Annotated in this window: 105 protein-coding genes and 1 pseudogene (2 of these 106 running past the window's edge); 68 read left to right on the top strand and 38 right to left on the bottom strand. The window is 65.5% G+C overall.

Annotation, left to right across the window (positions count from 1 at the left end):
* The 4 genes from ABIE08_RS06130 to ABIE08_RS06115 all read left to right on the top strand — a co-directional run.
* Positions 1–168: the 3' portion of a sugar ABC transporter substrate-binding protein gene (locus tag ABIE08_RS06130; RefSeq protein WP_354549483.1), read on the top strand. Its footprint begins 834 nt before the window's first position; the window shows 168 of its 1,002 coding nt (coding positions 835–1,002); its start codon lies beyond the left edge, outside the window; the stop codon is at positions 166–168.
* 76 nt (positions 169–244) lie between these two features.
* Positions 245–1,735: a sugar ABC transporter ATP-binding protein gene (locus tag ABIE08_RS06125; RefSeq protein ID WP_354549481.1), complete on the top strand. Its 1,491-nt coding sequence runs from the start codon at positions 245–247 to the stop codon at positions 1,733–1,735.
* A 174-nt stretch (positions 1,736–1,909) separates the two neighbouring features.
* A complete protein-coding gene (locus ABIE08_RS06120) occupies positions 1,910–2,845 on the top strand; it encodes a sensor domain-containing diguanylate cyclase (protein ID WP_354549479.1) in 936 nt (311 codons plus the stop codon).
* 87 nt (positions 2,846–2,932) lie between these two features.
* A complete protein-coding gene (locus tag ABIE08_RS06115) occupies positions 2,933–3,601 on the top strand; it encodes an HAD family hydrolase (RefSeq protein ID WP_354549477.1) in 669 nt (222 codons plus the stop codon).
* A gap of 6 nt (positions 3,602–3,607) precedes the next feature.
* Here the strand turns inward: ABIE08_RS06115 and ABIE08_RS06110 are convergent, their stop codons facing one another.
* The gene (locus ABIE08_RS06110) at positions 3,608–4,642 is read right to left on the bottom strand and encodes a LacI family DNA-binding transcriptional regulator (protein ID WP_354549475.1); all 1,035 of its coding nucleotides are present in this window, start codon (positions 4,640–4,642) and stop codon (positions 3,608–3,610) included.
* Between the two features lie 362 nt (positions 4,643–5,004).
* On the opposite strand from ABIE08_RS06110, the gene ABIE08_RS06105 reads away from it, so the two are divergent.
* The 4 genes from ABIE08_RS06105 to ABIE08_RS06090 all read left to right on the top strand — a co-directional run bounded on the left by ABIE08_RS06105 (position 5,005) and on the right by ABIE08_RS06090 (position 9,129).
* On the top strand, positions 5,005–5,736 hold the full coding sequence (locus ABIE08_RS06105; RefSeq protein WP_354549473.1) for an SDR family oxidoreductase: 732 nt from the start codon (positions 5,005–5,007) through the stop codon (positions 5,734–5,736).
* Between the two features lie 536 nt (positions 5,737–6,272).
* Positions 6,273–7,256 carry an ABC transporter substrate-binding protein gene (locus ABIE08_RS06100; protein ID WP_266332590.1) on the top strand — a complete coding sequence of 328 codons (984 nt, stop codon included), beginning with the start codon at positions 6,273–6,275 and terminating at the stop codon, positions 7,254–7,256.
* 71 nt (positions 7,257–7,327) lie between these two features.
* Positions 7,328–8,362: an ABC transporter permease subunit gene (locus tag ABIE08_RS06095; RefSeq protein WP_354549471.1), complete on the top strand. Its 1,035-nt coding sequence runs from the start codon at positions 7,328–7,330 to the stop codon at positions 8,360–8,362.
* 2 nt (positions 8,363–8,364) lie between these two features.
* Positions 8,365–9,129, top strand: coding sequence for an ATP-binding cassette domain-containing protein (locus ABIE08_RS06090; RefSeq protein ID WP_354549469.1), 765 nt, complete (start codon positions 8,365–8,367; stop codon positions 9,127–9,129).
* A 72-nt stretch (positions 9,130–9,201) separates the two neighbouring features.
* Here the strand turns inward: ABIE08_RS06090 and ABIE08_RS06085 are convergent, their stop codons facing one another.
* Positions 9,202–10,101 (bottom strand): sugar-binding transcriptional regulator, encoded by a 900-nt coding sequence (locus tag ABIE08_RS06085; protein ID WP_354549467.1) that lies wholly within the window; start codon positions 10,099–10,101, stop codon positions 9,202–9,204.
* A 293-nt stretch (positions 10,102–10,394) separates the two neighbouring features.
* Here ABIE08_RS06085 and ABIE08_RS06080 point away from each other — a divergent pair, with 293 nt between their 5' ends.
* The 4 genes from ABIE08_RS06080 (at position 10,395) to ABIE08_RS06065 (ending at position 13,659) form a co-directional block, all read left to right on the top strand.
* Complete coding sequence (locus ABIE08_RS06080; RefSeq protein WP_354549465.1) at positions 10,395–11,309, top strand: tagatose-bisphosphate aldolase; 915 nt, start codon at positions 10,395–10,397, stop codon at positions 11,307–11,309.
* A 28-nt stretch (positions 11,310–11,337) separates the two neighbouring features.
* Positions 11,338–12,276 carry an ROK family protein gene (locus tag ABIE08_RS06075; RefSeq protein ID WP_354549463.1) on the top strand — a complete coding sequence of 313 codons (939 nt, stop codon included), beginning with the start codon at positions 11,338–11,340 and terminating at the stop codon, positions 12,274–12,276.
* Positions 12,277–12,280: 4 nt separating this feature from the next.
* Positions 12,281–12,817, top strand: coding sequence for an AAA family ATPase (locus ABIE08_RS06070; protein ID WP_354549462.1), 537 nt, complete (start codon positions 12,281–12,283; stop codon positions 12,815–12,817).
* An 80-nt stretch (positions 12,818–12,897) separates the two neighbouring features.
* Positions 12,898–13,659, top strand: coding sequence for a putative phage abortive infection protein (locus ABIE08_RS06065; protein WP_354549461.1), 762 nt, complete (start codon positions 12,898–12,900; stop codon positions 13,657–13,659).
* A 48-nt stretch (positions 13,660–13,707) separates the two neighbouring features.
* Here ABIE08_RS06065 and ABIE08_RS06060 read toward each other — a convergent pair whose 3' ends face one another.
* The 8 genes from ABIE08_RS06060 to ABIE08_RS06025 all read right to left on the bottom strand — a co-directional run bounded on the left by ABIE08_RS06060 (position 13,708) and on the right by ABIE08_RS06025 (position 24,366).
* A complete protein-coding gene (locus ABIE08_RS06060; protein WP_354549459.1) occupies positions 13,708–16,926 on the bottom strand; it encodes a GH36-type glycosyl hydrolase domain-containing protein in 3,219 nt (1,072 codons plus the stop codon).
* A gap of 100 nt (positions 16,927–17,026) precedes the next feature.
* Entirely contained in the window at positions 17,027–17,374 is a 348-nt protein-coding gene (locus ABIE08_RS06055; protein ID WP_354549457.1) for a hypothetical protein, read from the bottom strand.
* 208 nt (positions 17,375–17,582) lie between these two features.
* Positions 17,583–18,464, bottom strand: a complete 882-nt coding sequence (locus ABIE08_RS06050; RefSeq protein ID WP_354549456.1) for an SMP-30/gluconolactonase/LRE family protein — start codon at positions 18,462–18,464, stop codon at positions 17,583–17,585.
* Positions 18,465–18,473: 9 nt separating this feature from the next.
* The gene (locus ABIE08_RS06045; RefSeq protein WP_354549454.1) at positions 18,474–19,454 is read right to left on the bottom strand and encodes an ABC transporter permease; all 981 of its coding nucleotides are present in this window, start codon (positions 19,452–19,454) and stop codon (positions 18,474–18,476) included.
* On the bottom strand, positions 19,451–20,494 hold the full coding sequence (locus tag ABIE08_RS06040) for an ABC transporter permease (protein WP_354549453.1): 1,044 nt from the start codon (positions 20,492–20,494) through the stop codon (positions 19,451–19,453). Before ABIE08_RS06040 ends, ABIE08_RS06045 begins: the two co-directional genes overlap by 4 nt.
* Positions 20,491–21,996, bottom strand: a complete 1,506-nt coding sequence (locus tag ABIE08_RS06035; protein ID WP_354549451.1) for a sugar ABC transporter ATP-binding protein — start codon at positions 21,994–21,996, stop codon at positions 20,491–20,493. Before ABIE08_RS06035 ends, ABIE08_RS06040 begins: the two co-directional genes overlap by 4 nt.
* A gap of 293 nt (positions 21,997–22,289) precedes the next feature.
* A complete protein-coding gene (locus ABIE08_RS06030) occupies positions 22,290–23,354 on the bottom strand; it encodes a sugar ABC transporter substrate-binding protein (protein ID WP_354549450.1) in 1,065 nt (354 codons plus the stop codon).
* A gap of 196 nt (positions 23,355–23,550) precedes the next feature.
* Positions 23,551–24,366 carry a GntR family transcriptional regulator gene (locus ABIE08_RS06025; protein WP_354549449.1) on the bottom strand — a complete coding sequence of 272 codons (816 nt, stop codon included), beginning with the start codon at positions 24,364–24,366 and terminating at the stop codon, positions 23,551–23,553.
* A 188-nt stretch (positions 24,367–24,554) separates the two neighbouring features.
* Between ABIE08_RS06025 and ABIE08_RS06020 the strand changes: the two genes are divergently transcribed.
* Positions 24,555–25,334 carry an SDR family NAD(P)-dependent oxidoreductase gene (locus ABIE08_RS06020; RefSeq protein ID WP_354549447.1) on the top strand — a complete coding sequence of 260 codons (780 nt, stop codon included), beginning with the start codon at positions 24,555–24,557 and terminating at the stop codon, positions 25,332–25,334.
* A gap of 80 nt (positions 25,335–25,414) precedes the next feature.
* Here the strand turns inward: ABIE08_RS06020 and ABIE08_RS06015 are convergent, their stop codons facing one another.
* Both ABIE08_RS06015 and ABIE08_RS06010 read right to left on the bottom strand, forming a co-directional pair.
* Positions 25,415–26,116: an E3 binding domain-containing protein gene (locus tag ABIE08_RS06015; RefSeq protein WP_354549446.1), complete on the bottom strand. Its 702-nt coding sequence runs from the start codon at positions 26,114–26,116 to the stop codon at positions 25,415–25,417.
* 10 nt (positions 26,117–26,126) lie between these two features.
* Positions 26,127–28,577: a thiamine pyrophosphate-dependent enzyme gene (locus ABIE08_RS06010; RefSeq protein WP_354549445.1), complete on the bottom strand. Its 2,451-nt coding sequence runs from the start codon at positions 28,575–28,577 to the stop codon at positions 26,127–26,129.
* 212 nt (positions 28,578–28,789) lie between these two features.
* On the opposite strand from ABIE08_RS06010, the gene ABIE08_RS06005 reads away from it, so the two are divergent.
* The 3 genes and pseudogenes from ABIE08_RS06005 (at position 28,790) to ABIE08_RS05995 (ending at position 31,997) form a co-directional block, all read left to right on the top strand.
* Positions 28,790–29,359, top strand: a complete 570-nt coding sequence (locus tag ABIE08_RS06005) for an SDR family NAD(P)-dependent oxidoreductase (protein ID WP_354549443.1) — start codon at positions 28,790–28,792, stop codon at positions 29,357–29,359.
* A 662-nt stretch (positions 29,360–30,021) separates the two neighbouring features.
* Positions 30,022–30,897, top strand: a complete 876-nt coding sequence (locus tag ABIE08_RS06000) for an aldose 1-epimerase (RefSeq protein ID WP_354549442.1) — start codon at positions 30,022–30,024, stop codon at positions 30,895–30,897.
* A gap of 135 nt (positions 30,898–31,032) precedes the next feature.
* Positions 31,033–31,997: pseudogene (locus ABIE08_RS05995) on the top strand (DUF4917 family protein).
* Positions 31,998–32,362: 365 nt separating this feature from the next.
* Here ABIE08_RS05995 and ABIE08_RS05990 read toward each other — a convergent pair.
* The 6 genes from ABIE08_RS05990 to pgi form a co-directional block, all read right to left on the bottom strand.
* The gene (locus ABIE08_RS05990) at positions 32,363–32,731 is read right to left on the bottom strand and encodes a VOC family protein (protein ID WP_354549440.1); all 369 of its coding nucleotides are present in this window, start codon (positions 32,729–32,731) and stop codon (positions 32,363–32,365) included.
* A 151-nt stretch (positions 32,732–32,882) separates the two neighbouring features.
* Positions 32,883–33,659 carry an SDR family NAD(P)-dependent oxidoreductase gene (locus tag ABIE08_RS05985; RefSeq protein ID WP_354549439.1) on the bottom strand — a complete coding sequence of 259 codons (777 nt, stop codon included), beginning with the start codon at positions 33,657–33,659 and terminating at the stop codon, positions 32,883–32,885.
* Complete coding sequence (locus ABIE08_RS05980) at positions 33,659–35,236, bottom strand: sugar ABC transporter ATP-binding protein (RefSeq protein WP_354549438.1); 1,578 nt, start codon at positions 35,234–35,236, stop codon at positions 33,659–33,661. Before ABIE08_RS05980 ends, ABIE08_RS05985 begins: the two co-directional genes overlap by 1 nt.
* Before the next feature lie 244 nt (positions 35,237–35,480).
* Positions 35,481–36,458, bottom strand: a complete 978-nt coding sequence (locus ABIE08_RS05975; RefSeq protein ID WP_354549436.1) for a sugar ABC transporter substrate-binding protein — start codon at positions 36,456–36,458, stop codon at positions 35,481–35,483.
* An 83-nt stretch (positions 36,459–36,541) separates the two neighbouring features.
* The gene (locus ABIE08_RS05970; protein ID WP_354549435.1) at positions 36,542–37,606 is read right to left on the bottom strand and encodes an ABC transporter permease; all 1,065 of its coding nucleotides are present in this window, start codon (positions 37,604–37,606) and stop codon (positions 36,542–36,544) included.
* Positions 37,607–38,238: 632 nt separating this feature from the next.
* Entirely contained in the window at positions 38,239–39,891 is a 1,653-nt protein-coding gene (gene pgi / locus ABIE08_RS05965) for a glucose-6-phosphate isomerase (RefSeq protein WP_354549434.1), read from the bottom strand.
* Between the two features lie 212 nt (positions 39,892–40,103).
* Between pgi and ABIE08_RS05960 the strand changes: the two genes are divergently transcribed.
* Positions 40,104–41,387, top strand: coding sequence for an ROK family protein (locus ABIE08_RS05960; RefSeq protein ID WP_354549432.1), 1,284 nt, complete (start codon positions 40,104–40,106; stop codon positions 41,385–41,387).
* Between the two features lie 4 nt (positions 41,388–41,391).
* Here ABIE08_RS05960 and ABIE08_RS05955 read toward each other — a convergent pair whose 3' ends face one another.
* Positions 41,392–42,555 carry a pyridoxal phosphate-dependent aminotransferase gene (locus ABIE08_RS05955; RefSeq protein WP_354549431.1) on the bottom strand — a complete coding sequence of 388 codons (1,164 nt, stop codon included), beginning with the start codon at positions 42,553–42,555 and terminating at the stop codon, positions 41,392–41,394.
* Between the two features lie 147 nt (positions 42,556–42,702).
* Between ABIE08_RS05955 and ABIE08_RS05950 the strand changes: the two genes are divergently transcribed.
* The 6 genes from ABIE08_RS05950 to aat all read left to right on the top strand — a co-directional run bounded on the left by ABIE08_RS05950 (position 42,703) and on the right by aat (position 48,177).
* On the top strand, positions 42,703–44,091 hold the full coding sequence (locus ABIE08_RS05950; protein WP_354549429.1) for a M48 family metalloprotease: 1,389 nt from the start codon (positions 42,703–42,705) through the stop codon (positions 44,089–44,091).
* A gap of 62 nt (positions 44,092–44,153) precedes the next feature.
* Complete coding sequence (locus tag ABIE08_RS05945; protein WP_354549428.1) at positions 44,154–44,912, top strand: DsbA family protein; 759 nt, start codon at positions 44,154–44,156, stop codon at positions 44,910–44,912.
* A 137-nt stretch (positions 44,913–45,049) separates the two neighbouring features.
* Complete coding sequence (gene aroQ, locus ABIE08_RS05940; protein WP_354549427.1) at positions 45,050–45,487, top strand: type II 3-dehydroquinate dehydratase; 438 nt, start codon at positions 45,050–45,052, stop codon at positions 45,485–45,487.
* 36 nt (positions 45,488–45,523) lie between these two features.
* On the top strand, positions 45,524–45,985 hold the full coding sequence (gene accB / locus ABIE08_RS05935; protein WP_354549425.1) for an acetyl-CoA carboxylase biotin carboxyl carrier protein: 462 nt from the start codon (positions 45,524–45,526) through the stop codon (positions 45,983–45,985).
* 14 nt (positions 45,986–45,999) lie between these two features.
* Positions 46,000–47,343 (top strand): acetyl-CoA carboxylase biotin carboxylase subunit, encoded by a 1,344-nt coding sequence (gene accC / locus ABIE08_RS05930; protein ID WP_354551598.1) that lies wholly within the window; start codon positions 46,000–46,002, stop codon positions 47,341–47,343.
* Between the two features lie 156 nt (positions 47,344–47,499).
* Complete coding sequence (gene aat / locus ABIE08_RS05925; RefSeq protein ID WP_354549424.1) at positions 47,500–48,177, top strand: leucyl/phenylalanyl-tRNA--protein transferase; 678 nt, start codon at positions 47,500–47,502, stop codon at positions 48,175–48,177.
* On the opposite strand, the gene ABIE08_RS05920 is transcribed toward aat, so the two are convergent.
* Positions 48,114–48,536, bottom strand: coding sequence for a DUF2155 domain-containing protein (locus ABIE08_RS05920; protein ID WP_354549423.1), 423 nt, complete (start codon positions 48,534–48,536; stop codon positions 48,114–48,116). The genes aat and ABIE08_RS05920 overlap by 64 nt on opposite strands.
* 265 nt (positions 48,537–48,801) lie before the next feature.
* On the opposite strand from ABIE08_RS05920, the gene ABIE08_RS05915 reads away from it, so the two are divergent.
* Both ABIE08_RS05915 and thiD read left to right on the top strand, forming a co-directional pair.
* Entirely contained in the window at positions 48,802–49,743 is a 942-nt protein-coding gene (locus tag ABIE08_RS05915) for a DMT family transporter (RefSeq protein ID WP_354549421.1), read from the top strand.
* 19 nt (positions 49,744–49,762) lie between these two features.
* Positions 49,763–50,560: a bifunctional hydroxymethylpyrimidine kinase/phosphomethylpyrimidine kinase gene (gene thiD / locus ABIE08_RS05910; RefSeq protein WP_354549420.1), complete on the top strand. Its 798-nt coding sequence runs from the start codon at positions 49,763–49,765 to the stop codon at positions 50,558–50,560.
* 10 nt (positions 50,561–50,570) lie between these two features.
* Here thiD and ABIE08_RS05905 read toward each other — a convergent pair whose 3' ends face one another.
* Both ABIE08_RS05905 and ABIE08_RS05900 read right to left on the bottom strand, forming a co-directional pair.
* On the bottom strand, positions 50,571–51,824 hold the full coding sequence (locus tag ABIE08_RS05905; RefSeq protein WP_354551597.1) for a mechanosensitive ion channel family protein: 1,254 nt from the start codon (positions 51,822–51,824) through the stop codon (positions 50,571–50,573).
* Between the two features lie 373 nt (positions 51,825–52,197).
* Positions 52,198–53,046 (bottom strand): fumarylacetoacetate hydrolase family protein, encoded by an 849-nt coding sequence (locus ABIE08_RS05900; RefSeq protein WP_354549419.1) that lies wholly within the window; start codon positions 53,044–53,046, stop codon positions 52,198–52,200.
* Positions 53,047–53,245: 199 nt separating this feature from the next.
* Here ABIE08_RS05900 and ABIE08_RS05895 point away from each other — a divergent pair, with 199 nt between their 5' ends.
* From ABIE08_RS05895 to ABIE08_RS05875, 5 genes are all read left to right on the top strand, one after another.
* The gene (locus ABIE08_RS05895; protein ID WP_354549417.1) at positions 53,246–53,839 is read left to right on the top strand and encodes a LysE family translocator; all 594 of its coding nucleotides are present in this window, start codon (positions 53,246–53,248) and stop codon (positions 53,837–53,839) included.
* 76 nt (positions 53,840–53,915) lie between these two features.
* Positions 53,916–54,725 (top strand): UDP-2,3-diacylglucosamine diphosphatase, encoded by an 810-nt coding sequence (locus ABIE08_RS05890; protein WP_354549416.1) that lies wholly within the window; start codon positions 53,916–53,918, stop codon positions 54,723–54,725.
* Entirely contained in the window at positions 54,722–55,753 is a 1,032-nt protein-coding gene (locus tag ABIE08_RS05885; RefSeq protein ID WP_354549415.1) for a glycosyltransferase family 4 protein, read from the top strand. The genes ABIE08_RS05890 and ABIE08_RS05885 overlap by 4 nt, the downstream gene beginning before the upstream one ends.
* Before the next feature lie 35 nt (positions 55,754–55,788).
* Positions 55,789–56,760: a threonine ammonia-lyase gene (locus ABIE08_RS05880; RefSeq protein WP_354549413.1), complete on the top strand. Its 972-nt coding sequence runs from the start codon at positions 55,789–55,791 to the stop codon at positions 56,758–56,760.
* A gap of 109 nt (positions 56,761–56,869) precedes the next feature.
* On the top strand, positions 56,870–58,057 hold the full coding sequence (locus ABIE08_RS05875) for an MFS transporter (RefSeq protein WP_354549412.1): 1,188 nt from the start codon (positions 56,870–56,872) through the stop codon (positions 58,055–58,057).
* On the opposite strand, the gene dgcA is transcribed toward ABIE08_RS05875, so the two are convergent.
* Together dgcA and dgcN are read right to left on the bottom strand one after the other, a co-directional pair.
* Positions 58,026–59,009 (bottom strand): N-acetyl-D-Glu racemase DgcA, encoded by a 984-nt coding sequence (dgcA, locus tag ABIE08_RS05870; protein WP_354549411.1) that lies wholly within the window; start codon positions 59,007–59,009, stop codon positions 58,026–58,028. The two genes, ABIE08_RS05875 and dgcA, sit on opposite strands and share 32 nt — an antisense overlap.
* A complete protein-coding gene (gene dgcN / locus ABIE08_RS05865; RefSeq protein ID WP_354549409.1) occupies positions 59,006–60,019 on the bottom strand; it encodes an N-acetyltransferase DgcN in 1,014 nt (337 codons plus the stop codon). Before dgcN ends, dgcA begins: the two co-directional genes overlap by 4 nt.
* A 148-nt stretch (positions 60,020–60,167) precedes the next feature.
* Here dgcN and ABIE08_RS05860 point away from each other — a divergent pair, with 148 nt between their 5' ends.
* Genes ABIE08_RS05860 through ABIE08_RS05845 form a run of 4 tightly spaced genes read left to right on the top strand, consistent with a single transcriptional unit; the run spans position 60,168 to position 64,103 of the window.
* Positions 60,168–61,304 (top strand): ABC transporter permease, encoded by a 1,137-nt coding sequence (locus ABIE08_RS05860; RefSeq protein WP_354549408.1) that lies wholly within the window; start codon positions 60,168–60,170, stop codon positions 61,302–61,304.
* Between the two features lie 2 nt (positions 61,305–61,306).
* Positions 61,307–62,101: an ABC transporter ATP-binding protein gene (locus ABIE08_RS05855; RefSeq protein ID WP_354549406.1), complete on the top strand. Its 795-nt coding sequence runs from the start codon at positions 61,307–61,309 to the stop codon at positions 62,099–62,101.
* Entirely contained in the window at positions 62,101–63,471 is a 1,371-nt protein-coding gene (locus ABIE08_RS05850) for an MlaD family protein (protein ID WP_354549405.1), read from the top strand. Before ABIE08_RS05855 ends, ABIE08_RS05850 begins: the two co-directional genes overlap by 1 nt.
* 59 nt (positions 63,472–63,530) lie before the next feature.
* The gene (locus ABIE08_RS05845; RefSeq protein WP_354549404.1) at positions 63,531–64,103 is read left to right on the top strand and encodes an ABC-type transport auxiliary lipoprotein family protein; all 573 of its coding nucleotides are present in this window, start codon (positions 63,531–63,533) and stop codon (positions 64,101–64,103) included.
* 366 nt (positions 64,104–64,469) lie between these two features.
* On the opposite strand, the gene ABIE08_RS05840 is transcribed toward ABIE08_RS05845, so the two are convergent.
* The 3 genes from ABIE08_RS05840 to parE form a co-directional block, all read right to left on the bottom strand.
* Complete coding sequence (locus ABIE08_RS05840; protein WP_354549403.1) at positions 64,470–66,071, bottom strand: DEAD/DEAH box helicase; 1,602 nt, start codon at positions 66,069–66,071, stop codon at positions 64,470–64,472.
* Between the two features lie 147 nt (positions 66,072–66,218).
* Positions 66,219–66,662: a hypothetical protein gene (locus ABIE08_RS05835; RefSeq protein WP_354549401.1), complete on the bottom strand. Its 444-nt coding sequence runs from the start codon at positions 66,660–66,662 to the stop codon at positions 66,219–66,221.
* 95 nt (positions 66,663–66,757) lie between these two features.
* The gene (parE, locus tag ABIE08_RS05830; RefSeq protein WP_354549400.1) at positions 66,758–68,809 is read right to left on the bottom strand and encodes a DNA topoisomerase IV subunit B; all 2,052 of its coding nucleotides are present in this window, start codon (positions 68,807–68,809) and stop codon (positions 66,758–66,760) included.
* A gap of 551 nt (positions 68,810–69,360) precedes the next feature.
* Between parE and ABIE08_RS05825 the strand changes: the two genes are divergently transcribed.
* The 4 genes from ABIE08_RS05825 (at position 69,361) to ABIE08_RS05810 (ending at position 73,581) form a co-directional block, all read left to right on the top strand.
* Positions 69,361–70,185, top strand: coding sequence for a tetratricopeptide repeat protein (locus ABIE08_RS05825; protein WP_354549399.1), 825 nt, complete (start codon positions 69,361–69,363; stop codon positions 70,183–70,185).
* A 280-nt stretch (positions 70,186–70,465) separates the two neighbouring features.
* On the top strand, positions 70,466–72,601 hold the full coding sequence (locus tag ABIE08_RS05820; protein ID WP_354549397.1) for an OmpA family protein: 2,136 nt from the start codon (positions 70,466–70,468) through the stop codon (positions 72,599–72,601).
* Between the two features lie 9 nt (positions 72,602–72,610).
* Positions 72,611–72,745: a hypothetical protein gene (locus ABIE08_RS05815; RefSeq protein WP_354549396.1), complete on the top strand. Its 135-nt coding sequence runs from the start codon at positions 72,611–72,613 to the stop codon at positions 72,743–72,745.
* Entirely contained in the window at positions 72,742–73,581 is an 840-nt protein-coding gene (locus ABIE08_RS05810; protein ID WP_354549395.1) for a hypothetical protein, read from the top strand. The genes ABIE08_RS05815 and ABIE08_RS05810 overlap by 4 nt, the downstream gene beginning before the upstream one ends.
* 93 nt (positions 73,582–73,674) lie before the next feature.
* Here the strand turns inward: ABIE08_RS05810 and ABIE08_RS05805 are convergent, their stop codons facing one another.
* Positions 73,675–75,831 (bottom strand): lytic transglycosylase domain-containing protein, encoded by a 2,157-nt coding sequence (locus ABIE08_RS05805; RefSeq protein WP_354549393.1) that lies wholly within the window; start codon positions 75,829–75,831, stop codon positions 73,675–73,677.
* Positions 75,832–76,136: 305 nt separating this feature from the next.
* Between ABIE08_RS05805 and dapA the strand changes: the two genes are divergently transcribed.
* Both dapA and smpB read left to right on the top strand, forming a co-directional pair.
* The gene (dapA, locus tag ABIE08_RS05800; RefSeq protein WP_354549392.1) at positions 76,137–77,012 is read left to right on the top strand and encodes a 4-hydroxy-tetrahydrodipicolinate synthase; all 876 of its coding nucleotides are present in this window, start codon (positions 76,137–76,139) and stop codon (positions 77,010–77,012) included.
* 11 nt (positions 77,013–77,023) lie between these two features.
* Positions 77,024–77,500, top strand: a complete 477-nt coding sequence (gene smpB / locus ABIE08_RS05795; protein ID WP_354549391.1) for an SsrA-binding protein SmpB — start codon at positions 77,024–77,026, stop codon at positions 77,498–77,500.
* A gap of 189 nt (positions 77,501–77,689) precedes the next feature.
* Here the strand turns inward: smpB and ABIE08_RS05790 are convergent, their stop codons facing one another.
* The 3 genes from ABIE08_RS05790 to ABIE08_RS05780 all read right to left on the bottom strand — a co-directional run bounded on the left by ABIE08_RS05790 (position 77,690) and on the right by ABIE08_RS05780 (position 80,762).
* Positions 77,690–78,886 carry a porin gene (locus tag ABIE08_RS05790; RefSeq protein WP_354549389.1) on the bottom strand — a complete coding sequence of 399 codons (1,197 nt, stop codon included), beginning with the start codon at positions 78,884–78,886 and terminating at the stop codon, positions 77,690–77,692.
* Positions 78,887–79,461: 575 nt separating this feature from the next.
* A complete protein-coding gene (locus ABIE08_RS05785; RefSeq protein WP_354549388.1) occupies positions 79,462–80,112 on the bottom strand; it encodes a uracil-DNA glycosylase in 651 nt (216 codons plus the stop codon).
* A 47-nt stretch (positions 80,113–80,159) separates the two neighbouring features.
* Complete coding sequence (locus ABIE08_RS05780; RefSeq protein WP_354549387.1) at positions 80,160–80,762, bottom strand: LabA-like NYN domain-containing protein; 603 nt, start codon at positions 80,760–80,762, stop codon at positions 80,160–80,162.
* Positions 80,763–81,017: 255 nt separating this feature from the next.
* On the opposite strand from ABIE08_RS05780, the gene rpoZ reads away from it, so the two are divergent.
* The 9 genes from rpoZ to era all read left to right on the top strand — a co-directional run bounded on the left by rpoZ (position 81,018) and on the right by era (position 88,666).
* Positions 81,018–81,392, top strand: coding sequence for a DNA-directed RNA polymerase subunit omega (rpoZ, locus tag ABIE08_RS05775; RefSeq protein WP_266332523.1), 375 nt, complete (start codon positions 81,018–81,020; stop codon positions 81,390–81,392).
* A gap of 122 nt (positions 81,393–81,514) precedes the next feature.
* Positions 81,515–83,722 carry a RelA/SpoT family protein gene (locus ABIE08_RS05770; RefSeq protein ID WP_354549385.1) on the top strand — a complete coding sequence of 736 codons (2,208 nt, stop codon included), beginning with the start codon at positions 81,515–81,517 and terminating at the stop codon, positions 83,720–83,722.
* Positions 83,723–83,762: 40 nt separating this feature from the next.
* A complete protein-coding gene (gene pyrE / locus ABIE08_RS05765) occupies positions 83,763–84,341 on the top strand; it encodes an orotate phosphoribosyltransferase (protein ID WP_354549384.1) in 579 nt (192 codons plus the stop codon).
* Positions 84,342–84,357: 16 nt separating this feature from the next.
* Complete coding sequence (locus tag ABIE08_RS05760; RefSeq protein ID WP_354549383.1) at positions 84,358–84,924, top strand: DUF2062 domain-containing protein; 567 nt, start codon at positions 84,358–84,360, stop codon at positions 84,922–84,924.
* Positions 84,925–84,953: 29 nt separating this feature from the next.
* Positions 84,954–85,718 (top strand): pyridoxine 5'-phosphate synthase, encoded by a 765-nt coding sequence (locus tag ABIE08_RS05755; RefSeq protein ID WP_354549382.1) that lies wholly within the window; start codon positions 84,954–84,956, stop codon positions 85,716–85,718.
* Positions 85,715–86,119, top strand: coding sequence for a holo-ACP synthase (gene acpS, locus ABIE08_RS05750; protein WP_354549380.1), 405 nt, complete (start codon positions 85,715–85,717; stop codon positions 86,117–86,119). Before ABIE08_RS05755 ends, acpS begins: the two co-directional genes overlap by 4 nt.
* A 159-nt stretch (positions 86,120–86,278) precedes the next feature.
* Positions 86,279–87,034: a signal peptidase I gene (lepB, locus tag ABIE08_RS05745; protein ID WP_354549379.1), complete on the top strand. Its 756-nt coding sequence runs from the start codon at positions 86,279–86,281 to the stop codon at positions 87,032–87,034.
* A 20-nt stretch (positions 87,035–87,054) separates the two neighbouring features.
* Positions 87,055–87,753 (top strand): ribonuclease III, encoded by a 699-nt coding sequence (gene rnc, locus ABIE08_RS05740; RefSeq protein ID WP_354549378.1) that lies wholly within the window; start codon positions 87,055–87,057, stop codon positions 87,751–87,753.
* On the top strand, positions 87,743–88,666 hold the full coding sequence (gene era / locus ABIE08_RS05735) for a GTPase Era (RefSeq protein ID WP_354549376.1): 924 nt from the start codon (positions 87,743–87,745) through the stop codon (positions 88,664–88,666). The genes rnc and era overlap by 11 nt, the downstream gene beginning before the upstream one ends.
* A gap of 58 nt (positions 88,667–88,724) precedes the next feature.
* Here era and ABIE08_RS05730 read toward each other — a convergent pair whose 3' ends face one another.
* The 5 genes from ABIE08_RS05730 to xth all read right to left on the bottom strand — a co-directional run bounded on the left by ABIE08_RS05730 (position 88,725) and on the right by xth (position 92,097).
* Positions 88,725–89,438, bottom strand: coding sequence for a helix-turn-helix transcriptional regulator (locus ABIE08_RS05730; protein ID WP_354549375.1), 714 nt, complete (start codon positions 89,436–89,438; stop codon positions 88,725–88,727).
* Positions 89,439–89,443: 5 nt separating this feature from the next.
* The gene (locus tag ABIE08_RS05725; RefSeq protein ID WP_354549374.1) at positions 89,444–89,746 is read right to left on the bottom strand and encodes a hypothetical protein; all 303 of its coding nucleotides are present in this window, start codon (positions 89,744–89,746) and stop codon (positions 89,444–89,446) included.
* An 88-nt stretch (positions 89,747–89,834) separates the two neighbouring features.
* A complete protein-coding gene (locus tag ABIE08_RS05720) occupies positions 89,835–90,884 on the bottom strand; it encodes a DUF2332 domain-containing protein (RefSeq protein ID WP_354549372.1) in 1,050 nt (349 codons plus the stop codon).
* A gap of 11 nt (positions 90,885–90,895) precedes the next feature.
* On the bottom strand, positions 90,896–91,309 hold the full coding sequence (locus ABIE08_RS05715) for a GFA family protein (RefSeq protein ID WP_354551595.1): 414 nt from the start codon (positions 91,307–91,309) through the stop codon (positions 90,896–90,898).
* A 5-nt stretch (positions 91,310–91,314) separates the two neighbouring features.
* Positions 91,315–92,097 carry an exodeoxyribonuclease III gene (xth, locus tag ABIE08_RS05710; RefSeq protein WP_354549371.1) on the bottom strand — a complete coding sequence of 261 codons (783 nt, stop codon included), beginning with the start codon at positions 92,095–92,097 and terminating at the stop codon, positions 91,315–91,317.
* Between the two features lie 135 nt (positions 92,098–92,232).
* On the opposite strand from xth, the gene ABIE08_RS05705 reads away from it, so the two are divergent.
* The 4 genes from ABIE08_RS05705 (at position 92,233) to ABIE08_RS05690 (ending at position 94,986) form a co-directional block, all read left to right on the top strand.
* Positions 92,233–92,658, top strand: coding sequence for an OsmC family protein (locus ABIE08_RS05705; protein WP_354549370.1), 426 nt, complete (start codon positions 92,233–92,235; stop codon positions 92,656–92,658).
* A gap of 90 nt (positions 92,659–92,748) precedes the next feature.
* Positions 92,749–94,236 carry an AMP nucleosidase gene (locus ABIE08_RS05700; protein ID WP_354549368.1) on the top strand — a complete coding sequence of 496 codons (1,488 nt, stop codon included), beginning with the start codon at positions 92,749–92,751 and terminating at the stop codon, positions 94,234–94,236.
* 73 nt (positions 94,237–94,309) lie between these two features.
* Positions 94,310–94,570: a type II toxin-antitoxin system Phd/YefM family antitoxin gene (locus ABIE08_RS05695; RefSeq protein ID WP_354549367.1), complete on the top strand. Its 261-nt coding sequence runs from the start codon at positions 94,310–94,312 to the stop codon at positions 94,568–94,570.
* Positions 94,570–94,986: a type II toxin-antitoxin system VapC family toxin gene (locus tag ABIE08_RS05690; protein ID WP_354549366.1), complete on the top strand. Its 417-nt coding sequence runs from the start codon at positions 94,570–94,572 to the stop codon at positions 94,984–94,986. Before ABIE08_RS05695 ends, ABIE08_RS05690 begins: the two co-directional genes overlap by 1 nt.
* Here ABIE08_RS05690 and erpA read toward each other — a convergent pair.
* Entirely contained in the window at positions 94,983–95,321 is a 339-nt protein-coding gene (erpA, locus tag ABIE08_RS05685) for an iron-sulfur cluster insertion protein ErpA (RefSeq protein ID WP_266332505.1), read from the bottom strand. The two genes, ABIE08_RS05690 and erpA, sit on opposite strands and share 4 nt — an antisense overlap.
* A 110-nt stretch (positions 95,322–95,431) precedes the next feature.
* Here erpA and ABIE08_RS05680 point away from each other — a divergent pair, with 110 nt between their 5' ends.
* The 15 genes from ABIE08_RS05680 to ABIE08_RS05610 all read left to right on the top strand — a co-directional run bounded on the left by ABIE08_RS05680 (position 95,432) and on the right by ABIE08_RS05610 (position 112,085).
* Positions 95,432–96,649 (top strand): deoxyguanosinetriphosphate triphosphohydrolase, encoded by a 1,218-nt coding sequence (locus ABIE08_RS05680; RefSeq protein WP_354549364.1) that lies wholly within the window; start codon positions 95,432–95,434, stop codon positions 96,647–96,649.
* Positions 96,650–96,695: 46 nt separating this feature from the next.
* Positions 96,696–98,450, top strand: coding sequence for an arginine--tRNA ligase (gene argS / locus ABIE08_RS05675; protein WP_354549363.1), 1,755 nt, complete (start codon positions 96,696–96,698; stop codon positions 98,448–98,450).
* A gap of 68 nt (positions 98,451–98,518) precedes the next feature.
* The gene (locus tag ABIE08_RS05670; RefSeq protein ID WP_354549362.1) at positions 98,519–100,249 is read left to right on the top strand and encodes an SPOR domain-containing protein; all 1,731 of its coding nucleotides are present in this window, start codon (positions 98,519–98,521) and stop codon (positions 100,247–100,249) included.
* 65 nt (positions 100,250–100,314) lie between these two features.
* Complete coding sequence (gene nagZ, locus ABIE08_RS05665) at positions 100,315–101,349, top strand: beta-N-acetylhexosaminidase (RefSeq protein WP_354549360.1); 1,035 nt, start codon at positions 100,315–100,317, stop codon at positions 101,347–101,349.
* 15 nt (positions 101,350–101,364) lie between these two features.
* Positions 101,365–102,195 carry a segregation and condensation protein A gene (locus ABIE08_RS05660; RefSeq protein ID WP_354549359.1) on the top strand — a complete coding sequence of 277 codons (831 nt, stop codon included), beginning with the start codon at positions 101,365–101,367 and terminating at the stop codon, positions 102,193–102,195.
* Complete coding sequence (gene scpB / locus ABIE08_RS05655; RefSeq protein WP_354549358.1) at positions 102,188–102,862, top strand: SMC-Scp complex subunit ScpB; 675 nt, start codon at positions 102,188–102,190, stop codon at positions 102,860–102,862. The genes ABIE08_RS05660 and scpB overlap by 8 nt, the downstream gene beginning before the upstream one ends.
* Positions 102,863–102,966: 104 nt before the next feature.
* The gene (locus ABIE08_RS05650) at positions 102,967–103,941 is read left to right on the top strand and encodes a TAXI family TRAP transporter solute-binding subunit (RefSeq protein WP_354549356.1); all 975 of its coding nucleotides are present in this window, start codon (positions 102,967–102,969) and stop codon (positions 103,939–103,941) included.
* Positions 103,942–104,014: 73 nt separating this feature from the next.
* A complete protein-coding gene (locus ABIE08_RS05645; protein ID WP_354549355.1) occupies positions 104,015–105,130 on the top strand; it encodes an ABC transporter ATP-binding protein in 1,116 nt (371 codons plus the stop codon).
* 98 nt (positions 105,131–105,228) lie between these two features.
* Positions 105,229–105,462, top strand: coding sequence for a twin-arginine translocase TatA/TatE family subunit (locus ABIE08_RS05640; protein WP_354549354.1), 234 nt, complete (start codon positions 105,229–105,231; stop codon positions 105,460–105,462).
* Between the two features lie 82 nt (positions 105,463–105,544).
* Complete coding sequence (gene tatB, locus ABIE08_RS05635) at positions 105,545–106,210, top strand: Sec-independent protein translocase protein TatB (protein WP_354549352.1); 666 nt, start codon at positions 105,545–105,547, stop codon at positions 106,208–106,210.
* On the top strand, positions 106,207–107,013 hold the full coding sequence (tatC, locus tag ABIE08_RS05630; protein WP_354549351.1) for a twin-arginine translocase subunit TatC: 807 nt from the start codon (positions 106,207–106,209) through the stop codon (positions 107,011–107,013). Before tatB ends, tatC begins: the two co-directional genes overlap by 4 nt.
* Before the next feature lie 219 nt (positions 107,014–107,232).
* Positions 107,233–108,543: a serine--tRNA ligase gene (serS, locus tag ABIE08_RS05625; protein ID WP_354549349.1), complete on the top strand. Its 1,311-nt coding sequence runs from the start codon at positions 107,233–107,235 to the stop codon at positions 108,541–108,543.
* Positions 108,544–108,617: 74 nt separating this feature from the next.
* A complete protein-coding gene (gene surE, locus ABIE08_RS05620) occupies positions 108,618–109,376 on the top strand; it encodes a 5'/3'-nucleotidase SurE (protein WP_354549348.1) in 759 nt (252 codons plus the stop codon).
* Positions 109,377–109,529: 153 nt separating this feature from the next.
* Positions 109,530–110,222 (top strand): protein-L-isoaspartate(D-aspartate) O-methyltransferase, encoded by a 693-nt coding sequence (locus ABIE08_RS05615; protein ID WP_354549347.1) that lies wholly within the window; start codon positions 109,530–109,532, stop codon positions 110,220–110,222.
* 498 nt (positions 110,223–110,720) lie between these two features.
* A complete protein-coding gene (locus tag ABIE08_RS05610) occupies positions 110,721–112,085 on the top strand; it encodes a LysM peptidoglycan-binding domain-containing M23 family metallopeptidase (protein ID WP_354549345.1) in 1,365 nt (454 codons plus the stop codon).
* Positions 112,086–112,152: 67 nt separating this feature from the next.
* Here the strand turns inward: ABIE08_RS05610 and ABIE08_RS05605 are convergent, their stop codons facing one another.
* A protein-coding gene (locus ABIE08_RS05605; RefSeq protein WP_354549344.1) for an ATP-binding protein crosses the window boundary here: on the bottom strand, positions 112,153–112,635 show its 3' portion. It continues 402 nt past the right edge of the window; the window shows 483 of its 885 coding nt (coding positions 403–885); its start codon lies off the right edge, out of view; the stop codon is at positions 112,153–112,155.

Below are 112,635 nucleotides of genomic sequence, written 5' to 3'. Positions count from 1 at the left end.
CAGTACAAGGACGGCGGCGAGATCCTCGCGCTGATCGACCAGGCGCCGGCGCGCCAGGCCTTCGACAGCCTCGTCATGCTGCACAACATGATCGCCTTCGGCGCGACCTATCCGGCCGATATCGCCGTCGACGCGCCGGTGGCGCTCGGCAAGGGCGCCAAGCCGTAAATCCAGCGCGTCCCGCGACCCTGAAAATACCTCTCCCGCAAGCGGGGGAGGCCCCGTCTCCGGATTCGAGAACCCTATGACCGATTGTCTTCTTTCCGCCCGCGGCATCGCCAAGTCCTTCGACCAGAACCGAGTCCTGCATGGAGTCGATTTTGATATCTCGGCCGGGCAGGTGGTTGCTCTTCTGGGCGAGAACGGCGCCGGCAAGTCGACCTTCGTCAATATCCTGTCGGGTGCATTGCCGCGCGATGCCGGCACGATCCTGTGGAACGGCGTGGAGACGGTGTTCCGCGATACGCGCTCGGCGCTCGACGCCGGCATCATCCACATCCATCAGGAACTGTCGCTGATCTCGTCGCTTTCGGTGATGGAGAACCTGTTCATTGGCGATTACAGGACCGGCAGGTCCGGCGTCATCGATCGCAAGGCACTGGCCGCCAAGGCGCGCGAACTTCTGGCCCGGGTCGGCGCCGCGCATATCGATCCGCGTGTCGAGGCCGGCTCGCTGTCGACGGCCGAGCAGCAGATCGTCGAGATCGCCAAGGCGCTGGCGCGCAATGCCCGGCTGCTGATCCTGGACGAGCCGACCGCCTCGCTGACCCCGCATGAGGCCGAGGCATTGTTCGCCATCGTGCGCGACCTGCGCGCCCATGGCGTCGCCATCATTTTCATCAGCCACCGCTTCGACGAGGTATTTGCGATTTCCGACCGTGTCGTCGTGCTGCGTGACGGCCGGGTGGTTGGCGACCGTCCGGTGGGCGAGACGACGCGGGCCGGCATCATCGCGGACATGACCGGCCGCGCCTTCACCTTCGATGCGCTGGACAAGCCGACCATTGCGGCCGGGGCGCCGGTGCGCCTGAAGGCCGAGGCGATCGCGGACAAGGGGCGCGTCGGGCCGATCTCCTTCGCGCTGCGCAAGGGCGAAATTCTCGGGATCTTTGGACTGGTCGGCGCCGGCCGGACCGAATTGCTCGAACTTCTCTGCGGCATTCGGCCGCTCGCCGCGGGCACGATCACCCGGCCGGACGGGATCGTGCCCGTCAATTCGACGCAAGCCTGGCAGGGCGGACTGGCGCTGCTGCCGGAGGGACGCAAGACCAACGGCATCCTGCCGAGCCTCTCGCTGGCGGAGAATGTCGCCGTCGCCCGGCGCCAGAAGCAGGGCGCCATCCTCGATCTCGCCGGCGAGAAATCCCTGTTCGCCCGGTTCCGCGATGCGCTGGGCATTGTCAGCGAAGGGCCGCAGCAGCCGGTTCGCCGCCTGTCGGGCGGCAATCAGCAGAAGGTCATCTTCGCCCGCTGCCTCGCTTCCGAGCCGGAGATCCTGTTCCTGGACGAGCCGACGCATGGCGTCGACGTCCGTACCAAGGCCGACATCTACAAGCAGATCCAGGATCTGGCGAAGAAGGGGATGAGCGTCATTTTCGTCTCGTCCGAACTGCCGGAAGTCCTGGCCCTTGCCTCGACCGTGATGGTGCTGTCGCGCGGCCGGCAGACTCTGCTCGCGGCCAATGATGGCCTCACCGAGAACGACGTGCTCACCGCCGCCTTCGCCCAGGCCTGATAGGAGGAGACCCCGCGCCGACCTTCCAACCGCCACCCCACCGTCCAGCGCCCGGCGTCGCCGAAGCGGCGCTGGAACCGTATTGCCAGTTCCGCTATTTTCGCGCGATAGGTTTGCGGGTTGAGAGCCGGCCTCCTCAAGAGCGGCCGATTGCGGAGCGGTGGAGACGTTGGCTTGGACGTGAGTTTCGGTTCGCGGATTGCGCAGCTCTATGACGCGTCGGACGTGCTGGTCGCGGTCTATGACGGATTCGATCGCATCCGCTATGCCAATCGCGCCTTTCGCTCCGCCTATTTCATCGAGCCCGAGGAATCTCCGACCTGGGCCGAAGTCATGCGCCGCAACCATGCGCTCGGCCGGGGCACGGTGCTGTGTGTTCCCGATTTCGATGTCTGGCTGAGCTCGACGATATCGCGTCGTGGCAAGACCGGTTTCCGGGCTTTCGAGACCGACCTGCATGACGGACGGTGGCTCTGGATGACGGAGACGGTCGAAAGCGAAGGCTGGATGCTCTGCGTCGCCAGCGACATTACCGGTCTCCGCGTGGAAGAGCGCGAGATCCGCCTGGACCGGGATCTGGCGATCAAGGCTTCCTATACCGACGACCTGACGGGCGTTGCCAACCGGCGCTTCCTGACGGCCCGGATCGAGCAGGTTCTCGTCGATCACCGGACCATCGGGCGCATGGGGTGTCTCGCCGTCATCGACCTCGACAATTTCAAGCTGGTCAATGACCGCTTCGGCCATCAGATGGGCGATCTGGTGCTGCAGGATTTCGCCAAGCTGATCCAGGGCCAGTTGCGTCGTTCGGATTCGTTCGGCCGGATGGGCGGCGAGGAGTTTGCTCTCACCTTCCCGGACACCTCGCTGGACCATGCGCATCTGATCCTGGAGCGCATGCTGGCCGTGGTCCGCCTGTCGCGGCCGCTGGTCCAGGATCCCGACTTCTCCTATACCTTCTCCGCCGGCATCACCGCCAGCCGGCCCGGCGAGGCGCTCAGCGATTTCTACCGCCGCGCCGACGAGGCGCTCTACCGGGCCAAGGTCTCGGGCCGCAATCACGTGCAGGCCTTTGCCGATCCGGTCGGCATGGCCGCCGACGTGGGATGACAGCGCGACGCCCGGCACTCCGTCCATCTTCCCGCCGAAGTAATTTGGCCAAAGGCCATCCCCCGATGCGATCTGGAGCGCGTTCTCATGTCCGGTGTTCTTCTGTTCGACCTTGATGGCACGCTGCTCGACATCGATCATCTGCACTACGAAGCCTGGCGGCAGCAGGTGGCGATCCACGGGGTGGAGCTCGATCAGCATCGCTACCGGACGCAGGTGATGGGGTTTCCGAACCACACCATCCTGGCCGATCTCGTGCCGGGGCTCTCGTCCGAACAGGGCGCGGCGCTGGTGGAGGCGAAGGAAGTGCTGTTCCGCTCCCTGGCCACCGATCTCGTGCCGGCTGCGGGGCTGGTCGACTTTCTTGACTGGGCCGACGGGTTGGGCACGCGCTACGGCGTGGTCACCAATGCGCCACGTCCCAATGCCGAGCAGGAACTCGCCGGGATCGGCATGGCCAAGCGCTTCGAGACTGTCGTCATCGGCGACGAACTTGCCCATGCCAAGCCGCACCCGCTGCCTTATCTCACCGGGCTGGACCGTCTGGGCGGGACCGCGGCGAACAGCGTCGCCTTCGAGGATTCGATTTCCGGCATTCGCGCCGCGCTGGCGGCCGGGCTCGCGGTGGTCGGCCTGACGACCGGGCTTTCGGCCGAGCGGCTGATCGCGGAGGGCGCCGGGCTTGCCGTGCCGCATTTCGACGATCCGCGTCTCAGGCCGTTCGTCGCCGCCTGCCTGGAGAGCGTGCCGGCCTGACCGAGGTCAGGCGGAAGCGCGCATGACCAGCTTGCCTTCCAGCCGCACCTGCTGCGGTTCGGGGTTGCCGCCGCCATCCTCGCTCTCGACCCGGTCGAGCAGGATCGCGACGGCGGATTGCGCCAGCCGGTCGAAATCCTGCGCCACGGTGGTCAGGGGCGGGCAGCCATAGCGGCTGTGCGGCTGGTCGTCATGGCCGGCAATGCGGATATCGCAGCCGGGCTCGCGACCGATGCGCAGGCCATGCTGGAACACCGCCGCCATGACGCCGACGGCGCAGCGGTCATTGGCGCAGAGCACCGTCCGGGTCGGAAAGCCGTTCCCCTCCAGCACACGCCGCGTCTGCTCGAAGGCGATGTCTTCGAAGCGCCAGTCGTTTTTCTGCGACACGGCAACGATCTCGGGCCTCAGGCCCAGGCGTTCCATCGTGGCGACATAGGCCTGCTTGCGCTCCGGGCCGTTCTGGTTGACGGCCGGCATGTCGAAATAGGTGGGGGGCTCGCCACTGCGGCAGAGATATTCCGTGATCAAGGGCACGCTCTGGAAATTGTCGGTGCCCACGAACGGGGTTTCCTCGTCGAGGCTCGAATCCAGAAACACCATCGGGATGCGCGCGCGCAGGCTGCGCATCAGCTGCCGGTCGGAATGAACGCCGAGCGGGGCGACGATGGCGCCGGCGATCTTGAGCGAAAGCAGCGTCTCGATCGAGCGCGCTTCCAGCTGTGAGTCGCCGCGCGAGGAAAGCACGATCGCGAGATAGCCGCGCTCGACGCAGCGCATCTCGATCCGCCGCACCAGTTCGGAAAAGAATGTGTCGGCCGTATCCGGCACGATCAGCCCGACGATTTTCGGGCGCTTCTTGTTCAGGTTTACCGCGAAGAGGTTGGGCCGGTATTCGTACTGGGCCAGCGCCTTCTCGATCTTGGCGCGGGTCGATTTGCGGACGCTGTCGGGGTCGTTGAAATATTTGGATACGGTCGGTCGCGAGATGCCGCTCAGCTCCGAGAACTCCGCCATGTTCTTGATCGTGCGATCGGTCATTCCTGCTCTTTCAAACCCGGGCCTCGGCTGGCGATGGAGCCATTACGCGGTCCCAGGAGCCGAAGCTACGGTTCCCTAGCGGTATGCGCCGTGCTTTTCCGGCCGTTTGGGTCATTTCGGCAGCGGATCGCGACGGTAAAGCTAACACAATGTTTTACGCGTGCAAATTTCCACGTTGACGTGGTCGGGCGGAATGCTAGCCTTCGTGCAGGAGGCAGTTGGAGAGTCCGGGAGGACGCCGGCGACGACGGAGGTCGTTCTCGGCGCGGGCCACCAACAGGAAACTATTCAGCGACGAAGCGCCAGCCGGCCCGGAACGTGTTCCGGCCGGTGACGATGTCGCATGGCCGGGGAGGGTCTGCATGAGCCGTGATCTCAAGGGAAAAGTCGCGCTGGTGACGGGAGCAAGCTCCGGCATCGGGCGTGCCATGGCGCGCATGCTGGCCGGTGAGGGCGTGCGCCTGGCGCTGGTCGGGCGCTCGAAGGAACGGCTGCAGGCGGTTCGCGACGAATTTCCTGATGTTGAAGCACTGGTCATCGCCGCCGACCTGACCAAGCCGGCCGAGGTCGAGCGCACCATCGCGGAGACGGTGGCCGGGCTCGGACCGATCGATATCCTGCTCGCCAATGCCGGCCTCTATCTCACCGGCGATCTGGTGGACGGAGACCCCGACGATTTCGACGAAGTGATCGGCGTCAACATCAACGCTGTGTTCCGCGCCGTGCGCGCGGTGCTTCCGTCCATGATCGAGCGGCGGGCGGGCGACATCATCGTCACCAGTTCGGTCGCCGGCCATCAGGCCATTCCGTGGGAGCCAGTCTACAGCGCCACCAAGCACGCGGTGCAGGCCTTCGTGCATGGCGTCCGGCGACAGGTCGCGCCGCATGGCGTTCGTGTCGGCGCGGTGGCGCCCGGTGTCGTGCTCAACGAATTATGGGGGTATTCCGACCCGGCCGTGATCGCCGCCAAGGCGGCGGCCCGCGAGGGGCTTCTGTCCGAGGACATCGCCGACGCGGTGCTGTTCATGCTGACGCGGCCTGCCAACGTGACCATCCGCGATCTGGTGATCCTGCCGCAGAACCAGGACATCTGAACCGGCTTATTCGGAGCCGGGTGATGCCTCGCCGGGCTGGCTCGGCAACGCGGAAGGATCGGATTCTGCATCCGGACCGCTCCGTGGGCGCCCTCAAAACGAGAAGAAGCGCCGCTTCTTCTTGATTGTGCCCCAGCGGCATCCGAGCAAACTTGGCTTACGTAAAATATCGGATTGACGTTGCCGAAGGCCGCCTCTAGGCTCCAGTCAACAAGAAGAAGTGGGAGGGCTTGGCTCGGCAGGGCCACTAGCCGGATTTGTCAGGATAGACTTGGCGCGCTCGTGCATCGAGCGTGATCGGCGTGCCTATGTCTTATCATCTCCGAATCTGGTGATGCTTTATCTTGCCGATTTCGCCAATCCTCTTGAATTCGACTTCGGGCGCCGGAACCGGCGCCATGTCCCATCAAGGCCGGACGGCGCCAGGCGGCGCCGCTGCGCGCCGCGACCATCCGTTCGAACAGCCTCACAGAAAGGCTTCGTCGGGTGAACCACCGTTGCTCGGCAACAGATTCAAATCAAAACGAGGGAACGCCATGAAGAAGATTGTTACTGCTCTCGCGGCTCTGGCAGTCGGGGCTACCGTCCTGACCAGCTCGATCGCGGCCCAGGCCCAGGACAAGAAGTTCACCGTCGCCCTGATCCCGGGCATCACCACGGACGGCTTCTACATCACCATGCGCAAGGGCGCCGAAGCCGCGGCCAAGGCCGTGGGTGTCGACCTGGTCTTCCAGGGCGCCCCCGAATTCAACCCGGTGCTGCAGGTTCCGGTGCTGGATGCCATCATCGCCCGCAAGCCGGACGCGATCCTGATCGCCCCGACCGACAAGGTTCAGCTGGTCGAGCCGCTCAAGAAGGCGCATGCCGCCGGCATTCCGGTCATCACCGTCGACACCTTCATCGGAACCGGCAACTACCAGACCGGCGCCGGCGAGGCCGATTTCCCGCTGTCCTACATCGCTTCCGACAACGTGCTGGGCGGCCGCATCGCGGCGCGCGCGCTCGCCAAGTCGATCGGCGAAAAGGGCAAGGTCTATGTCTCGAACGTCAAGCCGGGCGTCTCGACCACCGACCAGCGTGAAGAAGGCTTCAAGGACGAGCTGAAGAACTTCCCGAATATCGAAGTTCTTGAGACCCAGTTCAACGACAACGATTCCAACAAGGCCGCCTCGCAGCTGCAGGCCGTCTTCGCCCGTAACCCTGATCTCGCCGGCATCTTCGGCGCCAACCTGTTCTCGGCCATCGGCGCTGCCAATGGCGTTCAGCAGGCCGGCCAGTCCGGCAAGGTCAAGGTCGTCGCCTTCGACGCACCGCCCTCGATCGTCGACAACATCAAGACCGGCCTGATCGATATCGCCATCGCCCAGCATCCGGCTGAAATCGGCTATTACGGCCTGATCTCCGCCTTCGCCCATCTCACCGGTCAGTCGATCCCCGTTTCCATCGGCACCGGCTTCACCGTGATGGACAAGGACAACGTCGACAAGCCCGAGATCGCGCAGTTCATCTACAAGGATTGAGCCGCCGGCGCCGCCGGGCCAGTGGTCCGGCGGCGCTCCCTCTGTCTTCGATACCTGTTACGGAGTGGCGCATGTCCGCCCAAACGTCTACGGAATCGCGCGCGGACCCTGCCAAGTCCCGTTCCCGCCAGCTGATCCTGCGGATCGCGGCGATGCGCGCCTGGTTGTTCCTGGCCATTCTTCTGATATTCTTCGAGACCTGGTCCCGCATCAGCTACGGCCAGACATTCCTGTTCTCGAGCTATAACGCGCAGTCGATCGCGATCTTCGCGGTGGCGCCGCTGCTTCTGGCCCTCGGCTCGACCTTCGTCATCATTTCCGGCGGCATCGATCTCTCGATCGGCTTCATCATGGGCCTCGCCGCCGTCATCGCGGCGCACGCCACTAATCTGGCCGGCCAGTCGCTGCCGCCCTTTGCCGCCATGCTCGTCGGCATCACCGCAGGCCTCGTGGTCGCGCTGGGGCCGGGCCTGGTCAACGGCGTGCTGATTTCCAAGCTGAAGGTCCCCCCCTTCATCGGAACGCTCGGCATGTTCGGCGTGGCGCGCGGCGTCGCCTTCCTGCTCGCCGGCGGCACGACTGTGCCGGTCTCCAACAGCTGGTTCGCCTCGCTCGGCAATGGCCGCGTGCTGGGCTTCCCGGTTGTCGTGATCATCACCATCCTGTTCGTGCTGCTGATGCACTATCTGCTGTCGCAGACCCGCTTCGGCCAGCACACCTACGCCATCGGCGCCAACGAGCAGGCGGCGATCCGTTCCGGCATCAACGTGCCGCGCCATATCCGCAAGCTCTACCTGCTCTCCGCCTTCTGCGCGGGCATTGGCGGCGTGCTCTATGCGGCGCGTTTCACGGCCGGCGCGGCCCAGGCCGGCGAACCGCTGCTGCTCGACTCGATCGCCGCAGTGGTGATTGGCGGCGCCAGCCTGTTCGGCGGCTCCGGCACCATTCTCGGCACGGTGGCGGGCGCGCTCGTGATCGCGGTGATCCAGTACGGCCTCGTCTTCATCAATGTCGAACCGTTCTGGCAGTTCGTCGCCGTCGGCGTCGTCATCATCATCTCGGTGCTCGTCGACCAGACGCAGCGCAAGCTCGGTGGGGATCGTTAGTGATGTCGGTGCAATCCCAACTGCAGACCCAGGAACCTATCCTGGACGTGCGTTCCGTCTCCAAGCGGTTCGGCGGCGTCGAGGCCCTCAAGGGCGTCTCGATGGCGCTCTATCCCGGCGAGGTCGTGGCGCTTGCCGGTGACAATGGCGCGGGCAAGTCGACCCTGATCAAGACCATCTCCGGCGTCTATGGCGCCGATGGCGGCGAGATCCGCTTCGCCGGCGAGGCGGTTCGCTTCGCCACGCCGGAGGCGGCGCGCGCCCATGGCATCGAGACGATCTACCAGGACCTGGCACTGGCCGACAATTTGACGATCGGCGCCAACATCTTCCTGGGCCGCGAGCCTATGCGGCGCCTGTTCGGCTTCCTGCCCGTGCTCGACCGTCCCGCCATGGCCAAGGCGGCGAAGGAGACCATGGCGCGGCTCGACTTCCACGTGAACCGGCTCGACGCTCCCGTGGGCCGCTTCTCGGGCGGCCAGCGCCAGGCGGTGGCGATCGGCCGGGCGATCTACTGGAATGCCCGCGTCCTGATCATGGATGAGCCGACGGCGGCGCTCGGCGTGCCGGAACAGCGCAAGGTCGTGTCGCTCATCCAGAACCTGAAGGCGCAGGGGCGTGCGATCATCTTCATCTCGCACAATCTGCAGGACATCTTTGCGGTCGCTGATCGCATCGTCGTGCTCCGGCGCGGCACGCTGGCCGGCGAACGCAAGATCGCCGATACCAACCCGGACGAGATCGTCAAGCTGATGGTCGGCGGCTGAGGTCGCATTAAAAGATAAGGGCGGTCGCATTCGTGCGGCCGCCCTTTTCCTTTTGGCGATCGAGATAGACAGTCAGAGACTGTCCAGCACCGCCTGCGCGGTACGGACGTCGGTGACCAAGGCATTGATGAGGCCGGCGCGGATGGCGCCCAGGATCGCCGGCACCTTGTTGGCGGAGACCGCCACGCCGATCACCAGAGGCGTGGCGCGCAATTGTTCCGGCGACACGGCGATCAGCCGGTCTTCGCCATCCCAGGGCACGGGATGGCCGGACACATCGAAATAGTGCCGCACGACGTCGCCGGCGGCGTGCGCCAGCGCCAGTTCGTTCGGCGTTGCCGAGGATGCGCCGAGGGCCGGATCGACCGCGTGCGTCAGGCCAATGCCGACCAGTGCCGCGTCGAGCCTTCCCCAGAGCGCGACATTCTCCTGAATGATGGGGTCGCTCAAAAACGCCTCGCGCGATTCCGGCGACGGCAGATAAGGCGCATGGATGAAATGCGGCGTTCCCGACATCTGCTCGGCGGCGAGGCGGACGAATTCGTTGATCTGGAAATGCGGGGCGGATTGCTGCATGCCGCCGGTCGCCGGCACGGTGAGGACGCCCGGCAGGCTCGGCAGGCCCGCCTGGATCACTTCGCGCACGGCGCGGCCCCAGCCGATCGCCAGCACAGAATCCTGCTTGAGGCCTGCGTCGCGCAGCAGCGCACCGACCGGTGAGGCGAGGGCTGCCATCACGCCCGTCTCCGGGGCGTCGACCACAGCCGCCTGCTTCAACCCCAGCGCTTCGACCAGCTTCTGGTTGAGCTCTTCCGGCGTCGCGATATCGGGGATCTCGATGCGCACGATTCCCTCCTCGCGCGCCCGTCGCAGCAGCCGCGAGATCGTCGCCGCCGAGACGTTCAACCGGCGCGCGATCTCGACCTGCGAGAGGTCGGCTTCGTAGTGAAGCTTGGCGACGGTGTGCAGCATCGTGCGGGTCGCAGCGGTGTCCTGGGATGACGAAGAGGACAGCTTGAAATTCCTTTCTGAAAGATGATACACATACACGCATCAGCTTGAGGGAGCCACCGCAGAGACGCCGCGTGCTCGAACCGCTAGCCTTCCGTGCATAATCCATTCGGGCAGGGGCGGTCCATAAAAGCGACGGGCATCGACGATGGATCGGGCATTCGCCGCCAGTTGCGGTAGAATGCACCGGTTCGGTGGCTTGAGAAACTTCGCCAACGCCCGGCAAGGCCGGCGCCAAAATCGGACCGTGCAGCATGACCCGAATGTCGACATCGGAATTCCGTGGCTACCAGCAGATCTGCGGGCGCGATGGCGCCATGATGGTGATCGCCTGCGACCAGCGCGGCGGGATGCGCACCATCCTCGCTTCCGACCCGGAAGAGCAGGCCAAGATCAGCAACGACATGCTGGGCGAGACCAAGTCGGACATCACCCGCTACCTCGCCAATGAAGCTTCCTGCGTCCTGCTCGACCCGCTTTGCGCCGTGCCGCATGTGATCGAGAATGGCTCGCTGGCGCGCGATACGGCGTTGCTGATTGGCCTCGACGCATCGGGCTGGGACGTTTCGCCGGAAGGCTATCGCCTGTCGAAGCTGGTGCCTGATATCAACGCCCGCCGCGTCCGCGAGCTGGGCGGCACCGGTGGCAAGATCATGGTCTATCTCCGCGCCGACAAGCCGGAGGCGAACACCGCCAATATCGAGATCCTGCGCCAGTCGATCGAGGATTTCGCGCGCGAGGACCTGCTGCTGGTGGTCGAGTTCCTGACCTACCAGCTCGAGGGCGAGAGCAAGGAAGACTACAAGGCCAAGACGCCCTGGCTGATCGAGGAGGGCACGCGGATCTCGCTCGAGCTCGGCGCAAAGGTGCTGAAGATCCCCTATCCCGGCACGGCCGACTCCTGCGCCAAGATCACGGCGATGTCCGGCGAGGTGCCTTGGGCGGTTCTGTCGGCGGGCGTCGATCACGAGACCTTCATCGGTCAGGTCGAGATCGCGATGCAGAACGGCGCCTCGGGCGTTATCGCCGGTCGCGCGCTCTGGAAGGATTGCATCCATCTCGACCGCGAGATCCAGCGCGAGCGGCTGACCACCATCGCGGTTCCGCGCCTGCGCCAGATCCAGGACGTCCTGGCGCGCTATTCGGCCCAGGCTCGCAAGGCGGCCTGATCCCATTCCTTCGGCGACCGGGTGCAACATGCCTGACACGTCAACAGCCATCGGCGTCGATATCGGCGGCACGAATCTCCGGGCCGCCCGCGTCTCCGGCGCGGGCGATATCCTGGAGCGTGTGTCCGAGCGGATCGACCGGGACGCGAACAACGCCATCGGCCGCATCATCGAGCTGGTCCGCCAACTCGACCGGCCGGATGTCACGGCGATCGGCATCGGCGTGCCCGGCCGGGTCGACGCCCGCCGCCGCACAGTGCTTTCCGGCGGTTATCTGAACCTCGCGGGCGCCGCCCTGGCCGAGCGGGTCGAGGCTGCGACCGGCAAGCCCGTCATCATCGACAATGACTGCAACATGGCGCTCGTGGCCGAGATCGCGGCAGGCGCCGGCCGAGGCCGGGAAAACGTCGTGATGTTCACGATCGGCACCGGCATTGGCGGGGCCATCGTTCAGGAAGGGCAGATCCTGCGCGGTCGCGGAACGGCCGGTCAGCTCGGCCACATCACCGTCGACGTCAAGGGCGCGGCCTGCGTCTGCGGCCGTCGCGGCTGTGTCGAGACGACCAGCTCCGGCACGGCGCTGGCGCGGCATATCCAGGAAGCCGGCCTGCCGGCGGACACCTCGATCGACGATATCCTTCGCAGGGCCGCCAAGGGCAATGCCGTGGCCCGGCAGGTTCTGGACGCATGGGCCGGCCCGCTGCGGGCGGCAATCGACAGCGCCTCGGCCGCCTTCGACCCGGATCTCGTGCTGCTGGGTGGCGGATTGGGCAAGGCCGCTTTCAAGGCGCTGCAGAAGGTGCCGGCGCTCGCACCCTGGTATCAGTATCCCGTCCTGTCGGCGGCACTCGGCGACGATGCCGGCGTCATCGGCGCCGCGGTCTGCGCCCTGATCGAGCATCGAACGCCTCTGCCGCCCTCGGCCCTCGTGCCGGCGGAACTCACCGTGCTCGAAAGGCCCGCCTGATTTCATGAAACGAGCCGTCCTCGTCAATGGCATTCCCGCCACGGGAAAGAGCACGATTGCCCGCGCGGTCTCGCAGCGCATGGGCTGGATCATCCTGACGCTCGATACGGTCAAGGAACCCTTCTTCGACCAGCTTGGCATCGGCGACCGCGAGTTCAATCGTGCGCTTGGGCGGGCGAGCTATCACGCCATCTGGTCGATCATCCGCGACGCGCCCGACGACACCACCTTCATTATCGATGCCTGGTTCGGCTTCCAGCCGCGCGAGGTGCTGGAGGCGCATATCGAGCGTGCCGGTGTCGGAGCGACCGCCGAGATCTGGTGCCACACGCCGCCCGAGGTCCTGGCGAAGCGCTATGGCGACCGCCTGGATCAACGCCATGCCGGCCATCCAGGCGCCGCCTTCATCCCCGAGCTGATCGAACTCGCCAAGCGCGCCGCTCCCGTCGATCGCGGTCCGCGTTTCGACGTCGACACGACGCAGGCGACCGACATCGAGGCGGTCCTGGCTTGGCTCAGGCCAGCGCTGAGGCTGGAGTAGTAGCGCGAAGTCTGCCTCCTGAGTCTTGATTGCTCTGCCGCGGGACCCTCAACTACACGTCCATCGATTCGGGGGAAGCAATGCGGAAGGCTGTTTGGGGCGTTGGCGTTTTAGTCGTGATCGTTTGGTGTCTGTTTGCCGGTCAATATGTTGTGCTGAGCGCTCTCGGCCACGGGTGGGCACCAGACAAGCTTGGGCAATGGGGTGATAGTTTTGGTGCTCTCAACGCTCTGTTCGGTAGCCTTGGCTTCATAGGACTTCTGGCTACGCTGTGGATGCAAGGCGATCAAATTGAACAGCAGAAGAGTGAGGGAGCCGTCGCGCGGGATGAACAGCACCGCCAGAGGTTTGAATCATCGTTTTTTCAGCTTCTCTCGCTCATGAGGGAAGCTAGAGACGGTATAAAATACGGCAGCTTCCGCGGCGAGGCAGCCATCCAGCAAATGGCCACTATTCTTTCTAGGTCAGTGTCGGTTAAGGGAGCGATATGTTCGATAGATGATCAGATTCTGGAAATAATCAAGGAATATGAACTATCTTTCGGTTACAGTCAAAATACCGTTGGTCGGTATTGTCGCGTCTTTCATAACATTCTTAAGAAGATAGATTCGGATAAAATGCTTCCCGAGGCAGAGAAGAATGACTATGCTCGCCTTTTGAGGTCTCAGTTGTCCGATGATGAAGTTTCTTTGCTTGGGGTTAACGGAATGTATCTGGGATATTTAAAGTATAAGTCGCTGGTCGGTCGCTATCGTATTCTAAAATATAGTTCTAACCCTCATATTCGCTCCTCACTTGAGGCTAGCTACGGTTTGGATGCGTTCTCTAGCTACAAGCACTAGCCCCGCGATGCTTCACCGGCGCGTTTTTTGCTCTTGTGTGGGTGGCTACTAGTTTTGAGTATTAATCTGCTCAATCCCGAAGTCCCGCCGCAATCCCAGGATCCGTCGCACGAAGATCTGGGTATAGAGGCCTGGTCCGCTTGAATAAACTCGCCAACCGCCATCGACGGCGATGCTGCCGTCGCGCACGCGGCTCCATTCGGCGCTTGCCTTGTAGCGGTCCGGGAACGCCGCATCGCTGGAGCTGAAATAGGTGTTGCGCTGGCGCAGCGACGCCTGCGACAGGCGCTCGGTGACGGCGATCGGATTGACCAACGCGATCGCCTCGCGAGCGCCTTCCGCGTCGCCGCTGACGGCTAGCGCCTCGCAGTAGCGCAGATGTGCATGCACATACATCAGGCCGATCTCGCGGCCGAAGAAGGCGGCGGATTCGGCGCGCCGGAACAGCGTCTCGACGCCGCCCCGATAGACCACCGGCTTGTCCATCAGCCGCGCGCCGTCCGGGTCGAGCAGGTGCTGGCGGATGAGATCAAGATGGGCGCGCGTCTGCGCCGGCGTGAACAGGCCGCCCAGGATCGATTGCGTCATCGGGATCAGCGAGTAGGAAAGCCCGGTTCGCTGGTCGCTCGGATGCAGCAGCAGTTCGACCTGGTCGTGGCCGGGATCGAACAATCCATACCCGGCAATGACGCCGTCGCGGATCAGGTAGCGGTTGACGTCGCCGCGCATGACGCCGGCGAGCGAGGTGAGCGCCGTCGCCTCCGCCACATCGCCCGTGCGTTCCAGGATGGCGGCAAAACGCTGGATCTGCTCGTAGAGCAGGGCGACGGTCCAGGTCGAGACCATCCAATCGCGAAGGTGCGGATCGGCCGGCTGCAGCGAGTCGTTCCAGTCGCCCTCGCCATAGCGGATCAGATGCGTGCCTGGGATGAAGCGCGCCCTGACGGTCGAAAGCAGCAGCTCGATATGCTCGCGGATCGTGCCGGTCTCGGCCGTCGGCTTCAAATCGTCGTCGCGCCGCCAGGGCAGGCTTATGTCGAGGATGCCGAGATCGCCCGTGGCCTCGATATAGTCGCAGAGCGCCTTCAGCGGCCAGACAACGATATCGCCATGCGCCTCGCCGGCGCGGATGTTGGAATAGGGCGGCAGCATGAACCATTGCGGCCAGTCGCCCCGCGTCCGGTATTGCTCGGCGAACAGCGTCGTCAGGATGTCGCGCGCCGTCTCGTCGTGGCGCAGCGCCAGCATGAATTCGAGCGGACCCTGGCAGACGTCGCGCGTGCCCCAGGCCGCGCCGGTGTATTGCTCCAGACCGTGCGGCACAGTCAGGTGGATCATGGCGTCATGCGCCAGCCAGGGCAGGATCGCCTGTTCGGCCGAGAGCGCGTCGCCTTCGCCTGGAATCGTGACATCGCGGGTCACGCGGCGCCAGTAGTCCGCGGCCGGCGCAAGCAGCGCTTCGTCCGGCTGACCCTTGGCGTAGAGGTCCGCGAGGCGGCGCGCCTCTGCCGGATCCGTCATCGAGCCGACGACGGCGAAGGTCAGTTGACGGGTCTCGCGGGTGCGCAGCGCGACATAGGCGCCGCCACGCGGCGCGCCGTCCTCGTAGAGCAACTCATCGCCGCCGATCGCCTCGACAGCCTCCGGCGTGCTGGTGACGAGGTGATAGGCGGCATTCGGGAAGTTCTTGCCCCAGAGCCAGTCCTTGCCGGGCTGGAAGGTGAAGCGCTTGGCGGGCTCGTCGATGGTGATCCGGCCGCTCTGCTCATAGTCGCGCTCGCCGAGCACGATATGGCCAAGCACGAGGAAGCGCGCAGGCGGTCCATCGACTTCGACGCGCCATTGCATCGCGGCATCGACGCCGGAGGCGATGGCGTGGACCGTGACGGTGCGGTCCGCGAGCCGGTAGATCCAGCGGCAATCGCTAAGACCCATATCGAAGGCGGATGGCACCGAGAGCAGGCGCCAGCCTTCGCCGGTGTCGATCAACATGCGCAGGCCGCTGGCGCGGGTGATGTTGTAGGGATCGCGCGAGACCGAAAACAGCTTGTGGAACGAGGTGTTGCCGATGGTGAGCTGCGCGGCGAAAACGCCATGCATCCAGCAGGTCGCGGCGAGTGTCGCCTCATCCGGCATCATGCCCTGACCGCTGCGGACGATCGCGCCATGGCGGCGGGCGACGATATCCTCCTTGGCCGCCAGAACGACATGCCGGTTCAGGGCCCCCTCGGCCACGAAGAAGGAGAGCAGGCTGCCATCCTGGCGCTCTTCCAGTTCCCGAGCCGGATAGAGCCTTGCGAGGTCAGCTCCGTCGAGCGGCAGAACCGCGAGCGGCGCGGCGTCCTGCAACAGGCTGCGCACGGTCGGCGAGGGGGCGATCGCTTCGAAGGCAGGGCGCTTCGCCGCTTCCACGATGCCGTCGAGGTGGCCGAGATCCCCGTCGCTGGAAGCCTCGGGGTGGTTGGAGACGAACTGGCTGAAGAAAGTCCAGCTTGCCGTGGCCGCCGGAGCCAGCGTTGCCGGCTTCGATTGAACGGCCGGGCAGGCGAGCTCGTGCTGCCAGACGGTGCCGGGCAGGTCCGTGCCGAAGCCGAGCTCGATCTCGTCGCGCGCGCGGAAATCCGGCCCGAAGATCTGGATCGCGTCGGTGGCATAGGAGACGGCGCCCTCGATGCAGCCGAGCGCATGCCAGGGAAAGCGCCCACCCTGCGACAGGTTCTGCCGGCTCATGACGACCGGGCCGAAGGTCGGATGTTCGGCCGCGCGGTGGTCGATATATTGCGAGGCATAGGCCTCGCTCCCCATCAGGAAGCCGCGCCCGCCGAGGCCGAGATCCTGTGCCAGCACGATGTCGCAGGGGATCTCCATATCGCCCCGGTTCTCGACGTCGACATGCCAGAACCAGCGCGTCGCGTGGGGATCCAGCCGCAGCGTTACCTGATGCGCGATGCCGCTCGTTTCGCCGCGCCAGACGAAGTGGATGCCGTCAGCAGCGAGGGAAACCTTGGCCCGTGGGCCCACCAGTTGCGCGAGGAACGGCGTCTTGCCGCCGACGCGCAGCCAGATCCGGCCGATGCCGCCATCGATCGGCGAGCCCAGCACCTGGTTGATCATCACCGGTGCACCGCCTTCGGCACGGTGCGTGATCGAGAAGATGGCGCCGTTCGGCAGCGCGGAGATCGAAAGCCCCGGGGGATTGGCGAGGTGTTGCAGACCAAGGTCTCCGTCGCGCGGCGTCATGAACTCGCGGCTACTCGTTTGCGGCATTGTAGTATCGCCCCTGATCGCTTCGAGCCCCCATCTTAGCCACAGGTCGCACCGTTGCCGAGGGTGGGCGCTGCCTGGCGAAGATTGACTCAGTCCGAATCTACCAAGTGGTCCATTTCTGAGCGGTTTCTGCGTTAGAGATTCCACCCCAGTCCAAGATTTTTCCGGAGATGTCGGCGGCCGAAAGAGCCTCCATTTTTAGTAGTTCTTGGCCATCCACCACATAGCAAAACAATGGCTCGCTGTTGTCAGCGTGCCAGAGTTCACCGTCTTGCTTGGGCAGAAGCAACAATGTCTGCGTGTCATATTCAGGGATGACGCGGTCGGATCGGAAGAAATATGCCGTTCTCGTACCGATTTTCACGAATCTGACTATGGTTCCGGGGCTCACTGGCGGCTGAAGCGGGCGCTCCGTCGAGAAATAAAATGTTGCCTTTGAAATGTTCAATTCAAGGCCTCTCAGTATTCTTGGCTTCCTTCGTATAGATCAAATACGTAGTCTACCGCTATGTCCATGAGCCTTTTGCTGCGTTGGTCGGACGGCTTTGCATCTCGGTCGCCTTTGGCCTTGTCATCACTTCCGAACACGAAAGTTGGGATACGAAAACGGCCGGGCGATGTCCGACCGCTTTTGACTTGAGATGAGGCTCTGGAGGTCACCCCTGGAACGGCACCAGCGGCAGGCCCTTGACGCCGACGTCTAGCGCGAACAGGCCGCCGGGATTGCGCTGGCCGGCGAGTTGCTCCGGCGTGCGATTGTAGATCGCCGTCGTGACGTAGAGGACATCGAGATCCCGGCCGCCGAATTCGCAGCAGGTCGGCAGGTCGGTCGGCAGTTCGATGGTGCGCATCAGCTTGCCGGCGGGATCGAAGCGCAGCACCTTGCCCTGGAACGGAATCGTCGCCCAGTAGCAGCCCTCGGCGTCGACCGTGGAGCCATCGACGATCCCCTTCGTCTCAGAGAGATCGAAGAAGGTCCGCCGGTTTTCGACCTCGCCGGTCGCCGGGTCAAAGTCCCAGGCCCAGACGACCGGGCCATGGCTGTCGGTGTAGTACATCGTCCGGCTGTCCGGGCTCCAGGCGAGCCCGTTGGAGCAACCGATGCCCTCGACGATTTTGTGAATCGAAAGGTCCGCGTCCAACCGGTAGAGCGAGGCGTTCCTTACCACCGGCTTGCCGGGCGCCTCGAACATCGAGCCGGACCAGAAGCGCCCCTGCCGGTCCGTCTTGCCGTCATTGAAGCGGTTGTCGGGGAGGTCGGCTTCCGGATCGGTGATCTTGTCGAAGCGGCCAGTCGCTGGATCGAAGAAATAGAAGCCGCTCGCCATCGTCAGGATCAGCCCGCCGCTTGCCCGCACGGCGAGGCAGCCGAGCAATTCCGGCGCGATATGGGTTTCCGTCTTTCGCGTCAGCGGATCGAAGCGGTGAATCGCCTTCTGGTAGATGTCGATCCACCAGAGCGCCTCCGTGGCCGGGTCCCAATAGGTTCCTTCGCCCAGCTGCGCCCTGGCGTCGGAGACGCATTCGATGTCGGTCATGGCAATTCCTCAGGCGGATGGGCCGCGCGACCGGCCGAAGCGCGGCAGGAAGGCGGAGAGGCCGGAAAGGGCTTCGCTGGCGAGCGAGACGGTGACCAGGATGACGACGCCATAGACGATCAGCAGCGCGCCGCTGGAGAGGTTCAGCGCCGGCAGCAGCCCCGTCAGGATGGTCAGCACCAGGGCGCCTGCAATAGTGCCGATATAATGGCCGCTGCCGCCAAGGATCGAGGCGCCGCCGATCGCCACCGCGGCGATCGACGTGAAGAGATAGGGATCGCCCATGCCGAGATAGGCCTGCGCCGTGTAGCCGGTGAGCAGCATGCCCGCGAGCGCTGCCGTGAAGCCGGACAGCGTATAGGCGAGCACGGTGGTGCGCAGCGTCGGCACGCCGGAGAATTCCGCCACCGTGGCGCTGGTGCCGACGGCATAGAGATGCCGGCCGAAAGCGGTCTTCGACAGCAGGATGGTGGCGATCGCCGCTAGCGCTATCCATAGGATCAGCACGACAGGAAAGCCCGCGATCCGGCCGACGGCCAGGAACTGGATCGCCTTCGGCGCGGTCGAGGTTGGCGCGCCGCCGGTATAGACGAGAATGCCGCCCTGCAGGATGACGTTGACGGCGAGCGTCATGATGATCGGCGGTACCCCGAAGATCGCGACGCCGAGGCCGTTGACCATCCCGACCAGCGCGCCCGCGGCGAGCAGCATTGGCACGATCCAGAGCAGCGGTGCGTCCTGGCTCGCGGCCAGCAGCGTCATCAGAACAGCGGCCGAATTCAGTACCCATGGCACGGAGAGGTCGATGCCGCCGCCGATGATCACGAAGGTCTGACCGAGCGCGACGATACCGATGAAGGCGGCGAGCACGACTGTGCTGCGCAGATGCGTCGCCGACAGGAACCCCGGCGCGACGACGCTGGTCAGAAGCAGCAGGACGATCATGCCGAGATAGGCGAGCAGGATGGCGCGATGCCGGCGGATGTTCATGAGAGGCTCCGTCGCGCGGATTTCTCGGCAATCGAACTCGCCAGCACGGCGATGAGCAGGATGATGCCGGAGACGATGGGCTGCCAGTAGCTGGAGACTTCCAGCACGAATACCAGATTGCCGATGATGGTCAGGATGAAGGCGCCGATCATCGTGCCGACGAGCCCGCCGCGGCCGCCGAACAGGCTGATGCCGCCGATCACCGCCGCCGCTACCGAGGGCAAGATGTAGTCCTTGCCGATGGTGGGTGAGCCGGCGCCGGTCTGGGTCGTCAGATAGAGTGCCGCCAGCGCTGCGAAGATGCCGGAGAGGCCGTAGGTGGCGATGTTGATGCCGATCGGCGAGACGCCGGACAGGAAGGCAGAACGCTCGTTCGAGCCGGTGGCGCGGATGGCGATGCCGAGGCGCGTGCGCTTGAACCAGAACCAGAAGACCAGCAGTAGCGCCAGCAGCCAGACCGAACTAGATAGGCCCAGCCAGATCGAGACGCCGAACATGGTCCAACCAGAGGGCAGGGCGCCGCCATCGGTCGGCAGGATGATCATCGCCGCTCCGGACAGGATCGACCAGGTGGCGAGGGTGACGAGGAAAGGCTGGAGCCGCAGCACCGTGATCAGCACGCCGTTCAGCGCGCCGACCAGCCCGCCGATCGCGACGATGCCGAAGGCCCACGCCGCTGCCTGCCCGGGGTCCGTGCCGAACCGGGTCGCTGTGAGCACCGTGCCGAGGCTGATCATGCCGCCGATCGAGAGGTCGATGCCGCCGCGCAGCAGCACGATGGTCTGGCCGGTTGCGGCCAGCAGCAGCGTCATCGCCGCCGCCGTATCGAGGTTCAGTTCGTCGATCGTGAAGACGCCGTCGCGCAACGATGCGTAGACCAGCAGCAGCGCGACCAGCATGACGCAGGGGATGATCAGCGAGGCGCGGTCGAGCAGGGCCGATTTCCAGATCGCGGCGCGTGAGCGGCGGTGGGCCGTCCCGGTGGGGCCGGCGTCGGCAATCGTCTTCCTGGCCGGGTTGGTCGGGTCCGCGACGCTCATGCTGCCCTCGTTTCGATCATGGCGGCACGCAGGATCTGGCGCTCGGAATTATCCTCGCCTTCCAGTATGGCGGCGAGCCGGCCGTTGCGCAGGACCGCTACCCGGTCCGCCACATGAACCAGTTCGGCGAGGTCGCTCGAATAGAACAGGATCGCGTAGCCCTTGGCGGCGAGGTCGCGCATCAGCTGGAAGATCTCGCCCTTGGTGCCGACATCGATGCCGCGCGTCGGGTCGTAGAGCAGCAGGATGCGCGCTTCGGTCAGCAGCATCTTGCCGAAGATCACCTTCTGCTGGTTGCCGCCGGAAAGCGTGCCGGCAAGCTGTTCCGGCGTGCCGGCCTTGATCTTTAGCGTCGCGATCATCTCGTCGACCAGCGCGCTCTCGCGCTTGGGGTTCGTGATGCCGAAACGGGTGAAGCGCTGGATGACGGAGAGTGTCAGGTTCTCGCGCACGCTCTTCGACAGCAGCAGGCCGTGATTGCGCCGGTCTTCCGGCACGAGCGCGAGGCCGTCGCGGCCTGTCAGCGCCTGGCGCGGGCCGCGGATCGTCTTGGGCCTGCCCCAGACCTCGACCTGGCCACGCGAGCCGCCTATGCCAAACAGCGCCTGGAACAGCTCGCGCTGGCCGTGGCCCTGCATGCCGGCGACGCCCAGCACTTCGCCTTCGCGCAGGTCGAGGTCGATATCGGCCAGGCGATGATCGACGCCGAAGCCGCGCAGGCCAAGCGCGACGGTTGGGGTCGCCGTGCTTCTGCGTTCCGGATAGAGCCGATCCATGCGCCGTCCCAGCATGTCGGTGATGATCGTCTCGTCGTCGACGGCGTGGGTGTCATAGGCCGCGACCGTCGCGCCGTTGCGGAATACCGTGATGCGGTCGGCAATCTGGCGCACCTCGCCGAGCCGGTGCGAGATGTAGATCACCAGCCTGCCGGCCTCGGCGAGGCCCTTGGCCAGGCCAAGCAGCCATTCCGTCTCCTGCGGCCCGAGCGCCGAGGTGGCTTCATCGAGGATCAGCACCTGCGGGTCGCGCGACAACGCTTTGGCGATCTCGATCACCTGCCGTTCGGCCAGCGTCAGCCGGCGCAGTTCCTGATCCGGCCGGATCGTCGGGAATTTGTGGCGCGCGAAGAGTTCCAGCGTCGCCTCGCGCATGGCGCGGCCGCGCACCGTTCGGATGGCGGAGAGAGGCTCGCGGCGAAACCAGATGTTCTCCTCCACCGTCAGGTCGGGAACGAGCGACAGCTCCTGGAAAACGGGCGAAATGCCGGATCGCTGCGCTTCCTGCGGATTGCGCGGACGATATTGCGAGCCGGCTAGTGTCACCGTGCCGCCATCGGGGCGAACGGCGCCGGCGAGAATCTGGATGAACGTGCTCTTGCCCGCTCCGTTCTCGCCGAGCAGCGCATGCACTTCGCCGGCGCGGGCGGAGAAATCGGCGCGGCTGAGGGCGGTAATGCCGCCATACCGCTTGGTGATCGCGGTCGCGTTCAGAAGTTCGGTCATGCAGGCCGGACCTTCAGTCAGAAATTTCAGGACTCGTCGCGCCTATGCGCAGTCTGCTCCCTCTCCCGCTGGCGGGAGAGGGCCGGGGTGAGGGACTTCCTCACGTTGCGGCGTTCGTAGACTTTCCGGGAAGCAAGATTCCAGGAAGCAAGACCCTCACCCAACCCTCTCCCGCAAGCGGGCGAGGGCCAAGCAAGGAGAGGCTCGGTCTGCTCCCTCTCCCGCGGGCGGGAGAGGGGCGGGAGAGGGGTAGGGTGAGGGGCTCCCTCACCTTGCTTGAAGACCCTCCAGCCTTACGAGCCGGCGGCTTCCTGCGGCGTGATCTCGACCCAGTCGGGCGAAATCGGCAGCGACAGGCCAGGGGCGAGATCCGGGAAGGCGGTCTTGCCGATCTCGATCTTCTGCATCTTCACGTCCGGATAGAGCTTGGACGGCTGCGGGTCGGTCGACTGGAACGGGCCGTAGACGAAAATGTGCTTATCCTTGACCTCCTTGCCGTCGAGAATGTCGACGGCAAGCTTGATCGCCTCGGCCGAGAGATAGGCCGGATTGGTCTCGAGGATGCACTGCGCGCCTTCTGTCTGGGCGCAGACGAGCGAGGCCGAATTGTAGCCGCCGCCAGCGACGGGAACGAGCGGGCGGCCGGCGTCCTGCAACGCCTTGATGGCGCCCGAGCCATAGCCCTGGGTCAGGATCGCATCGACCTGAGGATGGGCGGCGAGCAGCGACGCGACGCCTTCCTGCTCCGGTCCGAGCGCATAATTGCCGTTGAAATAGCCGACGATCTCGATGCCGGGATAGTTCTTCAGCACCTTCTCGAAGCCGCTCTGCAACTGCTCGGAAATCGGCGCGCCGGCCAGGCCGCGATCGACGAAAACCTTGCCCTTGCCGCCGATTTTCTCGGCGATCCACTCTGCCTGGACGGCCGGAAGCATGTTCCAGTCGGACTCGACTTTGTAGGCGCAATCGGCCGTGACGACCTGGTCGAAGGAGATGACCAGGATGCCCGCGGCGCAGGCTTTCTGGATGGTCGGATTGAGCGCGGTCGGCGAGCCGGCATCGATCAGGATGGCGTCCGGCTTGGTGCGGATGATGTTGTTGAGCGAGTTGATCTGCGCCTGGGTTGTCGTCTCGACGTTCTCGACCTTGAGGTCGACGCGGCCGGCGAGCGGCGGCTTCTTCACCACGGCATCGGCGATGCGCAGCATCTGCTGGCGCCAATCATTGCCGACGAAATTGTTGGAGAGATAGATCTTGTAGGTCTTGCCTTCGGCCATGGCCGGCGCGGTCATGGCCCCGGCCAGAGCCACGGACAGGCTGATTGCCGACAAGGCGGCGAGTGCGGCTGTGCGCTTCACGAACTTTCCTCCCTCAAGGAACGTTTCCCAACTGATGCGTGCGGATGCTTCTTGCCGGTGGCGGCATCCGTCATGGCGACGCGTCATTCCCTTCGCCCGGGCTCCTGTCCCGCGCGGCCTCGCAGTTGATCCTCATCCCTGCGATGAAATATATGCTATTATAATCTCTTGACGGAGTCCAGACGTGCCGACAGTGTCAGCCGAGGTCGTTGGGGGCGTCGTAGGAGAGGCTGAACAGGTCGGCGCGGTTCTTGTTGATCGTCAGTTCGACCGGTTCGCCGGCGGCCGAGAAATACAGCATCTCCATGACCAGGATCGGTCCGCCGACCTTGTAGTCGAGCGCCTCGGCCAGGGCCTCGTCGGCGATATCGGCACGCACGGTGATGCGCGCGCTGGAAAGCTGGATGCCCAGATGGCGCTGGACGGCGCGGAAGACGACGACATCGTCAAAGTCCGGGCGCTTGAGGCGGGATCCGATCGCCGGCGGGAAATAGAAGGTGGTCTGGCAGGCCGGGCCGTCCTTCTGGTGCAATGTCGCGCGCAGGCAGTGGCAGCTTTCCTCGGGCTTCAGGCCGAAGGCCGCGCTCGCCGCTGCGGAACGCTCCTTGCGGTAGGAATGGATCTCGAGGGCGCGGCCCTTGGTCGATTCGGCGATCTGCGCGAAGCTGCGGAAGTCGAAGCTGGGCTGCGCCGGCAATTCCGGCACCGCGACGATGGCGGGCTTCGCGGCGCGCTTCTTGATCAACCCGTCATTCTCGAGATCGCGCAGGGCCTGGCGGACGGTGATCAGGCTGACGCCGAAGCGTTCGGCGATATCGGCCTCGCGCGGGAGCGAGGTACCGGGCACCAGCGTGCCGTTGGTGATCGGTTCACGCAATATGGTCACGAGCTGCCGATAGAGCGGACCGTCGTCGCGCGAAAGGGCACGCGGCTGGAAGCTTTCGAGCGAGGCGGCGGCGCCCGAAGCGTCCGGCGAGCTGTCGGCAACGGGGTCCGTCTTGCTTGCTTTCACCTGGCTCGTTCCTCAGAATCGCTTTTGTTCGACCGTCAAATTAGCGAGTTTTTCCAGCTCGCACCAATCGTTGCCTGCAACTCGGTCCTCGGTCGACAAACGGTTGCCGCTCGCCACGATAGATTATAGTATCATAATAGATAGTTGAAGTCCGGTAGGTTCGGACGAAGGCCGGGGAGGGCAGGCGGATGCGCAGCGATCTAACGGGCAAGGTGGCCGTCGTCACCGGCGCCGCGGGCGGCATCGGGCGCGGCATCGTCAGCCGCCTAGCCGCCAATGGCGCCTCCATCGTCGTGGCCGACATCAACGAGCAAGGCGGCCGCGACGTCGCGGCGAGCCTGCCGGATGCCCTGGCGGTGGCGGTCGACATCCGCGATCCCAACTCGATTGACCGGGCCGTCTCGGAAACGATCGCAGCCTATGGCCGGCTCGACATTCTCGTCAACAATGCTGGCGTCAACACGCTGGCGCACCGGGTCGATGTCGACGCGTTCCCGATCGAGGAATGGCACCGCATCGTCGGCATCGACCTCGACGGGCTGTTCTTCATGACCCGGCGGGCGCTGGAGCCGATGCTGGCCGCCGGCCGGGGCGGTCGCGTCATCAACATCGCCTCTGTGGTCGGCCTCACCGCCATGCGGCTGCAAAGCCCGTTCGTCGCCGCCAAAGCCGGCATGGTGCACCTGACCCGGTCGATGGCCCTGGAACTGGGGCCGAAGGGGATTTTGGCGAATGCAATTGCCCCGGGCTCGATCATGACCGAGGCGACGAAGGCGCTGTTCTACGGCGCGGACGGGATGTTCCAGGCCAAGACGCAGGCCTTCATGGAGCACATCCCGCTCGGCCGGCCCGGCACCCCGGAGGAGATCGGCGAGGCGGTGCTTTTCCTCTCGGCGCCGGAATCCTCATACATCAATGGCCAGATCCTGGCGGTCGATGGCGGCTGGACCGCCGGCTACATGATGTGAAACGCGAGGGGTTAACACGGCACGCGTGTTAACCCCTCTGTTAGCCTCTTGTCAGCCGTCCGTTAAGCCGGCTGTGTCCCTCAGACCAGCAGCCGCAACGGGGCTTCGAGCAGGTCGCGGAAGCGGGTGAGAATGGCGCTCGCCTCGGTCTCGGCGATCGCGTCGGCGTCATGCACGACCAGCGCCTCGGCAGTCTCGGGGCCGTCGGCGGCGACCACCAGGATGCGCAGGTCGATCCCGGTCGGCAGGCTGCCGGCGACCGGCCGCACGCCTCTGGCGGCGAGGCGCGACACCACCATCACCTTGCCCTCGGGCGAGACTGCCTCGGCATCGCTCCCGATCTGCCGCGCGATCTCGGTCGGCGCCAGCGTCAGCGGGCGCGCGATCGTCACCACGCCGCCCTCCGGCTCGATCCAGCGGATCGCTTCGGCCTCGGCGCCGGCGGCTCGCGCCGCCGCCTTGACCAGGAAGGCATCGATCGAAAGCGCCGAGCCGGAGGCGGCCAGGAAGGCGGCAAGCGGCGCGAGGTCGATGGTTGCCGCGAAGGCGGAGATCGACCGCGCCGCCATGACAAGCGGGGCAGGGGTCGCCGGAGTCGGAACCGGAACCGGTTCGACAACCACCGCTGCGACTTCGGGCGCTGCGGCCGGCGCGGCCCTCAGGTCTTCGGCGACGATGCGGCCGTTCGGGCCGGAGCCGGTGACGAGCGCCAGCGGGATGCCGCGCTCGCGGGCGAGCTTTCGCGCATAGGGCGAGGCGATGGTGCGGACAGGGGCGTTCATGCGATCCCCCTCAAGCCCGGACGCTGCCGATGCGGCCGCCCATCGGCACGACCGTGCCCTTGGGCTGCTCGATCGGGCCGAGAATGCCGTCTATCGGCGCCTCGATCTCGACCACCGCCTTGTCGGTCTCGATCTCGGCAACGATCTCGCCGGCCTTGACCGCATCACCTTCCTTCTTCAGCCAGCCGACGATGGTGCCCTCGCTGATGGTGAGGTCGCCGAACGGCATGGTGATCGGCTCGCCGTCGCCGGCCGGAGCCTTTGAGGCAGGTGCCGGCGCCGCCAAGGGGGCAACCGGAGCGGCCATCGGCGCGACGGGGGGCGCCACAGGAGCCGGCGCTGCCTGGCCACCGAGATAGCGCCAGTGCTTCGGCACCGGCGGCTTACCGGCGAGGACGCCCTTGGCGGCGGCGACGATCTTGTCGGCGTCGACCAGCATGGCGCGCTCCAGCGCCGGGGCCAGCGGATGCGGCTGCGCGTCGGTATGCAACCTGCCAACCGGTGCGTCGAGATCGTCGAAGGCGAGCTCGTTCATCGCCTGCGCCACCTCGGCGCCGACGCCGAAGGCGCCCCAGCCCTCATCGACCACCAGCAGCCGGTGCGTCTTCGCGACCGATTTCGCCACCGTGCCGACATCGAGCGGCATGATGGTGCGGAGGTCGATGACTTCGGCCGAGATACCCTCAGCCGCCAGCTTCTCCGCCGCCTCCAGCGCGCGGTGCACCAGCTGGCCGGCCGAGACGATGGTGATGTCGGCGCCGTCGCGGGCGATGCGCGCGAGGCCGAACGGCACCAGATGCTCGCCGGTCGGCACCTCGCCCTTCGAGGCGAACAGCGCCTTGGGCTCCAGCATCATGACGGGGTCGCCGGCCCTAAGCGCGGTCTTCATCAGGCCCTTGGCGTCGGCCGGCGTCGCCGGCATGCAGACGATCAGGCCCGGAATGTTGGCCCAGCTCGGATGATAGGTGCCGCTGTGATGCGGGCCGGCCGAGCGGACCGCGCCAGAACCCACCCGCACCACCATCGGCGCATTCATCTGCCCGTTCGACATGTAGCGCAGCTTGGCCGCCTGCAGCACGATCTGCCCCGCCGCCTCGAATACGAAATCGGCGAACATCAGATCGGCGATCGTCCGCGTGCCCGTCGCCGAGGCGCCGATCGCAGCGCCGGTAAAACCCTGCTCGGAGATCGGCGTATCCACCATCCGGTTGGGGCCGAACTCGGTCCAGAGGTTCTTGGTGTGGGCAAAGGTCCCGCCGCGCTCGCCGGTGCCTTCGCCGAAATAGAGCAGATGCGGATTGCGGCGCATCTCCTCGGCGATGCCGTCGCGCACCGCATCGAGCCAGCTCTGCGTCACCATCGTGGTCGGCGCCGCCTGGACGAGCGCGTCGGCCGGGTTGATCGGCTCGGCATAGACATGCAGCGCCGTGGTGGCCGGGTCCGGCTCCGGCGAATTGCGCGCGAATTCGAGCGACTGCGCAACGACCTTGTCGATCTTCGCGTCGATCGCGCCCAGCTCGTCGGCCGAGGCGGTGCCGAAATCCTCCAGCAGCCGGGTGCGCAGCATCTGGATCGGGTCGCGCTTCGCCCATTCGTCGACCTCGGCCTGGGTGCGATAGGTGCCCGTCACCGGGTCGCCCTCGTGATGGCCGACGGTGCGATAGGTCTTGGCTTCGATCAGCGTCGGGCCATTGCCCGAGCGGGCGCGTGCCGTCGCCTCGGCCATCACCTGCCAGACGGCGATGACGTCATTGCCGTCGACAGCGACACCCGGGATACCGTAAGCGGCCGCCCGCGTTGCGATCTCCGGGTTCAGCGTCGCGGAGGCGAGCGGCGTCGCGGTCGCATAGAGGTTGTTTTCGCAGACCAGGACGGCCGGCGCCTTCTGGATGCCGGCGAAATTCAGCGACTCGTGAAAACCGCCATGGTTGGTCGCGCCATCGCCGAAGAAGGCGACGCCGACGCCGTCCTTGCCCTGGGTGCGGGCGGAAATGCCGGCGCCCACGGCATGGCTGATGCCGGCGGCGACGATGCCATTGGTGCCGAAAAGCCCGGTCTTGCGGTCATAGAGATGCATGGTGCCGCCGCGCCCGCCGCAGCAACCATCGCGCTTGCCGAACAGCTCGGCCATCAGGATGTTCGGGTCCATGCCCTTGGCGAGCGCATGGCCATGGCCGCGATGGGTCGAGGTGATCCAGTCGGTGGGGCGCAGATGCGCGCAGACGCCGACGGCGGTCGCTTCCTCGCCGATATAGAGATGCAGGAAACCGGGCGTCTCGCCCTTGCGGCAGGCGGTCTGCGCCACGCTCTCGAAGCGGCGCAGCAGCACCATGCGTTCGTAAAGCTCCAGCAGCGCCGCCGCGCTCAGCCCGGCCGGCAACGTCTTGCCCGGCGCGCTTCGGAAGATCGGATTGTGGATTTCCGGGGCGCGGATCGCCGGATTCATCACTTGAGCGCTCATCATCCCTCCCTGACCCCGCGCTTTTCGCGCGGGTGATGCGTCCTCGAGCCCGGTGATGGACATCGCATCAAAAATTATAATAGCATGATGTTATGTTATCGAGCCGCGCCTTGCCAAGGTCTAATCGACGGGCCGGCGCAAATCGGCGGCGGGAAGCCGGGCGTTGCCAGAATCCGGCCGATGCCGCATAGGTCCGTTCGGGGGAGACCAGCATGGAAATCGAGATTTCAGGCCAGTCAGCGCGCGTCGCCGGCGCGGAAAACGCCATTCTCGCCGCCGTCGTCGCGGCGCTGAAGGCGAATGGCGCGACCGTCTCGCGAAGCCCGGGCGAGGGCACGCCGGACATCTTGGTCCTGTCGCATCCGCTGTCGCCGGAGGCCGCCTACCGGCCCGAGGCGCTGGCGCTGGAGGCCGAGACCGTGGCGCGCGCCATGGCGGCGCAGGGCGGCGGCCGCATCGTGCATCTCGTCTCGGCCGCCGGGCTCGTGCCGATGCGCCGCCATCCGGCCTGGTCGGCGGCGATGGCCTCCGCGATCGCCAGCGTCCGCGCGCTCGCCATGGTTTGCGGCCCGGCCGTGCGGGTCAATGCGGTGGCGGTCGGCCGCGTCGGCGAGGCGGGCGACGAGGCGATGCTCTCCCACGTGCCGCTCGGCCAGGCCGGCAAGCCGGAAGACGTCGCCAACGCCGTGCTCTTCCTGGTCGACCCGCTCAACAGCTACACCACCGGCCAGACCCTTGCCGTCGACGGCGGCTGGACGACGGGCTATGGACGGAATTTTTGAGACTTCGGGCGGGGCGCCTGGGGTACCGCGATAGTGCCTTGGCAGCCCGCCAGGCGACCCGCAAAGGTGGCTTGGCAGCCTCGGGGGTTTCTTCACCTCTCCCATGGGGAGAGGTCGGCGCGAAGCGCCGGGTGAGGGGTTGAGGCCCCGCCTGAGAGATCGCAACCCCTCACCCGCCGGCCCTTGGCCGTCGACCTCTCCCCATGGGAGAGGAGAGGGCCCTCGGGTGAGGGAACGCGCTTCTCCGCCGCCAGCCCAGCCCTCGCCCGATACGCTCGGGCCGGCCACGCCACGCTCCCCGTCATCCCTGCGAAAGCAGGGATCCACCTTTCGCTGCAGAAGGCGGGGTGGCCAAGGCCAACGGCCGGCAACCATGGCGGCGTGGATCCCTGCTTTCGCAGGGATGACGGAGTGGGGGGAGAGATCGAGCCCGGCCTTTGGGCTTGGGAATCATATGGATAGGGCCGGGCGACAGATCCTCCTGATCAAGCTCCGCCGGCCATCCCACCCTCCCCGTCATCCCTGCGCAAGCAGGAATCCACCCTTCCGCAACCCGGCACCTCGCCAAAACCTCGGGACCGAGCCGCGTGAGAGACGGCACCACCTTCCGCCCGCGCCCGCGCCGGGCAACAATGCGGCGAGCCAACAGGAAACGCGCCAGAATGATCGAACTTGCCGCCGGTGACCTCAGCCTGACGCTGGCCCCGCAAATCGGCGGCAGCATCGCCGCGTTCCGAAAGGCCGGTATCGACATCTTTCGCCCGCTCTCGGCCGAGCGCGCTGATGCCGGTGACGTGCTCGGCGTCGGTTCGTTCCCGATGCTACCCTATGCCAACCGCATCGACGGCAACCAGTTCACCTTCGATGGCGTCACGTATCGCTTCGGGCCCAACAACGGCGCCGAGCGCTTCAACGTGCATGGCACCGGCTGGCAGTCGGAATGGCAGGTCGAGGACGCGTCCAGCACCTCGGCGCTGCTGACGCTGGAGCGCCGCGTCGCCGGTGAGCCGTTCCTCTACCGCGCGACCCAGCGCTTTGCGCTCTCGCGCGAGGGGCTGACGCTGACGACGAGCCTGCAAAACCTCGGCCCCGTCCGCATGCCGTTCGGCTTCGGCCATCACCCCTGGTTCGAGCGCGACGCGGATACGCAGCTTCGCTTCAAGGCGAGCCATTTCTGGCTCGAAGCCCCGGACGGCGTCGCCGGCTCGCGCATCTCGCTGCCGCCCGAACTCGATTTTTCAAACGGCGCGCCGCTGCCAAGCCATTGGCGCAACAACAATTACTCCGGCTGGGACGGCGTCGCCGAACTTTGCTTTCCCACGCGCGGCCTGACGCTGACGATCGAGGCCGATCCGATCTTCGAAAACCTGATGCTCTACGCCGACCCGAAGCAGAGCTTCTTCTGCCTGGAACCGCAAACGAACGTCCCATGTGCCGTGAACAAGCTGGAGGCCGGGGAGGATGGGCTTAGGCTGGTCGTCCTCAAGCCGGGCGAGGCGATGGCGGGGGTGGTAAGATTTGGGGTGAGGTCAGACTAAAGGTGACGCGCCTACTTACTTCATGCTCATACATCAAGCCTAGGCTTACCTTGTCTGTTATTTTCCGAAGAGACCCGCGAGGTGCATCTAGGGTAGAGTGGATTAGGTTGATTCTCGTCCGCGTTGAGGGGGCTTATGATGTTGTCGTTTGAGGCTGCAATCGATAAAACTTCTGGTAAGCAACGTTCACTCTTGATTGGAAATGGTTTTTCGTCGAAGTATTTTGACTACAGGAGCTTGCTGGATCATACCGACTTGACGGCTACTGAGCCTCTACGTGAGCTATTCGGTGCTCATGATACCTATGACTTCGAAATTGTTATTCGGTCGTTAGAGGAATCCGCCAAGGTCGAAGATGTATATGGAAATTCTGCGCAGGCAGACCATTTCCGCATGGAGGCTCAGAGGTTGCGAGAGCAACTGGTTCACGCAATCAGAACGACGCATCCCACTCATCGAGAAGATCTTGAGAAGTATTTTGTCAAGAGCCGTGAATTTCTAGACAAATTTGGCATGTATTTACGCTCAATTACGATCTTTTATTGTATTGGATTCAGCTTGATACCAAATCTTATACTGACGGGTTTGGTAAGGCCAAGGAAGAGGCTGGATTTAGGAAGTCTTACGACCCAACTGCGTATTGTAATACGTTTAATCTTCATGGTGGTCTGCATCTATTTTTAGGGTATGTCGGTGATCTTCATAAGAGGGTCAAGGGAGCCTCAGGGATAATCGATGCAATTGCGGATACCATCACCCGCGAAAAGCGTTTGCCACTTTATGTTGCGGAGGGTACTTCCCGGGCCAAATTGGCAAAGATCAATTCCGTGCCGTATTTGCGGCACTGCTACGAGAAATTGATGGCGTGCACGGGAAACGTCTTTGTCTTCGGTCACTCAGCTTCCGCGAATGATGCTCATATATACTCAGCTTTGTTTGGGTCCAAAATTGAGGTTCTGTATTTTGGAGTATATAAGCCGACCGATGAGTCGGTGAGGCTTATTGAGTCGCAGTTGTCGATGTTTCAGAAGCTTCACAAAAGAAAAGTGGATTATGTTCTTTATGATGCTGGCAGTGCCAATGTCTGGGGAGACTTGTAGCCGTGTAGAGTAGAGAGCGGGAATTGGAACTCTCAGGCTAGAAGTGGCTATCGTGTTGCCAAAAAATGCTCCCATCGTTCGGTCTTGGCCCAAGGAGTAATCCAGACGCATCGAGATCATACCGGTCGTCGCTGGCGAGGCCGTATGATCCCCTGCGTTCACAAATAAAGTGCAACACCAGCTAAGGTGTTGCGATGGGACGAGAGTATACTCAGCGTGAGTGCGCTTCTCGTGACGAGGGACATGTCGTCGGAGATTGGGAAGGTGGTGGCCCGGCGAGTTCGGACGGGTCGCTGACGCGCAGCTCCTTGCGCTCGTCGATGCAGAGCCCCGCCGCGGCGCTCTTTTTCTCTACCCTCGAACACTCAGGTGTTTCCCACCTTCCGTCCTCTGATCCCGATACAATTCCCCCATGGATCGCGAAACTGCGCCATCCATTCGGCGGCGTCGATTTCCATCGGGCCGCGATAGAGCTTTGCGCCGACCGATTTGAAATGGGTTAGCGCGCGGTCGAAATCCGCGACAGCCCAATAGACCACCGAGCCGGCGGCGCCGCTTGGCACCTTTTCGTCGGCCTGGACCAGTTCCAGTTGCAGCCCGCCAATGGCGAGATAGCGGAACCCGGAGGGCTGGCTGGTCTCGATCCGCGCTTCGGGGAAGGCGTTTGCGTACCACGCGAGGCCCGCTTCCGGGTCGGCGACATGCACGAGAATGGCGGAAATGAAGTTCGTCACGGTCGGTCCCTCGCTGCGCCGGGCAGCGGGGTCCGATGTCGCAAAAGCGGCATGCAAGATCAACCGGCGGACACGCGGTATCGCGCCAGGCGCTTGAGCCGATTTGTTCGTGCGAACAAGCGCTTGCCGCGGTCGATCCCCGCGAAATCTCCTAAAGCAGCAGGGCCGTCAGCCCGCCATCCGCCGTAAAGGCGCTGCCCGTCACGAAGGACCCGTCGTCGGAGAGGAGAAAGCCGATCGCCCTGGCGAGTTCGGACGGGTCGGCGACGCGGGGCACTTTTCGTTCGTCGAAATAGAGCCCTGCCGCCTCGACTTTTTCCCGCGCATCGGGGGCGTCGCCGAGCGTCATGCGGGTCGCGACCGAGCCGACGATGACGGCGTTGACGCGAATACGGTCGACCGCATAGTCGAGCGCCATCTGCTTCGACAGGCCGACCACGGCCGCCTTGGTCGCGGCATAGGCGGGTACGCCGGGGACGGTGGCGATCGCGTGCACCGAGGCGAGGTTGACCACCGAGCCGCCGCCCGAGGCGCGGATCAGCGGCAGGGCGGCGCGGCAAACGCGAAAAATCGCGGTCAGGTTGACGGCGACGGTGAGTTCCCATTCGGCGTCGGTGACGTCCTCCAGCCGCTTGCCGGTGGCGTAGATCCCGGCGCAGTTGACGACGGCGTCGAGCCGGCCATGCTCGCGCTGGCAGGCGGCGACGGCGGTGCGCACCGCCGCGTCGTCGGTCAGGTCGACCTCGCGGAACGACAGCGGCAGGTTCTTCGCCGCATAGGTTTCGTCGAGCGCGCGGCCGGCCTCGCCGTCGAGGCCGATGCCGAAGACGCTGGCACCTTCGGCCACCAGATGTTCCGCCGTGGCGCGGCCGATGCCGGTCGCGGCGCCCGTGACGAGCACGATTTTGCCTGAGAAACGCCCGGCCATCAGGCGCGTCCCGCGCCGGCGGCGAGCGCCTGTTGCTGCAGGGCGGCCTGCGCCGCCGTGATCGAGCGCAGCACCTTGTCCTCGCTGCCCTCGCCACGCTGGAATTCGTCGACGATGCGGCCATCGGCCACCACCAGGCAGCGGTCGGCGAGGCCGATCACTTCCTCCAGTTCCGAGGCGACGACGATGAGCGCCACGCCCTTGTCGGCCAAGTCGACGATCAGCCGGTAGATCTCGTGCCGCGTGCCCGCGTCGACGCCCTTGGTAGGCTCGTCGAGAAGCAGCACGCGCGGCGCGCTCATCAGCACGCGGGCGAAGAGCAGCTTCTGCTGGTTGCCGCCGGAGAGATGGGCGACGGAGGCCTGCGGCGAGCGCGCCTTGACGTTGAGCGCCCGCATGGCGGCGAGCACGGCGCTCTTCTCGCGGCCCTCGCGCACCATGCCGTGGCTCGACAGCGGCGCCAGATTGCCGATGGTGATGTTGGCGCCGACGGGCAGGTTGAACAGCAGGCCGTCGCGCTTGCGGTCCTCAGTCAAGAGCGCCACGCCGGCGGCGCGCGCATCGCTGGAGCGCGCGATCGCGACCGGCTTGCCGTCGATCGCGATCGTGCCGGAGAAGGGGATGCGGCCATAGAGGGCATGCAGGATCTCGGTGCGGCCGGAGCCGAGCAGGCCGGCGAGGCCGAGGATTTCGCCGGGGCGCACATCGAACGAGACGCCGCTGACGCCTCGATTGACGCCGAAGCGGCCGGCGATCGAGAGGTCGCGCACCGAGAGCAAGGGCGGCGTTTCGGCCGGCGGGGCGACATGGTCGGGATACAGTCGCTGCAGCTTTTGTCCGGACATGGCGAAGATGAAGTGTTCCTCATCGAAATGCTCGCGGTCGATTTCGGCGGCGACGCGGCCATCGCGCAGCACGGTGGCGCGGTCGCAGATGGCCAAGACTTCCGGCAGGCGGTGGGTGATGAAGATCATCGTCTTGCCCTGCGCCTTCAGGCGGCGGAGCACCTGGAACAGCCGCTCGACCTCGACGCCGGAGAGCGAGGCGGTCGGCTCGTCCAGCATCAGCACGCGCGGCTTGAAGGAGAGGGCGCGGGCGATCATCACGAGGTGGCGCTGCGCCGAGGTGAGGCTCGCGACCAGCATGCGCGGGTCGATGGCAAGGCCCAGTTCCTCGAACAGGGCGCGGGCTTCCGCCTCCATCCGGCGGCGGCTGATGATCGGGCCACGGCCGAGGCCGGTATGGCCGGCAAAGACGTTTTCGGCGACCGAGAGCTGCTCCAGCACCTCGATTTCCTGCGGCACATAGCCGACGCCTTCGGCACGCGCCGCGGACGTCGAGGCGAAGGCTACCGGCTTGCCGTCGACGAGGATCTCGCCGGAATAGGAGCCTGCCTTGTGGACGCCGTTCAGGATCTTGACCAGGGTCGACTTGCCGGCGCCGTTCTGGCCCAGCAGCGCATGGATCTCGCCCGGATGGACGGCGAAATCGACGCCGCGCAACGCCTGCACGCCGGCAAAGCTCTTGACGATGGCGCGGGTCTGGATGACGGGCGGGGCGGTGGCTGGGTCGGTCATGATCGGTGTTCCCGAATGCTTTCTTTTACCTCTCCCTCAGGGAGAGTTCGACGCACGCAGTGCGGCGGGTGGGGGTACGGCCTCACCGGATAGGTCCCTAAACCCTCACCCGGAGCTTCGCTCCGACCTCTCCCTCAGGGAGAGGTGAGGGGAAGAAAGTCCCTCACCCAACCCTCTCCCGCACGCGGGAAAGGGCAAGGGAAGCGCCTCTCCCGTGCACGGGAGAGGGCCAAGCAGGCGTGCCTTACTGGCCGGCGCTGTCGAGCATCTTGTAGTAGGGCTCGAGGTCGGCGGCGGTGATGACCGAGGCCGGCAGCGGGTTCAGATACGGCACCGTCTTGCCTTCGGCGAGATCGTTGGCGAGCTGTGCGGTGAGCGCGCTCTCCTCGTAGAGCGGCTGCGCCACGACGCCATAGGCCGCGCCTGACTTCACGATGTCGAGGTTCTGGCGGATGTAATCCATGCCGATGATGACGAGCGGGCGATCGGCCTTGCGGGCGGCGCCCGACCAGGTCTGCGCGCCATTGCCCGTCGTCGAGAAGGCGGCGGTGACATCGGGATTGCCCTGGAGCAGGGCGACGGCCTTGCCCTCAGCGGCCGAGGGCTCGAAGCCTTCCATCTGGGTGTCGAGGATCTTAATGTCCGGATACTTCTCGGCCATCGTCTTGCGGAACGAGTCCGCCATGACGTTCTCCGTGTCGTTGGACGAGCCCTGCGTCAGCGCGATCACGCCCTTGCCGCCCATCTTCTCGCCCATCGATAGCGCCGCCGCCTTGCCGGCCGAGGGAATGTCCTCGCCCGTCGCGGCCTTCAGCCCGGGAACCGAGCCCTCGGGCGGCAGCACGTGCCAGGTGACGACGGGAAAGCCTTCCTTGCCGAGCTTGCCGATGAACGGGAAGATTTCAGGGCCGGGGCCATAGACGGCGATGGCGTCGAACTTGGTGCGCGCCATGGCCGCCTCGGCGAGCGGGATCGAGCCGGGTACGTCATAATTGGTGGCGCTCGGATTGCCGACGACTTCGCAGGTGTTGCCGAGTTCCTTGCACTTGTTGAGGAAGCCGGCCTGCATCAGTCGATGCACCGGATGGTCGCGCATCGGCTGCACCCAGAGGATGTTCTTGCCGGCGGCGAGGCCGGCATGGGGCAGGGCGGTGAGGCCGCCGGACATGGCGACGGTGGCGAGCAGCGCCGCCTTGGTCAGGCTGGAAAGGCTTGTCTTCATGGTAGTCCTCCCTCCGGATGGCCCGCCTTGTGGCGGGCCTTTTCGATCGATCGCGTCCCGTCCGGTCTTCTGGGGCCGGTTGCTCAGGATGGTTTTGTGCTCGTGGTGGTCGCCGGCGGCTCGGCCGGCGCGGCGCTGGAGCCGGCGATGAAATATCGGCGGCGCAGGATGTCGAGGCCGACGGCGAGCACCATGATCACGCCCACCGCGATCTGCTGCCAGTTGGCATTGACGCCGACCACGACGAGACCGCTGGTGACGACCTGCAGCAGCAGCACGCCGATCAGGCCGCCGGCCATGGTGCCGGCGCCGCCGAACAGGCTGACGCCGCCGACGACGACACCGGCAATGACGTTCAATTCCCAGCCGCTGCCGATCGAGGTGGTGCCGGAGGCAAGATCTGCCATGACGAACATGCCGGCGACCGCGGCGAGCGCGCCGACCGTCATGAAGGCGCCGATCTTGTAGCGGGCGGTATCGATGCCGACGAGGCGCGCGACTTCGGGATTGCCGCCGGTCGCATACATGTTGCGCCCGAGCACGGTGCGGCGGAGCACGAAATCGGCGATCAGCGCGGCGAGGATGAAGAAGACAAAGCTCCAGCCCAGCCCGAACAGGAAATCGGCATAACCGATATCGGTGATCACAGGCGGCAGCGGATAGACCGGGTAGCCGTTGGTGACGACCTGGATCAGCCCCTGGCCGATGAACAGCATGCCCAGCGTCTGGATGAAGGCGGGGATCTTCAGCTTGACCACGATCAGGCCGTTGACCAGCCCGATGCCGGCGCCAACGAGCACGCCGCCGATGAGCGCCAGCGGCACGGGCAGGGCAAGCGCCGTCATCAGCTTGGCGCTGCAGACCGCCGAGAGGCCGGCGACCGCGCCGACGGAAAGATCGAACTCGCCATTCACCAGCAGGATCGTCTGGCCGATGGCGATGATGCCGATGAACGAGACGACGCGCAGGATGGCGCGGATGTTGCGCTCCGACAGGAAGGCCGGCTCGATGATGTAGAAGAAGGCGACCAGCACGATCAGCGCGAGCAGCACGCCCACTTCGCCGACCGCGACAAACCGCGTCAGCCGATCGCGCAGGGCGCGGCCCGATCCCTCGAAGCCGGAATCCCGCTCAACGGTACGTTCCATGTTGTCCTCCCTTGCCGCCAGGTGCGCCCTCCTCGACGCGGTTCCCAGCGGGGCCCCCTCAGAACGGTGGAGGGGCCGGCTCACATAACATCATGCTATTATAATTTTATCAATGTGGGGATCGGGGTGTGGGGAAATATTCGGTGTGGGTTTTGGGCGAGGCGGAAAAGTGGATGGAGGCGGGGCGGGAAACGCGGGGCGCTTCGGCGTCTCGTGGGACGCTGGGCGGAGCGTCAGGGTGAGGACGAGCCGCGGATAGGAAGGGCGATAGCTGGGCAAATTGCGGCCGCATCGGTCGCCGGACCGTCAAAGCCCAGAACAAGCAAGACCCTCACCCCACCCTCTCCCGCAAGCGGGCGAGGGCTTTTCGGCCGGCGGCGGGGTGGCGCGGGAGTCTTCCTGGCCTTCAAGCAGTTGGATTTTCGAAGCGGGGATCTTCAAGCCTTCTGCTTTCAGAAGGATGCGGTCAGGCTGACGGGCCTCGATCGGCTCCCTCGCCCGCTTGCGGGAGAGGGGTGGGGCGAGGGGCTTCCTTGTCTCTCCATGCCACTCGCACAGCCGACATCGCCGGAATCAAAAAGTCCGGCGGAAGGCTTCCCGCCGGACTTCTATCTTTAGCGATCTTCGCGCGATCAGCGCAGGCTGGCGGCTGCCTTGATCAGGCCGGCCGTGGAGGAATCGCGCGACCCGGCGTCGGCGGTGCCGTCGACCATCGGCAGCAGCTGCATGGCGAGCTGCTTGCCGAGCTCGACGCCCCACTGGTCATAGGAATCGATGCCCCAGATCGCGCCCTGCACGAAGACCTGATGCTCGTAGAGCGCGATCAGGCGGCCGAGGGTGAAGGGATCAAGCGACTTGTAGAGGATGGTGTTGGACGGGCGGTTGCCCGGGAACGTCTTGTGCGGGGCGAGGCGCTCGACCTCGGTCGGCACCTTGCCCTCGGCGGCGAGTTCGGCGCGGGCCTCGTCGGTGGTACGGCCGCGCATCAGCGCTTCCGTCTGGGCAAAACAGTTGGCGAGCAGCAGGGCGTGATGGACCTTGTCCGTCTCATGCGCCGTCGCGGCGATCAGGAAATCGCAGGGGATGACGTCGGTGCCCTGGTGGATCAGCTGGTAGAAGGCGTGCTGGCCGTTGGTGCCGGGTTCGCCCCAGACGAGCGGGCCGGTGGCGAGCGTTACCGGGGCGCCTTCCAGCGTCACGCGCTTGCCGTTCGATTCCATGTCGAGCTGCTGCAGATAGGCCGCGAAGCGCTCCAGCCGCTGGTCGTAGGGAAGCACCGCCTTGGCCGGGAAACCGAGGATGTTGCGGTTCCAGATGCCGATCAGCGCCAGCAGAACCGGCAGGTTCTTGTCGAGCGGGGCGGTGCGGAAATGCTGGTCCATCGCATGGGCGCCGGACAGGAACTGGCGGAAATCGTCGGCGCCGATCGCGATCATCACCGGCAGGCCGATCGCCGACCAGACGGAGTAGCGGCCGCCGACCCAGTCCCAGAAGCCGAAGGTGCGGCTTTCGTCGATGCCGAAGGCATTGACCTTGTCGAGCGCCGTGGACATGGCGGCGAAATGCGCGCCGACCGCCTCTTCGCCCAGCGCCGCGACGATCCAGGCCCGCGCCGTGGCGGCATTGGTCATCGTCTCGATGGTGGTGAAGGTCTTGGAGGCGACCAGGAACAGCGTCGTCGCCGGGTCGAGGCCTTCCAGCGTATCGTGGATATGCGCGCCGTCGACATTGGAGACGAAGTGCAGGCGCGGGCCGTCGTGATAGGGGCTCAGCGCGCGCGTCACCATGGCCGGGCCAAGGTCGGAGCCGCCAATGCCGATATTGACGACGTCGGTGAAGCGGCCGCCGGTGCCGGCGATCGAGCCGTCGCGAATGCCTTCGGCGAAGGCCGACATGGCCGCGAGGACGGATTGCACGTCATCCACGACATTCTTGCCGTCGACGATGTAGCTTTCGCCCGGCGTGGCGCGCAGCGCCACATGCAGGACGGCGCGGTTTTCGGTGACGTTGATCTTCTCGCCCGCGAACATCGCATCGCGACGCTCCTCAACGCCGGCGATGCGGGCAAGGTCAAGCAGCGCGACGACCGCGGCCGTGTCGATGCGGTTCTTCGAATAATCGAGCAGCATGCCGTCCACGCTGGCCGAAAGACGGCTGAAACGCGCGGGATCGGCGGCGAACATCTCGCGCATGCTCTGCGCTTCGACGCGGTCGCGCTGCTCGCGGAGAGCGGCAAAGGCATTGCTGATAGCGGCCGCCGTAGCGGCGGTTCGGGCGACGGTCATGCGTGGACGTCCTTCGAAGCGATGGGCCTACGGGGCTGACGACGACATACGACGGGAGCCCCGCTGCGGCAAGTGTGGCCTCCCCGATGCGGGGAAGACATCACAGCGCCATTCTCACATGCAAAATTTGGTATTCATAGCTGACGTAGCGCCACCAATTACGCTTGGAAATCAATAATCGATACACCATGCTGCGGGCGCGGAGGAGAATCGTGCAGAGCAAAGCCGACACTGAACTAGTGCGTCGCCAGAACCGTGGTCTCGTTCTCGGGGCGCTTCGTCGTGCCGGGCCGTTGGCGCGTGTCGAGCTTGGCCGCGAGACGGGGCTGAGCCCCGCGACGATCTCCGCCATTACCGGGGATCTCCTGGCCGAACATATCCTGGTGACCGCCGATATCGACGAGCGCGCCGAGCGGCCGCTCGGCCGAGGCCGGCCGCGTGTGGCGCTGACGCTGAACGACGAGGCCGCCTATGTGCTGGGCGTCAAGATCTCGCTCCATTCGGTGACGCTGTTGCTCAGCGACTATTCCGGCCATCTGCGCGACAGCCGGCATTACGCGATTTCGACGATGGGCGCTGATTCGCGCAGCTTCGTGCCGCGGCTGATCGATTGCATCCGCGGCTATCTCGCGGACCGGGACATTCCGCCTTCGCGCGTGTCCGAGATTTCGATCGCCATTCCCGGCACCACCGACGAGACGACCGGCACGCTGCTGTGGAGCCCGACCGTCGACGTGGATGTCGGGCCGATCCCTGGGCCGGTGAGCGAGGCGCTCGGCATCCGCGCCTCGATGACCAACGACGTCAACATGATGGCGCAGGCGCTGCATTCGCGCGATCCCATCCGTTTCGGCGGCACCTTCGCCACCATCTTCATCGCCTATGGCGTCGGCATGGGGCTCTATATCAATGGCCGGCTGTTCACCGGCGCCTATGGCTCCGGCGCCGAATTCGGCCACGCCAACCACATGCCGGGCGGGGCGCTCTGCCGCTGCGGCCGTCGTGGCTGCGTCGAGGCCTATGTCGCCGATTATGCGATCTACCGCGCGGTCGAAAATCTCGCTCCCGACGTGTCGCCGACCGATATCGATCCCGACGCCGAGACGATGCACCGGCTCGAGGAGCGGGCGCGCGCCGGCGAGGATCGCGTGCGGATGGCCTATCACCAGGCCGGCCTGGCGCTCGGCTACGGCCTGTCGCGGCTGATCGCGCTGCTCAATCCGCAGCGCGTCGCCTTCACCGGGCGCGGCGTCGCCGCCTTCGACCTGATGGAAGCCGGATTCCGCGCCGGACTCGACGAGGGACTGGTAGGCGAACTCGCCCGCATGACCGAGATCGAGGTGTTTTCCGCCGAGGACGATCTCGTCGATGTCGGCATTCTGGCCGGCGCGATGCAGCGGCTCGACCGCGAGGTCTTTGCCAGCTCGGATCACGATCCGGTGGTGCTGCCGAAGCCGGCGGCGCCCGTGCGCGAGCCCGCCGACCTCAAGGTCTGATCGCTCAGGCGAGCCAGTTTTCCAGACGCTCCGCTGCCTCGGCGATTTCCGCCGTGGCGCCGGCGAAGGAAAAGCGGATATGCGCGTGGCCGTGCACGCGGTCGAAATCCGCGCCCGGCGTCGCCGAGATCCCGGCCTCGGCCAACATCTTCTGCGCGAAATCGGCGGAATCGTTCGAGAAGCGCCGCACCGAGGCGTAGATGTAGAAGGCGCCATCGACGGGGAAGTAATCGTCGAAGCCGATCTTCGGCAGTTTTTCGAGCAACAGCTTGCGATTGGCGGCATAGCCGGCCTTGATCGCCTCGAGTTCCTCGATCGCGTCGAAGGCGGCGATCGCGGCGCGCTGCGACAGGTCGGGCGCGGAGATGTAGAGGCTCTGGCCGATCCGCTCGACCGGGCGCACGAGGATTTCCGGCAGCACCATCCAGCCGATGCGCCAGCCGGTCATGCAGTAATATTTCGAGAACGAGTTGATGACGATGGCGCGGTCGGTGGTGGCAAGCGCCGTCTCGGCGACGCCGTCATAGACGAGGCCGTGATAGATCTCGTCCGAGATGAAGCGGATGCCGAGTTCGTCGGCGGCGCGGATGAGGGCCGCGAGCGCGTCAGGCGTCATCATCGTGCCGGTCGGGTTGCCGGGGCTGGCGACCAGGATGCCGGCCAGTGGCTTTTCCGCATGCACGCGCTCCAGCATGGCCGGCGTGATCGCGTGACGGGTGTCGGCCGTGGTTTCGATCTCCAGGACCTCCAGGCCGAGCGCGGCGAGGATGTTGCGATAGGCGGGATAGCCGGGAGAGGCGATGGCGACCCGGTCGCCAGCATCGAAGGCGGCCAGGAAGGCTAGGTTGAAGCCGGCCGAAGAGCCGGTCGTGATCGCGATCCGCGAGGCGGGGATCTCGATGCCGTGCGTATCGGCATAATATTGCGCGATGCGCTCGCGCAGCGGCCGCCAGCCGAGCGCTTCCGTATAGCCGATGCGGCCGCTATCGAGCGCCGCGCGGGCCGCGTCGAGCACGGGCTTCGGGGCCGACGCGCCGGGTTCGCCGATCTCCATGCGGACGATGCGCTCGCCCTTGGCGATTCGCGCAAACGCCGCCGACATCACATCCATCGCGATGAAGGGAGCGACGGCGCTGCGGCGCGATGGCGGGCGATCGGAAGGCGTCATGGCAGGCTGTTCCATCCGGGGGATTAAAAGTCTTGCTATCGCCCCATTTTCTGCGCATCCGTCCAAGGGGGATGCTGCTGGCGCGAGCGCGAGGCGGCTTCATACAATTCGCCAGCCGTGAGGGAAAGGCTGGAGGAGGGGCGATCCGTGACGAATTCGATCCAGCGCGTGGTGCGGGGCCTTGTGGGTGGGATGATCGGCATCGCCATGCTGGCGCCGCTTGCCGTCGGCCCGGCCGAGGCCCAGTCGAGGCCGGCCCTGGTGCGCGACGCGGAAACCGAGGCGCTGATCCAGGACTACCTGCGGCCGATCTACAAGGCTGCCGGCCTTCGCGCGACGTCGGTCGAGCTCTACCTGGTCAACAATCCGTCCTTCAACGCCTTCGTCGCCTCCGGCGACAAGATCTTCGTCAACACGGGCGCCATCATCGATTCGAAGACGCCGAACGAACTGATCGGCGTGCTGGCGCATGAAACCGGGCATCTCGCCGGCAACCACCAGATCCAGCTTCGCCAGCAGCTCGAGACCGCCAAGACGATGGCTCTGATCGGCAGCGTGGTCGGCATGGGTGCCGCGATCGCGGGCGCGGCCTCCGGCTCCGGCGACGCGGCGCGCGCGGGCGGAGGCATCGCGATGGGCTCGAACGAGATGGTCCGGCGCGGCCTGCTCGCCTATCAGCGCTCGGAGGAGATGGCGGCCGACCGTTCCGCGCTCACCTATCTCGACAAGAGCGGCCAGTCCGCCAAGGGCATGATCACGACGTTCCAGCGCTTCGCCGACAACACGCTGTTCTCCAGCCAGGGCGCCAATCCCTATCTGCAGAGCCACCCGATGCCGAACGAGCGCATCGACCTGATCGAGAGCGCGGCGAAGAAGAGCAAGTTCTACAACACCAAGGATTCGCCGGAGCTGCAGTCGCGGCACGACATGGTGCGGGCCAAGCTCTCGGCCTTCTCCGAGGATTCGATGCTGGTGATGCGGCGCTATCCGCCCTCCGACACCTCCATGCCGGCGCGCTATGCCCGCGCCATCCTCGCCTATCGAACCGGCAATTCCCGCAACGCCATCGACCAGATCGGGGCGCTGATCAAGTCGCGGCCCAACTTCCCCTATTTCTACGAGCTGCAGGGCCAGGTGCTGCTGGAAGCCGGCCGCGCCAAGGAGGCCGTCGCGCCCTTGCGCAAGGCCGTTGCGGCGGCGCCGAAATCGGGACTGCTGCGCATCATGCTCGGCCAGGCGCTCGTCGAGGTGGGCGATCCCAAGTCGGTCGACGAGGCGGTGAAGAACCTCACCATCGGCCTGCAGACCGATCCGGACATGCCGATCGGCCATCGCAGCCTGGCGCGCGCCTATGCGCTGCGGGGCGACATCGCCATGGCCGATCTCGCCACCGCTCAAGGCGAGTTCGCCGAGGGCAAGTTCCGCGAAGCCAAGTCCCGCGCCAAGCGCGTGCAGAGCCAATTCAAGACCGGTTCGCCGGCCTGGCTTCGTGCCGACGACATTCTGTCCTATACACCGCCTTCGAAGACGAAATGATCCGTTCCGCCTGCCGATCGCCCCGCGCGATCTCTAAGGCCCGACGCAAACAGGTGATTGCCATGTCGAGACCCTTCTTCGCAGCGGCCTTCGCCGCGATCGCGCTGACTGCCGCCGTTCCGGTTCAGGCAGCCAGCTTCTCCGAGAGCCAGCAGGCCGAGATCGGCGATCTGGTGAAGGACTATCTGATGAAGAACCCGGAAGTGATCCGGGACGCGATGGAAGAACTCCAGCGCAAGGAACAGGCCGCGGAAGCCGAGGCGCGCAAGAGCGGCGTCGCCAAATATGCCGACCAGCTGTTCAATTCGCCGCGCCATGTCGTGCTGGGCAATCCCAAGGGCGACGTCACGCTGGTCGAGTTCTTCGATTACAATTGCGGCTACTGCAAGCGCGCCCATGCCGACATGCAGAAGCTGCTCGACGAGGACAAGGGCCTCCGCGTCATCCTGAAGGAGTTCCCGGTGCTGGGGCAGGGGTCGGAAGAGGCCGCCCAGGTTGCGATCAGCGTCAACAAGGTCGCGCCCGAGAAGTACAAGGCCTTCTATGACGAGTTGCTGATGAGCCGGGGCGCGGTCGACGGCGCGCGGGCGCTGGCGGTTGCGGCCGATATCGGTCTCGACAAGGCCGCAATCCAGGCGCACCTCAAGGATCCGGAAGTCGCGGCCACCATCAATGAATCCTATGGGCTGGCCCAGGCTCTCGGCATCAACGGCACGCCGTCCTACGTCCTGCAGAACGACGTGGTGGTCGGCGCGGTTGGGTATGACGCGCTGAAGGAGAAGATCAAATCCGTGCGCGCCTGCGGTTCGGTGACGTGCTGACCGGCGGGTCAAGATTCATGGGACAGGATTCCCGAGGCGAGAGTTTCGGGGCTTTTCCTTTATTCCTCGACCCCCTATAACCTGCCAACCTCGCCGCAAGGGTCCGTCCTTGCAGGGCCCTCGGTAGAAAATCATCGATGACAGCAGCAATTCTCGTTCTCAATGGTCCCAACCTCAATATGCTCGGCAAGCGGGAGCCCGGTGTCTATGGCTCCAAGACGCTTGGTGAGATCGAGGCGGATACCAAGGCCGCCGGCGAGCGGCTGGGCATGGCGGTCGATTTTCGCCAATCCAACCATGAGGGAATGCTGATCGATTGGATTCACGAGGCACTCGGACGGTTCCGGGGCATCGTGATCAATCCGGGCGCCTATACGCATACGTCGATCGCCCTGCACGACGCGATTCGCGCCGTCGGGCTCCCCACGATCGAACTGCATCTTTCCAATGTCTTCGCGCGCGAAGACTTCCGGCATCATTCCTATGTTTCCCCTGTCGCCGCCGGCGTGATCTGCGGTTTTGGAGCCGCGGGCTACGGGTTGGCGCTTCAAGCGCTGCAACCGCTCGTCGAGTGAGTGAGGGGGAACGGTCTCAATGAAAGAACAAAGGGCATGACGAGCAAAAATTCGACGATCGATCAGGACCTGATCCGGCAGCTTGCGCTGCTGCTGACGGAGACGGATCTCACCGAGATCGAAGTCGAGCACGAGGATCTGCGGATCCGCGTCGCGCGCAACATTACCGTCGCTCCCGCTGCCTACCAGGTTGCCGCTCCGATGGCCGCCGCGGCAGCCCCGGCCGCGGCCGCTGCGCCGGTTGAAGTCAGCCTGGCCGGCCACCCCGGCATCGTTCCCTCGCCGATGGTCGGCACCGCCTACCGCTCGCCCGAGCCCGGCGCCAAGACCTTCATCGAGATCGGCGATACGGTCCGCGAGGGCCAGACGCTCCTCATCGTCGAAGCGATGAAGACGATGAACCAGATTCCGTCGCCGCGTTCCGGCGTCGTGAAGGCCATCATGGTCGAGGACGGCCAGCCGGTTGAGTATGGCGAACCGCTCCTGATCATCGAATGAGCGCCGTGGTGCCGATGTTCAACAAGATCCTGATTGCCAATCGCGGTGAAATTGCCCTTCGCATCCTGCGCGCCTGCAAGGAGCTCGGGATTCAGACCGTCGCCGCGCATTCGACGGCTGACGCGGATGCCATGCATGTCCGCCTCGCGGACGAGAGCGTCTGCATCGGCCCGCCGCCCGCGCGCGACAGCTATCTGAACATTCCCTCGCTGCTCGCAGCCTGCGAGATCACGGGCGCCGACGCCATTCATCCCGGCTACGGCTTCCTGTCCGAAAATGCGCGTTTCGCCGAGATCCTCGAAGCGCACAACCTGACCTTCATCGGACCGAAGTCCGAGCACATCCGCATCATGGGCGACAAGATCGAGGCGAAGCGCACCGCGCAGCGCCTGGGCATTCCCGTCGTTCCGGGTTCGGATGGCGCGCTCAAGGACGAGGCCGACGCGATCCGCAACGGCGCCAAGATCGGCTATCCCGTGCTGATCAAGGCATCGTCCGGCGGCGGTGGCCGCGGCATGAAGGTGGCGCGTTCGGAGGCCGATGTCGTCATCGCCTTCCAGACCGCGCGGTCCGAGGCGAAGGCCGCCTTCGGCGACGACGCCGTCTACATGGAAAAGTACCTCGAAAAGCCCCGCCACATCGAGATCCAGATTCTCGGTGACGGCAAGGGCTATGCCGTGCATCTGGGTGAGCGCGACTGCTCGCTGCAGCGCCGGCACCAGAAGGTCTGGGAAGAGGCGGGTTCGCCGGCCCTCAACGCCGAGGAGCGCGACAAGATCGGCGCCGTCTGCGCCAAGGCCGTCGCCGATCTCGGCTATTCCGGCGCGGGCACGATCGAGTTTCTCTACGAGGATGGCGAGTTCTATTTCATCGAGATGAACACGCGCCTGCAGGTGGAGCATCCGGTCACGGAAGCCGTCACAGGTATCGATCTGGTCAACGAGCAGATCCGTATCGCCGCCGGCAGCGGTCTGTCCTTCCGGCAGGAAGACGTGACGTTCGAGGGCCATGCCATCGAATGCCGCATCAATGCCGAGGACCCGCGCACCTTCGCGCCGTCGCCGGGCAAGATCACCTACTACCATCCGCCGGGCGGCCTCGGCGTTCGCGTCGATTCCGGCGTCTATCAGGGCTACAAGATCCCGCCCTATTACGACAGCCTGATCGGCAAGCTGATCGTGCATGGACGCAACCGTGTCGAATGCATGATGCGGCTGCGCCGCGCGCTCGACGAGTTTGTCGTCGACGGCATCCACACCACGATCCCGCTCTTCCGCCAGCTGGTGGACGACCAGGACATCGCCGATGGCCGCTACGACATCCATTGGCTCGAGAAGAAGCTGGCTGTGGACCAATAGGTCCAGGGTGACATCCCCCTTTGAGGCAGCACGGGAACATGACAATGTTCCCGTGCTCTTCCAAGGAGGGGGCACGATGCGCTGGATTCGGTCAGCCAATACGCAGAGAGCCGCGATTGATCCGGCCCGTCTCGAGCGCGATCCGAGGATTGCGTGATGGCCCGCAAGTCGGACCGCTTCCCCGAAATTACGCCTGAAATCCTGCTGAAGGCCTATGCGTCCGGCATCTTCCCGATGTCCGACTCGGCCGATGATCCCGGCCTCTACTGGATCGAACCCGAAAGCCGCGGCATCTTCCCGCTCGAGACGTTCCACGTCCCGCGCCGGCTCGCGCGCACCATGCGCCACCAGCCCTACGAGATCCGCATCGATTCGGACTTCGACGGCGTGATCGCGGGCTGCGCCGGCAATGCCGATACGCCCTATCGCGACAAGACCTGGATCAACCAGCGCATCCGCACGCTCTATCACGAGCTGTTCATGCTCGGATATTGCCACACGGTCGAGGCCTGGCAGGATGGCAAGCTGGTGGGCGGGCTCTATGGCGTGCGGCTACGCGGCGCCTTCTTCGGCGAGAGCATGTTCAGCCACGCGCGCGATGCGTCGAAGATCGCGCTCGTCTATCTCGTCGCGCGGCTGAAGGCGGGCGGTTTCACCCTGCTCGACGCCCAGTTCACCACCGAGCATCTCTCGCAATTCGGCGCGGTCGAGGTCGACCGGACGGAATATCACCGCCGGCTCGACCTGGCGCTGGAGGGGGACGGCGAGTTCTACGGCTTGGACGGGCGCGCGACCGTTGACGAAGTCTTGCAGTTGGCCAGCCAGACGTCATAGACGGCGTGGTCGACGGCGTGCAGGCCGGGGCTATCGGCGAACATCCAGCCCGTGAAGATCCGGCGCACCTTGCGGTTCAGCGTGATCTCGTCGACCTCGACGAAAGAGTCGGTCTGTGGCGGCTCGGTCGGCGGGCGCGAATAGCAGACCCGCGGCGTGACCTGGAGCGCGCCGAACTGCACCGTCTCGTCCATGTAGACGTCGAAGGTGATGATCCGGCCGGTGATCTTGTCGAGGCCCGCGAATTCGGCGATCGGATTGGTGATCCGCTCCGCGTGGGCAGGCGAGCCGACGAAGAGAGAGGCCAGGGCCGCCACGGCAAGAGCCGGGCCGCTGCGTCGTGAAATGAAACGTGTCATGGGATTCCGATGATGACCTCTGCACCGCCGGTAGGGTGCTTAACACGCGATTCCGGCGGGGAAAAGGCGTTGTGCGCATACCAGTCCACCGACACGCCCCGGCCGTCAACCGAATAAGGCCGCTGGCCCCCGCCGAAAGCCGTCCCAGGCCTTTAAGCGGTTGCGCCTTCCGTCAGCCGGGTCCTATGATCGAGGGCAGAAGCCGGTCGCGTCCTCCGCGGCCCATCAATCAAGAAACGGGCCGCCCCCCGGTCCGATCGGTCTCATGGAAACGCCAGAACGGGGCCAGCCGCTATTCGGCGTGCTGCTCAAGATCATTTCGACCATCGCCTTCACGGCGATGGCGACGCTGATCAAGTACATCTCGGACAGCTATCCGCCGGGAGAGGTCGCCTTCTTCCGCTCGGCCTTCGCCCTGATCCCGGTGCTGATCTGGGTGGCGTGGCTGGGCAATTTCCCGTCCGTATTCATCACGCCGCGCATCGGCGGCCACGTGCTGCGCTCGATCGCCGGCGCGACTTCCATGTTCTTCGGCTTTTCCGCACTTGCCCGCCTGCCGCTCTCGGACGCGACCGCCATCGGCTACGCCTCGCCGCTGCTGACCGTCGTGCTCGCCGCCGTGCTGCTCAAGGAGGCGATCCGCGTCTATCGCTGGACGGCGGTGGTGATCGGGCTGATCGGCGTGCTGGTCATCCTGTCGGATTATGTCGGGCCGGAGAGCGGACCCGACCGCAGCACGCTCGGCGCCGTGTTCTCCATCCTGGCCGCCTTCTTCGGCGCGCTGGCTGCGACTCAGACCCGACGGCTGACCTGGGTCGAATCGCCCGGCACGATCGTCGTCTATTTCTCGATCTTCACCGCCATCTTCATGCTGGTGACGGCGCCGTTCGGCTGGGTGGTGCCGGACTGGGAACACGTGCCGTTCCTGGTCGGCGCCGGCATCTTTGGCGGGATCGGGCAGGTGCTGCTGACGCAGAGCTACCGCTATGGCGAGGCGTCGCTGATCGCGCCCTTCGAATACATCTCGATGCTCTGGGCGATCATCGTCGGCTACCTGCTGTTCCATTCCACGCCGAGCGTCACCATGCTGGTGGGTTCGGGGATCGTGATTGCATCCGGCATGTTCGTGATCTATCGCGAGCATCGGCTTGGCCTGAAGCGCAACCGCGAGCGCGCGGCCAAGACGCCAGCCGGCCCGGGCACCTGAGAGACAAGGACAAGCCGATATGACAGCCATCGCCGTTACCATAGCCGGCTCGGATTCGGGCGGCGGCGCCGGCATCCAGGCCGATCTCAAGACCTTCTCGGCGCTTGGCGTCTATGGCGCCTCGGTGATTGCGGCGCTGACGGCGCAGAACACGTTGGGCGTCACCGGCATCCACGACGTGCCGGCGGAATTCGTCACCCAGCAGATCGACGCGGTGTTTTCGGATCTCGCCGTCGATGCGGTGAAGATCGGCATGCTGTCGCAGCCGGGCGTCATCCGCGCCGTTGCCGAGGGGCTTGACCGCTACGCCCAGCGCAATGTCGTGCTCGACCCGGTGATGGTGGCGACCAGCGGCGACATGCTGTTGCGCGAGGAATCGGTCGCCGTGCTGATCTCGGACCTGCTGCCGCGCGCGGCGCTCGTCACGCCGAACCTGCGCGAGGCGGCGCGGCTGCTCCAGGCCGATGTGGCGGAGGACGAGGCCGGCATGGAGCGCCAGGCGGAGGCGATCCTGCGCCTCGGCGCGCACGCCGTGCTGATCAAGGGCGGCCATGGCACCGGCCCGGAGAGTGCCGACCTGCTGGTTTCGGCCCAGGGCAAGCGATGGTTCCACGCCCCGCGCATCGACACGCTGAACACGCACGGCACCGGCTGCACGCTCTCCTCGGCGATCGCCGCCGGCCTCGCGCGCGGGCTGGCGCTGGATCCGGCGGTCGACGAGGCCAAGCGCTATATCACCGAGGCGATCTCAGCCGCCGACCGCCTGCAGATCGGCCGCGGCCACGGACCGGTGCATCATTTCCACAAATGGTGGTGAGCGATCCGGATCACGCCGGCTCGGCAATGGACGCCCGCGCCGTCCGGCGCAGACTCGGGGCCAGGGTCTTGAGATCGTGGCCGCTCGGGTTCTGGAAGATGCGCAGGTCGAATTCCGGCAGGATGGCATAGAGGTGATCGAAGATGTCCGACTGGATGCCTTCGTATTCCGCCCAGGCAATGGTGTTGGCGAAGGCGTAGATCTCGATCGGTAATCCGTCGGCGGCCGGCACCATCTGGCGCACGAGGATCGTCATATCCTGGCGAATGCCGGGATGATGGCGCAGATAAGTCTCCACATAGGCCCGGAAGATGCCGACATTGGTCGATCGCCGGCGGTTCGCGGCGAAATTGGCGCGTTCGCCGAGCTTGCTGTTCCAGGCTTCCAGTTCCGCCTGCTTGTTCTGGAGATAGGTCTCCAGCATGCCGAACTGGGCGAGCTTGCCATATTCGGACGGATCCACGAACCGGATGCTGGTCTGGTCCAGGTGCAGCGAGCGCTTGATGCGGCGGCCGCCTGATTCCTGCATGCCCCGCCAGTTCTTGAACGGGTCGGTGACCGGTGTGCGGATCGGCAGCGTCGTGATCGTCTTGTCCCAGTTCTGCACCTTGACGGTGTGAAGCGCGATTTCGATCACGTCGCCATCGGCGTTCTGGTCCGGCATTTCGATCCAGTCGCCGACGCGGACCATGTCCGTCGAGGATATCTGGATGCCGGCCACCAGAGAGAGAAGCGTGTCCTGGAACACCAGGATGAGGACGGCGGCCATGGCGCCAAGACCGGACAGGAGGATGATCGGCGACTTGTCGATCAGGGTGGCGATGATGAGCAGCGTTGCGATCACATAGACGGCGATCTTCACGACCTGGATGTAGCCCTTGATCGGCTTCAGCCGGGCGGAGGGGCGGCGGTGATAGAGCGTGTCGACGATATTCAGCGTCGCGCTGACGGATAGCGCCAGCGACAGGATGATGAAGGCATTGGCGACGTTCTGGACGATCGTGACGACACCGGGCGGCAGATCGGGAATGAGCCCGATGCCGGTGGAGACGACGAAGGCCGGCATGATGTTGGCGAAGCGCTCGATCGCGCCATGGCGACGGATCTGCTCGTCGCGGCCATAGGCCGTCAGGCCGATGAAGTGATTGAAGAGGCGCAGCAGCAGCGCCTTGACGACAAAGTTGGCGAAGAGAGCGGCCAGGATGAGCGCGAACAGGGCCAGCAGCGGACTGAGCCAAAGGTGTTGCGCGAAAATTGGATCGATGCTGTTCACCGTTACTCCTCTGGAGGCGTGAACGGCGCCTGGCCCCGGGCGGCTGTCTTCTGCCGGGGCGGCTGTGCGCCGGATGGAGGCATCGGTGCCCGAGGGACATAGCCCGCGCGCCAAGGCGGGGCCGGCCGATACCGGAAGGGGCGGCGGGCTGCCTGGAAAGGCCGGCCGCAACCGCGCGATTGAGGCTCGGCCAGCGAGCTTGGCTGGACTTTGCGCAACCAGGGGGTGCGCCGAGCAAGGGGCAGGGTGCCTGCCCGAGCCGGCTGCGTCAATGCTGGGGGCGCATCGAGGCTCCATGCAAACAAAAACGGCCGACGCGGGGCGTCGGCCGTTCTTCAATTCGTCAGGCTTTGTCGTCGGGCAATCAGCCCTTGTAGGCGACGAATTCCTGCTCCTGGTCGCCCAGGCCCTGGATGCCGAGGCGGACCTTGTCGCCGGGCTTCAGGAAGCGCGGCGGCTTCATGCCCATGCCGACGCCCGGAGGGGTGCCGGTGGTGATGACGTCGCCCGGATCGAGCTGCAGGAACTGGCTGATGTAGCTGACCACATGGGCAACGCCGAAGATCATCGTCTTGGTGTTGCCGGTCTGGACGCGCTCGCCGTTCAGGTCGAGATACATGTCGAGATTCTGGATGTCGGCGATCTCGTCGGGGGTGACGAGCCAGGGGCCGAGCGGACCGAAGGTCGGCGAACCCTTGCCCTTCATCCACTGGCCGCCGCGCTCTGTCTGGTAGGCGCGCTCGGAAACGTCGTTGCAGACCGCATAGCCGGCGACGTAGTTGATCGCGTCCGCTTCCGAAACGTAGCTTGCGGTCTTGCCGATGACGATCGCCAGCTCGACTTCCCAGTCGGTCTTTTCCGAACCCTTGGGGATCGTGACGTTGTCGTTCGGGCCGACGATGCAGTTCGGGGCCTTGTTGAACAGGATCGGCTCGGCCGGGATCGGCATGTTGGTTTCATGCGCGTGGTCGACATAGTTCAGGCCGACGGCGATGAAGTTGCGCGTGCCGTTGACGACCGGGCCAAGGCGCGTGCCGGCGGGCACGACCGGCAGGGAAGCCGGGTCAACCTTGGCGATCGTGTCGATCGCGCCGTTCTTGAGCGTCTCGGGGGTGATGTCGGAAACGACGCCCGAAAGATCGCGAATGGTGCCGTCCTTGGCGACAAGGCCCGGCTTCTCCGAGCCAGCGGCCCCGAAACGTACGAGTTTCATTGATAGTTCTCCGTGTTGGCGGGCGGATATTGGTCGAGGGGGCGCTGGCTTGCAAGAGCAGATGTCTGACGACTGGAGCAATGCAGCTTGGCCCACAGGGAACAACTGCGCGCCGACCTTCGCCTGGAGACGAAATGTCAGTATTATTGACCTATCGCAACGGCCATGGCATGGATGAAGCCGGTCTCGGGAGGACCTCATGGAACATGTGCTGGCCGTTCTCGGCTTCACGGCGGTGATGGCTTTCACCCCGGGGCCGAACAACACGATGCTGATGATCTCCGGCGCGAATTGGGGCGTCGTGCCGACCGTGCCGCATATTCTCGGCATCACGGTCGGCTTCCCGCTGATGGTGTTCGCCGTCGGCATGGGACTCGGCGGCGTGTTCGAGACCTACCCCTTGCTGCACGAAATCCTGAAATACGTCTCCTTCGCCTATCTGCTTTATCTTGCCTGGAAACTGGCGCGGGCCGGGCGGCATGATTCCGACGGCACGAAGCAGGGCAAGCCGATGAGCTTCCTCTCCGCCGCGTTGTTCCAGTGGGTCAATCCCAAGGCCTGGATCATGGCCGTCAGTGCCATGGCGCTGTTCGTGCCGGCCGGAAGCCCGATGCTGTCGGGCGTCCTGCTGCTGGTGGGCGCTTCCGCGCTGATGTCGCTGCCCTCGGCGGCGGCCTGGTGCCTGTTCGGCACGGCGATCTCTCGCTTCCTCGACAGCGATCGCCGCATCGCCATCTTCAACGCGCTGATGGCCCTCCTTCTCGTCCTTTCGACGCTGCCGACCCTCTTCTGAAAGACTGTCACAAATCTGTGGCGTGTGTCGGCTAAGCAATCGACACCGGTCTCTTGGATGAGGACGAATCAAGATCATGTCGAGCGGTGTCGCTCCCCGTCATCTCCGCACGCTGTTCCTGTCGGATATTCATCTCGGCACGCGCGGAAGTCAGGCTGAACTTCTGCTCGACTTCCTGAAGTGGCACGACGCCGAGACGATCTATCTGGTCGGCGATATCATCGACGGCTGGCGCCTGAAGAAGAGCTGGTATTGGCCGCAGGCGCATAACGACGTCGTGCAGAAACTACTGCGCAAGGGCCGCAAGGGCGCGCGGCTCGTCTATATCCCCGGCAATCACGACGAATTCCTGCGCGATTATCTCGGCCTGCAGATGGGCGGCGTCGAACTGGCCGACCGCATCATTCACGAGACGGCGGACGGCAAGCGGCTGCTCGTCATGCATGGCGACCAGTTTGACGTGGTCGTGCGCCATGCCAAGTGGCTCGCCTTCCTCGGCGACCATGCCTACAACTTCGCGCTGGCGCTCAATACCGTCGTCGGCAAGGTGCGCCGCAAGCTCGGCTTCGAATACTGGTCGCTGTCGGCCTGGGCCAAGCTCAAGGTCAAGAACGCCGTCTCCTTCATCGGCGCCTTCGAGCAGGCGCTGCTGACCGAGGCGAAGCGGGTCGGCGCCGATGGCGTCGTCTGCGGCCACATCCATCACGCGACCATCCGCGAAGACCTCGGCATCCGCTACATCAACACCGGCGACTGGGTGGAAAGCTGCACGGCGATCGTCGAGCATCATGACGGGCGGATCGAAATGATCCGCTGGGGCGAAGTTGCCAGCCAGTACGCAGTCGAATTCGACGATGAGCCGGAGATCGACAAGGTCGCCGCATGAGCCGGATCCTGATCGCGAGCGACGCCTGGCATCCGCAGATCAACGGGGTCGTGCGCACGCTGGAGCGGTTGTCGCGACATCTGCCGGAGTTCGGCGCCGAAGCGACGATGCTGACGCCCGAAGGCTATCGCACGGTTCCGTGCCCGACCTATCCCGAGATCCGGCTGACCATCGCCGCGCCGGGAGCGATCGGGCGGCGGCTCGACGAGGCAGCGCCCGACCATGTCCACATCGCCACCGAAGGTCCGATCGGCTACGCCGTGCGCCGCTGGTGCCGCAAGCGCGGCCGCATCTTCACGACCAGCTACCACACCCGCTTTCCCGAATATCTCGCCGCGCGGCTGCCGGTGCCGGTCGACTGGACCTATGCTGCCCTGCGCGCCTTCCACAATTCCGGCGCCGGCTGCATGGTCGCGACCGCCTCGCTGCAGGATGAACTGGCTGGGCGCGGATTCACCCATCTGATGCGATGGTCGCGCGGCGTCGATGCCGACCTGTTCGATCCGGCGCGGCGAAGCGAGATCCTGGATCTGCCGCGGCCGATCTTCCTTTATGTCGGGCGCGTCGCAGTCGAGAAGAACATCGGCGCCTTTCTCGATCTCGACCTGCCGGGCAGCAAGGTGGTGGTCGGCGACGGGCCCGCGCTCGAGACGCTGAAGCGCGCCCATCCCAAGGTCTCGTTTCTGGGCGCCAAGGTCGGCGAGGCTCTCGCCAATGTCTATGCGGCGTCGGATTGCTTCGTCTTCCCGAGCCGCACCGACACGTTTGGTGTCGTCATGCTCGAGGCGATGGCCTCGGGCCTGCCGGTGGCGGCATTCCCGGTGGCCGGGCCGCGCGATGTCGTCGGCGGCACGGGGGCAGGGGTGCTGGACGAGGACCTGCGCAAGGCGGCCCTGGCGGCGCTCGATATCCCGCGCGCGCATTGCCGAACGGTGGCGCTGCGCCATTCCTGGCAGGCGGCGACGCGGCAGTTTCTGGATAATGTGATCGCCGCGCAAAAAAGCTGCGCCGCAAGCGCTTTCGTGTAACCTCTGCCTGTCCCCCCGTGGCCGTTGGCAGAGTCATGACACCCACCATCGACGATATCCGCATGGCAGCGAAGCGCATCGCTGCCGAAGCCGTCCGCACGCCGCTGCTCGCGAGCACCGCGCTCGACGAGATCACCGGCGGTCGCGTCTATCTTAAATGCGAGAACCTGCAGCGCACCGGCTCGTTCAAGTTTCGCGGCGCCTACAACGCCGTTGCCTCGCTGAGCGAGACGGAGCGGGCGCATGGCGTCGTGGCTTCGTCCTCCGGCAACCACGCGCAGGGCATCGCCGAGGCGGCCCGGCTGTTCGGCGTGCCGGCGACCATCGTCATGCCGCACGATGCGCCGTCCTCGAAGCGCGACGGCACACGCCGGCGCGGCGCGTCGATCGTCGACTACAATCGCGCCACCGACGATCGCGATGCGCTGACGGCCTCGATCGTCGCCGATACCGGCGCCGAGTTGATCCATCCCTATAATGACGGCCGCGTCATTGCGGGGCAGGGCACGATCGGCCTGGAGATCGCCGAGGACCTGGCCCGGCGTGGCGAACAGGCCGATATCGTCATGGTCCCCTGCGGTGGCGGCGGCATGTCGGCTGGCATCAGCCTCGCCATCGCGGCCGAGAGCCCGAGCACGCAGGTCTATCTCGCCGAGCCCGAGGGCTTCGACGACTATGCGCGTTCGCTCGCCTCGGGCTCCGTCCAGCGCAATGCGCGCACTAATGGCTCGATCTGCGATGCACTGATGGCGCCGCAGCCCGGCGCGATCGGCTTCGCGATCAACCGGGCGACCGGCGCGCATGCCGTGTCCGTTTCCGATGCCGAGGCGCTAGCTGCCGTGGCCTTCGCCTTTCGCACGCTGAAGCTGGTGGTCGAACCCGGCGGCGCCGCCGCCCTGGCCGGTCTGCTCTCCGGCCGGATCGATGCGCGCGGCAAGACCGTGGCGATCCTGCTTTCCGGCGGCAATATCGATCTGGATGTTCTGGAGCGCGCGCTCGCCGCGTGATACCGGCAGGCGCCCGGCATACCGGGCGTCCCGACTCAACGGGCGCATTCCTCGCGCTCTTTCCAATCTTGCCGCGAACCCTCGCGGGCTTTCAGGTCCACAGGCACTCATGGTCGCTGCGCCGCTCTATTTTGGCCCTCGCATCTCGCTTTTCTATGCCGGCTATTTCTTCATCGGCGGCCTGATGACGCCGTTCTTTCCGGTCTGGCTGCATCTGCGCGGGCTGACGCCGGAACAGATCGGCGTGTGCCTGGCGCTGCCGCTGGCGGCGCGCCTGCTGTTCATGCCGCTCGGCAGCGCCTTCGCCGACCGTGCGCCGAACCGCCGCTTCGCGGTCATCATCTTCGCGCTGCTCGGGCTGCTCTTCTTCATCCCGGCCACGATGGTCGGCGGCTACTGGCCGATCCTCATCCTGACCGGCATCGCGACGGCGACCGTCGGCCTGACCATGCCGGCGATCGACGCGCTGGCGCTGACGGGCGTGCGCCGCTTCGGGCTCGACTATGGCAAGATGCGCGTCTGGGGCTCGATCAGCTTCATCGTGGTGAGCCTCGCCGGTGGCGTGGTGTTCGGGCATTTTGGCCCCGGCGTGCTCTCCCCCATGCTGATCGGCGGCTATGTCGTCGCTGCGCTGTCCGCCTTCCTCCTACCGGTCACGCCGCCCGACATCCGCGCCGCCGATGACGCGGCCAAGCCGGAGGCGGTTTCGGCGCGCTCGATCCTGACCAGCCGAAGCTTCCTCGTCGTGATCGCCTCGTCCGCTGTGATCACGGCGACGCATGCCGTCTTCTATAGCTTCGGCACTATCCAGTGGGAGAAGCTCGGCTTCAGCGGCGCCGAGATCGGCGTGCTGTGGTCCTCGGGCGTCGTCGCCGAAATCGGCATGTTCGCCCTTTCGGGCAGGGCGCTGCGCAAGATCGCGCCCGAGCGGCTGATCCTGCTCGGCGCCATCGCGGCGATCGTCCGGTGGTCGCTGTTTCCGCTGGCGACCGGGATCTGGTTCTCGCTGGCGCTGCAGATGCTGCACGCCCTGACCTTCGCGGCCGTCTATGCCGGCATGCAGCTGGCGATCGCCCGCGACGTGCCGGAAGAGATGACGGCCTCGGCGCAGGGGATCTGGCAGACGACCTCGGGCCTGGCGCTGGCGCTGGCAACCCTGCTGGCAGGGCCGCTCTACGGCCATCTCGGCGCGGCTGCGTTCCCGGTGATGACGATTGGTGGCGTCATCGCCGTGATCGTGCTGATGCTGCCCAAGGCGCGGCGGGTCAGCCCCACAACGCCGGGGACGGCGGGCTGACCAGGCTTCCCTCGTAGACGAGACCTGGCGACCGGTCGCGGGCCAGAAGCAGCGGTCCGTCGAGATCGACGAAGGCTGCGTCCTGGGCCAGAAGCACCGCCGGCGCCATGGCGAGCGACGTGCCGACCATGCAGCCAACCATCAGCGCGAAGCCATGCGCCTCGGCGGCGGCGCGGAGCAGCAGTGCCTCTGTCAGGCCGCCCGTCTTGTCGAGCTTGATGTTGATCGCGTCATAGCGCCCGGCCAGATGGCCGAGATCGTCGGCGACATGCAGGCTCTCATCGGCGCAGACAGCGACGGGCCGGTCGGCATGTTCGAGCCAATCGTCCTGGCCGGCCGGCAGCGGCTGTTCGATCAGTTCGACGCCGGCCTCGACGCAGGCGCGCATGTTGGCGTCGAAATTGTCGCGCGACCACGCTTCGTTGGCGTCGACGATGATCCGGCTCGTGGGCGCGCCGCGCCGCACCGCGGCGATCCGCTCGCGGTCGCCATCGCCGCCGAGCTTCACCTTGAGGAGAGGGCGGTGGGCGGCGACCCGCGCCGCCTGCTCCATGCTTTCGGGCGTACCGAGGCTCAGCGTATAGGCGGTCACGAGCGCCCTCGGCGTGGAAAGCCCCAACCGTTCCGCCACGGGCACGCCGCTCTGCTTGGCTTCCAAATCCCAGAGCGCGCAATCGATCGCATTGCGGGCCGCGCCCGGCGGTATGGCCCCGCGCAACGTTTCGCGGTCCGGCTGGGCGGCGTAGGTCGCCAGGGCTTCTCGCAGGGTTGCCACCACGCCCTCGACCGTCTCGCCGTAGCGGGCATAGGGCACGCATTCGCCGCGTCCAGTCGCGCTGCCGTCGGAAAGCGTGACGACCACAACATGCGCTTCGGTGCGCGCGCCGCGGGAGATGACGAAGCTGCCGGCGATCGGCCAGCTTTCGACCTCGACGAAAAAGGAGAACGTCATGGGCGCGGAAAGTCCTGCTGGATCCGGTCGACGATGGGCTGGACGCCGGTGCGGATCGGGTCGACGGCGGGAATGCCATGCTGCGTCGCTGCCGCGTCGAGCGTGGCGCGCGCCGTTTCGTCGTCGAGCGCCTGGGTGTTGATGGCGATGCCGACGCAACGGATCGCCGGGTTGGTCAGCCGGCCGCAGGCGACCGTGAGGTCGATGACCTCCTGGATCGAGGGCAGGGGATGCGCCACGCCGCGCATGGCGGTGCGCGTCGGCTCGTGGCAGACGACGAAGGCGTCCGGCTGCGCCCCATGCAGCAGGCCGAGCGTCACGCCCGCGAAGGATGGGTGGAACAGCGAGCCCTGCCCCTCGATCAGGTCCCAATGATCGGCATCCGCCTCCGGCGAGAGCCATTCGACTGCGCCGGAGATGAAATCGGCGACGACGGCATCGATCGCGACGCCGCGGCCGGAGATGAACACGCCGGTCTGGCCCGTCGCGCGGAAGTCGGCATCCATGCCGGCCGCGCGCATGCCGCGTTCGAGCGCGAGCGCCGTGTATTTCTTGCCGACCGAGCAGTCGGTGCCGACGGTCAGCAGGCGCAGGCCGCTCCGCTTCGTGCCCTTGCCGGTGGCGAAGGTCTGCGTCGTATGGCGCACATCATGCAACTGGCGGCCCGACCGCTCCGCGGCGGCGCGGATCGCCTCGACGTCGCGGAGTCGGGAGTGCAGGCCGGTTGCAACGTCCAGGCCGGCATCAAGCGCCTCGACGATCGAGGCGACCCAATGATCGGGCAGGACACCGCCGGCATTGACCGCGCCGACGATCATCGTGCGAACCCCGGCGGCGCGCGCTTCCGCGATCGTCATGTCGGGAATCTCAGCGTCGGCCCGGCAGCCGGCGAGTCGCAATTGCCCCTTGCACCATTCCGGCCGCCAATCGACGATGCCAAGGGCTGTTTTGGCCGCCAGAGCGTCAGGAACGTCACCCAAAAACAACAGGTAGGGTGTTGCGATCTCCATCCTGACATCCTTTCCGGCCAAGGGCTTGCCCCGGCTTCCTTGCTCGTGCGATCACCATCCAGTGACGGGAGCTTAGGAGGCGCCCGGCGGCGCCACAAGGCCGCCTGCGATCTCCATCCCGAATGCAGGCTTCGAACGCGGAGCGGTCGTGGCAACGGCAACAGCGGCGCAACTGGATTTCTCGGATGCCGATGGGCAGGCTCGGTTACGGGCGGTGGGCTCGTGGACCGTGCGCACCGTTGGCGGCCTCGAGGAATCCATCGACAAAGCGATCACCGATGTTTCCGGCGCGACGGTCATCGATCTCTCCGGCATCGACCATATCGACACGGCCGGTGCCTGGCTGCTCACGCGCCTTCAGCGCGGCCTGAGCGCCAAGGAGAGCGCCGTCTCCATGGAGGGCGCTTCCGAGAACGCCCAGCGGCTGCTGGACGCGCTCAGTCCGACGGAGCGCGAGCTCCCGCCATCGCCGCCGCAGATCGGCGTCGCGCATGAAATGGTCGAGGCCGTCGGACGGACCATGTATCTTTCCTGGCAGGACTTCCTCGCCGGCCTCAACATTCTCGGCGGCGTCACCCGCGGCTTCGTCAAGGCTGTGCGCCATCCCGCGCGGTTCCGCATCACGTCGATCGTCTTCCATATCGATCGCACCGGGCTGCGCGCCGTTCCCATCATCACGCTGATGTCGCTTCTGATCGGCGCGATCATCGCGCAGCAGAGCGCCTTCCAGCTGCGGGCGTTCGGCGCGGAGATCTTCTCCGTTGACCTCGTCGCCATCCTGGTGCTCCGCGAAATCGGCGTTCTGCTGACGGCGATCATGATCGCCGGCCGTTCCGGCAGCGCCATCACGGCCGAAATCGGCTCGATGAAGATGCGCGAAGAGATCGACGCGCTCAGTGTCATCGGCGTCGATCCCGTCGAAGTGCTGATCATGCCGCGCATCTTCGCGCTGATCCTCGCTCTGCCGATGCTCGTCTTCCTGGCCGATATTGCGGCGCTTGTCGGCGGCGGCCTGGTCAGCTGGGTCTATATCGGCATCACGCCCGGCGCCTTCATCGACCGGGTGCGGGACGCCGTGGCGCTCAACACCCTGTTCGTCGGTCTGATCAAGGCGCCGTTCATGGCGCTGATCATCGGCATCATCGCGGCCTCAGAGGGACTGAGCGTGCGCGGCAGCGCGGCCTCTCTCGGCCAGCACACGACCGCTTCTGTCGTGAAGGCGATCTTCATGGTGATCGTCGTCGACGGTCTCTTCGCGCTCTATTTCGCTGCGGTGAATTACTGATCATGGCTGAAGCGTTGACCGGCCATGGCAGGGAGAAGGAAGTCGTCATCCGGGGGCGGGGCATAACCGTCGGCTTCGGCGACCGGCTGATCCTGGAAAATCTCGACATCGACGTCTATCGCGGCGAAATCCTGGGAGTCGTCGGCGCATCCGGCACCGGCAAGTCGGTTCTGCTGCGCACGATCCTCGGGCTGCAATCGAAGCGCGCGGGCTCGGTCGAGATCCTCGGCACGCCCTATGACGATGCCGATCCCGAAACCCGCGCCTCGATCGACCGGCGTCTCGGCGTGCTGTTCCAGCAGGGGGCGCTGTTCTCGTCGCTGACCGTGCTGCAGAACGTCGAATTCCCGATGCGCGAGCACCTTCATCTTTCGCAGCGCCTGATGGACGAACTGGCCCGCGTGAAGATCGACCTGGTCGGCCTCGCGCCGGAGGCGGCGGACCGCCTGCCGGCCGAGCTTTCCGGCGGCATGATCAAGCGCGCCAGCCTGGCGCGGGCGCTGGCGATGGATCCGGCCATCGTGTTCCTCGACGAACCGACCTCGGGCCTCGATCCGATCGGCGCGGCCGAGTTCGATGAACTGATCGCCACCCTGCGCGATACTTTGGGGCTGACGGTGTTCATGGTAACCCATGACCTCGACAGCCTGCACACCGTCTGCGACAGAATCGCGGTATTGGGCGAACGTCATGTGCTGATCGAGGGAACCATGCAGGATATGCTGGATTTCGATGATCCCTGGGTACAGAAATATTTCCGCGGCGTGCGTGCACGTCGCGTGGAGAACGAAGCTTAATGGAAACGCGCGCCAACTATGCAACGATCGGACTGTTCACGCTGGGCGTGATCGTTGCTTGTTTCGTCTTCATCTACTGGCTTGCGCGTTATGACGAGAGCGGCATCCGCAAGCCGTTGCGCATCCTCATTCCCGGATCCGTCGCTGGCCTGGCTCCCGGCAGCCAGGTTCTCTTCAACGGCATCAAGGTCGGCGAAGTGAACACGCTCCGGATCAATCCGGAAGATCCGAACCAGGTCGAGGCGATGGTCTCCGTCGACCCGAACCAGCCGATCAAGGCCGACACCAAGGCTTCGTTGGGCATCCAGGGCTTGACGGGTATCGCCTATATCGAGCTCAAGGGCGGCACGGGCACGCTTCCTAACCTGCTGGACCAGCAGGGGATACCGACGCTGAACGCCCAGGGTTCGGGCCTGCAGGACCTGATTGCCAGCGCCCAGGAACTGGTCGCTAAGGTCAATACGGCCGTCGACCGGGTGAACGGCTTCATCGATACGTCGGAGCCGGCGCTGACCAGCTCGGTCAAGAACATCCAGACCTTTACCGATGCGCTCGCCGCGAACTCGGAAGGCGTCAAGGAATTCATGAGCAATTTTGGCGACCTGTCCAAGCGGATCGGCTCGCTGTCCGAAAGCCTGAGCGGCGTCGTCGGCAAGGCCGACAAGATCATCTCGGCGATCGACCCGACCAAGGTCGCTGATACGCTCGGCAACATCGACAAGGTGACCGCAAGGCTCTCCGCCTCAGCGGACAACATCCCTGAGATCGTCGCCAACGTGAAGCAGATCTCCGAGCAGCTTGAAAAGGCGCTGGACGGGGCGCAGCAGATCATCGCCGCGATCCAGGTCGAGGCGGTCAAGAGCACGATCAACGACATCGCCACGGTCGCACGGCGCGTCCAAACCGCCACGGTCGACGTGAACAAGATCGTCGCGGATGCCGGCCAGACGGTCGCGGACGCCAAGTCCTTCGTCGCCAACATCAAGACCAAGCAGCCCGACATCGACGTGATCGTCGACAATACGCGCGACATGGTCCAGAAGCTGAACGCCGCCTCGACCCGGATCGACGGCATCCTCGGCAAGGTCCAGGATCTCGTCACCGACCCGAACGGCAAGAACTTCTTCGCCGAGGCCACGGCCGCCGCCGCCGCGATCCGCAAGGTCGCGGAAGCCTTCTCCGGCAAGGCGGGCCAGATCGCCGACAACCTCGCGAGCTTCTCCGGACAGGGCCTTCGCAATGTCGACGGTCTGGTCGATCAGCTCCGCCGCACGACGACCCGCTTTGACTCGACGCTCAACTCAATCCAGAGCAATCCGCAGCGACTGATTTTCGGCAACCCGGGCGTACAGGACTACAATCGCAAATGACTGGGGTACGACAAGCCATGCGTTCTGTGCGTCTATCCCTGCCTGCGGGGACCGTTTCGATGCTCCTCGCCGCCACGCTGCTCTCGGGCTGCGTCAGCAAGCTGCTGACCGCGCCGCCGCCGGCCACCTATGACCTGGCCGGCGTCGAATCGGCGCCCTCCGTCAAGCGGCGGACCTCGGCGCAGGTTCTGGTGCCGGAGCCCTTCGCGCTGCAGACGCTGGCGAGCCAGCGTATCGTGGTCACGCGCGGCCCGCTCGTCGCCTATTATCCGAATGCTCAGTATCCCGACACGCTGCCGCGACTGGTGCAGAGCCGGGTGATCCAGGCGTTCGAGAAGTCGAAGGGCGTCCGCGCCATCGGCCGACCGGGCGAGGGGCTGTCGATCGACTACCAGCTGCTGACCAACATCCGCACCTTCGCCTTTGACGTGACGCCGTCGGGCCGCTTCGCCGAGATCGAGATCTTCACGCAGATCATGAACGATCGCACCGGCAAGGTCGTCGAGGCCAAGCTGTTCAAGGCCTCGGTGCCTGTCGCCGAAGATACGGCGCCGGCCGCCGTGACCGGCCTCAACGCAGCGCTGGACCAGGTGCTGGTCGAGATGGTCGCCTGGGCGGTCCCGCGCCTCTAAGGCAGCTGAGCTTCGCAGAGACCTCACGCCACCCCTTCGCCATAGGCGGGCGAGGGGGGCGTCTGATCGTGGCCTGTCGGCGGTAGTTATGCAGCCGGCCGGGAGATGGTCTCGCACCGGCCCGGTATAGGCCTGCCACCGACCAAACGATCGCGGGCGCGCCACAGGCTGCGCCATTAAGCGCCGTGCCGTAAGCCGGCACCTCGGAACCAACTTCGAAATATCTGGATACAAAAAAGCCGCGCGGCGGGCGCGGGCGGCAGGCTGTTCGTCGGCCGGGTGACGGGCGCCATGCGCCGATCGTCACCACCATGCCGCCGTAGCCCGGCGGCATGGAAGGATGCCGCCTGGCGGCATCCGAATGGATCAGGAAGAGGACGAGGTCGGCAGGCGGACCGGGCGCAGCAGGAACTGCGGCACGTGATCGCCCAGACCGATCACCTTGTCGTCCGGCTCGTTCCGGTCGCGGCGATCATGACGGGGACGGTCGCGCTGATCCCGCTGATCGCGGTCGCGGCGCGGCGATTCCGGCTGCTGGCGAACTGCTTCCTGCTGGCGCGGTGCCTCAGGCTGGCGGGGCGCTGCGTCGAGCTGGCGCGGTGCCGGCTGCTGCTGGCGGCGCGGTGCCTCCGGCTCTGCCTTCTGCGGCGCGGCCTCGGGGGCTGCGGCCTCGGCGGCGACCGGCTGGGCCTCCGTCGCTTCTTCAGCCGATTTCTCGACCTGGCGGGCGACGCTCGAACGCGATGCGCGCGGCTTGCGCTCGCGCTCGCCGCTGCGCGGCTCGTCGCTCTTGCTGCGGCCACGGCCGCGGCCAGCGGCGGGTGCCGCCGCTTCGTCGGTCGCAACCGGCTCGCCGATCCACTCGACGCCATCGCCGGTCAGCTTGTCGATCGCGGACAGATATTTCTGGTCCGACGGAGCGACGAGGGTGATGGCGGTGCCCGAACGTCCGGCGCGGCCGGTACGGCCGATGCGGTGGACATAGTCGTCCGCATGGGTCGGGATGTCGAAATTGAACACGTGGCTGACATCGGGGATGTCGAGGCCGCGCGCCGCGACGTCGCTGGCAACCAGCAGCGTCAGGCGGTTGTTCTTGAATGCGTCCAGCGTCGCCATGCGGGCGCGCTGATCCATGTCGCCATGCAGCGCGCCGACCGAGAAGCCATGCTTCTCCAGCGAGCGGGCGAGGACGGCGACGTCGCGCTTGCGATTGCAGAAGATGATCGCGTTCTTCAAATCGACCGCGTTGCGGATCAGCTCGCGCAGCGTCTCGCGCTTGTCGAAGGCCTCGCGGCCGGTATGCACGAAGAGCTGCTTCACCGTCTTCGCCGTGGTCGCCGGCTTGGCGACCTCGATACGGATCGGGTTGGACAGGAACGTGTCGGCGAGGCGCTGGATTTCCGACGGCATGGTTGCCGAGAAGAACAGCGTCTGGCGCGTGAAGGGGATCAGCTTGGCGATGCGCTCGATATCGGGAATGAAGCCCATGTCGAGCATGCGATCGGCCTCGTCGATGACGAGGATCTCGACGCCGGTCATCAGAAGCTTGCCGCGCTCGCAATGGTCGAGCAGGCGGCCCGGCGTGGCGATCAGAACGTCGACGCCGCGATCGAGCTTCTTTTCCTGGTCGTTGAACGAGACGCCGCCGATCAGAAGGGCGACGTTCAGCTTATGGTTCTGGCCGTAGTTGTTGAAGTTTTCCTCAACCTGCGCTGCCAGTTCGCGGGTCGGTTCGAGGATCAGCGTGCGGGGCATGCGCGCACGAGCGCGGCCCTGCTCCAGCAGCGTGATCATCGGAAGCGTGAAAGATGCTGTCTTGCCGGTGCCGGTCTGGGCGATTCCCAGGACGTCACGCCGTGCGAGCACATGCGGGATGGCCTCTGCCTGGATCGGCGTCGGCGTGGTGTATCCGCTTGCCTCAACGGCAGCCAACACTTTCGGGCTCAGTCCGAGCGTAGAGAAGGTCATGTTTTGAAAAGGGGCCCAAAGCCCGATGGGACGGCAAACAGGCGCATCGCCATCGATGAAAGATGCACGCAAATACGAGATTTTGCGTGGTCTTGTCAATTGTTTCGCGAAGAGTGGCTGAATCCTGCCGCTTCTGGCGGCCGGATTTTAGTTGCTGGCCGGTCCGAAACGATAGTTCTCATCGTCGCCGATGAAGAGTTCATAGCTCTCCTTGGCGTCGCCGGCAGCCGGATCGACCAGCTCCAGGAAAACACTGAGACCGTCCGCATCCGTCTCGACGACGAAATCGCCGATGTTGCGCTTGAGGTCGACCATCTCCTTGATGTCGACATTGCGGGACACCGTCATCGCGCCATCGGCGCCGCGCTCGAGCCACTGCACGAAGAGGCGCGCCGTCGGTCCCGCGCCGCTGCGGTCGATGACGATGCGATAGGTGCCCTTGTGGCCGTCCTTATCCCAGGCGCCGACGGTGCGGACGTCCTGGATCGAGGGCGGCAGGGCGGCGATGCCGTCCGTGACCGGATCGGCGCGGAGAGGGGCGGCGGCGGCCGCGGTAAGGATGCAGGCGGCGAGAAGCGTGCGAACGATCATCGGTGAACCTCCGTGGAGCGCGGCGCCGCTAGGGGCGAAGCCGCGTGGCGTCGACCGCTTCCATGGGCCGACTGGAATTCTGGGCGGTCGTCCGCTCAGATATCGAGTTCCTTCACGAACACGGCCCGCTCCTGGATGAAGCGGAAGCGTTCTTCCGGCCGGTTGCCCATCAATTGCTCGACGACATCCTGGGTAACGGAAATGTCGCCGTCCGTGATGCCGACCCGAAGCAGGGTGCGCTTCGAGGGCTCCATGGTCGTCTCCTTGAGCTGGCCCGGCAGCATTTCGCCAAGGCCCTTGAACCGGCCGATTTCGACTTTGCCCTTGCCCTTGAACTCGGTGCCGAGCAGCTCTTCCTTGTGCTTGTCGTCGCGCGCATAGAGCGTCTTGCCGCCCTGGCTGATGCGGTAGAGCGGCGGCACGGCGAGGTAGAGATGGCCCTTGTCGATCATCTCCGGCATCTCGCGATAGAAGAAGGTGATCAACAGCGAGGCGATATGGGCGCCGTCGACATCGGCGTCGGTCATGATGATGACCTTGTCGTAGCGAAGGTCGTCGTCGCGATAATGGTTGCGTGCGCCGACGCCCAGCGCCTGCATCAGGTCGGTGAGCTGCTGGTTCTGCGCCAGCTTCTCGCGACCGGCATTGGCGACGTTGAGGATCTTGCCGCGCAGCGGCAGGACCGCCTGGCTGGCGCGGTTGCGCGCCTGCTTGGCGGAGCCGCCTGCCGAGTCGCCCTCGACGATGAAGATCTCGCTGCCCTGGGCGGCCGTCTGGCTGCAATCGGCCAGCTTGCCCGGCAGGCGGAGCTTGCGCACTGCCGACTTGCGATTGACTTCCTTTTCCTGGCGGCGGCGCAGGCGCTCCTCCGCGCGCTCGATCACCCAGTCGAGCAGGCGCGAGGCTTCCTGCGGGGCTGCGGTCAGCCAATGGTCGAACGGGTCGCCGATCGCCTTCTCGACGATGCGGGTCGCCTCGGCGGTCGAAAGCTTGTCCTTGGTCTGGCCGACGAATTCCGGCTCGCGCACGAAGACCGACAGCATCGCCGCGCAGGACGTCATCACGTCCTCGGCGGTGATGGCGGAGGCGCGCTTGTTGCCGGAAAGTTCGGCATAGGATTTGAGGCCGCGGAGCAGGGCCATGCGCAGGCCCTGTTCATGCGTGCCGCCCTCGGCCGTCGGAATGGTGTTGCAGTAGGAGCGGACGAAGCCATCGCCCGGATACCAGGCGATCGCCCATTCCGCCGCGCCATGGCCGCTGGCCTTGTCGGTGCGGCCGGCGAAAATCTGGCTGGTGACCATCTTCTCGTTGCCGAGCTCGGCGGCGAGGAAGTCCTTGAGGCCCGCCGGGAAATGGAACACGGCGGTCGTGGGCGTCGCGGCGTCGGGCTTGATCAGCTCCGGCGCGCAGGTCCAGCGGATCTCGACGCCGCCGAAAAGGTAGGCCTTGGACCGCGTCATGGCGAACAGGCGCTCGGGACGGAAATGCGCGCCGACGCCGAAGATCTGTTCGTCCGGCTTGAAGCGGGTCTTGGTGCCGCGACGGTTGTGAACCTCGCCGACCGCCTCGAGCTTCGAGGTCGCGTGGCCGCGCGAGAAGGTCTGGCGATACAGGCGCTTGCCGCGCGCGACCTCGACCTCGAGGATTTCCGAGAGCGCGTTCACGACGGAGATGCCGACGCCATGCAGACCGCCGGAGGTCTCGTAGACCTTCGAATCGAACTTTCCGCCCGAATGCAGCGTCGTCATGATGACTTCGAGCGCGGACTTGTCCTTGAACTTCGGATGCGGGTCGACCGGAATGCCGCGGCCATTGTCGGTGACGGTGACGCTACCATCGGCGGAGAGCTCGACATCGATGAAGGTCGCATGGCCGGCGACGGCCTCGTCCATCGAGTTGTCGATCACCTCGGCGAAGAGATGGTGCAGGGCCTTTTCGTCGGTGCCGCCAATATACATGCCGGGCCGGCGCCGCACCGGCTCCAACCCTTCGAGGACTTCGATGTCGGCGGCCGAATAGCTCGCCTCCGCGCTCGGCGTCGGCGATGCCGACCGCCGCGGGGCGGCGGGTGCCTCGCGCAGGGCGGTTTCGGGCTTGATCACGCGTGCGGTCGCACCGGATCCGAAAAGGTCGTCGGTCTCTGCCATGGTCATCCGTAACTGTGTGGCCGTTGCAATGGCTTGGTCGAGGCGGCGAATCAAGACGGAATTTTGCCACGCCCGGCGGTAGGACGCGAGTGTGTTCCTTGTTTGTTCGATTCAGCGCCCTTTGTGCCCCAGCGTCGGCGCGGCGAGCATCCCGACACCCGTTTAGCGAGTCCGGTGGCCGGGTCACGATTCCATGTTGCGGGCGAGCAACAGTGCATTCGCAACTCGCCGCGTGTAGGTGCTGGCCGCCCCAATTGCCGCCTTTCAGCCATAAAGTGGAACGACCGTCCTCCTCATCCGGGGGCGGATAGGACAAACCTTGCGTATTGTCGGTACAAATTCTCATTGGTCTTCAGGGGTACACGTAGCTGTGATGGCGCGAACAGTAGAACGCAGCTGCAACGGCCTCGGAATCGCCCGAAACCAGTCCCATATTCGGGAAAATCCAACTCGCCGCGTCTTCGCGGCACAAATCGGGAACTTCGCTCCGGCGACCCTGGCGGCCATTGGGTCGGCGGCGGGCGCGAGCGTCAGGAATGGTGTGGCGTGCAATGCGAATTTGTAACGCGTTCGGCGGCGTCGCCCTCTTCGGGATCAGTGTGCTTGCCGGTCTTGGCGCGTGGTCGGGACAGGCATGGGCGCTGGATGCTCGGACCCTGGACCGCAATGCGACTCCGGTCGAGGCGTTCCGCTTCGGTTTCAACGCCTACAAGCAGGGCGACAAGACCACCGCGGTCGAAGCGCTGACCTTCGCAGCCGACAAGGGCCATGCGGTCGCCCAGTGGAAGCTGGGTCGCATGTATGCCGAGGGCGATGGCCTCACCAAGGACGACATGAAGGCGTTCGAGCTGTTCAGCGAGATCGCCGACGCCCATGCCGACGACAACCCGGATGCGCCTTCCGCGCGCTTCGTTTCCAATGCCTTTGTCGCGCTCGGCTCCTATTATCGCGACGGCATCCCCAACAGCACCGTGCAGCCCGATTTCAGCCGCGCCCGCCAGATGTTCTCCTATGCGGCATCCTATTTTGGCGACTCGGACGCGCAGCTCAATCTGGCGCGGATGTATTACGAGGGCGAGGGCGGCGAGCGCGATCCGCGCCAGGCCGCTCGCTGGGCCAAGCTGGCGGCCGACAAGGGCAATGTCGGCGCCCAGGCGCTGCTCGGTCACATGCTGTTCGAAGGCGATGGCGTGAAGCGCCAGCCGGTCGTCGGGTTGATGTTCCTGACCATCGCGCGGGATCGCTCCGGTCCCAGCGATCCCTGGATCCTGAAGCTGCAGGAACAGGCCTTCTCGGTGGCGACCGAGACGGAGCGCCGTACGGCCCTTGCGATGGCCGACGATTGGATCGGCAAAAATCCGCAAACGGTCCAGTAGCGGGCCTCCGCGCTGACATTCGCGCAACACACGCTATCTCCCTGATCGCCCCGGCAAGCTTGCCGGGGATGAAGACGCCGGATTGCTTGCGAGATGACCGCGAATGCGGTCAGGATTGCCTCCTGCAATCGTCTGTCGACCGGTTCGTCCCCAGGACGGGCCATCTGGACGGCGGGGAGGGAGAAGACATGAAGAGCAGCTCGGTTCAACGGGCCTGGTCGGGCTGGTTGTCTGGGTTGCGCCTTGGAAACGGGCGCCGGTTTCCGGCCGCGGGGGTGCCATGAGCGCCCTACGCCTTTCCCTCCTTCCCGGCCTCGTGCTGGTCACCATCCTCACCGTCTGGGCCCTGATCAGCCAGGCGGGAGAGGTTCAATCCGATATCGGCACCCGCGTCGACAATCAACTCGCGCTCGACGGCCAGCCCTGGGCGTCGGCCAAGATCAGCGGCCGTACCGTCACCGTGATGGGGACGTCGCCGACCTTGCTGGCGCAGCGCCTCGCGGTCGAATCCGCCGAGCGCGTTTGGGGCGTCGGCCGCGTCATCGACGGAAGCGGCGTCATCCCGCTCCAGCCCTCCTACACCTGGTCGGCATCGCGCGACGGCGATCAGGTCCGGATCCTGGGTTTTGTCCCTTCCGAGGAGGCAAAGCTGGCGGTTCTGGCCGCCGCGAGCCGCGAAATGCCCGATCTCAAGATTGAGGACAATCTGGTGCTCTCGCGCGGCCAGCCCGTGGGCTTCTTGGTCCTGACCGACTTTGCGCTGAAGCGCCTCGCGGAACTGGCGAAGGGTCATGTCGCGCTGACGGGCTCCAGCCTGACCATCGACGGGACGGCCATCGACGAATCGCGCTTCGCCTCGGCGGCGCGCGCGATCTCGTCGACCGTTCCGGGCGGCGGCCAGTTGCGAAACGTCCGCGTCCTGCCGCCTCTGAGCAAGGCCTTCACCTGGACCGTCACCTATGACGGCAAGTCGATCGAGCAGACCGGTTATGTGCCTTCGGTGGCGGTGCGGCGCGCGATCGCGGATGCGCTCGCCGTAGCGCTGCCTGGCGTTCCCATGGTCGACGCGACCCAGCTTGCCTCGGGCGGGCCGGAGGGCTTCTCCTTCGCCGCCGTCTTCGCGGCCTATCAGCTGGCACGTTTCAGCTCCGGCACGCTATCGATCGACGGATCGCTGCTCTCGGTCGAGGGCAAGGCCAAGACCGTCGCCGATTATGAAATGGCGCTGGCCGAAATCGAGGCGCGCCGCAGCCGGCGTGCGATCGGGGTCGGCATCGGCTCGATCGACCTGCTGCCGGCGCGGGTGGATCCCTATGTCTGGCGCGCCGACCGGACCGGCGACAGCATCGTCCTGACGGGCTACGTGCCGTCCGTGGAGGCGCATGACGAGATCCTCGGCGCGGCGGCGCGTCTGTTCCCGGACCTGGCTGTCACCGATCATGTGCGCGTGGCCGATGGCGACCCGAAGATGGACTGGATCGGCGCCCTCAAATATGCGCTGGAACAGCTTGCGTCACTGAGCAAGGGCTCCGTTTCCCTGACCGGCCGGCAATACGACATTGTCGGCGAGGCGGTCTCCACGACGGCCTATTCGAGCCTGACCGAAGCGCTGAAGAAGACGCTGCCGGCGAGCATGGAGCTTCGCCGGTCGGCGGTTTCGCCGGGCGCGGTCTCGCCCTTCGTCTTCGCGGCCGCCCGCGCGCCGGAGGCATTGCTGCTCAGCGGCTATGTGCCGACCGACGAGGTGGTGCAGAAGATCATCGCCTCGGCACGCCCGAAATTCGGGCCAGACCGGATCGAACTGCGCCTGCTGCTGGCCGGCGGCGCGCCGGATGGCTTCGTCGAGGTCGTCGATGCCGGTTTGCAGGCGATCAGCCGGCTGCAGGGCGGCCGCTTCGATCTCGTCGACAACAAGCTCTCGCTATCCGGCATCGCCGTGTCCGAGGGCGCGCGCGGCGATATCGAGGCGACCGTCAAGGCCACGCTGCCGGAAGGCTTCGATCTCGCGCCGTCGCTGATGGTGGCGGTCGGCGGCGACCCGCTGTCCGGGCCGGAGTGCCAGGCGGCGTTGCGGGCGGAGAGCGACCGCGAGAAGGTACAGTTCGATGGCGCAACCGCGCGCATCCTGTCCAGCAGCTTTGGGCTGCTCGACCGGATCGCCGCCGTCGTGCAGCGCTGCCCGGTCGCGACGGTCGAGATCGGCGCGCACACCGATTCCGCCGGCGGCACGCGCAAGAACCAGGCGCTCAGCGTCGAGCGGGCCAATGCCGTCGTCAACCATCTGGTGGCGGACGGCGTTCGGCGCGAGCGGCTCAATCCGGTCGGTTATGGCGGCAGCCGGCCGATCGCTTCGAACTCGAAGGCGGCTGGCCGCGCGCAGAACCGCCGGATCGAATTTGGCATTGTCGGGCAATAGGGAGCGGATATGGCTTACGTGATCGTGCACTATCTGCCCTTCATGATTGCCGCCGGGGCGCTCGGTTTCCTGGTCGGCTGGTGGGCGACGGGATCGCGCCGGCGCCAGATCGTCGACCACTCCGGGGATGGGGGCGCCGCGTGATCCTTCATGCCGCCGAAGTCTGGGTATCACTTGCCGTCTGCTTTGCGCTGGGCGGGCTGCTCGGCTCCATCCTGCAGCGGGCTATCGCGCTGACGGCGCTCGGCAAGCCGCAGGCAACACTCATTCGCGGGATCGATCGGGTGGTCCGCTGGCTGGATCGGCGCCTTCTGCCCTGGCGCGGCACCGTGCCGGCCGTGCTGCCGCAGACGGTGCCCGTGCCGCCGCCGGATTTCGGTCATGGGCTGGATGCCGCGATCGAGCCGGACGCGGGCGAGGCGGCCGCGCCGCGCTTCACGCTCGCTCCGCCGCTCCAGCATGACGAATTCGGATCTCAGGAAATGGCGCCGGCCGCGTCGCAGAAGCAGACCGAGGCCATCGCGCGCGGCGACGGCGCCGGCTTCCGGCCCTTGCCGCTGAGCGCGCCACGGCACGGCCAGGCCGATCCGCTCTATCTCATTCAGGGGATCACCAAGCGCCATGCCAGCCGCCTGGCGCAGGTTGGCATCTTCCACTTCAGCCAGATCGCCTCGTGGACGCCGCAGGAGGTGGCCTGGATCGCCGCCTATCTCGGCGCCGGCGACGGGCCGGTCGAGAAGGACTGGGTCGGGCAGGCAGTCCATTTTGCCGGCGCCGATGAGCCGCTCGAGGTCTTGGCAAGGAAGGCGGCGGTCAAGCGCAAGACGGCGAAGAAGATGCCGGTTGGCGACCAGCCGCTCCGGCGGAAGGCGGCCGCCGAGCCGAAGCCGCGATCGCCAAAGCCCAAGCGCCGAAGCAAGCCGAAGAAGCCGGCGGAATCGGCCACGGCAGCGGGCAAGGCGGAAGAGGGCGGCGAATAGCCGTCCCGTCACGGCGAGCCGCGAGGGCGTCCGACATTCCGGTGCTGTGCTGGTTCAGACGGCGGAGCGTGCCCCGCCGTCCTTCGATCAAGGCTAGCCGCGGCCGCCGCGATTGAGGTCGCGGTTGATGACGAGGGCCGGCTCGCCCAGCCGGGCGCGGTAAACCTGCAGGTTTTCCATGCAGCGCATCACGTAATTGCGCGTCTCGCTGAACGGGATCCGCTCGATCCAGTCGACCGCATCGACATTGGGATCGCGCGGGTCGCCATATTGCTGAACCCATTTCGAGACGCGGCTGCGGCCGGCGTTATAGGCCGCGAACGACATGATGTAGGAGCCGTTGAAGCCGCCGACGAGTTCGGCCAGATGCGCCGCGCCGATGGTGGCGTTGTAGCCGGCATCGGTGGTGAGGCGATCGAGCGAATAGGGCATGCCGGCCGCCTTGGCGACGACCTTGGCCGTGGCCGGCATCAGCTGCAGAAGGCCGCGTGCGCCGGCATGGCTGACGGCGCTCGGATTGAACGCGCTTTCCTGCCGAGCGATGGCATAGACGATCGACTTCTCGATGCTGGTGGTCTTGACCGAGCGCGGGATCGCGGCGGTCGGGAAGGCCAGGGTCTCGACCGGCAGGCCACGCACATAGGCCTTCTTGCCGACCTGGAGCGCGAGCTGATGGTCGCCGCGCTTCTCGGCCATCTGGGCGAGCAGGGCGACTTCGGTCGGGTTGGTCAGCGTGTCGGCCAGGCGGACATAGAACTGCCGGGCGCGGTCCGCATAGCCGGCGGCGGCGAGGCGTTGGGCGGCCTGCACCATCGGGCGGGAGTTGAAGCGCTGCCGCGTGGCGCTGTCGGACGCCCGCGGCGACGACAGGGTGAGCTGCTTCATGCCGAGCTTCGCCGAGGCGAGCTGGCCGTAGAAGGTGGTCGGATAGGCGGCGGCGAGGCGGTACTGCGCCTGAGCCTCGCCCCGTTCGCCCATCGCCTCGGCGGTGCGGCCAAGCCAATATTCGGCGCGCGACTGGCTAAGCGGCATGGTCGAGGCGGCCTGGATCGCCTGGAAATGGCGTCGGGCAACGGCCGGGTTATTCAGGAAGCGCAGCGCATACCAGCCGGCATGGAACTCGGCGTCGGCCTGGTTGGTGCTCGATTCCGCAGCGTGCTCTGCCACCAGCTTGTAGGCAAGCTTCGGGTTGCCGAGGTCCAGCAGCTCGCGCGACAGCACGCGCCGCTCGATCCACCACGCATCCGGGTCGACCAGCGAGGCGCCGTCGCGCGGCGCGGTCAGCATCAGGGCCGCAGCCTCCTGGTACTTCTCGCTGCGACGCAGATACTGCACCTTCGAATAGATGTAGCCCGGATCCTTCTTGAGGCGGGCAGGGACCTTCGCCAGGAGGTCGGCCGTGTTCTTGGACTTGCGGATGACGGCGGCGCGGGCGGCAGCCAGCTGGCGCTGATCAGCGCTGAGTAACTTGGAAACGGCGAGCCCTTCATCGGCATCATTGTCGTAGAAGAACTTGTCCATCCGCGCCTTGTGGTCGGCGGCGGTCAGCAGCGAGCCGAACTCCGAGAGAAGCGTGGCCTCGGTGCTCTGCGAGAAGGAATCCTTGCGCCATTTCGGGCGGATCAGCGCGGCGGCGTCGCTCGTGCGACCGGCACTCACATAGGCGCGCGCCAGCAGCAGCATGCCCTCGTCCGAGCCGGGCTTGGTGCCACCGAAGGCGGAGATGACGGTGGCGGGGGCTGCCTTCATGCGCAGGAGGGCCTGTTCGGCACGACGGCGCAGGAGCGCCTGTCCCGGCCAGTCCGGCAGGTCGAGCGTCACCTGGGTGATCTGCGAGACCGAGACATCAGGGCTGCCGCTCTGCGCCACCAGCCAGGCGACGATGCTCTGGTTGGTGCGGTCGGGCATCATCCGGGCCAGCGCCTGAGCCTTGCCGATCTGTCCGCTGTCGATGAGCTTCAGCGCGGCCTCGAGACCCAGCTGGTTGGGTGAGAAACTTTCGACCAGGTCATTGGCCTGCGAGGCAACGCCTGCCTTGGCGGGACGCGCGGGCCGGGCGACGGGGGTGATGCCCGCCGTGGTGAGATCGTCCGACCCGACGGTCGAACCGCGGCTCGGATTGGTACGCGGGACGGGCGTCGATTGGGCCAGGGCGTCGCCAACGATCCCGAGGCTGATCAGCGCGCAAGCGGCGACCTGCGTCAGCATTCCGATGCGACGTTGCAAGCTGCGGTCCGCTTTCACGATCATGTCGTCCTCACTCGTTGTCTCACCGCGCCCATGCGCAGCACACTCATGTACAGGTAGGCTGTCGTCGCGATGACTTGCGTCATCAGCGTGGCGCCTGATCCATCTGCTCCGACCTTACGGTCGTCATGGTGAACAAAGGCTTGACGCAGGCTTTGACCGATGCGCGGGTTCTTGCTCTGCCCAAGGGCAACGACTATGTTCGCCGCCCAAGATAGAGCAAAAAACAGAACATGTTGGACCAAACCGCGGCCGATCATAGTCGGCGCGGAATTCGGCCAATTGACGGCAAAAGGTGGAAGAGCGCGATGTTCAAGGGTTCGATCACGGCCATGGTCACCCCGATGCGGGAGAACGCGGTCGACGAAGACGCGCTGCGTTCCTTCATCGATTGGCAGATCGGCGAGGGCACGCATGGTCTCGTGCCGGTTGGCACGACGGGCGAGAGCCCGACCCTTTCGCATGCCGAACACAAGCGGGTCGTCGAGGTCACCATCGAGGTGGCCGCCGGCCGCGTGCCGGTGATTGCCGGCGCCGGTTCGAACAACACGGCAGAAGCGATCGACCTTGCCCGCCATGCCGAGCAGGCGGGCGCGGACGCCGTACTGGTCGTCACTCCCTATTACAACAAGCCCAACCAGGAGGGCTTGTATCAGCACTACAAGGCGATCAATGACGCCATCGGCATCCCGATCATCATCTACAACATTCCGCCGCGCTCGATCATCGATATGTCGGTGGAGACGATGGCGCGCCTGTTCGAGCTGAAGAACATTGTCGGCGTCAAGGATGCGACCGCCAAGCTCGACCGCGTCAGCCTGCAGCGCCATGCCATGGGCCCCGACTTCCTGCAGCTTTCGGGCGAGGATGGCACCGCTTTGGCGTTCATGGCGCATGGCGGCCATGGCTGCATCTCGGTCGCGTCGAATGTTGCGCCGCGGCTCTGCGCCGAGTTCCAGGAGGCCTGCATGGCCGGCGATTTCGCCAAGGCTCTGGCCTATCAGGATCGCCTGATGCCGCTGCACAGCGCCATCTTCGTCGAGCCGAACCCGACGGGCGTCAAGTATGCGCTGTCGCTGCTCGGCAAGATGGAGGATCGCGTCCGTCTGCCGCTCGTCGGCATCACCGAATCCACCAAGACCATCATCCGCAGCGCCATGGCGCATGCCGGCTTGGTCAACTGAGGCATTGAATCATGAGTAGCGGCACGGGCGATCCGCGCTATCGGCTTGCCGCCGACAATCGACGCGCACGGTTCGACTACGAGATCGGCGACGTCTTCGAGGCCGGCATCATGCTGACCGGCACGGAGATCAAGTCGCTGCGCGGCGGCCGCAGCACGATCGGCGATTCCTACGCGGCCGAAAAGGGCGGCGAGGTCTGGCTGTATAACGCCTATATCCCGGAATATCTGCAGGCCAACCAGTTCAATCACGAGACCCGCCGGCCGCGAAAGCTGCTGCTGCACAAGAAGGAGATCGCCAAGCTCTCGCAGGCTGTGCAGCGCCAGGGCATGACGATCGTCGCGTTGAAGATATACTTTAACGAGAAGGGCCGGGCCAAGGTCGAGATCGCGCTGGCGCGCGGCAAGAAAGAACACGACAAGCGCCAGACCGAGAAGGCGCGCGACTGGAACCGCGAAAAGGGTCGCCTGATGCGCGACAAGGGCTGACAAGCCCGCTCTGGCAGCTGGATGAAATGCAAAAGCCCGGCCGCGATGCAGTCGGGCTTTTTTGTTGCGCGTCGGCGAACCAAGGCCTGACCACATAAAAAAAGCCCCGCCGCAATGCGGCGGAGCTTTCTAACCTGTACGTCCGGTGGGGAGGGCCACCGGACGCGAGATCGCTGATGCGACCTGGAATTACCAGGAGCGCTTCAGGAACAGGTTGGCCGTCCAGGAGTCGCCCGAAGCGTCAGCAACCGGGGTCTTGACGTCGACGTCCGTGTAGAAGACGTCGGCGACGAGATCGAGACCCTTGACCGGGGTATAGGCGGTGTTGAAGCCAACGCGCCAAGCGTCGATCGTCAGGCCGTCGAGGCTGTCCGAACCGTCAAAGTTGGCGTAGCCGCCCGAGAGCGACGACCAGAGCTGCGGCGTCCAAACGTGCTTGTACGAAGCCAGTGCGCTCCAGCTCGAGCCCGCTGCGACGGAGAAGAGGTTGTCGTCTACGCCCAGCGCGCCGACCACCGAGGTTCCGCCGGAGATGCCGGTAAACGAGTTGGCATTGTCACCATAGGCTGCCGACACGAAGAAGCGATCGCCTGCGGAGACGTTGTCGAGAGCGATCTCGAGGCCGCCACCGATGGCCCAGCCGGCCTTGCCTTCGCCGGTGATGATGTCGGCTGCCGAATTCGTGTAAGCACCGGCAACCTTCGCACTGAAGATGCCCGACGAGTAGGTCAGAGCGGCGATGATGTCCGGAATGTTGTCATTGCCGAGGTCTTCATTGATATACGCGTACGAGCCGCGATCGCGCTGATCTTCCACCGACAGCGACAGACCGAATCCGTTGACGGCATAGGTCAGCTGGATGTGGTCGGTGGTCGAATCCGAACCGAACATGCCGGTGTCGTCATAGCCGCGGCCGAAGTCGAACAGCGACGTGAAGTAACCAGCCTTGATCGGGCCGAGCTCGAGATAGGCGCTGTCGACATATGCCGAATTCGTCGAGGTGTTGATGTAGTCGGCCAGATCGCTGCCCTGGCCAGCGTCGTTGCCGGTCTTGGCGCGCATGTCGATGAAGCCGGTCAGGTTACCGTATTCGGTGACCGACGAGGCCGTCAGCTGGATCGAGACTTCCGTGTAGAAGTTGCCCCAGTTGTTGTTCGAGCTGTTCAGGCCACCGAAGTCGCCGCCGCCGAAGTTCGTGCCGAACTCGACGTAGCCGCCGACCTTGATGCAGGTGTCGGTGCCGGGGGAGTAGAAGAAGCCCGCGCCGAACGCGTCGCAGACCTTCACATAGTCAACCGGCTCGGCGACGGTGAGATCGGCCGCCTGGGCGCCGCCAGCGAGCACGATTGCTGCGGCGGAGCCGAGCAGAAGGGACTTAAAGTTCATTACCTGACCTCTGGTTGTCAGGGGATCGGAAGGCGGTCTGCTTGCCTTCGGTCCGCACTGTGTCCAGCGCGCCGAAAGGGGCGTCCCCGTGCCTCATTCCCCCAGCCAATGAGCTGTCCGCGACCCCCCATGGGAAACGGACAGGACTTTCTCCAAATCACTCGTAGAAAGTGAAATGAACTTACCCATCCAGATGATTCACGTAACTCAAAAACAGCCGCATCTCCGATATGGAGTCATGATTGTAAGCTTGAGTTGCTATTTTGCGACAAGGTGCGTTTTGCCTTTTCTGAAGGGGCTGGAAGTCCCGGCGGAAAGCCGCTTGCGGGCTTGTGGAAGAACGCCTTTGGCAAGGCGTTTCGCGAAGGCGGCGCAGAATGCGGCGCGCCGGGCAGGCCGGGCGAGCCCGATGAGGGCGGCATGGCTCCGCTCACGGTCAGGCCGGTGTCCGGGGAGATAAGGGCGGCAAAGATGGGTTCTTAGGGGGGGGCTCGGGAGGCGCTTACGGCTCCTGGCGGAACCTCACCCTTTGAAGGAAGTGATCGACTGCACCCTCACCCTCGGATTCAGCGGCGTCAGCTGCCGTCGGAATCCAGAAACGCGCGGACGTCGGAAAAGACGGCGCGGAACATTTCCGGCGTGAGCACGCCGGTGTTCGTGTTGTAACGCGAGCAGTGGTAGCTGTCAAAAACGCTAAGTGAACCGATGTTATGCCGTGCGCGATGTCCGAACTTGTGTCGCGACATGCGTTCGCCCAGCGCCACGACAGCGCTGTCATGCGCGATCTTTCCCAGCGCGATGATGGCGCGCAGGCGAGGCATGGTCGCCACCGTGCCGGACAGGAACGTGCGGCAGGTCCGGATCTCGTCGGTCGTCGGCTTATTCTCCGGGGGGACGCAGCGAACGGCATTGGTGATGGCCGTGTCGATCGGCGTCAGGCTGTCGTCGGGCCGCGTCTCGAAGACGCCGCGGGCAAAGCCGAAGTCGAGCATGGTCTGGTAGAGCAGGTCGCCCGCATAGTCGCCGGTGAACGGCCGGCCGGTCCGGTTGGCGCCCCGCAGGCCTGGCGCCAGCCCGACGATCAGCAGCCGGCCTTCCTCAACGCCAAAGGACGGAACCGGCGCATTGTTCCACTCGGGCTGCTTCGCCCGCCACTCTTCGCGAAACGCCACGAGGCGCGGGCAGAGCGGGCAATTGCGCCCGGGATCGGAAGCGGTAAGCGGCACGGGTGTGAAGTCTCGCTAAGGGCGATCGGGATCGAGTTGGGTCGGGCTCAGATCTCGTCCTCGAAGCCGTCCTCGAAGCCGCTGGTTGCCTGCTGGCGCTCCGAGCTGCGGTGTGTGCGCTCGGACGGGTCGCGGCCGATTCGGCTCTGCAGCGTCACGAGATCGATGAAATGGTCCGCCTGGCGGCGAAGCTCATCGGCGATCATCGGCGGCTGGGTCGCGAGCGTCGAGATCACGGAGACCTTGCGACCCTTGCGTTGCACGGCTTCGACCAGCGAGCGGAAATCGCCGTCGCCGGAGAACAGCACGACATGGTCGACGAATTCCGCCACCTCCATCACATGCACGGCGAGCTCGATATCCATGTTGCCCTTGACCTTGCGGCGACCCGCAGCGTCGAAAAACTCCTTGGTCGGTTTGGTCACGACCGTGTAGCCATTATAGTCGAGCCAGTCGATCAGCGGGCGGATCGAGGAGTACTCCTGATCTTCCGACAGCGCCGTATAGTAGTAGGCGCGCATCAGGTAGCCCTTGCTCTGGAACTCGCCGAGCAGCTTCTTGTAGTCGATGTCGAAGGCGAGGGACTTGGCGGTGGCGTAGAGATTCGCGCCATCGATGAACAGGGCGATTTTTTCGCGAGCGTCAAACATGTTCAATATCCATAATGAAAAGGGATAGCGGCATTAGCGGCCCCAACGGGCCGACTCGAAGCAGGCAATCCCGCATCAATATAGCCTCGCCGCCTTGCCAGCAAACAATTCGCCGTGTTCGATTGCGGGCGCCTAGCCATGACATCCGGCGCGTGCACGGGGGCAGGGCAGGCTGTATAATCTCTTGCATTCGGAAGCCCGCGCACTTATTCATGCGCGCTTGAACCCCAGACTTTTCCGAACAGGAGACCTGACATGGCGCGCGTCACCGTGGAAGATTGCGTCGACAAGGTCGAGAACCGCTTCGAACTGGTGCTCCTTGCCGGCCATCGCGCTCGCATGATCGCCAGCGGCTCGCCGCTGACCATCGCCCGCGACAACGACAAGAACCCCGTCGTCGCTCTGCGCGAGATCGCTGACGAGACCGTCCATCCCGACGATCTCAAGGAAGACCTGATCCATTCCCTGCAGAAGTACGTCGAGGTCGACGAGCCCGAGCAGGATATGCAGCTTCTCGCCGAGGATTCTTCGGACGAGGACAATGGCGTCGCCTTCGACCGCATGTCGGAAGAAGAGCTGCTGCGCGGCCTCGAGAACATGGTCCCGCCGGATAAGCAGGACGACTTCTAAGGCACAACGTCGCGCCGCGGCCAAACCGCTTGTCGTTTGGCCGCGCTCGCTATCCTATATGAACGGGTAGCCATCCGGCCGGGTCATTCCCGGCCTATTCGCGTGCCTTCGGATATAGCGCCATGATGCGCCAGTATGAACTCCTCGAGCGTGTCCAACGGTACAACCCGCAGGCCGACGAGGGGCTTTTGAACAAGGCCTATGTCTATGCCATGCAGAAGCATGGCTCGCAGCGGCGCGCCAATGGCGACCCCTACTTTTCGCATCCGCTCGAAGTCGCCGGCATCCTCACCGATCTGAAGCTCGACGACGCCACCATCGCGGTGGCGCTGCTGCATGACACCATTGAGGACACGGACGCAACGCGTTCGGAAATCGACGGCATGTTCGGCGAGGATATCGGCCGGCTGGTCGAGGGCCTCACCAAGATCAAGCGCCTCGATCTGGTGACCAAGAAGGCCGCGCAGGCCGAGAATTTCCGCAAGCTCCTGCTCGCCATCTCGGAAGACGTGCGCGTGCTGCTGGTGAAGCTGGCCGACCGGCTCCACAACATGCGCACGCTGCACTTCATGCCGGAGGAGAAGCGCGGCCGGATCGCCGAGGAAACGCTGGAGATCTATGCGCCGCTGGCCGGCCGCATGGGCATGCACGACATGCGCGAGGAGCTGGAAGAGCTCGCCTTCGCGGTCGTCAATCCGGAAGCGCATCTCGCCGTCACCAGCCGGCTCGCCGAGGTGCGAACCCGCAACGAGAGCCTGATCGAGGCGATCGAGAAGGACCTGCGCGAGAAGCTTGAGAAGCACGGCATGAAGGCCAAGGTCTTCGGCCGCACCAAGCGCCCCTATTCCATTTTCCGGAAGATGGAACGCAAGGCGATCTCGTTCGAGCAGCTTTCCGACATCATCGGCTTCCGCGTCATTCTCGAGACGACGGCGGAGTGCTATGCGGCGCTTGGCATCGTCCATACGACCTGGCCGACCGTGCCCGGTCGGTTCAAGGACTACATCTCGACGCCGAAGCAGAACGACTACCGCTCGATCCACACCACCGTGGTCGGCCCTGGCCGCCAGCGCGTCGAGCTGCAGATCCGCACGCGCGAGATGGATGACGTCGCCGAATACGGCATCGCCGCGCATGCGCTCTACAAGGACAAGGGCAACGGCAATCTTTCCGACGAGAGCCGCGCCTATACCTGGCTGCGCCGCACCGTCGAGATGCTGGCCGAGGGCGATACGCCGGAAGAGTTCCTGGAGAACACCAAGCTCGAGCTGTTCCACGACCAGGTGTTCTGCTTCACGCCGAAGGGGCGGCTGATCGCACTGCCGCGCGGCGCGACGCCGATCGACTTCGCCTATGCGGTACATACCGACATTGGCGACACCTGCGTCGGCTGCAAGATCAACGGCCGGATGATGCCGCTGACCACCGAGCTGCATAATGGCGACGAGGTCGAGATCATCTGCTCCAAGGCGCAGGTGCCGCCGCCGGCCTGGGAATCGATCGCCATCACCGGCAAGGCGCGCGCCTCGATCCGCCGCGCCGCCCGCACCGCGATCCGCAAGCAATATGCCGGCCTCGGCCGCAAGATCGTCGAGCGCGCCTTCGAGCGGGCAGGGCGCGATTTCTCCGAAGATCGCCTGAAGGCCGCGCTGCCGCGCCTGGCGCAGCAGAACATCGAGGACATGCTGGCCTCCGTCGGCCGGGGCGAAATCCCGTCCGTCAATGTGCTGAAGGCCGTCTATCCCGATCACAAGGAAGAGCGCGCCGCCGTGCCCAAGGGCGGCAACGGCATGGGCGGCGAGCCCGGCTGGTTCGGCCTCAAGAAGGGCTCCGGCATGATGTTCCGCGTGCCGAACGGGGAAAGCCAGGCCGAACTACCGGCCATCCCGATTCGCGGCCTGCATGGCGACATGCCGGTTCGCTTCGCGCCGGAAGCCGGCGCGGTGCCGGGCGACCGGATCGTCGGCATCATGACGCCGGGCGAGGGGATCACGATCTATCCGATCCAGTCGCCGGCCCTGAAGGATTTTGACGACGAGCCCGATCGCTGGCTGGACGTGCGCTGGGATATCGACGCAGCCAATCGCGAGCGTTTCCCGGCCCGCATCGAGGTGACGGCAATCAACGAACCCGGCACGCTGGCGCAGATCGCCCAGATCATCGCCGACAATGACGGCAACATCTCGAACCTGCGGATCGTGAAGAGCGCACCGGACTTCTCGGAACTGGCCATCGATCTGGAAGTATGGGATCTCAAGCACCTCAACCGCCTCTTGAGCGATCTTCGCGAGCGTCACGTCGTCAGCGCGGCAAGCCGCGTGAATGCCTGATGCCGATGATCGCAGCGACTAGACCTGGACTGGACACAGAATGAACCAAGCCGAAATCCTCGACGTCTTCCGCGAATCCGGCGCTCTACTCGAGGGGCATTTCATCCTGAGTTCCGGCCTGCGCAGTCCGATCTTCCTGCAGAAGGCGCGCGTCTTCATGTATCCGGACCGGACCGAGCGGCTGTGCAAGGCGCTGGCCGAGAAGATCCGGGAGTCGGGCGTCGACTTCGATCTCGTCGTGTCGCCGGCTTTGGGCGGCCTGATCCCCGGCTATGAGACCGCGCGCCATCTCGGCGTGCCCGCCATGTGGGTGGAGCGCGAGCAGGGCGAATTCCGGCTGCGTCGTTTCGAACTGCCCGCCAATGCCAGGATTCTCGTCGTCGAGGATATCGTCAGCACCGGACTTTCGATCCGCGAGACGATCACCGCGATCCGCGCCATTGGCGGCGATGTTGTCGCCGCCGCCTGTCTGATCGACCGCTCGGACGGCGAGGCCGAGGTGGGCGTGCCGCTGATTTCGCTGACGCGCTACAAGGTGCCGGCCTATCCGGTCGATCAACTGCCGCCGGAGCTCGCCGCCATCCCGCCCGTCAAGCCCGGCAGCCGCAGCCTGGCCTGAGGCCGAAGCCCCCATCATGCTCTTCCGTCGCCGCCGCCCGCTCAAGTTTCATCAGAAGCTGAACCACTTCATGTGGCCGAAGGGCGGGTGGTCGCGAGCGCTTCGGTACTATGGCAAGCGGCTGCTGCGCCTGTCCGGCTCGCCCCATTCCATCGCGGCCGGCTTTGCCTCCGGCGTGGCGCTGGCGATGACGCCATTCATCGGCTTCCACTATCTGCTCTGCTTCGTCGTCGCCTTCCTCGTCCGGGGCAATGTGCTCGCGGCCGTGCTCGGCACGACGATCGGCAATCCGCTGACCTTCCCGCTGATCTGGGTCGGTACCTACGAGACGGGAAGCCTGATTCTCGGCTGGTTCGGCATGGCGCCGGAGAAGCTCGACTTCCACGATCTCCGCCACAAGCTGCTGACCGAATCATGGCGCGAGATCTGGCCGATCATCGAGCCGATGCTGGTCGGCGCGGTCCCGCTCGCTTTGGTATTTGGCGGGCTTTCCTACGTCCTGGTCTATATCGCGGCGCAGAGTTTCCAATCGTCGCGCCGCCAGCGCTTTGCGGTTCGGCGCGGCGCACTGCATGGTAAGTGACGACCGCATCGAGTGAGGGAAAATACGCCGTGACTGTCCGCAATGAGCTGCGACTTGGGATCAACGTCGACCACGTCGCCACCATCCGCAATGCGCGGGGCGGGGTGCATCCCGATCCGGTGCGCGCGGCAGTCCTCGCGGCGGCGGCTGGCGCCGATGGAATCACCGCGCATCTGCGCGAGGATCGGCGCCATATCATCGACAGCGACATCGATCGTCTGCGCGCCGAGATCGCCCTGCCGCTCAATTTCGAGATGGCCGCGACCCGCGAAATGGTCGACATCGCCCTGCGCGTCCAGCCGCATGCCGTCTGCCTGGTGCCGGAGCGGCGCGAGGAGCGGACGACCGAAGGCGGGCTGGATGCCGCCGGCCAGCTCGCGCATCTCGTGCCCTTGGTCCGGGAACTCAACTCGGCCAAGATCCGCGTGTCCCTCTTCATCGCCGCCGATCGGCAGCAGATCGACGCCGCGCTGGCGCTCGGAGCGCCGGTGGTGGAACTGCATACCGGCACCTATTGCGAGGCCTTCCTGGAAGGCCCCGAGGCGTTCGAGCGCGAGCGGGCCCGGATCGAGGACGCGGCGCACTATGGTGCCAAGTTCGGGATCGAGATCCATGCGGGACATGGGCTGAACTACGATACGGTCAAGCCGATCGCCGCCATTCCGGTCATCCGCGAACTGAATATCGGCCATTTCCTGATCGGCGAGGCGGTGTTCGTCGGGCTCGAGCAGTCGATCCGCACCATGCGCGCGCTGATGGACGAGGGGCGGGAAGCGGCGGAGGCTCAGTCGTGATTCTGGGCCTTGGCAGTGACCTGATCGATATCCGCCGCGTGGAGAAGACGCTGGAGCGGTTTGGCACGCGCTTCACCCAGCGCGTGTTCACGGAAATCGAGCAGAAGAAGTCCGACCGCCGGGCCGAGCGCGCCGCCTCTTATGCCAAGCGCTTTGCCGCCAAGGAGGCGTGCTCCAAGGCGTTGGGAACCGGCCTCAACCATGGCGTCTTCTGGCGCGACATGGGCGTCGTCAACCTGCCCAGCGGCAAGCCGACCATGGCGCTGACGGGCGGCGCGGCCGCGCAGCTGGAGAAGATGATGCCGGCAAATCATCACGCCGCGATCCACCTGACCATCACGGACGATTATCCCCTGGCGCAGGCCTTCGTGATCATCGAAGCGCTGCCGGATCCGGCCTGATTCCCGCGCGGCTCTGGCGCTCGCAGGAGGGTTGGGCCGTGCAATGCCGATGCAATTTCGAGGCGAGGCGGGGGCACGCGTTGCGCTGATGTCACCGACTCGGTATGAACCAACCTCCGCCAGACGGCGAACTGCAAACGAGACGGATCGGAAGGACGCATGAGCGTGGCGGGCGAAAAATACAAGGCCGAGCGCGGCGGCACGGGCGAGACTGTCAAGATCGTCATCAATGCGCTCATCCTGGCGCTCATCGTTCGAACCTTCCTGTTCCAGCCGTTCAATATTCCCTCGGGATCGATGAAGTCGACCTTGCTTGTCGGCGACTATCTGTTCGTCTCGAAATACGCCTATGGCTACAGCAAATACTCCATCCCCTTCGCGCCGGACCTGTTTTCCGGGCGCATCTGGGCGTCCCCGCCGGAGCGCGGCGATGTCGCCGTCTTCAAGCTGCCGCGCGACCCCTCGGTCGACTACATCAAGCGGGTGATCGGCCTGCCGGGCGACAAGATCCAGATGATCGACGGCGTCCTGCAGATCAACGGCACGCCGGTGCCGAAGGAAAAGATCGACGACTACGTCACCAAGGACGAGTTCGGAACCGAGACCCACGTCCCGCGTTACAAGGAAACGCTCCCCAATGGCGTGAGCTATACCGTGCTCGATCTCGATCCGCGTAGTTTCTCAGACGATACGCCGGTCTATGAAGTGCCTCCCGACCACTACTTCATGATGGGCGACAACCGCGACAACTCGACGGATAGTCGAGTGCTCGGCGCGGTGGGCTACGTCCCCTTCGAGAACTTTGTAGGCCGCGCCGGCATGGTGTTCTTCTCCGTCGACGAGGGCGCCCAGGCCTGGCAATTCTGGAAGTGGCCCTGGACCGTGCGTTTTGACCGTCTATTTAAGGTGATCTGAGCTTGGCTTCCGAAGAACCCTTGCAACGTCTCGAGGAGACGATCGGCCACCGGTTTTCCGACCGCAGCCATCTCGTTCGGGCCTTGACGCATGCGAGCGCCGTCGCGGAGAGCCATCTGGCGCATGGCGAAAGCTATCAGCGCCTGGAGTTTCTCGGCGATCGCGTGCTGGCGCTCGTCATCGCCGACATGCTGCTGGCAGCGTTCCCCGAGGCCGACGAAGGCGAACTGGCCCGTCGGCTGACCGGTCTGGTGCGCAATGAAAGCTGCGCCGAAGTGGCGATCGACATCGATCTCGGCCGCTGGATCCACCTTGGCGGCGGCGAAGTGCAGTCGGGAGGGCGGCGCAAGGCGGCGATCCTCGGCGATGTCTGCGAGGCGCTGATCGGTGCGATCTTCGTCGATGGCGGATTGCCGGCGGCGCAGGCCTTCATCGATAGCCACTGGCGCAAGCGCATGCTGAACTGGACGGGCCCGCTTCGGGACGCCAAGACGACATTGCAGGAATGGGTGCAGGGCCGCGGCCTGGCGGCGCCCAAATATGAAATCGCAGAGCGGAGCGGACCGGATCACGCCCCGCATTTTACCGTTGAAGTGAAGATCGAGGGCATGCCGGTTGTCCTCGGTTCGGGTCGTTCAAGACGCGAGGCGGAGCAGAAGGCGGCGACGTCCGTGCTGCTGGCTCAAGGCGTATGGAGAGAAGAAACGCATGGCGTCTGATCTGGTCAATTCCGAGGAGACACCAACCCGCTGCGGGTTTGTCGCGCTGATCGGCGCGCCGAACGCCGGCAAGTCGACGCTCCTCAACCAGCTTGTGGGCACGAAGATCTCGATCGTCACCCACAAGGTGCAGACGACGCGCGCGATCATGCGCGGCATCGCGCTGGAAGGCGCCTCGCAGATCATTTTCGTCGACACGCCCGGCATCTTCCAGCCGAAGCGCCGGCTTGACCGCGCCATGGTGGAGACCGCCTGGGGCGGCGCCAAGGATGCCGACCTGATCGCCGTCCTGATCGACGCCGAGCGCAGCAACAAGGGCGAGACCGCCCAGATCCTCGACAAGGTCGCGGCCATCAAGGGCCCCAAGATCCTCGTCATCAACAAGATCGACACGGTCCCGCACACGTCGCTGCTGGAAATGTCGGCCAAGGCGAATGCGACCGTGAAGTTCGAGCAGACCTTCATGATCTCTGCCCTCAAGGGCCATGGCTGCAAGGACCTGATGACCTATCTCGCCGGCCGCGTGCCGTTGGGTCCCTGGCTCTATCCGGAAGACCAGATCTCCGACCTGCCGATGCGCGCGCTGGCGGCCGAGATCACGCGCGAGAAGATGTTCCTGCGCCTGCATGACGAACTGCCCTACCAGTCGACCGTGGAAACGGAGCTCTGGAAGGACCAGGCGGACGGTTCGACCCGCATCGAGCAGACCATCTATGTCGAGCGCGAGAGCCAGAAGAAGATCGTGATCGGCCACAAGGGCGAGACGATCAAGGGCATCTCCATGGCGGCGCGCACCGAGATCCAGGAGATGGCCGAGCGGCCGGTTCACCTGTTCCTGTTCGTCAAGGTTCGCGAGAATTGGGGCGACGACCCCGAGCGCTATCGCGAGATGGGAATCGAATTCCCGCGCTAGATTTCTTTCGACATCGGAGCGGACCTCGGTTCGCTCCGATTGCTGTTCGGACCAGCTTTCAGGCGCATGACGCGCTCTTGGTCTTGGCCGATTGCTCCTCGCTGAGCCGTTTCATGTAGTCCGCCAGCGTCCGGCCCTTCTCGGGCTTGAAGGCCTCCTCGAGCAGGTTCGCTTCGACGATCCGGTCGAGCCGGAACATGCGGAAATCCTCGCGCAGCTCGCACCACGCCGTCGCCGTCCAGGCATGGCCCCAGGCCTCGATCGCCAGCGGGCGGATCGTGCGCCCGGTCAGGGCTTCGCTGGCGCTGCGATAGCTCAGATGCATCTTGCGCTTTTGCCGGATCGCCTTGCGGAACAGCGCCAGCTGCGCATTGGCGGCGCCGATCAGGGCCGGCGAATTGACCAGCACCGCGTCGCGCCAGATTTCGCCACGGCGTGATTCCGGCAGCACCGCGTCGATCTTGACCAGTGCTTCGCGGGCCGCGGCAGCGAGTTCCGGATCGGCCCAGGCCTCGACGAAGCGGGCGCCCAGCGCCAGCCCCTCCAGCTCTGCCTGCGAGAAGGCGAGGGGCGGCAGCAGCAAGGTTCCGCGCAGGACGTAGCCGACGCCGCGCTCTCCCTCGATCGGCACGCCGGTCGCGACCAGCGCATCGATATCGCGATAGACGGTGCGCACCGACACTTCGAGCTTGTCCGCGATTTCCTGCGCCGTACGCAGGCGGGCGCCGCGCAGCACCTGGACGATCTCGAACAGGCGATCGGCGCGCCGCATGTCCGTCAGCCGGAATAGGCGACGGGGTAATAGCCGCTCTGGAAGGAGGGGCGGTCGATCAGCGCGGAGAAGGCGGCGGCATCCGGATTGCCGGCCAGCCGCTGGCTGGCGGCGCTGGCCGAGGCACGATCGAGCCAATGGACGATCTCCGTCCAACTGCCATCCTCCGCCCGGGCGATGCTGCGGGCGAGGAAGCCACGCTGGCGGCGCAGCACGGTCATCGCGTCGTCGGCGGCGCGGACGAACTGGCGCTCGTCGACACCCGCCAGCAGCGAATAGGAACTGATTTCGAGAACGTTGCGGTTCATGGCGATATCCTCGCGGGACAGTGTCTATCCTGCCAGAATAAAGATACCCAACTGACAGCGTTATGTCAGTTGGGTTCAGCGCCTCACACTAACGTGTCTGCCACTCGACAAAGCGGCCATGGAAGTCGGCACGGGCGATCTCGAGGTCGGTTCCGCCGGGCCAGACCCTGAGTCGGACGCCGGCGGTGTCGCGGCCGTCCGCCTCCATGCGCAGCCAGGCGACCGGGGCCTCGGGCGTCGCTCGCTCTCCGGCATCCTGCATCGTCTGCATGATGGCCTGGCGCGTCGTTTCCGGCAAATATTGCCAGACGATGGTGTGGGCGAGGACCCGCGCGGCGCCGGGGCGGGGCGGCGCGGAAAAGTGTCGGGCGACCCAGGCGGCCGCGTCGGCTTTCTCGACCCGCCACGGCGCCGCAGCCGCCACGTCCAGCGCTGCGCTGGCGCGAGCGAGCCGCTCGGTCTGGTCGGCCCAGACATAGGCAAGCAGGCGCTCTCGATCGGCCGGAAGGCCTGGATCGAGCGGGTTGAGGTCGCAGCCGGCCCGGCTGCGCAATTCGACAGGCGCAGTCGTGTCCGGATTCACACCGCGCCATTCCGAGTGGATGAGCACGGGCGAGTCGGCGGCGCCCCAGCGGTCGCTGCCGAATTCGTACCGGTATCGGTCGAAGCCGAGATTGAGCCCCATGCTGGCGCCGATCTCGTGCCAGTCCAGCGGCAGGCCGAACTCGCTGGCAAGGAGCAGGGCGCTGCCGATAAGCACGGACGAGCGGGCGACCTCGTTGGTCTGCGGCGGGCTGTCGAGCCAGTCATGCAGGAAATCGTCGTGCGACCCGATCGCGTCGATAACCGCCTCCGTGAGCGCCGCCCGATCGACCGGATTGGGGGGATAGGCGGCGGCGAGTCTCGTCGATTTCCCGGCGCGCTTGAGGGCGTGGAATCCGGCGGCCGCGCGGAGCGCGAGCGCATCGGCGAAGGGATCGCCCGGCCAGCCCAGAATGCGGCGGCCGAAGCGGCTGGAATCATCGAGATGCTCGGCAAGGAGCTCGCATATCTCGGCGGTGAAGGGCGAGCCCAGCTTGCGGCTGGAGCCTGCCTGGGATTGAAACGCCTTCAGCAGATCGCCAGCCATCCTTGCCATGATCGTCCTCTTCAGGCGCCCGGTTCGTCGAGATGCGACGGTAGGTCGAGGTCGAAGCCCTTGCTGGCCTCGCGCCGGCTGCCGACCCAGATGTTGTGCTGGACCGGAAATCGGTCCGGCTCGTCGAGGGAGGCGAGTGTCACGTCGACCTTCAACGGGTCGTCCGTGGACGTCATCATCAGCGGCGTGCCGCAGTCGGCGCAGAAATGCCGGCGGCCGGTGGCGGACGATTCGTTGACCGCGGGGTGCCCGGCGGTTAGCTGGAAGGCGCTGGCGTCGAAAGTCGCCCAGGTCAGGAACAGCGCGCCGCCGGCCAGTTGGCACATGCGGCAATGGCAGTGGCAAACGATGCGCGGGGCGCGGTCGATCGTGTAGTGGATGCGGCCGCACAGGCAACCGCCCGTGATCGGCGCCGCGCTCATCACCTGGCTCAAATGCGAAGCTCCACATGGACGGGGACGTGGTCGGACGGCTTGTCCCAGCCGCGGACATGCTTGTCGATGCCGACCGAGACGAGACGGTCCGCCGCCTGCGGCGAGAGCAGCAGATGGTCGATGCGGATGCCGTTGTTCTTCTGGAAGGCGCCGGCCTGGTAGTCCCAGAAGGTGTAGAGGCCACCTTCGTCCGTCGTGGCCCGGAGCGCATCGGTCAGGCCCAGCGTCTCGATGGCGCGGAATGCCTTGCGGGATTCCGGCTGGTAGAGTGCGTCATTGACCCAGAGCGACGGGTCCTTGGCATCGCGCGGCTCGGCGATGACGTTGTAATCGCCGGCGAGCACCAGCGGCTCCTCATAGGTCAGCCGTTCCGTCGCCCAGTTCCGCAGGCGCTCCATCCAGGCGAGCTTGTAGGAAAATTTCGGCGTGTCGATCGGATTGCCGTTCGGCAGATAGAGCGAGACGACGCGCAGCGCGCCGCTTTCCACGGAGAAAACGCCCTCGATGAAGCGGGCATGATCGTCGCCGTCATCGCCCGGCAGGCCGCGATTGACCTCGTCGAAGGGCAGCTTGGACAGCAGGGCGACGCCGTTGAAGCCCTTCTGGCCATGCGTCGCGACATTGTAGCCGAGATCCTCGAAAGCCGAGGTCGGGAAGCCCTCATCGACCGACTTGATCTCCTGCAGGCAGGCAATGTCGGGCGAGGCCTCCTTGAGCCAGGCAAGGGCGGTGTCGATTCGGGCTTTGACGCCGTTGATATTCCAGGTCGCGATCTTCATGCGTGCAGACTAGCCGATCCGCCGCGAGATGCCACCGGGCGGTGCCGATCGCGTTGCATCTTGCACACCTGCCGTCACTGCCTAACTCTAAGGGCTCCGGCAACGGCCGGAGAGGAACGCGCAAAGGAGGCTTGAATGCCGGTCAGGACATCGGACGCAAAGTGGCAGGGTGATCTCAAGAGCGGCAAGGGCACCGTTCACCTTGGCAGCGGCGCCTGGGAAGGACAGTTCAATTTCTCGTCGCGATTCGAGGAAGGCAAGGGCACGAATCCGGAGGAACTGATCGCCGCCGCGCATGCCGGATGCTTCTCGATGGCGCTTTCGGCCGGGCTTTCCGGAGCCGGCTTCACGGTCGAATCCATCGCCACGACGGCGAAGGTGAAGGTCGATCCCGTTTCGGGCGGCTTCGAGATCACCCACATCGATCTCGTGACCGAGGCCAAGGTGCCGGGGATCGACAAGGCGACGTTCGACAAGATCGCCGCCGCTACCAAGGAAGGCTGCCCGGTTTCCAAGGCGCTCAAGGCCGTTCCCATCGACCTGGACGCCAAGCTCGTCTGATTCCCAGCCATTCACCCGATCAATCAGCCGGCGCGCGGCTTGACCGCCTGCGCCGGCTGGCCGACAGTCGCGCCCGAAAGTGGGGGTGACATGAGTACCGATCCCGTGCAGTTCGATACGCCGACGCCGATTGCCAGCGAGACATTCACCGACCCGGACCTGGCGATCGCCAGGTTGGAGGAGATCTACGACCGCCACACGGCGCATCTGCGCGATCGCTTCGACGCGCTGCTGAAGGGGCATCCCCCGATCGGCCGGGTACGGGCCACCTATCCCGAAATCCGCTTCACGACGACCAGCTATGCCAAGATCGACTCGCGTCTGGCTTATGGCCATGTCTCGGGGCCGGGCAGCTATGCCACGACGGTGACGCAGCCGAGCCTGTTCCGGAACTACCTGAAGGAGCAGATCAAGCTGCTCGTCCGCAATCACGGGCTTCCGGTGACGGTCGGGCCCTCCAACCTGCCGATCCCGCTGCACTTTGCCTTCCCGAACGGCGTCCATGTCGAGGGACAGCTGGCGGAAAAGATCGAGCGGCCGCTTCGCGACATGTTCGACGTTCCAGACCTTGCCGTGACGGACGACGCTATCGTCAATGGCACCTTCGAGCCGACGCCGGGCGAGCCCTTGCCGCTGGCGCCCTTCACGGCGCCGCGCATCGACTATTCGCTTTTCCGCCTGGCGCACTACACGGCGACCAGCGCCGAGCATTTCCAGAACTTCGTGCTCTTCACCAACTACCAGTTCTACATCGACGAATTCTGCGTGCGCGCCCGCAAGCTCATGGCGGAAGGCGGCGGCGGCTATGAATGCTTCGTCGAGCCCGGCAATGTGATCACTCCGGCCGGTTCGACGGAACCGGTTTCGGGCATGGCGCCGCCGCGCCTGCCGCAAATGCCGGCCTATCACCTGAAATTCGCCGGCAATGCCGGGCTGACGATGATCAACATCGGCGTCGGGCCTTCCAACGCCAAAACGATCACCGACCACGTCGCCGTGCTGCGTCCGCATGCCTGGTTGATGCTGGGGCACTGCGCGGGCCTTCGCAACACGCAGGCCCTTGGCGACTATGTGCTGGCGCATGGCTATGTGCGCGAGGACCACGTTCTCGACGCCGACCTGCCGAGCTGGATCCCGATCCCGCCGCTCGCCGAGGTGCAGGTGGCGCTGGAGGAAGCGGTCGAGGCCGTGACCGGGCTCGAGGGCTATGACCTCAAGCGGATCATGCGCACGGGGACGGTCGCCACCATCGACAACCGCAACTGGGAACTGCGCGACCACCGCGAGCCGGTGCAGCGCTTCTCGCAGTCGCGCGCCATCGCTCTCGATATGGAATCGGCGACGATCGCGGCCAATGGCTTCCGCTTCCGCGTGCCCTACGGAACGCTGCTCTGCGTTTCGGACAAGCCGTTGCATGGCGAATTGAAGCTGCCGGGCATGGCCTCGGACTTCTATCGCCGCCAGGTCGGCCAGCATCTCGAGATCGGCATCCGCGCCATGGAAAAGCTGCGCGAAATGGCGCCCGAACGGCTCCATTCCCGCAAGCTCCGCAGCTTTACGGAGACCGCGTTCCAGTAGGGGCAGCTGTTGGCGTGGATCGTCGCAGGTTCTATATTGGGACCTGCGTAACTCCAGCCACAGGGGCGTCGTCGTGACCACCACCACCCTGACCAGTCGCGAGTTCAATCAGGACACGAGCCGCGCCAGGAAGGCGGCAAACGAGGGACCCGTCATCATCACCGATCGCGGGCGACCGGCGCATGTCCTGCTTTCAATCGAGGAATATCGCCGCCTCACGGGCAAGGGCATGTCGCTGCTGGAGGCGCTGGCCCAGACGGACGAGGGCAGCGACTTTGAGTTTGATCCGCCCAAAATGGGCGGAGGATGGCTCAAGCCTGTCGATTTCGAATAGTGTTCCTTCTCGACACCAACGTCGTTTCAGATTTGCGACGCCCGGAACGTTCAAATCCGAACGTGCAGTCCTGGATTGCCGCGCGCGAGCCTGCGGCACTATTCCTCTCGGCGGTTACGATTCTGGAGCTTGAGATCGGCGCGCGGCGCATCGAGCGACGCGATGTCAAACAGGGCGCTGTTCTGCTCTCGTGGATTGAACGCCAGGTGCTTCCGCTATTTGAAGATCGTATCCTGTCGATCGACCTGCACGTCGCGAAACGATGCGCGCCGCTGCATGTGCCAGATCGTCGAAACGATCGCGACGCTTACATCGCCGCGACGGCTCTGGTTCACGGAATGACTGTGGTGACGCGTAACACAGGCGATTTCGAGGGAACCGGTGTGCCTCTCGTTAATCCCTGGCAGACTCCCTAGAGCGCGAAGCTGGTGCCGCAGCCGCAGGAGGCGGTCGCGTGGGGATTGCGGATCTGGAAGGACTGGCCGATCACGTCATCGACGAAGTCGATCTCGGAGCCGTCCATGTAGGGCAGCGAGATCTGGTCGATCAGCACCGTGGCGCCGTTCTTCTCGATCACCAGATCGTCCTCGGCCCGTTCGGCATCGAGGTCGAAGCCATACTGGAAGCCGGAGCAGCCGCCGCCGGAGACGGTGACGCGCAAGGCCGTGCCGCTCGGTTCCTTCGAAAGGATGCGGGCGATGCGCTTGGCAGCGCGGTCGGACAAGGTGACGTCGAGCGTTTCAGTGGTCATGGCTGCTTCCGAAAATAGGGGTACCCTGCAGGTGCCCGAACCCGATAGTTAGGAATGCGATTGGCGGAGTCAATCGCTGCAGTGCAATGCACGCTGGAAGAGGAGCGTCTATGGAAGGCCAGATCGGCTTCGGCATCGGTCCGCATGCCGCCTTCGCGGTCGATCCCTCGGCAAGCCGCGGTCGCTTGTATCGCGAACCGGAAAGCCCGACGCGCACGCCCTATCAGAGGGATCGCGACCGCATCGTCCATTCCACCGCCTTCCGTCGGCTGAAGGACAAGACGCAGGTTTTCCTGTTCGACGAGGGCGACCATTACCGTACCCGGCTGACGCACACCATCGAGGTGGCGCAGATCGCCCGGGCTCTGGCGCGCGCGCTGCGCCTCGACGAGGACCTCGCCGAGGCGATCGCGCTGTCGCACGATCTCGGCCACACGCCGTTCGGCCATGCCGGCGAGCGGGCGCTGGACCGGATGATGGCAGGGCATGGTGGCTTCGACCACAACGCCCAGAGCCTTCGCGTCGTCACCAAGCTGGAACGGCGCTATCCGCATTTCGACGGGCTGAATCTGTCCTGGGAGGCACTGGAGGGGCTGGTCAAGCATAATGGCCCCCTGGTCGATGCCGAGGGCAGGGGCGTCGGCAGCTATGAGGGCAAGGATCTGCCGGCTGCCATTCTGGCCTATACCGCAGAGCAGGATCTCCAGCTTGCGACCTATGCCTCGGCGGAAGCGCAGGCGGCGGCGATCGCCGACGATATCGCCTATGACGCCCACGATATCGATGACGGATTGCGGGCAGGGCTGCTGACCGTCGACGGCCTGCGTGAGGTCGATTTCCTGCGCGAGATCCTGGATGCGATCGAGGCCGAGCATCCGGGGCTGGAAAAGCCGCGCCTTGTAAACGAGGTGGTTCGCCGCGTCATCACCCGCATGATCGAGGACGTGATCGCGGAAGCATTGCGGCGGCTTGCCGAAACCAATCCGACCTCCGCCGACGCGCTGCGCCATGCCGGGCGGCCTATGATCGCCTTTTCCGGCGGGCTGGTGGCTGCAGACAAGGCCATCAAGACGCATCTGTGGCACAACGTCTATCGCCATACCCGCGTCATGCAGGTGATGACGGCGGCGGAGGGCGTGGTGGAGCGGCTGTTCGAACGCTATTGGCGCGATCCCGACGCGCTGCCGCCGGAGTGGCAGATCGGCCTGGATCCGGTGGATACCGAGCGTCGCGCACGGCGCATTTCCGATTTTCTCGCCGGCATGACCGACCGTTATGCGTTGCGTGAGCATCACCGTCTGTTTGACGCTTCGCCCGATTTGGGTTAGGCGCGCTGCAAGAATTTTCCTTCCGCCCGAAGGGCTGTATCCCGCTATGAATATTTTCCGCGACTTCACCGCACGCGTCACCTCGGCCGTCGAGGTCATCCTGGCCGCGCGCGACAGCGCCCCCGTCGATCTCTCGCGCATCGTCGTCGAGCCGCCGCGCGATGCCGCGCATGGCGACCTCGCGACCAATGCCGCGATGGTGCTGGCCAAGCCCTTGGGCCTCAAGCCCCGCGATCTGGCCGAAGCGATTGCCGGGCGGCTGCGCGACGACGAGGACGTGGCCTCGGTCGAGGTCGCCGGCCCCGGCTTCATCAATCTGACGCTGGCAGCCCCCTATCGGGCCCATGCCCTGAAGTCACTGATCCGGGCTGGCAGTGACTATGGCCGCAGCCGCATCGGCGGCGCCCTCAAGGTCAATGTCGAATATGTCTCGGCCAATCCGACCGGCCCGATGCATGTCGGCCATTGCCGTGGCGCCGTCGTCGGCGACGCGCTGGCCAATCTGCTCGATTGGGGCGGCTACGACGTTACCAAGGAATATTACATCAACGATGCGGGCGGGCAGGTCGACGTGCTCGCCCGCTCCGCCTTCCTGCGCTACCGCGAAGCGCTTGGCGAAGAGATCACCATTCCGGAAGGCCTGTATCCGGGCGACTATCTGAAGCCGGTCGGCGCCGCGTTGGCCGACGTGCATGGCCGCAAGCTCCTCGACATGCCGGAAGCCGAATGGCTGCCGCTCGTCCGTGAGGCGGCGATCAGCGCCATGATGCTGATGATCCGCGACGATCTCGCCCTGCTCAACGTCCATCATGACGTCTTCCTCTCGGAGAAGACGCTGAGCGGCGAGAATGGCGGCAAGATCGGCGCGACGATCGCCGACATGGAGAAGAAGGGCTTCGTCTATAGCGGCACGCTGCCGCCGCCGAAGGGGCAGCTTCCCGACGACTGGGAAGACCGCGAGCAGCTTCTGTTCCGCGCCACCGATGTCGGCGACGACATCGACCGGCCCCTGGTGAAGTCGGACGGCAGCTACACCTATTTCGCCGGCGACGTGGCCTACTTCAAGGACAAGTTCGACCGCGGCTTCCGGCAGATGATCTATGTGCTGGGCGCCGATCACGGCGGCTATGTGAAGCGCCTGCAGGCGGTCGGCCGCGCCATCTCCGGCGGGGCGGCATCGGTCGACGTCCTGCTTTGCCAGCTCGTGAAGCTCTACCGCGCCGGAGAGCCGGTCCGCATGTCGAAGCGCTCCGGAGATTTCGTCACGCTGCGCGACGTGGTTGAGGAAGTCGGCCGTGACGCGGTGCGCTTCATGATGCTCTACCGCAAGAGCGACGCGCCGCTCGATTTCGACTTCCAGAAGGTGACGGAGCAGTCGAAGGACAATCCGGTCTTCTACGTCCAGTATGGCCATGCCCGCGCGGCGTCGATCCTGCGCAACGCGGCGCAGGACCTGCCGGCACTCGACCTCTCCGGCGCGGCCCTTGCCGGCGCGGACCTATCGCTGCTCGACGACGCGGGCGAGATCAGCCTGCAGCGGCGGCTGGCGGAGTTCCCCCGAATCATCGAATCCGCCGCCGAAGCGCATGAGCCGCACCGCGTAGCGTTTTACCTCTACGAACTTGCAGCAGAGTTTCATCAACAGTGGAATCGCGGCAAGGATCTGCCGCAATTACGGTTTATTAACCCTGAACAACCACAGTTGACCGCGGCCCGGCTCGCCCTTGTTCATGCCACAAAGCTGGTGCTGTCATCCGGTTTGCTGGTGCTCGGAGTCGATGCGCCCGAAGAGATGCGGTGAAGTCTCTGCCAGGAGCCTGGCGTCGAATTTTGACGAGCAGCACCGGATGAGGCGGAAAGTGGAGCGCGATGCCAGATCGCTACGATAATTCGTTCTCGCGGCGGCCTGCGCCGCTGGACGGGAACACCGGGCGGCGCAACGAGCCGCCCGCACAGGCTGAAGATGATCCGCTGGTTGAACTGGCCCGCATTGTTTCCGGCAATTCCAGTTTTGACGACATCGTGGGCGGACGGCAGCCTGTCGCGGCGCCCGTGGTGCGGTCGGCGCAGCAGCCGAACGTGCGGGATACGTCATTCGATCTCGAATCCGAACTGATGAACGATCTTCAGACGTCCTTCGATCCGGCGGTTCGCTTGGCGTCTGGCCGTCCGCTCCAGGTCGAGCCGCAGCCCCCGCGTGCGGTGCAGTCGCGCGACGAGGGCTTCGATCACATGCGACTGCGCCCCGGTGCGCCGGCGGCGCCGCCGCAATGGCAGGCGGCCCAGCCGCCGCGCCAGGCCGAGCCGCGCCATCCGCAGCCGGAGCCGCGCTACACGCAGGATCCTTACGTCCAGCCCGCTCTCGAAGAAGAAGATCCCTATGCCGGCACCGCCTATGCCGGTGCGACGGATTATGGTCGCGAGCGTGGACAGCCGGGGCTTCACGCCGGCGGCTATGCGCAGGGCGAGTATCATCCGGGCCAGGAGAATGGCGCCGATGATTATTCGGCCGGCTATGACAACGAATATGGCGACGATCCCAACGCCAGTTATGAGGACGACAGCTACGACGAGCGCCATGCCCGCGCGGAGCGCTTTGCCGAGCCGCGCCGTTCGCGCAAGGGTCTGGTCATCGCTGCCGTCGCGCTTGGCGTCGTGCTCGCTGGCGGCCTCGGCGCGCTTGCGCTGAAGGGTGGCAGCGGCTCGTCCAGCGATGGCGCGCCGCGCGTCATCGCTGCCGACGAGGGCCCGACCAAGGTGCAGCCCGCCGCGACCCCGGGGGACACCGAAGTCGCGCAGAACAAGCTGATCTACGATCGCGCAAGCCCGGAACTGGCGGGAGACGAACAGCTCGTTCTTCCCGACGACGGACCGATCGACGAAGCGCCGGCCTCGAACGAATCCCCGGCCAGCCGCGAGATCGCACGCATCATCCTTCCCGGCGCCCCTGGCGATGCCTCCAATCCGTCGTCGATCGACGATCTGGCCGGCGGCGCAGCGGCCACGCCGGCCGCGCCGAGCGACGCGGATGCCGGCCCGCGCAAGGTTCGCACCGTCGTGGTGAAGCCGGACGGCACGATCATTTCGAGCGAGGCGCAGCCCCGCACCGCCGGTGCGCCGACGGATACGTCGGCGCCTGCGCGGTCGGCCACGCCGGTTGCGACCACCCCGGAAGCCGCCGCACCCGTGGACGAGCCCGTCCAGACGGCCGATGCGGAGCCCGAGGCTCCTGCCGCCGCTACGCCGCCCAAGGATGTGTCGCAGCTGGCGGCTCCGGCCGCCGCACCCGCCAAGCCGCGGGTCCAGCCGGCCGCTGCCGCGCCGGCTGCCGCAACCCGCGCGCCCACCTCGGGCGGGTTCGTCGTCCAGGTCGCGTCGCAGCGGACCGAAGAGGCGGCGATTGCCTCTTACAAGGCGATGCAGCGCAAGTTCTCGAGCGTGTTCGGGTCGCAGGAGCCGAATGTCGTCCGTGCCGATCTCGGCGCCAAGGGCATCTACTACCGTGCCCGCGTCGGTCCGATGGCGACCCGCGACCAGGCCGTCTCGTTCTGCGAGAGCCTTCGGGCCGCCGGCGGCGATTGCATCGTCCAGAAGAACTGACCCTGACAAGCGGCGGATCCCATCCGCCGCTTGCGGTCCGCCCAGCAAGCAGCTAAGGCCGAAGCATGACCGCCAAAGCATTTATTTCGGGCTGCGCGGGGCGCAGCCTTACGGCCGATGAAATCGCGTTCTTCCGCGACGAGCGGCCATGGGGCCTCATCCTTTTCAAGCGCAATATTGGAACGCCGGAAGAGGTCTGCGATCTCGTCGCAACCTTCCGCGACATCCTCGATGATCCAGACCGGCCGGTCCTGATCGATCAGGAGGGCGGCCGCGTCCAGCGGGTCGCCCCGCCGCATTGGCGCAACCGCCCGGCGGCTCGTTTCGCCGGCGACCTCTATGCCGCCGACCAGGCTGCCGGACGCCGCATGGCCTGGCTGCACGGCCGGCTGATCGCCTCCGACCTGATCGATCTCGGCATCACGGTCGATTGCGTTCCCGTGCTCGATGTCGGGACCGCGCACACCCATCCCGCCATCGGCAACCGCGCCTATGCCGAGGAGGCCGAGATCGTTTCGATCCTCGGGCGCGCCACCGCCGACGGCCTTGCCGCCGGTGGCGTACTGCCGGTGGTCAAGCACATGCCCGGCCACGGCCGCGCGACGGTCGACAGCCATCTAAGTCTGCCGGTGGTCGAAGCCAGCCTCGCGACCCTCGAACGGTCGGACTTCGTGCCCTTCAAGGCGCTGAACGACCTGCCGATGGCGATGACGGCTCATATCGTCTTCACCGCCGTCGATCCGGAGCGCCCGGCTACGACGTCGCCCATCGTCGTCGAGCAGATCATTCGCGGCCGGATTGGCTTCGACGGGCTGCTGATGAGCGACGATCTCTCGATGAAGGCGCTGGGCGGCGATTATGCCAGCCGCGCGGCGGCGGTCCTTTCCGCCGGCTGCGACATGGTCCTGCACTGCAACGGCGTCATGGAAGAGATGACGGACGTGGCGCGCTCGGTTCCCGAACTGACGGGCAGGGCGGCGGAACGGGCCGCCGCGGCCCGTGCCGCGCGCAAGCCGCCGCATCCGCTGGACCGCGAGGCGGCGGAGGCGGAGTATGCCACCCTCGCCGAGCGGGCCGGCTGGCCGCCGGCGGTCGCCTGAGGCAGGATCGATCCGATGGCCGCGACCCGCGACAAGGACGGCCAGAGCGAACTCTGGGAGATGCAGGAAGCGCCGGACCGCAAGGAGGGCGATTCCGCCCTCGTCGTCGATGTTGATGGCTTTGAAGGACCGCTCGACCTGCTTCTGGCACTCGCGCGCACCCAGAAAGTCGATCTCGCCAAGATCTCGATCCTGGCGCTGGCGGAACAATATCTCGCCTATATCGAGCAGTTGCGTCAGCTCCGCCTCGAACTCGCGGCCGATTATCTGGTCATGGCCGCCTGGCTGGCCTATCTGAAATCCCGGTTGCTGCTGCCGGCGCCTTCGCCGGACGAGGAGCCGAGCGGCGAAGAGATGGCGGCCGCGCTGGCATTCCGTCTTCGCCGCCTGGAAGCGATGCGCGATGCCGCCGCGAAGCTGGTCAACCGCGACCGGCTTGGCCGCGAGGTGTTTCCGCGTGGCATGCCCGAGCCGGTCGAGGTCATCCAGCACAGCGACTATGCCGCCACGCTCTACGATCTGCTGACGGCCTATGCCTCGCAACGCCAGCGCCAGATGGTGTCGGTGGTGCATGTGCGGCGGCGCCAGGTCTGGTCGCTGGCCGAGGCACGCGAAGTGCTAACGCGGATGATCGGCAGCATCGCCGACTGGACGCCGGTGGACATGTTCCTTTCGCCCTGGATCCAGACGCCGGAAATGCGGGCCACCGTGCTCGCCAGCTCCTTCAGCGCCAGCCTGGAGCTGGTGCGGGAGGGCAGGGTGGAATTGCGCCAGACCGCGCCCTTCGCGTCGCTCTACATGCGCGACCGGGACCGCGACGGCGCGGAGGTGAAGAACGATGCCTGAATTCGGAAATCTCACATCGCTTGCCCCGGAAGAGCGCCGGATGGCGCTGCGCATGGTGGAGGCGATGCTGTTTGCCAGCGCGCAGCCCCTGGGCGCCCGCGAGATCGCCGCGCGCCTGCCGGAGGGCAGCGACGTCGAAGCCCTGATCCGCGAGCTGGAGCACGTCTATTCGGGGCGCGGCGTCAATCTGGTCCAGGTGGCGGGTAAGTACATGTTCCGCACCGCCAGCGATCTGGCCTTCCTGCTGCAGCGGGATGCGGGCGACCAGAAGAAGCTCTCGCGCGCCGCGCTCGAGACGCTGGCCATCATCGCCTACCACCAGCCCGTGACGCGCGCCGAGATCGAAGAGATCCGCGGCGTCTCGATCTCCAAGGGCACGCTCGACGTGCTGATGGAAGCCGGCTGGATCAAGATGCGCGGTCGCCGCCGCACGCCGGGCCGTCCCGTGACCTATGGCACGACGGAGACCTTCCTGGTGCATTTCGGGCTGGAGGCGATCGGCGACCTGCCCGGCCTCGATGAGCTCAAGGGCGCCGGGTTGCTCGACGGGCGGATCCCGCCCGGCTTCTCCGTGCCGGAGCCGCGCGATGGCGACGCGCTGCGCGACGACGAGGACCCGCTCGATCCCGACGATCTGCTGGCGGCAGGCCTCAGCGAGCACGATTAAGCCTGTCCAGCGCTTCCGCTTGCGTCAGCCTGTCCCGCGCCTATGCTGCCGCTACGAAAGGTCTGCCCGGGGAGGTGGCCTGCGATCCGCCTGGGGAGGCCGCGTTGTCCAACATATCCATCAGCCGTCGTCGATTGTTCGCCATCGGGGCCGGGGCGGCCGGGATGGCCGTCCTGCCAGCCCTTGTCCAGGCCGCGTCGCCGATGCGAGCGTGGATCGTCACCGGTGGCAAGGGTGGCGTGTTCTATCCCTATGGCCAGGGGCTCGCCGAGGTCCTGTCCTCGGCCCATTTCGACTCCAAAGCCGAGGCGACCGGCGGCTCTGTCGACAATGCCCGGCTGGTCCAAGCCGGCAAGGCCGACATCGGTTTCTCGACGGTCGATTCGGCTTATGACGCCCTTCACGGCACCGGCGCCTACGCCAAGGACGGCAAGCTCGACCTGCGCGTTCTGGCCGTGCTGTACGATTCGTACCTGCACGTCGTCGCCAGCCGGGAATCCGGCATCGCGAGCATCGCCGACCTCAAGGGCAAGCGCGTATCGATCGGCTCGGCAGGGTCGTCGACCGAGGCGATCGCCGACCGGGTGCTGGAGGCGGCCGGCATCGATCCGGCAAGCGGCGTGACGCGCGCCAATCTCGGCGTTGCCGAATCCGCTGTGGCCCTGAAGGACGGAAAAATCGACGCGTTCTTCTGGATCGGCGGCGTGCCGACCGCCGCCGTCGCGGAACTGGCCTCGGCCGGCAAGCCCGCGATCACCTTCGTGCCCACCGGCGTGCAACACGCGGCGATCGACAGGAAGTATCCGGGCCTCTACCGCGAACTCACCTTGCCGAAATCGGCCTATGCCGGAATGACGGCCAACGTGCCGAGCCTGGGCGTCGCCAATGTGCTGATCGTATCCGCGAGCGCGACGGATGATTTCGTCACCGCTGTGCTGACCGGGATCTTCGATAATCTCGACGCCGTGCACAAGGTGCACCCCGAGGCCGCACGGCTGGCGCTCGACCGCGCGGCGTCCACCACCGCCGTGCCGTTCCATCCCGCGGCCACGGCCTTCTACAAGGCCAGGGGCGCCTGATCGGCGCGGCCTCGTCGGCGCCATCCGAAAGGTCGAACTCGACGGCGGCGGCATCAGACGCTAAACCGCTCGCATGAGCGCAAGCACGCAATGGATCGAACGGACCGCCTGGGGGCGTCGCGGCACGGCAGGTGTCACGATCGCAGCCCGGCTCGGTTTCGAAGGGGTCACGCACCACTATGGCGACGCGCCGTCGCTGCGGGGCATCAATCTGCACGTGGAGCCGGGGGAGGTCGTCTGCCTCCTGGGCCGGTCGGGCTGCGGCAAGACGACGCTTCTGCGCGTCACGGCCGGGCTCGAGCGTCCCTCCGGCGGCCGCATCACGGTCAATGGCAGGGAGATGGCGAGCGCGTCGGTATTCGTGCCGCCCGAGAAGCGCGGCGTCGGCCTGATGTTCCAGGATTATGCGCTATTTCCGCACATGACGATCCTGAAGAACGTCATTTACGGCCTCAATGATCTTCCCCGCGCCGAAGCCGAGCGCCAGGGCCGCCACGCGCTGGCCCGCGTCGGCCTGGACGGGTACGCCTCCGCCCATCCGCACGCGCTTTCCGGCGGCGAGCAGCAGCGCGTGGCGCTGGCGCGCGCGATCGCGCCGCGCCCCTCCATGCTGCTGATGGATGAGCCATTTTCCGGCCTGGACAAGCGGCTGCGCGACCATGTCCGCGAGGAGACGATGGCGATCATCCGCGAGACGCGGGCGACCTGCATCATCGTCACGCACGACCCGGAAGAGGCGATGCGCATGGGTGACCGTATCGCGCTGATGCGCGGCGGCCAATTGCTGCAGGTGGGTACGCCGCGCCACCTTTATGAGCATCCGGTCGATCTCTACGCGGCCCGTTTCTTCTCGGAATTGAACGAGTTCGAGGCGAGCGCCAAGGGCGGACGCGTCGAGACGCCGATCGGCAGTTTCGGCGCGCGCGGCCATGCGGACGGCACCACCATGTCGATCGGCGTGCGGCCGCAGGGCGTCGGATTTGCCATTGCTGGCGACGGGGTGCCGGGACGGATCGTCGGGCACCAGTTTCTGGGCGAAGTCGACCTGCTCAGCGTGGCCGTCGACGGCATCGACGTACCGATCCGGATGCGCACGCGCGACAACACCACGCCTTATGTGGTCGGCAGCACGGTGTGGCTCAGCATAGACCGACGCGACGTCCTCGTGTTTGCGAAACCGGCCGAATAACCCTACATGCGGGTAAGATGGTTGGTTGCGGGCGAAAGATCCGTCTGCGATAGTCCCCCACCAAACGCATAGCGCGTGATTTTTGTGGAGATGAGTTGATGGGTTCTTTCAGCATCTGGCACTGGCTTATCGTGCTGGTGATCGTCCTCCTGCTCTTCGGCAAGGGGAAGATTTCGGATGTGATGGGTGACATGGCGAAGGGCGTCAAGAGCTTCAAGAAGGGGCTTGCCGACGACGACGAACCCACCACCACCACCACGAAGCCTGTGATCGACAACAAGCCTTCCGATGTCGTTTCGTCGAATACCGACGAGAAGACCCGCGCCAGCTAAGTCCTGAACAAGGGCCGGGAAGCTGCTCCGCCGCCGCGCTCCTTGAGCGCGGATCGCAGGGCAGGCCAATCGGTGTGAGAGTATGCTGGATATCGGTTGGAGCGAAATTCTCGTCATCGCAGTCGTGGCGATCGTCGTGGTGGGTCCGAAGGACCTGCCGCCGATGCTGCGGGCCCTTGGACGTACCATTTCCAAGATGCGCAGGATGGCGGGCGAATTTCAGGGTCAGTTCAACGAGGCGCTCAAGGAAGCCGAGCTCGACGACGTCAAGAAGTCGTTTGACGAGCTTCGCGGCCTGAACCCGATGAACGACATCAAGAACAGCCTGAACCCGCTTTCGGGTCCGATGGCCAAGCCGTCACCCTCGCCGGTCCCGCCGGCGGCCGACCAGCCGGCGCAGCTTCTGACGGCGACGGATATCGAGCCGGCCGCGCCGCTCGAGGCCCCGCCATCGGTTGCTAGCGCTGAACCCGTTGTCGTGCCGAAGCCCAAGCGCGCTGCCGCCCGCAAGCCGGATGCTGCGACGGGTGAAGGCGATGCGCCGAAGCCGCGTGCTTCGCGAGCCAAGCCCAAGCCGGTCAATGGCGAGGATGCCGATGCTGCGAAACCGGCGCCGCGCGTCCGCAAGCCGAAGCCAGCGGTGGTAGCAAGCCCGGCCGCCGTCGAGGCACCGGTCTCCAGCGCCAGCGTTCCCGCTGCCATCGAGCCGCCGGCCGTCGCCAGCGTGACTGAAGAGCCCAAGACATGAGCGACAAGCCTTCGGCCGAAGACGACATCGAAGCCAGCCGCATGCCGCTCATGGAGCATTTGATTGAGTTGCGCTCGCGACTGATCAAGACTCTGGCCGCGGTGCTCGTCGCCTTCCTGCTCTGCTTCTATTTCGCCGGCACGATCTACAACATCCTGGTCATCCCCTATGAGTGGGCGGTCGGCCCGGCGCAGGACGTCAAGCTCATCTACACGGCGCCGCAGGAATTCTTCCTGACGCAGATGAAGCTGGCGCTCTATGGCGCGGTGTTCATTGCATTCCCCGTGATTGCAATGCAGATCTACAAGTTCGCGGCGCCGGGCCTCTACAAGCATGAGAAGCGGGCCTTCGTGCCCTACCTGATCGCTACCCCGATCCTGTTCGTGACGGGTGCGGCGCTCGTCTATTTCCTGATCCTGCCGATGGCGCTGCACTTCTTCCTGTCGTTCCAGCAGACGAGCGGCGACGGCAAGGCGCAGATCGAGGCACTGTTCAAGGTCAACGAGTATCTCGGTCTGATCATGACCCTGACGCTCGCTTTCGGCATCGTGTTCCAGCTTCCGGTGGTCCTCACGCTGCTGGGCCGCGCCGGAATCGTCTCGAGCCAGATGCTGCGGGCCAAGCGGCGCTATGCGATCGTGCTCGCCTTCGTCGTGGCCGCCGTGCTGACGCCGCCGGACATGATCAGCCAGATCTCGCTCGCCATCCCGGCCATGCTGCTCTACGAATTGTCGATCCTTTCGGTGCGCATGGTCGAGCGCAAACGCGCCGAAGCCGCGGCGGACGAGGCCGAGACGGAGTAGCGACACGCCTTTGCAAGTGTCTTGGAGCCACGCCTTCCCCTTGGGATCGCGTGGCTCTTTTCGTTTCTGGCGTCGCCGGGAGCCGGTTTCCGTCCAATCTCCGGCTGCGTGCAGCGCTGCCGGGTTGATCCTTCGCCAGTCTCCCACTATCCGTCATCCGGCGAATGCTTTGCTCCTTCGCGGCCGGGACAACGGCCGCCTTCTCTTCGAGGCACGATCATGCTCGACATCAAATGGATCCGTGACAACCCTGACGCGCTCGACCGCGCGCTCGCCAGTCGTGGAGCCGAGCCGATCTCGTCGAAGCTGATCGCGCTGGACGAGGCGCGCCGCGCCCATATCGTCCAGGTCCAGGCGGCCCAGGAACGCCGCAACGCCGCCTCCAAGGAGATCGGCAAGGCCAAGGCCGCCAAGGACGAGGAAACCGCCCAGCGGCTGATGGCCGAGGTCTCCACCATCAAGGAGTTCCTCGCTCATGCCGAGGAGACGGAGCGCCGTCTCAACAAGGAGCTCGACGACGCGCTGGCGGTGATCCCGAACACGCCGCTCGAGGACGTGCCGGTCGGTGCCGACGAGCACGACAACGTTCCCTATTTCGGTCGCAACCAGACGGAAGCGCAGGCTGCCGCGGCGCGTCCGAAGAAGCGGGACCTTCCCTTTGCCGCCAAAGAGCATTTCGAGATCGGCGAAGCGCTTGGGTTGATGGATTTCGAAACCGCTGCCAAGCTTTCCGGGAGCCGTTTCGTCGTGCTCAAGGGGCAGCTCGCCCGGATGGAGCGCGCGATCGGCCAGTTCATGCTCGACGTGCACACCGGCGAGCACGGCTACACCGAGGTGCAGCCGCCGCTGCTGGTCAAGGACGACGCGCTCTACGGAACGGCGCAGCTGCCGAAATTCGCCGAGGACCTGTTCAAGGCCGGCGAGCAACATTGGCTGATCCCGACCGCCGAGGTGCCGCTGACCAATCTGGTGCGCGAATCCATCCTCGACGAAAAGGAGCTGCCGCTGCGCTTCACGGCGCTGACGCCCTGTTTCCGTTCGGAGGCGGGCTCGGCGGGCCGCGACACGCGCGGCATGCTGCGCCAGCACCAGTTCAACAAGGTGGAGCTGGTCTCGATCACCACGCCGGAAACCTCGATCGACGAGCATGAGCGCATGCTCTCCTGCGCCGAGACCGTGCTGAAGAAGCTCGACCTGCATTACCGCGTCATGACGCTCTGCACGGGCGACATGGGTTTCGGCTCGCGCAAGACCTATGACATCGAGGTCTGGCTGCCGGGGCAGGACGCCTATCGCGAGATTTCCTCCGTCTCGGTGTGCGACGATTTCCAGGCCCGGCGCATGAATGCGCGCTATCGCCTCGGCGGCGCCGAAAAGGGCAACCGTTTCGTCCACACGCTGAATGGCTCGGGCACCGCGGTCGGCCGCGCGCTGATCGCCATCATCGAGAACTATCAGAACGAGGACGGCACCATCACCGTGCCGGCGGTGCTGAAGCCCTATATGGGCGGCCTGGACAAGGTCGGCTGAGGGCCTCCCGGCCCCATGGCGGTCCGATCCCGGGTGTGAGCAACGATCCCTGAACAGCGAAGGCTGACCCAGACATGCGTATCCTGATCACCAATGATGACGGCATCCACGCACCCGGACTTGCCGTGCTGGAGCGCATCGCGCGGACCCTGTCCGACGATGTCTGGGTCGTTGCCCCGGAAACCGACCAGTCGGGCCTCGCGCACTCGCTGACGCTGAACGATCCGCTGCGGCTGCGCGAGGTTTCCGAGCAGACCTTTGCCGTGCGCGGCACGCCGACCGATTGCGTCATCATGGCCGTCCGCAAGGTGCTGGATCGGGCGCCGGACCTGGTGCTCTCCGGCGTCAATGCCGGCCAGAACGCCGCCGACGACGTGACCTATTCGGGCACGGTCGCCGGCGCGATCGAGGGAACGCTGCTCGGTATTCCGTCGATTGCCCTGAGCCAGGCCTATGAAGCCGTCGACGGCAAGCGAGTCATCCCGTGGGAGACCGTCGAGGCGCATGCCCCGCGCATCCTGCAGAAGCTGGTCGCGCATGGCTGCCCGCGCGGTGTGCTCTACAATCTCAATTTCCCGAACACCGCGCCCGGCCTCGTCGCCGGTGTCGAGGTGACGTCGCAGGGCGTCGTCACGCATGGCCTCAGCGTCGATGAGCGTCACGATGGCCGCGGCAATCCCTATTTCTGGCTCAAGCATCAGCGCGTCGCCGAGGAGCATGCGGCGGGAACCGACGTCAACGCCATCCGGCGCGGCGTCATCTCGGTCACGCCGCTGCGCATCGACATGACTGCCTACGACCAGGCGCATGAGCTGAAAGCGCTGTTCGACTAGGCGCTTTTGGGGCTCTCCGGCCGAACGGGCGGCCGGGGCGGCCTTGATCTGCCCCGAAATGACGCAAAATCGTCGCCAGCGCTGCGCGCAATAAGACGCCGTTTACCACCTTGCCTGCATGAGTAGGGCTCAGAAGGCGAGGGCGCGTAGCGTATGGCACTCGAGGCAGTTCAGTTTCATCCGACCGAGTTCGAAGCGTTCGACGACAATCTCGTTCCGATCGCCCAGTTCCTGCTGCGGCTTCGCCAGTTCGGCATCATGGATCGCCGTATGGTGGATGCCTTTGAATCCATTCCCCGACCGCTCTTCCAGCCGAAAGACGCCAAGCGCGGTCCGCTGTTTGGCGAGCGGCCGCAGCCGATCGATTGCGGGCAACTCGACACGCCGCCGATTCTCGCGGCGCGGATGATCGAGGCGCTGGCGCCGACGACGCGCTGCCGGGTTCTCGAGGTGGGCACCGGCACGGGCTATCTCGCCGCCGTCCTGTCGCGGCTTTCCCGGCGCGTCTATACCGTCGACCGCTTCCGTACCCTCGCCGCGGCGGCGCAGGCTCGGTTCGAGATGCTCCGCATCGCCAACATCACCTCGGTGTTCGGCGATGGCCTCGACGGCTGGCCGGAGAAGGGGCCTTTCGATCGAATCATTTCCTCGGCCTCGGCCGCGTCGGTTCCGCCCGCTTTCGTCGAAGCGCTGAGCACGAGCGGTACGCTGGTGATGCCGATCGGTCCAGATGACGGAATCCAGACGATCACCCGCTTCATTCGGGTCGACCGCCAGTTGGTCGCAACCCCGATCTGCCCGGTCCGCATGGTGCCGCTGATCCGGGGCAAGGCCGCCAGGCTTTAGAACCACGCCTGCTATCGCGACTCGTTTCCATGGTCTTTGCGAGATTTTGCGCCGCTCGTCCCGCGTGCGTCGGATCCGTCGCGGTGCCGTCTCCTTCGCATGGCGCGGAATTGCCTCTCGCTTCGAATTCGGCGTGCAATGCCGGGCGTGGATATCTTAACCGCCCCGCTCGACGGCTGCCGCGCGGAATGCGGCGGAAGCGCGGGATTCTGTGGGTGGCGTCTTCGTTTTTACAGGATGCCGACGAAGTTTCCCGTCGTGCTTAAGCCTTTATCAACGTTACCAGCGTTTATTGGCGTCATGTGTGGTGTGGCGTTGCGAGTAGGCTCGATGTGCAGAAATGCTTCCTCTTTTCGGTCTCGGACTCTCTCTCAGGTTGCGGTCATTGCGCTCCTTTCGGGGCTGACCGCGGCCTGCAGCGCTGACGGTTCGCGCTACGGTTCGATCTTTACCGGCAGCACCGCAAACCAGAAGCAGATCATCGGCGGTTCGCAGCCGATGCCGGCTCCGGTCGATTACAGCAGCAACAACAGCGATGTCGTCGCGACGCCGCCGCCTTCGCGCGGTGTGAGCCGTTCCGACCTGCCGCCGATGTTGCCGGGTGTCCAGCAGGGCTCGCAGCAGCCCATGGCCGCCGCGCCTTCCTACGGCTCTTCCGCGACCTACCAGCAGCCCCGTTCCTATACGCCGCCCTCCGACACGGTCGGCTCGATCCAGTCCTCCGCTCCAGCACAGGTTGCCTCCGCCGCCCAGCCGCCGCGCCGCGGCGGTGCCTGGTCGACCGAAGGCGGCACGGTCGTGACGCTCGGACCGGGCGAGACGCTGTCGTCGGTGTCGCGTCGCTATGGCGTTCCGATCAAGGAACTGGCCCGCGTCAACAATATCGGCAATCCCTCGCAGGTTGGTGCCGGCACCCGCCTGACGATCCCGACCTATGGCCAGGGCAATGCCGCCGTCGCTGAGGCGCCTGCCGCTTCGTCGCCGCAGGGGCGTGACAACACGCAGTTGGTCGCTGGTCCGGCACCGGCCGGCGAGCGCAAGCCCATGGCTTCGGCCGAAGGCGCGCCGCTGAATGGCCTGCATGTGGTTTCGCCCGGCCAGACGCTCTCCTCGATCGCTCGCCTCTATGGCGTCAGCGCCAAGGATCTGGCCGCTGCCAACAGCCTGACCTCGACCAACCAGTTGAAGTCCGGTCAGAAACTCCGCATCCCGGGCAATAACGGCAACCCGCAGGCTGTCGCGCTGCGCAACGATCCGACCCGTCGCGAGGAAAAGCCGCAGGGCGAGGATCCGAACGCCAAGCCGAACGCCGCCAATGCCCCGCAGAAGTCGCTCGGCGACGAAGCGGCTGCCGCAGCCAAGCCGACCGAGACCGCCTCGATCGCCAAGCCGGCAACGCCGAACCAGCCGGTGGCCTATGCGCCGCCGTCCGAGCCGGCCACGCCTGCCGCCACGAACGCCAGCGCCGATCCCGGCTCCGCCAACGGCACCACGTTCCGCTGGCCGGTGCGCGGACGCATCATCACCGGCTTCGGCGCTTCGGCGACGGGCGAGAAGAATGACGGCATCAACCTCGCCGTTCCCGAAGGCACCTCGATCAAGGCGGCCGAGGCAGGCACCGTGATCTATGCCGGCAACGAACTGGAAGGCTACGGCAACCTGGTTCTCGTCCGTCACGCCGACGGTTGGGTCTCCGCCTACGCCCACAACAGCAAGATCCTGGTCAAGCGCGGCGACGCCGTGCGCCGCGGCCAGATCATCTCGCAGGCCGGCGCGTCCGGTTCCGTCAACGCTCCGCAGCTTCACTTCGAGCTCCGCAGGGGCTCGAAGCCGGTCAACCCGCTGGACTACCTGCAGAGCTGACCGACTTTCTGACCGGCCCAATCTCATCTCGTGAGGGATTTTCCGGTCTACTACTGGCGGGGCGGCTTCAGCCCGTAAGAGCGACCCCAAGTCGCCCCGCCAGATCCTGCACGTACTGCCAGGCGACGCGACCCGATCGCGCGCCACGCGTCGTCGACCACTCCAGCGCCTCGGCGCGCAGGACCTCCGGCGCCACCTTCAGCCCGAAATGCTCGGCATAGCCGTTGACCATGGCGAGATAGTCGTCCTGGCTGCACTTGTGGAAGCCGAGCCAGAGGCCGAAGCGGTCCGAAAGCGACACCTTCTCCTCGACCGCCTCGCCGGGATTGATCGCCGTGGAGCGCTCGTTCTCCATCATGTCGCGCGGCAGCAGATGGCGCCGGTTCGACGTGGCGTAGAACACGACATTCTCCGGCCGTCCCTCGACGCCGCCATCCAGCGCCGCCTTCAACGACTTGTACGACGTGTCGTCATTGTCGAAGGAGAGGTCGTCGCAGAACAGGATGAAGCGGCGGTCGAGGCCGCGAACCAGCGTCATCAGCTCCGGCAG

Source organism: Kaistia defluvii (assembly GCF_040548815.1).
Lineage (GTDB): Bacteria > Pseudomonadota > Alphaproteobacteria > Rhizobiales > Kaistiaceae > Kaistia > Kaistia defluvii_A.
Note: the sequence above shows the minus strand (reverse complement) of the source record. Positions and strands in the feature narration are given on the sequence as shown.

What these genes read in the sequence shown, in the direction of transcription:
- ABIE08_RS05610 (WP_354549345.1), top strand. Translation starts at nt 110,721, where the DNA reads ATGCCGGCTCCGGTCGATTACAGCAGCAACAACAGCGATGTCGTCGCG.
- ABIE08_RS06125 (WP_354549481.1), top strand. Translation starts at nt 245, where the DNA reads ATGACCGATTGTCTTCTTTCCGCCCGCGGCATCGCCAAGTCCTTCGAC.
- ABIE08_RS05705 (WP_354549370.1), top strand. Translation starts at nt 92,233, where the DNA reads ATGCCGGTCAGGACATCGGACGCAAAGTGGCAGGGTGATCTCAAGAGC.
- aat (WP_354549424.1), top strand. Translation starts at nt 47,500, where the DNA reads ATGGCCCGCAAGTCGGACCGCTTCCCCGAAATTACGCCTGAAATCCTG.
- nagZ (WP_354549360.1), top strand. Translation starts at nt 100,315, where the DNA reads ATGACCGCCAAAGCATTTATTTCGGGCTGCGCGGGGCGCAGCCTTACG.
- ABIE08_RS05760 (WP_354549383.1), top strand. Translation starts at nt 84,358, where the DNA reads ATGCTCTTCCGTCGCCGCCGCCCGCTCAAGTTTCATCAGAAGCTGAAC.
- ABIE08_RS05790 (WP_354549389.1), bottom strand. Translation starts at nt 78,886, where the DNA reads ATGAACTTTAAGTCCCTTCTGCTCGGCTCCGCCGCAGCAATCGTGCTC.
- ABIE08_RS05780 (WP_354549387.1), bottom strand. Translation starts at nt 80,762, where the DNA reads ATGTTTGACGCTCGCGAAAAAATCGCCCTGTTCATCGATGGCGCGAAT.
- smpB (WP_354549391.1), top strand. Translation starts at nt 77,024, where the DNA reads ATGAGTAGCGGCACGGGCGATCCGCGCTATCGGCTTGCCGCCGACAAT.
- ABIE08_RS05975 (WP_354549436.1), bottom strand. Translation starts at nt 36,458, where the DNA reads ATGAAGACAAGCCTTTCCAGCCTGACCAAGGCGGCGCTGCTCGCCACC.
- ABIE08_RS05890 (WP_354549416.1), top strand. Translation starts at nt 53,916, where the DNA reads ATGTCGAGCGGTGTCGCTCCCCGTCATCTCCGCACGCTGTTCCTGTCG.
- era (WP_354549376.1), top strand. Translation starts at nt 87,743, where the DNA reads ATGGCGTCTGATCTGGTCAATTCCGAGGAGACACCAACCCGCTGCGGG.
- ABIE08_RS06060 (WP_354549459.1), bottom strand. Translation starts at nt 16,926, where the DNA reads ATGCCGCAAACGAGTAGCCGCGAGTTCATGACGCCGCGCGACGGAGAC.
- ABIE08_RS05725 (WP_354549374.1), bottom strand. Translation starts at nt 89,746, where the DNA reads ATGAACCGCAACGTTCTCGAAATCAGTTCCTATTCGCTGCTGGCGGGT.
- tatC (WP_354549351.1), top strand. Translation starts at nt 106,207, where the DNA reads ATGAGCGACAAGCCTTCGGCCGAAGACGACATCGAAGCCAGCCGCATG.
- ABIE08_RS06100 (WP_266332590.1), top strand. Translation starts at nt 6,273, where the DNA reads ATGAAGAAGATTGTTACTGCTCTCGCGGCTCTGGCAGTCGGGGCTACC.
- ABIE08_RS06005 (WP_354549443.1), top strand. Translation starts at nt 28,790, where the DNA reads ATGGAAATCGAGATTTCAGGCCAGTCAGCGCGCGTCGCCGGCGCGGAA.
- ABIE08_RS06115 (WP_354549477.1), top strand. Translation starts at nt 2,933, where the DNA reads ATGTCCGGTGTTCTTCTGTTCGACCTTGATGGCACGCTGCTCGACATC.
- ABIE08_RS05880 (WP_354549413.1), top strand. Translation starts at nt 55,789, where the DNA reads ATGACACCCACCATCGACGATATCCGCATGGCAGCGAAGCGCATCGCT.
- ABIE08_RS05805 (WP_354549393.1), bottom strand. Translation starts at nt 75,831, where the DNA reads ATGATCGTGAAAGCGGACCGCAGCTTGCAACGTCGCATCGGAATGCTG.
- ABIE08_RS06065 (WP_354549461.1), top strand. Translation starts at nt 12,898, where the DNA reads ATGCGGAAGGCTGTTTGGGGCGTTGGCGTTTTAGTCGTGATCGTTTGG.
- ABIE08_RS05855 (WP_354549406.1), top strand. Translation starts at nt 61,307, where the DNA reads ATGGCTGAAGCGTTGACCGGCCATGGCAGGGAGAAGGAAGTCGTCATC.
- ABIE08_RS05820 (WP_354549397.1), top strand. Translation starts at nt 70,466, where the DNA reads ATGAGCGCCCTACGCCTTTCCCTCCTTCCCGGCCTCGTGCTGGTCACC.
- ABIE08_RS05920 (WP_354549423.1), bottom strand. Translation starts at nt 48,536, where the DNA reads ATGACACGTTTCATTTCACGACGCAGCGGCCCGGCTCTTGCCGTGGCG.
- aroQ (WP_354549427.1), top strand. Translation starts at nt 45,050, where the DNA reads ATGACAGCAGCAATTCTCGTTCTCAATGGTCCCAACCTCAATATGCTC.
- ABIE08_RS05720 (WP_354549372.1), bottom strand. Translation starts at nt 90,884, where the DNA reads ATGGCAAGGATGGCTGGCGATCTGCTGAAGGCGTTTCAATCCCAGGCA.
- ABIE08_RS05845 (WP_354549404.1), top strand. Translation starts at nt 63,531, where the DNA reads ATGCTCCTCGCCGCCACGCTGCTCTCGGGCTGCGTCAGCAAGCTGCTG.
- ABIE08_RS05645 (WP_354549355.1), top strand. Translation starts at nt 104,015, where the DNA reads ATGAGCGCAAGCACGCAATGGATCGAACGGACCGCCTGGGGGCGTCGC.
- thiD (WP_354549420.1), top strand. Translation starts at nt 49,763, where the DNA reads ATGACAGCCATCGCCGTTACCATAGCCGGCTCGGATTCGGGCGGCGGC.
- ABIE08_RS06020 (WP_354549447.1), top strand. Translation starts at nt 24,555, where the DNA reads ATGCGCAGCGATCTAACGGGCAAGGTGGCCGTCGTCACCGGCGCCGCG.
- xth (WP_354549371.1), bottom strand. Translation starts at nt 92,097, where the DNA reads ATGAAGATCGCGACCTGGAATATCAACGGCGTCAAAGCCCGAATCGAC.
- dgcN (WP_354549409.1), bottom strand. Translation starts at nt 60,019, where the DNA reads ATGGAGATCGCAACACCCTACCTGTTGTTTTTGGGTGACGTTCCTGAC.
- dapA (WP_354549392.1), top strand. Translation starts at nt 76,137, where the DNA reads ATGTTCAAGGGTTCGATCACGGCCATGGTCACCCCGATGCGGGAGAAC.
- ABIE08_RS05730 (WP_354549375.1), bottom strand. Translation starts at nt 89,438, where the DNA reads ATGCGGCGCGCCGATCGCCTGTTCGAGATCGTCCAGGTGCTGCGCGGC.
- ABIE08_RS06075 (WP_354549463.1), top strand. Translation starts at nt 11,338, where the DNA reads ATGCCTGACACGTCAACAGCCATCGGCGTCGATATCGGCGGCACGAAT.
- ABIE08_RS05670 (WP_354549362.1), top strand. Translation starts at nt 98,519, where the DNA reads ATGCCAGATCGCTACGATAATTCGTTCTCGCGGCGGCCTGCGCCGCTG.
- ABIE08_RS05660 (WP_354549359.1), top strand. Translation starts at nt 101,365, where the DNA reads ATGGCCGCGACCCGCGACAAGGACGGCCAGAGCGAACTCTGGGAGATG.
- ABIE08_RS05835 (WP_354549401.1), bottom strand. Translation starts at nt 66,662, where the DNA reads ATGATCGTTCGCACGCTTCTCGCCGCCTGCATCCTTACCGCGGCCGCC.
- ABIE08_RS06070 (WP_354549462.1), top strand. Translation starts at nt 12,281, where the DNA reads ATGAAACGAGCCGTCCTCGTCAATGGCATTCCCGCCACGGGAAAGAGC.
- dgcA (WP_354549411.1), bottom strand. Translation starts at nt 59,009, where the DNA reads ATGACGTTCTCCTTTTTCGTCGAGGTCGAAAGCTGGCCGATCGCCGGC.
- ABIE08_RS06000 (WP_354549442.1), top strand. Translation starts at nt 30,022, where the DNA reads ATGATCGAACTTGCCGCCGGTGACCTCAGCCTGACGCTGGCCCCGCAA.
- ABIE08_RS05680 (WP_354549364.1), top strand. Translation starts at nt 95,432, where the DNA reads ATGGAAGGCCAGATCGGCTTCGGCATCGGTCCGCATGCCGCCTTCGCG.
- ABIE08_RS06015 (WP_354549446.1), bottom strand. Translation starts at nt 26,116, where the DNA reads ATGAACGCCCCTGTCCGCACCATCGCCTCGCCCTATGCGCGAAAGCTC.
- erpA (WP_266332505.1), bottom strand. Translation starts at nt 95,321, where the DNA reads ATGACCACTGAAACGCTCGACGTCACCTTGTCCGACCGCGCTGCCAAG.
- accB (WP_354549425.1), top strand. Translation starts at nt 45,524, where the DNA reads ATGACGAGCAAAAATTCGACGATCGATCAGGACCTGATCCGGCAGCTT.
- ABIE08_RS05615 (WP_354549347.1), top strand. Translation starts at nt 109,530, where the DNA reads ATGGCACTCGAGGCAGTTCAGTTTCATCCGACCGAGTTCGAAGCGTTC.
- ABIE08_RS05700 (WP_354549368.1), top strand. Translation starts at nt 92,749, where the DNA reads ATGAGTACCGATCCCGTGCAGTTCGATACGCCGACGCCGATTGCCAGC.
- ABIE08_RS05850 (WP_354549405.1), top strand. Translation starts at nt 62,101, where the DNA reads ATGGAAACGCGCGCCAACTATGCAACGATCGGACTGTTCACGCTGGGC.
- pyrE (WP_354549384.1), top strand. Translation starts at nt 83,763, where the DNA reads ATGAACCAAGCCGAAATCCTCGACGTCTTCCGCGAATCCGGCGCTCTA.
- accC (WP_354551598.1), top strand. Translation starts at nt 46,000, where the DNA reads ATGTTCAACAAGATCCTGATTGCCAATCGCGGTGAAATTGCCCTTCGC.
- pgi (WP_354549434.1), bottom strand. Translation starts at nt 39,891, where the DNA reads ATGACCGTCGCCCGAACCGCCGCTACGGCGGCCGCTATCAGCAATGCC.
- ABIE08_RS06080 (WP_354549465.1), top strand. Translation starts at nt 10,395, where the DNA reads ATGACCCGAATGTCGACATCGGAATTCCGTGGCTACCAGCAGATCTGC.
- ABIE08_RS05815 (WP_354549396.1), top strand. Translation starts at nt 72,611, where the DNA reads ATGGCTTACGTGATCGTGCACTATCTGCCCTTCATGATTGCCGCCGGG.
- parE (WP_354549400.1), bottom strand. Translation starts at nt 68,809, where the DNA reads ATGGCAGAGACCGACGACCTTTTCGGATCCGGTGCGACCGCACGCGTG.
- ABIE08_RS05985 (WP_354549439.1), bottom strand. Translation starts at nt 33,659, where the DNA reads ATGGCCGGGCGTTTCTCAGGCAAAATCGTGCTCGTCACGGGCGCCGCG.
- ABIE08_RS06110 (WP_354549475.1), bottom strand. Translation starts at nt 4,642, where the DNA reads ATGACCGATCGCACGATCAAGAACATGGCGGAGTTCTCGGAGCTGAGC.
- ABIE08_RS05770 (WP_354549385.1), top strand. Translation starts at nt 81,515, where the DNA reads ATGATGCGCCAGTATGAACTCCTCGAGCGTGTCCAACGGTACAACCCG.
- serS (WP_354549349.1), top strand. Translation starts at nt 107,233, where the DNA reads ATGCTCGACATCAAATGGATCCGTGACAACCCTGACGCGCTCGACCGC.
- ABIE08_RS05915 (WP_354549421.1), top strand. Translation starts at nt 48,802, where the DNA reads ATGGAAACGCCAGAACGGGGCCAGCCGCTATTCGGCGTGCTGCTCAAG.
- ABIE08_RS05895 (WP_354549417.1), top strand. Translation starts at nt 53,246, where the DNA reads ATGGAACATGTGCTGGCCGTTCTCGGCTTCACGGCGGTGATGGCTTTC.
- ABIE08_RS05840 (WP_354549403.1), bottom strand. Translation starts at nt 66,071, where the DNA reads ATGACCTTCTCTACGCTCGGACTGAGCCCGAAAGTGTTGGCTGCCGTT.
- ABIE08_RS05885 (WP_354549415.1), top strand. Translation starts at nt 54,722, where the DNA reads ATGAGCCGGATCCTGATCGCGAGCGACGCCTGGCATCCGCAGATCAAC.
- ABIE08_RS05945 (WP_354549428.1), top strand. Translation starts at nt 44,154, where the DNA reads ATGTCGAGACCCTTCTTCGCAGCGGCCTTCGCCGCGATCGCGCTGACT.
- ABIE08_RS06040 (WP_354549453.1), bottom strand. Translation starts at nt 20,494, where the DNA reads ATGAGCGTCGCGGACCCGACCAACCCGGCCAGGAAGACGATTGCCGAC.
- ABIE08_RS06050 (WP_354549456.1), bottom strand. Translation starts at nt 18,464, where the DNA reads ATGACCGACATCGAATGCGTCTCCGACGCCAGGGCGCAGCTGGGCGAA.
- ABIE08_RS06105 (WP_354549473.1), top strand. Translation starts at nt 5,005, where the DNA reads ATGAGCCGTGATCTCAAGGGAAAAGTCGCGCTGGTGACGGGAGCAAGC.
- ABIE08_RS05875 (WP_354549412.1), top strand. Translation starts at nt 56,870, where the DNA reads ATGGTCGCTGCGCCGCTCTATTTTGGCCCTCGCATCTCGCTTTTCTAT.
- ABIE08_RS05955 (WP_354549431.1), bottom strand. Translation starts at nt 42,555, where the DNA reads ATGACGCCTTCCGATCGCCCGCCATCGCGCCGCAGCGCCGTCGCTCCC.
- surE (WP_354549348.1), top strand. Translation starts at nt 108,618, where the DNA reads ATGCGTATCCTGATCACCAATGATGACGGCATCCACGCACCCGGACTT.
- scpB (WP_354549358.1), top strand. Translation starts at nt 102,188, where the DNA reads ATGCCTGAATTCGGAAATCTCACATCGCTTGCCCCGGAAGAGCGCCGG.
- argS (WP_354549363.1), top strand. Translation starts at nt 96,696, where the DNA reads ATGAATATTTTCCGCGACTTCACCGCACGCGTCACCTCGGCCGTCGAG.
- ABIE08_RS05980 (WP_354549438.1), bottom strand. Translation starts at nt 35,236, where the DNA reads ATGACCGACCCAGCCACCGCCCCGCCCGTCATCCAGACCCGCGCCATC.
- ABIE08_RS05970 (WP_354549435.1), bottom strand. Translation starts at nt 37,606, where the DNA reads ATGGAACGTACCGTTGAGCGGGATTCCGGCTTCGAGGGATCGGGCCGC.
- rpoZ (WP_266332523.1), top strand. Translation starts at nt 81,018, where the DNA reads ATGGCGCGCGTCACCGTGGAAGATTGCGTCGACAAGGTCGAGAACCGC.
- ABIE08_RS06090 (WP_354549469.1), top strand. Translation starts at nt 8,365, where the DNA reads ATGTCGGTGCAATCCCAACTGCAGACCCAGGAACCTATCCTGGACGTG.
- ABIE08_RS06095 (WP_354549471.1), top strand. Translation starts at nt 7,328, where the DNA reads ATGTCCGCCCAAACGTCTACGGAATCGCGCGCGGACCCTGCCAAGTCC.
- ABIE08_RS06045 (WP_354549454.1), bottom strand. Translation starts at nt 19,454, where the DNA reads ATGAACATCCGCCGGCATCGCGCCATCCTGCTCGCCTATCTCGGCATG.
- ABIE08_RS06035 (WP_354549451.1), bottom strand. Translation starts at nt 21,996, where the DNA reads ATGACCGAACTTCTGAACGCGACCGCGATCACCAAGCGGTATGGCGGC.
- ABIE08_RS06085 (WP_354549467.1), bottom strand. Translation starts at nt 10,101, where the DNA reads ATGCTGCACACCGTCGCCAAGCTTCACTACGAAGCCGACCTCTCGCAG.
- ABIE08_RS05640 (WP_354549354.1), top strand. Translation starts at nt 105,229, where the DNA reads ATGGGTTCTTTCAGCATCTGGCACTGGCTTATCGTGCTGGTGATCGTC.
- tatB (WP_354549352.1), top strand. Translation starts at nt 105,545, where the DNA reads ATGCTGGATATCGGTTGGAGCGAAATTCTCGTCATCGCAGTCGTGGCG.
- ABIE08_RS06010 (WP_354549445.1), bottom strand. Translation starts at nt 28,577, where the DNA reads ATGAGCGCTCAAGTGATGAATCCGGCGATCCGCGCCCCGGAAATCCAC.
- ABIE08_RS05900 (WP_354549419.1), bottom strand. Translation starts at nt 53,046, where the DNA reads ATGAAACTCGTACGTTTCGGGGCCGCTGGCTCGGAGAAGCCGGGCCTT.
- ABIE08_RS05825 (WP_354549399.1), top strand. Translation starts at nt 69,361, where the DNA reads ATGCGAATTTGTAACGCGTTCGGCGGCGTCGCCCTCTTCGGGATCAGT.
- lepB (WP_354549379.1), top strand. Translation starts at nt 86,279, where the DNA reads ATGAGCGTGGCGGGCGAAAAATACAAGGCCGAGCGCGGCGGCACGGGC.